A 115,343-nucleotide genomic window follows, 5' to 3' on the forward strand; every position below is an offset into this window, starting at 1 on the left:
TATTTAGTTTAAGTTCTACATTTTCTGTAGCTGCTTCCACTACTAAATCTACACCAACAACGCCATCCTTAATATCTGTATACGTAATAATATTAGTGATCGTTTTAGCAACATCTTCCTGAGTAATGGTTCCTTTAGATAACATTCGGTCGAGGTTTGCAGCAATATTTGCCATTCCTTTGTCTAATGATTTCTCAGAAACATCAATTAGTTTTACAGTAAAACCACTTTGTGCAAATGTATGAGCAATTCCGTTACCCATTGTTCCTGCACCAATTACAGCTATAGTTTTCATATTATATTAGATATTATATTTATGATTTAGCCACGAATTCACCAATTGGTTCGTGAATTCGTGGCTAATTTTATTTTTTAAATTTTCAATTATTTTTGGAAACAATCAATGATTTGATATGCTACTCTTAAAGCATCAGTTGCTTGTTCAAGTGTTACAACAGGAGTTGTATCTGTTTTTATTGCATTTGCAAATGACTCTAATTCGTCAAGAATCGCATTGTTTTGCTCGACATCAGGATTGGTAAAATAGATTTGTTTTTTTACACCTTCGGCATTTTGCAAAATCATATCAAAATCTCCTGGAACTTCTGGAGCATCTTTCATACGAACCACTTCACATCTTTTTTCTAAAAAATCAACTGAGATATAAGCATCTTTTTGAAAGAAACGTGTTTTACGCATATTTTTCAACGAAATTCTGCTTGCCGTTAAATTCGCCACGCATCCGTTTTCGAATTCAATTCGGGCATTGGCAATATCTGGAGTGTCACTAATAACAGAAACCCCACTTGCATGAATGTCTTTTACTTTTGAATTTACGACACTTAAAATAGCATCAATATCATGAATCATCAAATCCAGCACTACAGGAACATCTGTACCACGCGGATTAAATTCTGCTAAACGGTGCGTTTCTATAAACATTGGATTTTCGATCATGTTTTTTGTAGCAATAAACGCCGGATTAAAGCGCTCAACATGACCTACCTGACCTTTTACGTTGTATTCTTTGGCTAAAGCAATAATTTCTTCGGCTTCATCAACGGTATTAGCAATTGGTTTTTCTATAAAGATATGTTTTCCCGATTTTATCGCTACTTTAGCACATTTATAATGTGAGAGCGTTGGAGTTACAATATCAATGACATCCACGGCGTGGATTAATTTTGCAATAGTACTGAAGTTTTTATAACCGAATTCTTTTGATATTCGCTCGGCATTTTCTTGATTTTCATCATAAAATCCAACTAATTCGTATTTGTCAGATTGTTGTAATAAACGTAAATGTATTTTACCAAGATGACCAGCACCTAAAACTCCTACTTTTAACATGAGAATGTATTTTAAACAAAAATATAATTTATTTGTCGAAAGTAAAAGTTTAGTTATGACAAAGTCAAAATTATTTAAACAATTATAGTTGTATCTACAGACTTAATTTTTCTTTGAAGTTTTGTGTTTGTCTTCGGGAGATTTCTACTTTTAGCTCTTTTGGCAGGTGTACAAGTAAATTTCCGCTAAACCATGGGTCTATTTTAAGGATATATTCGACATTGATAATCTGATTTCTATTGGCCCGAAAGAAAAAATCATCAGGAAGCTTTTCTTCAATATTGTTTAATGATTTATTTATTATTGCTTTTTCGTCCTGAAAAAATATTTTGGTATAATTGCCGTCAACTTCAAACAGAAAAATGTCAGCAATTTTTACAAGCCAGCATTTTTCGCCATCACGAATAAAAATTTGATTGTTTAAAGTTAGTTTCTTGCTGCTTTTTTCTTCTTTTTCGGTTATATTTTGTCCCACTTTTTCGATTGCTTGTGCGAATCTTTTAGGGTTTATAGGTTTTAGTAAGTAATCTAAAGCGTTGTATTCGAAAGATTTAATAGCATACTCGTCAAAAGCGGTTGTAAAAATTGTAATAGGAACTTTATCCAGCATTTCCAGTAACTCAAAACCATCTTTTTCCGGCATGTTTATATCAAGAAAAAGTAAATCAGGCTGGGTTTCCTCTATAAGTTTAAAACCGGTATCAACATTTTCTGCTTCTCCGATAATTTCAATTTCGGGATGGTTTTTAATTAATTCCTTTAATTCGTTTCTGGCCAAACGGGAATCTTCGACAATGACAGCTTTTATTTTTTTCATACTTTAAAGTATTGGAATAATTATTTGGGCAATTACTTCATTTTCTATTTCCTGTAATTTAAAACTAGCTTTTTCACCATAAATTAAATGAAGTCTTTTTTCGATATTCTTAATTCCTAATTGAGTAGAATCTTTTTCGATAGTAAGTACGCCTGAGTTAGCAACTAAAATGCTCAAATTGTTATTTTCCAGTTGCGTTTTTAATGAAATATGACCTCCGTCTTTTAATTTCGCAATTCCATGCTTAACGGCATTTTCAACCAGCATTTGAATAATCATAGGCGGAATTTGTAATTTTAAAGTTTCTTTTTCTATTTGCGAAGTAAATTTTAAACGTTCTTCAAGTTGAATTTTAGAAATTTCTATAAAGTTTTCTACCATTTCAAGTTCTTCATCAAGGGCAATTTTCGTTACCTCATTTTTGGTAAGTGAATAACGAAGCATTTCAGACAATCTGGTGATCATTTCCCTTGATTTTTCGGGGTTTTCTAATATTAGCCCGCGAATATTATTTAAACTATTAAACATAAAATGCGGATTGATTTGCCCTTTTAAAGCATTCAGTTGAGAATCTTTCAAAGTATTTTCAATTTGCATTCGGTCCATTTTGTTGTTTTTGATTTGCAAAGTTGTTGTGTAAATCGTGTAGGCAACGATCCAAAGAAAGAAAAGAAATCCCATTGCAAAAACAAAGATAATTTGATTTTTTGCTGATTGAGATGGGTGATCAAAAACTTCAGGATTGTGATATATATAATTGATGACTATATAATTATAAGCCATTAGCGCTGCGTAATAAAGAATGGCAGCAGAGAAAATTAAAAAAAGCATTTTGATAATTTCCCAAAATTTAAAATCGTCAAGTTTTATATGTCGGTCATAAAAGTATTTTAGAACAATAGAAACAAATGTGAGCAGGCAAATACTAAAGCAGTAATCTAATAAAAGCTGCCAATTTTTATATCCTAAAAAATTTAATTCGGGAATAATAATTTGAGGAATAAAAAGTACTCCTGAATAAATAGTCCATATAATAACCTGAACTAAAATGAAAAACCGATCCTTTTTTTGAAACATTTTTATAATTTATTTTACCTTTAATGACCTTGATAAATCAACGATTTATACGATGAAAAACTTCTAAAAGAAGTAGTCATCATTCAAGAAATAAAGACACTTTTTTTTATTCCAATACAATTTTAACTAAGTAGCTGCTTAATTCAATAACAAGCGCAATAATTATTTTGATCATAATTTTAAGTTGTAAAAAACTTTGGCAATGCCGATCATTGCCAAAGTTACATTTTAAATAATTAATTTTTAGGTTGAAAATCAGGATTACCTACTTGCCATAGTGCAAAACTTAATACATCGGCAACTTCTTCGTACGATTTTGATTTTGAAGCTCCTCCAAAATGACCGGCTTCGTAATCTACTTTTAGTAGAGTTGGTTTATTAGAGGTATTTACTTCTAATAATCGGGCTGCAAATTTAGCTGGTGACCATACAATAATTCTAGGATCGTTAAATCCTGCTGTTGTCAGGGTTGCAGGATATTTTACACCTTCTTTTAGCTGCAAGTAAGAATCCATTTCTATTAGAGCTTTGGCTTCATCTTCTATTTTCATTGTTCCAAATTCTGGTGTATTTGCAGGTCCGTTTGGTGCATTTTCTCCTCTCACGGTATTCATGCTTCCTACTCCCGGGATAGCTACTGCATATAGATCTGGTCTTTCTGTAACGGCTCTTCCTACGAAAATTCCTCCTGCGCTTCTGCTGTAAATTGCCGTTTTTGTCGGATTGGTGTATCCTTCATTAATCATATATTCTGTGCACGAAATTACATCTTTCCATGTATTTTGTTTTTTGCTTTTCTGACCTTCCAAATGCCATTTTTCTCCCAGTTCTCCGCCACCTCGTACGTGTGCAACAGCAAGTATTCCGCCTTTTTCTACCCATAAAAGTAAGCCTGGATTAAAACTTGGAGACATAGACATTCCGTATGCGCCATAACCATAAAATAAAACGGGCGTATTTTTATCTTTTTTGATTCCTTTTTTATAGATAAGAGATAGTGGTACTTCAACTCCATCATAAGATTTTACCATTAATTCTTCGATTTCAAAATTTTCAAATTCAGGATATTCAGCAATAGTCGAAAGTTCTTCTCGTGTAAAAGTGTTTGTTTTTACGTCATATTTATAACGTTCTCCTTTAGTTGTCCAGCCTGTTGTTCTAACCCATAGATCAGAAAACTTATTTCCTCTTGCGCTTAAAACGATAGTAGCAGATTTTTTTGGAGTTTTAATTTCTTTATGATTTTTACCTTCAAAATCAGTAAAATATAATTTGCTTTCAATTCCGTTTTTTGTTTTTGTATAAAAAATTCCGTCTTTGGTAATCGTAACCGGATTTAAATTGGCCTCTTTGTCTTCTGGAATTACAAGTGTTGCTGTTGCCAGATCTGGATTGGCAATACTTGTTTTTGTAACTTTAAATTTGGGAGAATTCAGACTTGTATAAAAATAAATGTCTTTATTACTAAAAGCAAAACTTTTGATTTCATCTTTTCTGTCGGTTAGTAATTTCCAGCTAATTTTTGATTTAGTTAAATCTGGACCTTTTGCAATAAAAAGTTTTTGGTTTTGATTTACAGAGTAAGGCATCAGGAAAAGCATATTGCTGTCTTCGTCATAGCCCATAATAGGAATTTCTTCTTCTGCAATATTCAGTTCCGGATACATGGCCTTGCTAAAAAGTAATTTATCTGTAGCACTATCAGTTCCTACAACGTGTAATTTGGTTATAATATTCAATTGTGCTTTTGCATCGTGAATATCAGAAGTAGGTGATTGTGCGTATAAAAATGATTTATCATCTTTTAGCCAATTTGCATTACCAAATCTTAGTCTGTCAATTTTATCAGCTAAAATTTTGTTGTCGGCTAAATTTATTAAAATCATTTCGCTCATTTCTCCGCCATTTTTAGAAACATTTACGGCAATAAGTTTGGCGCTTTTATTTGGTGAAAAAGAACTAATATTAAAAATGTCTTTACTTTCTCCTTTTAAGCTTTCCGGATCAAATATTAAAGTTTCTTTTCCTTTTAAACCATTTCTTTTGTACAGTTTTGCAACCTGATCTTTTGGAGTAGTTTTTTGATAAAAGTAAGTTCCGTCTTGCGTAATCTGAACGCCGCTAATTGCTTCGCTGACTCTGTCATTTATAGAGGTCAATTGATTTATAAGAGTTTGTTTTCCCGGAATCGAGTTTAAAATATTGTTAGTATAATCTGCCTGAGCTTTTAACCAGGTTAGCGTTTGCTCACTTTTTAAATCTTCAAGATTCCTGTATTTGTCTTCAACTTTAATTCCGAAATAAGTATCAGTAACAGGAATAGAAGGTGCTTTTTCTTGTTTGCTTTGTGCGAAAGAATTTCCTGTAAAAGCAATTCCTAGAGATAGAATAGTAATTTTTTTTAATGTAATTGTTTTCATAATTAGTGTTTTTTGATTGATGATTGTTTTACTTTATAAAAGGATTATTGTTACGAATTTGTAAAGTGCAAATCCTATTATAAAACCTACCACAAATGATTTAGCGATTTTGTAAACGTTTATTTCTTTTTTAGTTTCCATGATTAATGATTTTAATGATTAATTTATTTATTATTGATTGATTGATTGATTGATTGATTGATTGATTGATTGATTGATTGATTGATTGATTGATTGATTTTTGACTTAGAGGTGAATTAAAAAACTAATGGCATTTGAGATAAGTCCAATTGCAAAACCAACAGTTAATGGTTTTAAAAATTCGGTGGTGTTTTTCATTTTAAATGTATTCATCTTCTTATTTTTTTAAGTTATTATTTCCTGTTTGATGATTCAAAAGTAGAAACACATTAGATGAAAATTTTCAAAAAAATGACGAGCGGTAAATACAACCATTTGAGTGGTAATTGATTTGCTTTTTATGAATTTGAAAGAAGATTGTACCTTGAAAACATTCTTTGTGAAAGCATTTAAAATTGATTTACTTTCTTATTTTTGCAAAAATAAAACCTACCCATTTTGAAAGACACTGCCAAACATCAAGGACTTCGTAATCAGTTAGTAAGCACTTTAGAGCAAAAAGGAATTACTGATAAAGCGGTTTTGGATGCGATAAAAAAAATCCCAAGACACCTTTTTTTGAATTCAAGTTTTGAAGATTATGCTTATCAGGATAAGGCATTTCCTATAGGAGCCGGTCAAACTATCTCACAACCTTACACGGTTGCATTTCAATCTCAATTATTAGAAGTAAAAAAAGAACACAAAATTCTGGAAATTGGTACCGGTTCAGGTTACCAAACCGCCGTTTTATGTATGTTGGGCGCTAAAGTATTTAGTGTAGAAAGACAAAACGAATTGTTTAAAACTACTTCGAATTTGTTTCCAAAATTAAACATTCGTCCTAAACATTTATCTTTTGGAGATGGATATAAAGGATTACCAAGTTACGCACCGTTTGATAGTATTATAGTTACTGCAGGCGCACCTTTTATTCCTCAGCCTTTAATGGCACAACTAAAAATAGGAGGAAGGCTGGTTATTCCGTTAGGAGAAGATGTTCAGATTATGACCTTATTGATTCGTAAAAATGAAACGCAATTTGAAAAACATGAGTTTGGAGAATTTAGATTTGTTCCTTTATTAGAAGATAAAAATTAAAGAAAAAGCCCATTGAGTTGGGCTTTTTTTATTTTGAAACCAATTCTATTGCTCTAAGTAAGTTGGCTTTTTCAATTTGAAGGATGTAATTAATAAAGAATGATTTATCATTTTTGTTTTGGCATTCTTCTAAAAGAGATAAATAATTGTCTCTGTTTTCTTGAATTGTTGCAAATATATAACCGTTTTGAAGTAATATCCAGTTCATTAATAAATTGGCAATTTGAAGATTTCCAGTTTCGAAAGGATTGAGGTTTATTATTTTTAGATATGATTCTGAAGCTAAAATTATGGGGTGCAAGCTATTTTTATTGGTTTCAAACCAATTAAAAAATAAGTTCATTTCGCGAATTACTAACGGATCATTTTTATATTTTCCAGAATTTTCGGGATTTATTCCTCTCATATATAAATTATGCATGACGAGAAATTCTTTTTCTGATATAGAAACTTTTTTTTGATTTAAATCTTTGATATAGGCAATTGCTTCTTGAAGATTTACCGCTTCAAGATGTTCGTGCATTGTTTTTCCTGTAATTGTTAGTCCTTCATTAATTACTGACTTTGTTTCTTCAAAGTTTAGTGAGTTTCCGGTTAGACGATTACTTTCATAAATAAATTCTAATTCTAATGCTTTAGATATTCTACGCAAGTCGAAATGATTTAAAGATTTAATTTGTTGTTTTAAAATTTCGATTTCATCCAAAATAATTTGAATGGTTGATAAAACGCTAGATTCAATAATTTTTTTATTATTTTGAATTTCCTGTTCAACCAATAAAAGAGCTTTTAAAGCAAATTCTTCATCTTCGATTTCGTGTAGTATTTTTGCCTTTAACCATGCAATCATTAAAGTTTCATAATCAATCTCCAAAAGTTGGGAAAGTTTTAAAATCTGTTCTCGTGTAGGTTTTCTTCCGCCGCTTTCAAATTTACTTATTAAAGCCTGGTCAATGCCAAGTAGTTGTGCTACTTCACGAGTTTTGTAACCTTTTTGCTCTCTGGCATTTTTAAGAAGTGATTTCATTTTTTCATGTAGTTTAATGTCTTGACAAAATCAGTCATTAAAATTCCGATAAAAAAAAGCAATATTTTAAATATTGCTTTTTCTAAAATTATATTTTGCTTTTTGGAGGAAGAGAACCATCTTTTCTCATTTCCTGAACTACAGTTTGCATAATGGCATCAACCGTTTGGCCCAAATCAGTTACATAATCTGATTTTGTAGTTCCTGTCCAGATTAATTTATTTTCTTTTAATGAAAAAACATTCGTCTCTACCATATAAGATGTGGTTTCCTGATAGTATCCCGGATCGTAAAAGTTGGGAGAATACATTCCGTACCAGTTTCCAAAACCATAACCATACATTCCGGTATACATTCCGTCAAAACCGCCATAATACATGCCGGTGTAAGTTCCCGGAACATAAGTGGTTTCTTTTTCGGTACTTACTAAACGCAATGTAATAACCCCATCAAAATTCTCATCTTGCAAAATTTTTAATTTTTGCTCTTTACTAAGATCTTTGACAGTTTCGTTTAGATATTCGTAAGAAGTTTTAAAGATTGGATTACTTGCAGCGATTCTGTTTTCGGTAATTCTTCGCGAAGCTTCGTCTTTTAATAAGGCTACAATCAAAACTTTTTTGAAGTTTTCCTGAGCAATTGTTATTTTGGGATCTCTCCAGCTATTAACGATAGAGGTATTACTACCACAACCCGAAAGCGCAAGAACGGCGATTACTAAAGATAAGTATTTTTTCATATTACAATTTTTTACAATGATTGTAGTAAAAATACGTATAAAATAGAAACAAACGTTCTTCTTGTAATTAAAAAATAACTTTAGTTGTAAGCCTTTTTTATTCGGTCTAAGTCGCGTTTTGTATCTTGTTCTTTTAAAGATTCGCGTTTGTCGTAGTTTTTCTTTCCTTTACAAAGACCAATTTGCAGTTTTGCAAGCCCTTTTTCGTTAGTAAATAATTTTAAAGGAACAATAGTAAGTCCTTTTGCCTGAACGCTTTTGTGAAGACTTTTTAGTTCTTTTTTATTCAAAAGCAATTTTCTCTCACTTCTAGATTTGTGATTGAATTGATTTCCAAAAGAATATTCTTCGATATAAGTATTTATAGCAAAAAGTTCGAGGTTACTAAATTCGCAAAAACTTTCAGTGATATTAGCCTTACCTAAACGTATCGATTTGATTTCAGTTCCAGATAAAACAATTCCAGCAGTATAAGTATCGATTATCTCGTAATCAAATCGCGCTCTTTTATTAAGTATATTGACTGTTTTTAACATAGGATGACAAATTTAGTAACAAATAAATGAAACAGCAATTGTTTTTGCATAAATGATATAAATTTGCATCATGGAAAAACAACAATCAAAAGATCCGTTACACGGAATCACGCTTCAAAAAATAGTAGAAGCTTTAGTAGATCATTATGGTTTTGATACTTTGGCAGAGATCATTCCGATAAAATGTTTTACTTCAAACCCGAGCGTGAAATCTAGTTTGACTTTTTTAAGAAAAACCGACTGGGCCCGCAAAAAAGTAGAAGATTTATATGTAAAATCTCTGCCTAAATTTGATAAGTAATTACAATTTATAAGAAATCATAACACCACCACCATACGGAAGCCATTCGCCACTTTTATTCCAATCTACTGCCTTTTCATATCTGCCAGGAGTTTCATCATTGTAATAACCTTTATAGAAGCCTTGGTGCCAACCACCTCTAGCATAAATATCAAGTAGAAATTTATCGCTTAGTTTAATATTGTATCCAACTGTGATGCCTAGGCGATAACCAAAACCATGTTCGTATTGGTTAAATTTCCAATGATCCCATTTTTGTAATTCGTAAACATCAGGACCAGCGTGAGCTCCCACATAAAATCCATCGTACTTTTCTTTAAAATGATAACGAACCTCCGGTGTTAATGTATAAAATTTCATCGGACTGTGCCCGTTAAAAGATTCCCAGAAAGAAGCCATAACATCAACACTTAAAGTCATTTTTTCTCCTATACTGGTTTCAATACCCACATTTGGTATCGCAACTATAGCTGTTGCAGCATTGAATTTAATAAAAGTTTGACTTTGAGACTGAATCGAAAAGAAAAGAACAAGTAGGATTAAGAATTTTTTCATAAAGTGGGTTTTCGTGGTATTAAAACAAAGCTTTGTCGCTTATTTCGCGTGCAAATATAACGCAAACCATTAATTACTATTATGTAATTGTTTTAAATTAACAAGAATATTTTTTGCAATAAGTAGGTTGAATTACTTAGATTCTAGTAATGAGTAAATTACATTATCTAAAAAACGACCTTCATAAAATTCACTTTCTTTTATATGAGCTTCTTTAACAAAACCGCATTTTTGTAATACCTTTTCTGAAGCGTAGTTTTCAGGATCAATTACAGCTTCGATAGAATGTAATTTTAAATCCTTAAAACCATAAGTAATTAATCGGTTAACGGCTTCCGGAATAATTCCGCGTCCGTGAAATTCAGGTAATAATATGTAGCCAATTTCAGCGCGGAAATTTTGAGGTTGCATTCTGTAGTAACCAATAATACCCAGAAGTTTTGAGTCACCTTTTAGTGTTATACCCCAATTTATTCCTTCATTTGCTACGATTTTTTGTTCAATCATAGCAATGTGTTCTAATGCATCTTCATTGTTTTTTACTAATGGTCTCGGGATGTATTTCATGGTTTCAGGATTCGAACGTAATTCGAAAACTTCATTTACATCATCGTTTGTTATTCTTCTTAAAAGCAAACGTTCTGTTTCTATAACAGGAAATGGCGTGAAATTAAATTCTAACATTTTTTTTAATTATAATATTGTGATAGTAAATTTTGAATTGAAGGTTTGATCACTATCCAAAATTAAAATCCCTTCTTTTTTGAATAAATCTCCTGAGTTTTCACTTGTATCCGAGTAACCCAGCCATGGCTCAATACAAATAAAAGGTGCTTGATCTTTAGTCCAGAGTCCTAAACTAGGAAAATCTTTAAAATCAACATTTATGTAAGGTTTTGATTTTTCAAGAATAGTTAATGATTTTGATTCTAAGGTTTTAAAAATCAATGCATCATTTTCGAATAATTTATAATTTAAAGGAACCGTACCATTTGTCGTTTCTAAGACTTTGGTTTTATTAGAAATTAAATCATTTTCTAAAAGATAGTATTTTAAAACTTCCTCTTTTTCAAACTCAAAAGCGTAGTCCTCAAAATTTTCGAGTAACGCTATTGCCGGATGAGCCCCAATTGAGAAAGGCAGTTTTTTACCACTTTTATTAATTACTTTATATTCTATATGTAATGAAGTATTTTCAAGAGTGTAGATAAGTTGTAATTCAAATTCAAACGGATACTTTTTTAAAGTTTCCGAATTTGATTCTAAAGAAAAAACAGCGCTATTTTCGGTTTTTTCAATCAATTGAAATTCCATATCTCTTGCAAAACCATGTCGTGGTAATTGATATTCTTTTCCTTCGATTGTGTAAGTGTTATTTTTTAAAGTCCCTACAATAGGAAAAAGAACAGGAGAGTGCTTTCCCCAAAAATCAGGACTACCTTCCCATATATATTCTTTATTATCATTGTTTTTTAATGAAAATAATTCTGCTCCGGCATGTTTTATTGAAGCACTTATTGTTGAATTTGAAATAGTTGTATTCAAAGTATTTATTATTGAAATGAATGAATTTTATAGTGATGTAAATATATTTTATAAATTTTAGTTTTTTAGGAAAATGCCTCAAATTATTTTTTTGATAAAATTTTGCTAAAATTAAATTTAAGCTTCACGTTTTCTCTCGAAATAGCTTTTTTTTTCATTAATTTGCTACATAAACAGCTAAAATATATGAAAATACAATCTTCAAAAGCCTTATTAGCCATGGCTTTGTTTGTGGGAATTTCTTCTGTTTGGGCGCAACAAAAGCCTGCAACAACAGCCGTAAATCCAGTTAATAATTACAGTTATCATGATGCATTTGGTCCACATTTTTATACAAAAAACGGGACTTCAACTCGTTCTGCAAGCGGGCAACCGGGAGTAGAGTACTGGCAAAACAGAGCCGATTATCAGATAACGGCAAAGTTAAATGCAACTACAAATGAAATTATTGGTACTGATGAAATTACATATACCAATAACAGTCCTGATAAATTAGGATTTGTATGGTTGAATTTAGATCAGAATTTATTCAAAGAAGACTCAAGAGGAAACGCTGTTGTACCTTTAACAGGAAGCCGTAATGGAGCTCAGGGACAGGTTTTTGATGGAGGAAATAAAATAAAATCAGTTAAGGTAATTTCTGTTGGAAAGAAAAAAACTGAAATTGAAGCCAAATATGTAGTAACAGATACCAGAATGCAAATTTTTCTTCCTGAAGAATTAGCATCAAAAGGAGGTACAGTAAAAATCAAAATTGAATTCTCGTTCACAGCTCCTTTTGAAGGATCAGACAGAATGGGAGTTTTAGAAACTAAAAATGGTAAAATTTTCACCATTGCACAATGGTATCCGCGTATGTGCGTGTACGATGATGTAAGAGGCTGGAACACGCATCCGTATTTAGGCGCATCTGAGTTTTATTTGGAATATGGTAATTTTGATGTAAAACTTACTGTACCTGCCAATCACTATGTGGTAGGTTCTGGAGAATTGATAAATGGAGCAGAAGTATTGCCTGCAGACGTGTTTAAACGTTATAAAGAAGCTAGTCTAAGCGATAAAACAGTTACAATTCGTTCTGCCGAAGAAGTGGCCGCAACCGCAAATACAAACGCTGCCGGAGAAAAAACATGGCATTATCAAATAAAAAATGCTCGTGATTTCTCTTGGGCATCATCTCCTGCTTTTGTTTTAGACGGAGCAAAAATCAATTTACCAAGCGGTAAAAAATCATTGGCATTATCAGCTTATCCTGTAGAAAGTTCTGGAGAAGGAGCTTACGGTCGTTCTACAGAATATGTAAAAGCAGCGATAGAACATTACTCTAAAACATGGTTTGAATATCCTTATCCCGCAGCGACAAATGTGGCAGGAAATGAAGGCGGAATGGAATATCCCGGAATTGTTTTTTGCAGCTGGGAATCAAAAGGTCAGGATTTATGGGGTGTTACAGATCATGAATTTGGTCACATCTGGTTTCCTATGATTGTAGGTTCAAACGAAAGATTATTTGGCTGGATGGATGAAGGTTTTAATACTTTTATTAATTCTCTAAGTACTGCCGAATTTAATAAAGGAGAGTATGTAGAGGCACCAACAGATTTGCATAAAGCAGCTGAGTCATTTACAAGACCTACTTTAGAAACCATAATGAGTTCACCTGATAATATGAAAGAAGCAAATATTGGTATGTTATGCTACTTTAAACCAAGTTCAGGATTGGTTATTTTAAGAGAACAGATATTAGGAAAAGAGCGTTTTGATACTGCTTTCCGTACTTATATCGAGCGTTGGGCATATAAACACCCTCAGCCTGATGACTTTTTCAGATCTATGGAAAATGTTGCAGGTGAAGATTTAAGCTGGTTCTGGAGAAGCTGGTACGTAAACAACTGGCGTTTTGATCAGGGAATTAACTCAATTAAGTACGTTAAAAATGATCCTTCAAAAGGAGTTGTGATTACGGTAGAAAATTTTGATAAAATGCCAATGCCGGTTATTTTAGACGTGAAAACAAAAAGCGGAAAAGTGACCAGAGTTAAATTGCCTGTAGAAATTTGGCAACGTAATACTGTATGGTCTTTCAAGCATAATTCTACAGAAGAAATCGAAAGTATTACTCTTGATCCTGATCATGTTTTTCCTGATAATAACGAATCAAACAATGTGTGGACATCGGGAAACGGTAAAATAGAGAAGGATGTAATTTTAGACGGATATTTAGGAACATATTCAACTTCAAGAGCGCCTTTGAAAATTGATTTTACAGAAAAGAACAGTACATTAAATGTTGAGATTACAAACTTTCCTAAGTTTACTGTAGCTCCTGTAGAAAACGAAAAAGATACTTTTGAATCTAAAAGTGCCGGATTAAAATTTAAGTTTAACGAAGCTAAAACAGGTTTTGATATGATTATTTTGGGTAATGGAGAAATCATTCCATTTACTAAAAAATAAAAATACAAATTTATAAAGGTTTTAAAGCCCGATAGTTATTAATAACTATCGGGCTTTTTTTTTAGATTTAGAAAATAAACTCAGAACCTCTTAGTATCTTAGAAACTTAGTACCTTTTAAAGAAAAAATAACATAACGATAAAAAAATGTTAGAATTTTATTTTTTTGTTTTGTAAATAAAAAAATAGTGTACTTTTGCAGCGATGAATAAAATAAGTTTACATATAACTTCTTTGTCACGGACAAACTTTCCTGTAACTTCTCCCGAAGTACGGATACTATCTCTATAGTATTCACAGAGTTTTTCGCCGCGTCTTTATTTATATTCATTTTTCATTTTGAAATCACAACATTTGTCCATTGGACAAACATATCCTAAAAGTATATATAATTTCCTGAATTTTCTTAATCAAGTTTTTGATTTTGAGAATGTTACTTCTATTATGTCTATTTTTGTCGGATCGATTTCCGGATTTCAAACTAAACAATACGTTTTAATTTTTAACTCTAACTTCAACTATTGAAATGAAAATCTCTATTGTTGTTACTCAGGAAGAACACTTCAAATTCGCACAGGAAATTTGCGATACAATAGAATCATCTGCCTTATTAAGAGGTACAGGGATTGCTAAAAGAACTCCTGAATACATTCAGAAAAAAATGTCGAATGGTGATGCGATGATTGCTCTGGCAGACGGAAAGTTTGCAGGTTTTTGTTATATCGAAAGTTGGCAACACGGAAAATTCGTTGCTCATTCTGGCTTAATTGTTCATCCGGATTACAGAAGTTTAGGTTTGGCAAAAAAAATCAAATCGAAAGTTTTTGATTATTCTCTAAAAAGATACCCGGATGCTAAAATATTTGGTATTACAACCGGTTTGGCTGTAATGAAAATCAACTCTGATTTGGGATATAAACCAGTTCCTTTTTCAGAATTAACAACAGATCCGAGTTTTTGGGCAGGTTGTAAAACGTGTACCAATTACCAAATCCTGCAAAGCAAAGAAAACAAAATGTGTCTTTGTACCGGAATGTTGTACGACCCGAAAGAAAAACAAAAAGATCCGCCAAGACATCCTTTTAATGAGGCTGTTTTAAGCAGATTAAAAAAAATTAAACAAGCCTTATTCTTAAATAAAATACTGTCTTTCGGTTTTTTATCTTAAGAATTTAAATTTAAAAAGAAATCTCAAACTTGCTACATACGAAAGTATTAGCCTAAATTATAAAAAATGAAAAAAGTTGTATTAGCTTATAGTGGAGGATTAGATACCTCGTATTGTTTGAAATATTTAAAAAATGAAAAAGGATACGAAGTTCACACCGTACTTGTAGATACAGGAGGATTTGATGCTGAAGAATTATCAGCAATCGAAAAAAGAGCTTACGAATTAGGAAGCGCACAACACGCAAATCTTACAATCGTAGACAAATATTACGACAAAGCTATAAAATATTTGATTTTTGGTAATGTATTAAAAAACAATACATATCCATTATCAGTAAGTGCAGAACGTGTTTTTCAGGCAATTGAAGCTATTAAATATGCTAAAAAAGTTGGAGCAAGCGCGATCGCACACGGAAGTACAGGTGCAGGAAATGATCAGATTCGTTTTGATTTAATTTTCCAAACCATTGCTCCGGAAATTGAAATTATTACTCCAATTAGAGATTTAAAACTTTCAAGACAAGAAGAAGTAGATTATTTATCTAAAAACGGAGTTCATTATTCTTGGGAAAAAGCACAATATTCGATCAATAAAGGACTTTGGGGAACAAGTGTTGGAGGAAAAGAAACTTTAACATCTAGTCAACCTTTGCCAGGTGATGCTTACCCTTCGCAATTGAAAAAAGAAGGAGAAGAAAAAGTAAGATTAGAATTTGAACAAGGAGAATTAGTGGCAATAAATGGTGTAAAAGACAAACCATCAAACAATATTGTAGCCCTTGAAAAGTTAGCAAATGCTTTTGCAATTGGTAGAGATATTCACGTAGGAGATACTATTATTGGTATTAAAGGAAGAGTTGGTTTTGAAGCTGCTGCGCCATTAATCATCATAAAAGCGCACCATTTATTAGAGAAACATACTCTTGGTAAATGGCAACAATACTGGAAAGAACAATTAGGAAACTGGTACGGAATGTTGTTTCACGAAGGTCAGTTTTTAGATCCGGTAATGAGAAACATCGAAACATTCTTGCAAGATACACAAAAAACAGTAAACGGTGTTGTAACTGTTTCTTTGAAACCATATCATTTTTCGCTTGACGGAATCGAATCAGATAATGATTTAATGAATACAGGATTTGGTCAATACGGAGAAATGAACAATGCATGGACATCAGACGATGCAAAAGGGTTTATTAAGATTTTAGGAAATGCACAAAACATATTTTCATCTGTAAATCATTTAGATCATGATTAATGTCGGAATAATTGGTGGTTCGGGCTATACGGCCGGAGAACTTATCAGAATCTTGATGTATCATCCCAATGTAAACATTGATTTTGTTTACAGTACAACAAATGCTGGAAAATCACTTTCTGTGGCACACCATGATTTGATGGGAGATATTGAAATGAATTTTACTGATGTTGTAAATCCTGACGTAAATGTTGTTTTTTTATGTCTGGGCCACGGTAAATCGATTTCATTTTTACAAGAAAATAAATTTGCTGGTCACACTAAAATCATCGACTTAGGAAATGATTTCAGATTAACGAAAGATGCTAATTTTGACGGAAAAGAATTCGTTTACGGATTGCCTGAACTGAATAAAGCAGCCATTAAAAAAGCAAATTTCATTGCAAATCCAGGTTGTTTTGCTACGGCGATTCAATTGGCTTTGTTGCCATTAGCGAAAAATAATCTTCTTAAAGATGACATTCATATTAACGCAACAACAGGAAGTACCGGAGCAGGAGTAAGTCTTGCTGAAACTTCGCACTTTAGTTGGAGAAACAATAATATGTCGCATTATAAAGCTTTTGAGCACCAACATTTGGGAGAAATCAATCAAAGCGTGAATCAATTGCAGGAAGATTATTCAGATGAGTTAATTTTTGTTCCGAATAGAGGAGATTTTACAAGAGGAATTTTTGCAACATTATATACAACTTCTGAAGAAAGTTTAGAAGATTTAGTAGCAAAATACCAAGATTTTTATAAAAATGAACCTTTTGTAACCGTAACAACGACAAACATCAACATGAAGCAAGTCGTTCAAACCAACAAATGTATCATCAGTTTATTGAAAAAAGGAAACCGGGTTTTAATCACTTCAATTATTGACAACTTAACCAAAGGTGCTTCAGGACAAGCGATTCAAAACATGAATTTAATGTTCGGATTAGAAGAAACGACAGGTTTACATTTGAAGCCAAGCGGATTTTAAATTGTTGTCAAAACGGTTAATCGTTTATTCGGTTAATCGATTAAACAAATGAACGGTTAAACAATTAAACAACAAGAAGATGAATTTATTTAACGTATACCCACTTTATGATATAACTCCTGTAAAAGCGCTAGATTGCACAATTACAGACAATAACGGAGTGGAATATTTAGACTTATATAGCGGACATGGTGTAATTTCAATCGGCCATACGCAACCTGATTATGTTGAGAAACTAAAAAATCAATTAGATCATTTAGGATTTTATTCGAATGCTATTCAGAATCCTTTGCAGGTAGAATTAGCTCAGAAATTAGGTAAACTTTCAGGATTAGAAGATTACGAATTGTTTTTATGCAGTTCTGGAGCTGAAGCAAACGAAAATGCATTAAAGTTAGCTTCTTTTCATAACGGAAAATCAAGAGTTATCGCTTTTGATAATTCGTTCCACGGAAGAACTTCTGCGGCCGTTGCCGTTACAGACAATAAGAAAATCGTAGCACCAATTAACGCACAACAAGTCGTTACTTTTTTACCTTTAAATCAAATCGAATTAGTTGAAGCAGAACTTGAAAAAGGAGATGTTACAGCAGTAATTATCGAAGGAATTCAAGGAGTTGGAGGTTTAGACCAAGGAACAACAGAATTTTTTCAGGCTTTAGAAAAAGCATGTAAAAAACACGATGTTGTTTTAATTTTAGACGAAGTACAATCAGGATACGGAAGAAGCGGAAAATTTTTCGCGTTCCAACATCACGGAATCAACGCTGATATTATTTCGGTAGCGAAAGGAATGGGGAACGGATTTCCGGTTGGAGCTATTTTAATTTCACCAAAATTTGAAGCAAGTTTCGGATTATTAGGAACTACTTTCGGCGGAAGCCATTTATCTTGTGCAGCTTCAATTGCCGTTTTAGATGTAATCGAAAAACTTGATTTACAGAAAAATGTAAATGAAGTTTACGAATATTTCTTAGAAAAAATCAAAGAAGTTCCAGGAATCAAACAAGTAAAAGGAAAAGGTTTAATGCTTGGAGTAGAATTTGATTTTGATGTAGCAGCTTTAAGAAAGAAGTTAATCATCGAAAAACATATTTTTACAGGAAGCGCCAACAACAAAAATCTGTTAAGAATTTTACCACCATTGACAGTGAAAAAAGCTGATATAGATACGTTTGTAAAAGCTTTAAAAGAAAGCTTGGAAGAGCTTAAAAATTAAATTACCGTAAAGTTAAACCTGACGGGTTTTTAAAACCCGTCAGGTTTAGAATATAAGTTTCTAAAAAGAAACGACCAAAAAACAACCAACCAACTATAAATTATGAATCCATTATCAATTGAAAAACGCAATCTGGTTTTGCGCTCTATGGCAAAACTGGTCGAGCAGTATCGAAATTCCATTATTCTTACTAGTAAAGAAGATTTATTAGCTTATGATGGTTCAGATTTAGCAATGCAGGAACGCTTAAAAGTAGATGATAAAAAAGTCGACGAGATGATTTTGTCTTTGAATCAACTAGCTTCTCAGGAAGATCCGGTTGGAGTAGAGCGTTTTCATTTTACTCATGATAATGGAATAAAAGTCATAAATAAAACAGCCGCTTTTGGTACGATTTTAATCATTTACGAATCTCGCCCGGATGTTACCATTGAAGCGGGAGGAATTGCCTTTAAATCTGGAAATAAAATTTTATTAAAAGGAGGAAAAGAAGCTTTAAAATCAAATTTAAAAATTGTCGATTTATGGCATCAGGCTTTAGAAGAAAATAGAGTTTCGAAAGACTGGGTAGAATATCTCAATTATAATCGTGCAGAAACACAGGCTTTTTTAGAAAAACCAACTCAAAAAGTAGATTTAATAGTTCCGAGAGGAGGAGAAAAATTAATCGAATTTGTAAAAGCACATGCCACTTGTCCGGTTATTGTAAGCGGACGGGGCAATAATTTTGTATACGTTCATAAAGATGCAGATACAGATTTGGCTTTAAAGATTATTTTGAATGCTAAAATCTCAAAAATATCAGCTTGTAATGCAGTCGATAAGGTTTTAATAGATTCTAAATTACCTAATTTTGAAGGTTTTGCTGCTATTTTGATCGAGACTTTAAAAGAATCTAATGTAGAAGTAATCGTTGATGAATCTTTGAAAAGTTTTGAAGATACAGAAACACTTCAAAACGAAGATATCTGGTACGAAGAATTTCTGGATTATAAAATTGTAATCGGTACCATTGATTCTGAGGAAAATGCAATTGACAAAATAAATAAATATTGTGGCGGACACTCGGCGGTAATTATTACCAGAGACGACAAAGCAGCTCAAAAATTTATGGATGCCGTTGATACAGCCGCAGTTTACCAAAATGCTTCAACCCGTTTCACAGACGGAGGACAATTTGGTTTAGGAGGAGAATTAGCGATAAGCACCGATAAATTGCACCAAAGAGGACCAATTGGTTTACAACATTTGGTAACCAATAAATGGTATGTTTACGGAGAAGGACAAATTAGGTAATTGAGATAATTAGTCAATTAGATAATTAGAATTTAATTGTAGACAAAGCTTTGCGAACTTAGCGTTTGTAAACACAAACAGAATAAAAAACCTTGCGGACTTTGCGGTTAAAACAACTGCGGTTAAAACAATAACAATGGGAAAAAAGCGGATTTTATTAAAAATAGGAAGTAATACTTTAACAAAAGAAACCAATCATATTTCGCGGGGAAAGATTGAAGACCTCGGAATGCAGATTGCAGCTCTCAATAAAGATTACGAATTTGTAATTGTAAGTTCCGGAGCAATTGCAGCAGCCAAGCAATTTGTAAAGCTCGAAAGCAAAGGAAAAGAAATTGCATTAAAACAAGCTTTAGCCTCAATTGGTCAGCCACATTTAATGCGGATTTTTCACGAGAATTTCAGCGATTTAGGTTTATTGACATCACAATGTTTATTGTCTTATTCAGATTTTGAGAAAGACCAGTCAAAAGTAAATATTGTCAATACGATAAACGTTTTGGTCGAGAACAATTACATTCCGATTATTAATGAAAATGATACCGTTGCCACAGATGAGATCAGGTTTGGAGATAACGATAAATTAGCGGCTTTAACAGCAGTATTGCTAAATGTTGATATTCTGATTATTGCCACCAATACGAACGGAATTTACACCAAGAATTCTATTCATGATGAAAATCCCGAAACGATTAAATTAGTAAATGATTTAAAAACATTGGAAAAAGAAATCGGCGAATCAAAATCATCACACGGAACAGGCGGAATGCAATCAAAAATTGAAGCTGCCGCAATTGCAAAAGCAGCCAACATCGAAACCTGGATCGTTAACGGATTAAATGATAATTTTATTTTAAAAGCATTAGAAGGCGAAATTCCTTTTACGAAAATTGTGTAGAAATGTTTATTTGTTTAATCGTTAATTCGGTTAATCGATCGGGCAAATAAACAGTTAAACAAATTAACGATTAAACAAGAAAAAGACATGAATTATATTTCAATAAAAGACATCGACTCATTATCAAAATGGGTAAAAAGTGCGTTAAAAATCAAAAAGAACCCACTTAAAAATCAAAAATTAGGTAAAAACAAAACCTTAGGAATGTTATTCTTCAACCCGAGTTTAAGAACGCGTTTGAGTACTCAAAAAGCAGCTTTAAACTTAGGAATGAATGTTATGGTAATGAATTTTACCAACGAAGGCTGGACATTAGAATTCGAAGACGGAGCAATCATGAATTCCGGTGCTTCGGAACACATTAAAGAAGCTGCCGAAGTAGTTTCTCAATATTGTGATATTATCGCTATCCGTGCTTTTGCAGGTTTGGTAGACAAAGAAAAAGATTATCAGGAAACAGTAATCTCAGGATTTTTGAAACACGCAACCGTGCCAATCGTAAATATGGAAAGCGCTGTTCGTCACCCAATGCAATCTTTGGCAGACGCCATTACAATGGAAGAATACAAAATGAAACATAAACCAAAAGTTGTTTTGTCCTGGGCGCCGCATCCAAAAGCTTTACCTCAGGCAGTTGCCAATTCATTTGTAGAAATGATGCAGATGCAAAAAGACATGGATTTTGTAATCACACATCCGGAAGGTTACGAACTAAGCCCCGAAATCACGAAAGATTGCAAAATCGAATACGATCAGGATAAAGCTTTCGAAAATGCCGATTTCGTTTACGTAAAAAACTGGAGTAACTTCAACGATTACGGAAAAGTAACCAACAGCGATCCAAACTGGACCGTTACAGCCGAAAAAATGGCTCTAACCAACAATGGAAAATTCATGCACTGTCTGCCGGTTCGTCGTAACGTAATTGTAAGCGACGAAGTTTTAGACGGAGAAAATTCAATTGTAATCGAACAGGCGAATAACAGAACGTATTCGGCACAATTAGTTTTACAAAAGATTTTAAAGAAAATGTAATTTTTTGAGGTACTAAGGCTCTAAGTTTCTAAGATGCTAAGAAACTGCTGAACAAAAACCTTAGTCCCTTAGAACCTTAGCAACTTAGAACCTCATGAAGAAAGTTACCGTTATAAAAATAGGTGGAAACATCATCGATAATCCAACAGAATTAGAACAATTCTTAACCGATTTTTCTAAAATTGAAGGCTATAAAGTTTTAGTTCACGGCGGCGGAAAATCGGCGACAAAAATGGCTCAGAGTATTGGTTTGGTACCGCAGATGATCGACGGACGCCGAATCACCGATGCGCCAATGCTTGATGTTGTCGTAATGATTTACGCAGGACAAATCAACAAACATATTGTAGCGCAATTACAAGCCAAAGACAATAATGCAATTGGTTTTTCTGGAGCTGATGGAAATTTAATTCAATCTACAAAACGAAATCACCCCACAATCGATTACGGATTTGTAGGCGATGTAAAACAGGTTAATACCAAATTATTAGCCACTTTATTAGAAACAGGAATCGTTCCCGTTTTTTGCGCCATCACACACGATAAAAACGGACAATTACTAAACACAAATGCCGATACTATTGCGAGCGAACTATCAATCGCATTGTCTGAAGTTTTTGATGTTACACTAACTTATTGTTTCGAAAAACAAGGCGTTTTGCAAGATTCAGAAGACGATTCATCTGTAATAACCCAAATCAACGAAGAACTTTATAATAAGCTAAAAGAAGAAAAAGTAATTCATTCCGGAATGATTCCAAAGCTGGATAATTGCTTCAATAGTTTGTCAAGAGGCGTTCAGAAAATCAAAATTGGGCATCATAAAATGCTTCAAAACCCTGACGTTCTGCATACAACGATTACTTTATAAAGTGATTGCCACGAATTACACAAATTGACACTATTTTTTTCTGTTTAAAGAGAAAATAATTTTAGAAGTACATAAAAAAGTTATTTTGATTTTAAATCTTTTACAAAAAGATAATTTGTGAAAATCACTGCAATTAGTGGCAAAAAAACAGAGCTTCGCAGTACTTTTAAATTTTAATTTAAGAAATTTGCGCAAATTAAAAATGTCACAGATTTAATTAAAAACTTCGTGACTTTGTCCCGATAGCTATCGGGATAACGGCAAAGAAACCATAACTATGAAAAATATTGCAACGCTTACCCAGGAAGCAATTAGTTTATTAAAAAGCCTTATCGAAACCCCTTCTTTTTCAAGCGAAGAAGATCAAACGGCACTTTTAATAGAAAATTGGTTCAATCAAAACGAAATTCCTTTTAAAAGAGAAAATAATAATGTTTGGGCTTTCAATAAATATTTCGACGAAAATAAACCAACACTTTTACTAAATTCACACCACGATACCGTAAAACCAAATCAGGCCTACACCAATGATCCTTTTAAAGCCATCGAAAAAGACGGCAAATTATTCGGACTAGGAAGCAACGATGCAGGAGGATGTCTCGTTTCGTTATTAGCCACTTTTGTACATTTTTATGAGAATCAAAATTTGTCTCATAACCTTGTAATCGTAGCTTCGGCAGAAGAAGAAAGCAGCGGAAAAAATGGTTTAAATAGTGTTTTAAAACATTTACCAGAATTAGATTGCGCCATTGTAGGAGAACCAACATTAATGCAACTTGCTGTTGCTGAGAAAGGTTTGTTAGTTCTTGACGTAAAAGTAAAAGGAACCGCAAGTCACGCCGCGCATCAAAACGATGATAATTCATTATACAAATCAATTCCTGTAATGGAATGGTTTAAAAACTATAAATTCGACAAAATTTCAGACGTTTTAGGTCCCGTAAAAATGACCGTAACGCAAATTAGTGCCGGAAAACAACATAATGTAGTGCCTTCAGAATGTGATTTGGTGGTAGACATTCGTGTAACAGATCGTTATACAAATGCCGAGATTTTAGAAGTAGTAAAAGCAAATGTAAATGCCGAAGTAACGCCAAGGTCAATGCATTTAAACGCATCGTCTATTCCGGTTGAGCATGGTTTAGTACAAGCCGGAATCGCTTTAGGAAGAACAACTTATGGCTCGCCAACACTTTCAGATCAATCCGTTTTAAGCTGTCAGTCTTTAAAGTTAGGCCCAGGAGAAACATTACGTTCACATTCAGCAGACGAATTTATTTTTGTAAACGAAATAGAAGAAGGAGTCGATTTGTATATCAAAATACTAACTGATTTCTTTAAATTATAATATTAATCCTTGTCCTGAGCGAAGTCGAAGGATTAGGAGCTATTTCCCGCTATCCGTTCCAATCTTTTATTTTTTTAAAGAAAAAAAATAAAAGGATTTCCACTGCTATCGGGGCTAGAAACACCAACAGTATAAACGACAACATTAGAATAAATTAGAAAATAAACCACAAAGAAAGAAATCTAGAATCTAAGAAGTTCGAAAATCTAAGCAGTCTAAAAATCTAAAATCTAAGAAGTCTAAAAAACAGAACCTATGAAACTTTGGGAAAAAGGAATACCAACAGATAAACAAATCGAACATTTCACCGTAGGTAACGATCGTGAACTCGATTTAGTTTTGGCAAAATACGATGCTTTAGGTTCTATTGCACATGCTAAAATGTTGGGGCAAATTGGTTTATTAACTCAGGAAGAAACCACTTCTTTGGTTGATGCCTTAAACGAAATCATTGCTGACGTTGCAAAAGGAAACTTCGTAATCGAAGACAGTTTTGAAGACGTACATTCTAAAATAGAATATTTACTAACCGTAAAATTGGGCGACGCCGGAAAGAAAATCCACACCGCGCGTTCTCGTAACGATCAGGTTTTGGTTGATGTTCATTTGTATTTAAAAGACGAATTAAAAGCCTTAAAAGAACAAGTAAAAACATTATTCGACTTGTTGATGGAATCGGCAGAAAAACACCAAAATGTTTTATTGCCAGGATATACACATTTACAAATCGCCATGCCATCCTCATTCGGAATGTGGTTTTCTGCTTACGCTGAAAGTTTTATTGATGATGTTACGATGTTAAACGCAGCTTCAAAAATTGTTGATCAAAACCCGTTAGGATCTGCCGCAGGTTACGGAAGTTCGTTCCCAATCAACAGAACATTTACAACTCAGGAACTAGGTTTTGAAACTTTAAAATTCAATGCTGTTGCAGCACAAATGAGCCGCGGAAAAGCAGAGAAAACTGTTGCATTTGCAATGGCAAGTGTTGCAGGAACTTTATCAAAATTCGCCATGGATGTTTGTTTGTACATGAGCCAAAACTTTGATTTTATTGGTCTTCCAGCACATCTTACAACAGGATCGAGCATTATGCCGCACAAGAAAAATCCGGATGTTTTCGAATTAATCAGAGGAAAATGCAATAAGATTCAGGCACTTCCATACGAAATCACTTTAATCACTAATAATTTACCAAGCGGTTATCACAGAGATTTACAACTTTTGAAAGAAGGATTATTTCCAGCACTTCAAAACTTAAAAGCATGTTTAGATATTGCGATTTTTTCTGTAAAAGACATTACAGTAAAAGACAATATCTTAAAAGATAAAAAATACGATTATTTGTTTACAGTAGATACTTTAAACGAAATGGTAGTTGCAGGAATGCCTTTTAGAGATGCGTACAAAGCTGTTGCTGAACAATTAGAAGCAGGAACGTATCAATCTCCAAAAGAAACAAAACACACGCACGAAGGCAGTATTAATAATTTATGTCTGGAAGCGATTAAAGATAAAATGAAAGCCGCTTTTTAAAGCTTTCTCCCAATAAAAAAAAGCCGATTTGTATTAAATGCAAATCGGCTTTTTTTTATTTAATAGTATTGTGATTAGCTTTTATTACTGCAAGTTGTAGATATTACTCCATTCGAAGTTACCTGAAGTGTTGCTCCGGCACCACATGTTGAGTTAGTTACATATTGTTCTACTTTTCCAAGAGGAATCGTAGTGTAAGTATAAGAAGGTTTATTCACTTTGGTCCCAAAATCCATTGGACCTTTGCGACAACGATCAAATACAATCCCAACCGTTCCGCCGTCTGTACTTATATATTCTTTAAAAACCTTTTCTACTTTTGCAAAATCAGTTCCTTCAACATAACAAGTTGAGTTTTTAATTCCTCCGCCTAAACCAATAGCCAAAGAACCAGATTCTGATGTGTTGTAATAACAATTCAGGATATGAAGTTCTGCATTTCTGGCGCGCGGCATTCTTTGTTTGCAGCCTTCTGCCCAATAACAATTCTTGAAAGTTATGCTGTAATGTCCGTCAGCAGGAGCATCATTTTTGTTTGAGCCAATAAGATTACTAAACCTATGATCGTCTGCTCCGCCAGATCCACCAGCTTTAGGGGCTTTTAAATACGTAAATTTACACCATGAAATTGTAACGTTATCGGTTTTTCCTTTATTATCAAAATTGCCGTCCTGACCATCCTGAAACTCACAATGATCAACCCAAAGATTGGTACAATCTGCAGTAAGATTATCTTGTCCGTCAATGTCATATGCGCCGGGGCCAACGAAAACAAGATTTCTGATAATAACATTATCAGAACCCGGTTTTAAAGATAAAATACCCGCTCCCGGATTCGACTGGTTTTCATTAACCAGTTTAGCACCAGGCAATCCTAACAAAGTTTTATTGGTTACCATTTCATGAATAGGCTCACCACTCGGAATTGTAATTATACCTGAAATTAAAATTACTGCCGGCGATTTCGATTTAATTTCTGCCAACAAATCATTATAAGTTGTTACTGTAACGGGAGTAGAGCTTCCGCCTCCAGTAGTGGCTGCGCCAAATCCTTCAGGAGATTCCATATAATAATTTTGTGCAAAAAGAGAAGACATACTCAATAAGAAAAAGAGTAAAAGCAGATTTTGTTTCATTTTATAATGATGTTTTTATTTGTGGTTTCTTTAATTGATTAGTTAAATGTAATCGATTACACAAATTTAAATGATTAATCTTTACGATTAACTATTTTACAGAAAATATTAACGATTTAAATGATTTAAAATTTATAAGTATTTTTTTACTAACAAAATATTCAATCAAAAAGACTATTTTTGATTTGTATGACTATAAAAGTAAATTATGAATAAGTTTGATGACCAGGCAACAAAATCGCTTTTGGATAAAAATCTAATAACTGAAAATCAATATCAGGAAATTACCGCCTATCGCAATTTAAATATTTTCTCGCTAAATGCAGAACTGAAATTGTTTCTCTATTTATCGGTTTTATTGTTTACTTCCGGAATAGGGATTTTAATTTACAATAATATAGATAGTATTGGTCATATTGCGATTCTTTCTTTATTGTTGGTCGTTATAGTAGTTTGTTTTTATTATTGTTTTAAAAACTCAAAAGGATTTCAAAAACACGAAACCACTTTTGAGCATCCGGTTGTAGAATATCTGGCATTGGCTGGGAGTATTTTAACGTGCATTTTTATAGGGTATCTGCAATTTCAATATCAACCATTCGGAACAAATTATAGATTCGCAACTTTAATTCCAACCATAGTGAGTTTCTTCTGTGCGTATTATTTCGATAATAAAAGTATACTGACTATTGCGATTACAGGTTTGGCTGCTTTCATCGGGCTTTCGGTTACACCACAGGATTTACTAAATAATAGTAATTTTTATCAGGATCAAACATTAAGTTATTCTGCAATAATATTGGGCATTTTACTTATTTTATGGACGATTTATAGTTCCAAAATTCAGTTGAAAACACATTTTAATCTTATCTATCTCACTTTTGCCTTGCATATCATTAGTATTGCTGCAATTAGCAGTTTATTTGATTATTTCGAATACGGAATTTGGTTTTTATTTCTGATTGTCTTGGCGGCATCTTCTTTTTATTTTTATAAAATTAGCCATGAGCTTAAAGCAATTTCGTTATATGTATTTATGATTATCTACGCTTATATCGGAATTAATATTTTCCTGGTTAGAATTTTTGACAGCATTAATTTCTCTGATGTTTGGGTATTATTTATTATGATCCTTCCGGTATATTTTATAGGATCTATAATTATGTTTATTAAATTGATTAAAACCTTCAATAAAGAAATTGCAGCATGATAATATACGATAAAAATTTATTAAACAATCTAGCTTTAGTAGAAGAGGCGAAGACTTTAGAATCTGCCGGTTTTATTAGCAAAGAACAAAAAAATCTGATTAAAAAAGAATTGCCGGCTTTTAAGAGACAAAGTAATCTTCTCATACGTTTAGGATTCTTTTTGCTGGGAGCATTTTTGTATTTATCTGTGTGTGGTGTAATCTCATTAATGGGACTTACGAGTTCTGGTTCTGAACATACTTTTTTTAAGGTTTGTTGCTTTATATTCGCTGCTATTGGTTTTGCCGGAGCAGAGTTTTTGGCTGTACAAAAATATTACGGACACGGTTTAGATGATGCCTTTATTTTAGGTGCTATTTTAAATATAGGATTTGCTATTGCTATAATCACTGAAGGTTATGAGCTGCAAATAGCGCTTTTTGTCGCAGTAGCTTCCTTTTTTATGTACAGACGATATTTGCATTTATTGTCTTTATTGGTTTTCTGTATAGCAGCTACAGCAATTTTATTTTTCGGAATGTTCGAATTTGGAGATATCGCCAAAACCATCTTACCATTTGTAGCCCTGCTGGCTTCGGCTATATTTTATTTCTTAACAAAAAGAATGATCAATAATCTTAAGGACATTTATTTCTATAATGGTTTATTATTAGCTAATAGTTTCTGTTTGGTATTGTTTTATCTTTCATGCAATTATTTAGTTGTTAGGGAACTTTCGGTGGAGTTTTTAGGAAATGAAGTACTTCCGGGACAAGATATTCCGTTTGCTTATTTCTTTTATGCTTTTACATTTATAGTGCCGGCTGTTTATTTGGTTCAGGCTTTAAAAACAAAAGACAGAATTATGCTGTGGATCAGCTTTTTGGCTATCGCATTTTCTTTCTATATCATTCGATTCTATTACTCAGTTTTACCAATAGAAGTAGCGCTAACCCTTGGTGGATCAATAATGTTTGCTATTGCTTATTTTGCAATTCGAAAATTAAAAGATAAAGAAAGTGGTTTGACTTTTAAACCGGATAGAATAAATCACTCAAATGCAATTTTAAATGCCGAAGCTTTAATCGTAGCCTCAACATTTGGCATGAAACCGGAAGTAAAAGGACCAGATTCTCCAATGGATTTTGGTGGAGGAGGATTTAGTGGAGGAGGTTCAGAGGGAACTTTTTAATTTTGTAAAAAGTGAAACGTAAAAAGTGAGATGTAGGTTTATTTAATCTACATCTCACTTTTTACAAAAATCTTTTTACAAGAAAAAAATTATATTTTTTCTTTTAAAGCCACAGCGTCAATATCGCTGTGCGAAACATCATAAACAGCTTTTCCGTCTCTGATTAAGATTAATTGAGGAGATTCATGATATACATTAAACCTGCTGGCAATTTCGTTAGAGATATCTCTGTGCGCAATTAAATCTAAAAAATAAGCAGCAACGCTATCGTTTAAATCGTATTCACGTTCAAATTGTTTCAAAGCCATTCGGCTAATACTACATCTTGTACTGTGCTTAAAAATTACAACCGGTTTCTCATTTGAGATCGCTGTAACTTCTGATAATTGCGCAATATCTGTTAATTCTGTCCAATTAACATTGCTTTTTTGAGATTCTGTGTTCTCTGAACTTCCGAAGATTGAATTTAAAAAACTCATATTGACGTGTTTTATGACTTTTTGACGTGTAAAAATGATAAAAATCAGTTTTTTAGCGTCATTTTGTCTGTATTTTTAGTGTGGAATATAATTTGAATAATCAGATGCAAAGTTAAATGATTTAAACTTAAAAATTTAATCCAATAAATCGTAATTTTAATCATATCAAACTCTATAACTAACGATCAAACTTAAAACGTATACATATGAACATAAATAAATTTACAATTAAGTCGCAGGAAGCTATACAGTTATCTCAACAGTTAGCTCAAAGCAACGGGCAACAACAAATAGAAAACGAGCACATTTTTAAAGCTATTTTTGAAGTAGACGAAAATGTTGCACCGTTTATTTTGAAAAAACTAAATGTAAATGTTCCGTTGTTTTTACAAATATTAGACAGCACTATTCAAAGCTTTCCAAAAGTTTCAGGAGGTGATATTTTACTTTCCAGAGATGCAAACAAAGCCTTGAATGAAGCTGAGATTATTGCTCAGAAAATGAACGATGAATATGTTTCTATCGAACATTTAATTTTAGCAATTTTCGATTCAAAAAGTAAAGTTTCTCAGATTCTAAAAGATCAGGGAGTTACCGGAAAAGGTTTAAAAGCAGCGATCGAAGAACTTCGTAAAGGAGAAAGAGTAACATCGGCTTCAGCTGAAGAAAACTATAATTCATTAAATAAATACGCTAAAAACCTAAACGAATTAGCACGTAACGGAAAACTGGATCCGGTTATTGGCCGTGACGAAGAAATCCGACGTGTTTTACAGATTTTAACGCGTAGAACAAAAAATAACCCGATGTTAATAGGAGAGCCAGGAGTTGGTAAAACTGCTATTGCTGAAGGATTGGCACACCGAATCGTTGACGGTGACGTGCCGGAAAACTTAAAAGATAAAATCGTTTTCTCATTGGATATGGGTGCACTGATTGCCGGTGCTAAATTTAAAGGAGAATTCGAAGAACGTTTGAAAGCTGTTGTAAAAGAAGTTACAGCTGCCGAAGGTGATATTGTTTTATTTATCGATGAGATTCATACGCTTGTTGGTGCAGGTGGAGGAGAAGGCGCAATGGATGCGGCCAATATCCTGAAACCAGCTTTGGCTCGTGGTGAGTTAAGAGCCATTGGTGCAACGACTTTAGATGAATATCAAAAATATTTTGAAAAAGATAAAGCCCTGGAACGTCGTTTCCAAAAAATCTTAATTGATGAACCGGATACTGAAAGTGCGATTTCAATTTTACGTGGAATCAAGGAAAAGTATGAAACACATCATAAGGTTCAGATTAAAGATGAGGCAATTATTGCAGCCGTTGAACTTTCGCAACGCTATATTACAAATCGTTTCTTGCCGGATAAAGCGATCGATTTGATGGATGAGGCAGCTTCTAAACTGCGTATGGAAATCAATTCGAAACCAGAAGAATTAGATGTTCTGGATCGTAAAATCATGCAGTTAGAAATCGAGATCGAAGCGATAAAACGTGAAAAAGAAGAAAGTAAACTGAAAATCCTTCGCATGGATTTGGCGAACTTGAAAGAAGAACGCAACGAAATCTATGCAAAATGGAAATCTGAAAAAGATATTGTTGACGGAATTCAAACCGTAAAACAAGAAATCGAAGATTTTAAATACGAAGCAGAACGCGCAGAACGTGAAGGAGATTACGGAAAAGTTGCTGAGATTCGTTACGGAAAAATAAAAGAAGCACAAGAACGCCTTGATGTTTTACAAAAACAATTGCAAGAATATCAATCAGGTACTTCTTTGATCAAAGAAGAAGTAACGCGCGAAGATATCGCAGAAGTCGTAGCAAAATGGACAGGTATTCCTGTTATGAAAATGCTTCAGACAGAACGTGAAAAACTATTGCATCTTGAAGACGAATTACACAAACGTGTTGTGGGTCAGGAAGAAGCGATCGAGGCTGTAAGTGACGCTGTTCGTAGAAGTCGTGCAGGATTGCAAGACATGAAAAAACCAGTTGGTACCTTCTTATTTTTAGGTACAACGGGAGTAGGTAAAACGGAGTTAGCAAAAGCTTTGGCCGAATACCTTTTTGATGACGAAAACGCTATGACGCGTATCGACATGAGTGAGTATCAGGAACGTCACAGTGTGAGTCGTTTAGTAGGTGCACCTCCTGGATATGTAGGTTATGACGAAGGAGGTCAATTGACTGAAGCCGTACGTAGAAAGCCGTATTCTGTAATTTTGTTAGACGAGATCGAAAAAGCGCATCCGGATACTTTCAATATTTTATTGCAAGTTTTGGATGAAGGTCGTTTAACAGATAATAAAGGTCGTCTTGCTGATTTTAAAAATACAATTATCATCATGACATCCAACATGGGAAGTCAGATTATACAAGATAAATTCGAGAACTTAAAAGGAAGCATTGAATCTGCTACAGAATCAGCAAAAGTTGAAGTTTTAGGATTATTGAAACAAACCGTTCGTCCGGAATTTATAAACCGTATCGATGAGATCGTAATGTTTACGCCTTTAACAGTAGAAAACATTTCGAAAATTGTGAGTTTGCAACTTAAGAGTGTAACAAAAATGCTTGCCTTACAAGGTATTGCAATGGATGCTACACCAGAAGCTATCAAGTATCTATCTGATAAAGGTTACGATCCGCAGTTTGGAGCAAGACCGGTAAAACGTGTCGTGCAAAGAGAAGTGTTGAATCAGTTGTCGAAAGAAATTTTGGCAGGAAACATCACTACAGACAGCATCATTTTATTAGATGCTTTTGATGGGCAACTGGTATTTAGAAACCAAACCCATCATGAAGAATAATTTTTTTTGATTTTAATATTTTTAAAAAGCATCAGTCGAAAGGCTGATGCTTTTTTTGTTTAAATGTTTCAGTATCCGTAAATCATGAAACTTTTTTTAAAAGTCATATAAATAGATTCACGGATTAAAGTAAGAACTTTACTTTCAACTTTCATAAATTTATATTACTAATCAATAAAAAAGAAACACCATGAACAATATATTTAGAGGATTACTAGCAGGTTACGGAGCAAAAAAATTAGGCGGAGGATGTTTTGGTACTATTTTCGTCTTTATAATTATTTGGGTGCTTTTAGGGCAATGTAGTTAATTTTAGACTTATAAATAACCAAAAAAAGTCTTAGATTAGCACCTATAAATAACCAAACTGGTACATTAAATTGATTACTCAATGTCAATGAATTACACAGTTTTTAAAACCAAATAAAATACAATGGCATCAGGTTTTTTCGTATTATTAGATGATATCGCAGCAATTATGGATGATGTTGCAGTAATGAGTAAAATTGCAGCAAAAAAAACAGCCGGAATTTTAGGCGATGATTTGGCCGTAAATGCTGAGAAAGCTTCAGGCTTTGCTTCATCTAGAGAACTTCCGGTATTATGGGCAATTAGTAAAGGTTCGCTTCTTAATAAAATCATTATTTTGCCAATAGCTTTTTTATTAAGTGCATTTTTACCAGTAGCAATTATCGTAATTCTTGTACTTGGAGGGCTATTTTTAGCCTACGAAGGAGCTGAGAAAATTTACGAATTTATATTTCCGCACAGTCATGAAGAATCAGCAGGAATAACCGAAGAAACTTTAACAGAAGAACAAATTCTGGAAGCCGAAAAAGGAAAAGTAAAATCAGCCATCATAACCGATTTTATTTTATCAGTCGAAATCGTAATTATTGCCTTAGGTACAGTAATCGACGAGCCACTTGCACAGCAAATCATCGTAACATCTATCATCGCTTTAGTAGCAACTGTTGGTGTTTATGGCATTGTTGCCCTTATTGTTCGAATGGATGAAGCAGGTTATAAATTGATTAAGCTTAGTAAAAACAAAAAAAGCATATCAAATCTTATAGGGAATGCATTAGTAAAAGCACTTCCATTAGTAATTAAAAGTTTAACAGTAATTGGTACGATAGCTTTAATTCTTGTAGCAGGCGGAATCTTTGTGCATTATATACCATTTTTTCATCATTTAGTGCCTCAAATCAAATTACCTTCTATCATAAAAGAATTTGTAATTGGTTTGGTATTAGGATTCGTAGTTTTAGGATTTGTAAACCTGTTTAAAAAACTATTTAAAAAGAAAGAAATCGCATAATAGTGTATCACTATATTTATATCAAAACACTGGTCGAAAGGCTGGTGTTTTTTTTTTTTAGAAGCAAAGCAATTATTTTCAAAAAGACCATTAGTCCCGCTATCCACTATATGTTTTTATCCGTTAAAAAACGGCTAAAAAGGATGCCGTTCCTATCGGGGCTATGCCAGAAAAAATTAATTTTCATCAGAAATAACTGTCGTTTCGTTATTTTTTTTATTCTGTTAAGTTTTTGATATTTAATTGTTTATTATTTTTGTTCAATTATTTAACAAATTACTAAAGCAACCAATGCAACTCTTTTGCATCTTCATAGTAATTAACACTTAATTATTATTTTATATGAAAAATTTTAAATTTAAATCAGTTCTTGTAGTATTATTTTTAGCAACAGCATTGATTTCTTGCAGTAATGATGATGATAAACCAGGACCTAACCCAGTAGTAAGAGTAGCATCAGTAACAGCAATAGATGGTCCTGCAACAGGAAAGGTAGATCAGGAATTGAGTTATGATATCACTTTTGTAGCAGACAATGCTTGCGCAGAATTCAGTAAATTTAATGAAACAGTTATTGAGGATGTAAAAGGATTACAGGTTGAAGTAAAATACCCATCAGAAGTATGTACATTACAAGTTCCGAATCCTAAGAAAACGGTATACAAATTTAAATCAGCTGTAAAAGGAACTTTTGAATTCAAATTCAAAAAATCAGATAAGGAATTCGTAACTAAAAAAGTGGTTATCGAATAATTAGTTTACTTGGATAAATTTTTGGTCAGAAAACCATTTTACAAATATTTTAAAATATTTGTAAAATGGTTTTTCTTTTTAGTTAAACTCGATTAGATAGTAAAAAAAAATAAATTTTAAAATTGACTTAAATGTTGTTTTTTGTCAGAAATAGTGGTTAATTTGACACGACTTTAACATTATTGATTGCTTATTTCTAAAACCATATTCTATTTTATGATAAAAACTTTACGCCTCTGCTTAATTGCATTTTTTTCTTTTTTTTGTTTAATACCAAATGTGATTTCCCAAAAAAATTGGCAATTATTAAATCCTACACCTTCTCCTAATTTAGGCAAAGAAATTAAATTCGTTTCTGAGAGTACTGGTTATATTATAAACAAAAATGAAATATTAGAAACTATTGATTCAGGAGTAACCTGGAAAAAAAAGCAAAATATTAATAGTGGAAATGATTTAAAATTCTTTAATAATATAGGTTACATAGTTGGTAATTCAGGCTACATATTAAAATCTGTTGATTACGGTACTTCATGGACACAAGTAAATGCAGGTTTTTCATCTAACTTTAATTCTGTAACGATTGTGAATGAAACAACAGTAGTTATTTCAAGCTCAAATGCTGTTATCAAATCATTAGATGGAGGAAATAGTTGGTCAAGTTTGAATGTGCCTAATGCTTTTGTAATTAAATCTTTTTTCACAACACCTTTAATTGGACATGCAGCTTGTAAAAATGGAAAAATGTTAAAAACAATTGATGGAGGAGTTAACTGGTATGCTACAATGACTTCAAATGTCATACCGTCTGATTTTTTTACCATTTACTTTGTAAATGAGAATATTGGTTTTGCATCTCGCCAACATAGTGAACTCTATAAAACAATTGATGGGGGAGAAACCTGGATAGAAATTCCAAATATTTCTACTTCACTATTTGCTTTTTCATTTTTAAATGAAAATATTGGCTATGCATCAGGAGAGAACGGAGTAATTCTTAAAACGATAAACGGTGGTCTTACTTGGAATTCCGCTGGTTTTCAATTGGGACGTGTCCTCTATACTGATATTTACGGCATACATTTCTTAGATGATAACAGAGGATTTGCAACCGGTGCCTCAGGCAGAATTATAAAAACAATTGATGGAGGTAAAACATGGACTGGATATTCTCCTACTTATAATGATATAAAAAAAGTACAATTTACAACAAATGAAATAGGTTTTGCTTTGGCCGGTAATTCATTTTTTAAAACAACAGATTCAGGTACAAGTTGGAATATAATTAGTTCAGTAGATGATGATAAATATTCTTTAATGAAATCTTTTGTTTTTTTTAATGAAAACCTTGGTTATGCAAGTTCCCACAGTGGCCATGTCTTAAAAACAATAGACGGAGGTGTTACATGGAATGCACTAAATAATGGGTTTGCACTTCTTTCTGAAGGAGTTAACTCAATATCAATTCTTAATGAGAATACAGTTTTGATTTCTGGTGGATATAATACGCCGAAAATATTAAAAACTGTAGATAGGGGTAATACTTGGGCTAATATTTCGAATTATAATTTTTCTAAAATGCAATTTTTAGATGAAATGGTTGGTTATGCACATGACTCTTATAAAAGATTTTATAAAACAATTAATGGAGGAATTACGTGGCAATTGATGTTTACTGCTCAGGAATATATAAATTCTATAGATTTTGTAGATAAAGACAATGGTTATATAATAGGTGATAATGGTTTAATTCTTAAAACAAATAATGGTGGAGTAAATTGGATAAAGCTTAAATGCCCCTATGTAAATTATACCTCTGTTAAATTTTATTCTAAAAATGTAGGATATGCTTTTAGTGAATACGGTTTGTTGTATAAAACTGAAAATGGAGGAAGTAGTTGGGTTAATATATTTAATTTATCTTCAGCTTTACCTAGTAATAGTATTTCAATTTCTGGAAAAGATATCTATTTAGCAGGCGAAGGTGGACAAATTTTGAAAAGTAGTATTGATTTTAAATCATTTACTTTGCAATTAGATCCAGCGCAAAATATTCTTAGTCAAAGTGCCATTTTATCTGGTAATATAACTGTTAATGAAGGTGTTTTGGATAAGGTTGAGATTGAGTATTTTAAGTCAGGTTCTAAATTAAATGTTGCAACTTTATCAAATTCAATAAATACTAACTCTTCATTAGATTTTTCATTTTCTTTAACTAACCTTGATCCTAATTCAATGTACTATTATAGAATTGTTGCTAGTCGCGATAATCAGCCCTATCTTAGTGAACTGAAATTTTTTACCACAAGTGAAGATTATGTGATAAAATTAAATAGCATTAGTAATATTTCTTCAAACAAAGCTATAATTGATGGAAGCATAACATCTAATCAATACGATATTGATGGAATAGAATTTCAATATAGTACCGAAGAAAATTTTTCGAAATATAGCGTCCTTAGTAGTAATATTGTTGTCAAGGGAAATACTACTCAAAATGTAAATGGAATTTTGAAAGATTTAAAACCTAAAACTCATTATTATGTGAGACTTAAAGCAAAATATGAGGGAAAAGATGTCTACAGTGAAATTAATTCTTTTGTAACTCAATCAGAATATGAAATAAATCTATATTTTCCAAGTATAGTAGATAATGATGTTTTATTATCGGCTTATATTATTTCTAAAACTAATACGATAAGCAATATAGTTTATGAATATGGGATTTTAAACTATGATAATAGTATAGTTATCAATGAGCAAATTTCAGCGGGATCTGCCAAATTTGTAAAAGCACAATTAACAAACTTAGATCCTGATAAAATATATTTTTATCGCATAAAAGCACTAAATGGCTCAAATGTTATTTATAGTATGAGTGCGATTTTTAATACTTCTAAACATCCACTTTTTAAAGTAGGGGATGTGTTTGAAAATGATGACTCCGTTAAATTAACAGGATATTTAAATACTACAGGAGGAGGTGCTATAACTGATATTGATTTTGAGTATGGACTAACACCAGATTTTGGGTCAACCATTAGCACTAACATTAGTGATACGTACGGAAATGGTACATTTTCATTATACGGAGTTTTAAATAATCCTTTAAAAGGTGTAACATATTATTATCGACTTAAAGGTCTGGATCAGAATAATAATCCATTATATTCAGATATATCATCTTTTACGACGAAGTCTTTAGGAATTAATATTCCAGATTTTAATAAGAGCATTTCTCTATACCCTAATCCAACTAACGGACTTATAAATCTTATTATACCTGAGAATAAAACTATTAATTCAATTTTAGTTAGTGACCAATTAGGAAAAGTAATTAATTATAGAGACACTGTAAAAACAGGAGATCTTCAGAATATTGATCTTTCAGGAAAATCTACAGGTGTATATTACATTAAAATTATAATGGATGATAATTCGATAATCAATAAAAAGGTAATACTTAAATAAATACCCTAATGTAGTGATTACTTAGATAAAATTTTGGTGAGAACCATTTTGCAAATGTTTTTAAAATATTTGTAATATGGTTTTCTTTTTTCTGAACATTTCGTTAGGATTGATCATATAAATCTGGTAAATTCAAGAAGAAACAAACATCTGGAATTATTCATTAGCGAACTTTTTCGATTAATAACAACACTTTGCCATTCCTCTAAAAATTACTATTTTTGCACTCTAAATTTTATGTCATGCCGAAAAGAAAATATAAAATCGCCGTTATTCAGTTAAATCTAAATGACGTTGCCGAAAATAATCTTAAAAAATGTATCAGCTGGGTAAAAGATGCTGCCACTAAAGGTGCCGAAGTGATCTTATTACCTGAATTATATAGTAGTCATTATTTTTGCCAAAGCGAAGACGTAGACAATTTTGCATTAGCAGAACCACTTTACAGTACTTCATTTATTGCTTTTAGCGAATTGGCAAAAGAATTAGGAGTAGTAATTATTGTTCCTTTCTTCGAAAAAAGAATGGCTGGAATTTACCACAATAGTGCCTATATTATTGACACTGATGGTACAGAAGCTGGTTTATACCGTAAAATGCACATTCCGGACGATCCGCATTTCTATGAGAAATTCTACTTTACTCCTGGAGACTTAGGTTTTAAAGCAATTGAAACTAAAAAAGGAAAAATCGGAACTCTAATTTGTTGGGATCAATGGTATCCGGAAGCAGCTCGTATTACAGCATTAAAAGGAGCTGAGGTGTTGTTTTATCCAACCGCTATTGGATGGCATCCAAAAGAAAAAGAGCAATACGGAGAAAATCAATACGGTGCCTGGATGAACGTTATGAAAGGTCACGCTGTTGCAAACGGAGTTTTTGTTGCCGCTGCAAACAGAATTGGTTTAGAAAAATATATCGAAGGAACAGAAGGAATTCAGTTTTGGGGAGCATCATTTATTGCGGGACCTCAAGGTGAGATTTTAGCTCAGGCTTCGCACGATCAGGAAGAAATTCTAATTGCCGAAGTTGATTTGGATCTACAGGAAAATGTACGTCAGAACTGGCCATTTTTCAGAGACAGAAGAATTGATGCTTTTGGAGATATTACAAAAAGAGCAATTGACTAATTCAGTTAATTTATAAATACAAAAAGGACGAAATATAAATTTCGTCCTTTTTATTTTTCTTATTTTATTTTTCTTAAAACCAAAAAAAATCCGCTTCAGAATATTCCAAAGCGGATCTTTAAAAAATATATAATAAGATTATTTTACTTTAAAAGTAACTCTTCTTACGATTTGACGAGCTTCTTTAGAATTTTTGTTCACAGAAGTATCTTCACCGTTAGCAATTACATTTAATCTTGAAGCATCAATTCCAGCATTTTGTGCTACTTTTTTCACAGCTTCAGCTCTTTTTCTTGATAATTCAGTGTTGTAGCTTGAACTTCCAATTTCGTCAGCATATCCTACGATATCTGCAGATTTTCCTGGATTATTTTTCAAGTATTTCACTAAGAAATCAACACCAGATAAAGAAGCATTTGTTGGTTTAGAAGAGTTAAAGTCAAAATATACATTAACATAACCTCCGTTAATCAATTCTTCAACAGTATTATTTGTTGCTGTACTTTCAGCACCTTTTTTAACATAAGTTTTGTCTAAGTAGCTTTCTAATTCATCCGGAACACCATTTTGGTTGTTATCAATAGATTGTCCTTTAGTATTTACAGCAACTCCTGAAACAGTATTAGGCTCTAAATCGTATAGATCAGCAACACCATCTTTGTCAGTGTCAATAAGACCAGTTTCGATTGTAGTAACTCTGTTTTCTAATTGGTTTAATCTTTCATTTTCTTCAGAATACCAGTCAGCATGTTTTTCGTTTTTACCTAAGTAGAAAGTCAAACCAATAGAGGCATTTAATAATACACCATCTAATGAACCTGTAGTTGGAACTCCGTGACCATCAAAGTTGTGATTTTGTCTTCCGTTAACAATACCAGTAAGATCTCCTGTTAAAGCAACTCTGTTACTTAATCTAACTTGTCCAGTTAATCCCATGATTCCATGAGCCATGTAATCTTTTCCGTCAAAACCGTCATCATTGCTTAATTGTGAAACACCAAAACCACCATGTGCTAATAAACCAAAAGTGTTTGTCCAGGTTTCAAAGTTTAAAGCTCTACCAAGGTTAATAACCCCTTGTAAACTTGCTCTGTAATATTTGCTGTCGAATTCCGGCGTGTTATCGCGTTCGTGAAATTGGTCATATCCAACATCCAGTTTCAAACCAAATTTAGGATTGAACATATATCTTACACCTAAATCTGCGTGAAACGGACTAGCAGTTTCTGTAGAATAACCTGGGGTTAATGCTCTAAGAGGTTTGTTTAAACCACCATTTAACTCTAAAGACCATTTATTGTAAGAAGGTTTTTCAATTGTAGGTTGAGCTGATGTCGTTGCCATATTTTGTGCACCCGCAGCAAATGTTAGTAGTAAAAGCGATACTGAAGCTAATTTCTTTTTCATGATATCCAAATTTTAATTTAATTGTGATTATTACGAGTTTTTCGTTTTAAACTCAGGACAAAATTATACTACGAGTTTTAGAATGTGTTCTATTTGCTCTTACATAATTCCCACCTTTTGGGTTTTATTTATGTAAATACGTTAAAAGAATCAAAATTTTAGACCAAAAAAAAGAGCTAAATATAAATTTAGCTCCTCTTTAAAATTGTAAATGTGAAAGTTATTTTAAATCTGGTTGGTATATTTTTATCGTTCCATCTCCCTCACTACTAACGACTAACAAACTTCTTTTGTTTGGACTTTTAGAAGCCGGAATAAATAATATTCCTTCAGGAGCATCACCGGTTTTTACCGTTTGTAAATATTGAGGCGAAGTAGGATTCGTTACATCATAAGTCATGAAAGCATCAGATCTTTCTAAGCCAACAAACAGAATATTCTGACTTCCCATCTTAACAGCTACCACAGCTTCCGGTTCAGAACCTTTATCATCGCTGCGTTTGTCGTCATAAGTTCCTAGATCATTTGTTTTTTTATCTACATCATTTTTACTGTCGTAAACAATTTTTCCAGTATTTCCGTTCCAGATCGAGAAAGAACGAGCTCCAAAAGCTACTAATTCATCAAGATCTCCATCGCCGTCAGTATCACCCATATCAGCCACAAGATTTAATCTTCCTAAATTAGCATCTAGTTTTAAGGTAGCAGCATCAGGAAAAACAGTTGCATCAAATTTCATGCTTTTCATACGTTTAATGTCTGTGTTGGCCGTATATTCTCTAGCGTCACCTTCATTCGCTGTAACAAAATAAGGAACGTTATTAGAAGAAAAATGGCTAATTCCGTCAGGCATAAACATTCCTTTTACTTTCCACGGATTAAAAGCTATTTTATCGTCGCTGTCGCTTACATCAATTGCATTTTCGGCAGTATTGAAATTTTTAAATCCTAAAGGATAAATAGCCGTGATAGTTTTAGTAGTCAAATCTACTTTTGCTACTCCATTATTTTCCTGTAATGTTACCCAAGCAGTTTTAGAATCATCAGAAATAGTAACATATTCAGGTTCAATATCCTGAGCAAAGCTTTTTGCAGCTTTAGAAATTCTGAAACCATCCTTTTTAAGTGCTTCAGCCTGACCGCTGAAAGAACTAAAATCTAAAGTTGTAACAGCATAATTATTAGTTACTTCTATGATAGAAATCGTTCCAATTGGATCTTGCGAATAATCAGTATTTGGTTCACCCTCGTTAGCTGTCATAATATATTTTCCGTCAGGCGAAAATGTAATCATATCAGGCAAAGCACCTACAGTAATTTGCTTAATTACACTATAATCGGTAGTATTAAAAACAACTACTTTACCGTTTGCTTGCTTGTTTACTGTAGATTCTAATGCAACGGCTAGTTTCCCTTCAAAAACTGCCACACTATTAGAAGCTCCTTCATATGGAGTCAAATCTATTTTGCCAATTTTAACTGGTTTCGTCGGATCAGTTAAATCAATAACATCAATTTGGTTTGTTCCGCTATTATTTACTGTAAAAAGTTTTTTTGTTTTTTCGTCGTAGGCTGTGATTTCTGCTGCGCCTTCGCCACCAATAGTTATAGAGCCAATTTCTTTAAAAGACCCTGGATTTTCGTTTAAAAGAACTTCTTCTTCTTTTTTAGAATTTTCATCATTATTACAGCTTACCATGATAGATAAAGCGGCTAATAGTGAGATACTTAGTTTTTTCATTTTGTGTGTGTTTTAGTTTTGCCAAATGTAATTAGGAGATCTTGGTCGTATATTAAGCCTTCATTATTTAATCTTTAACTTAATTTTTAGAAGATAATTTGTCTTAAATTGATATGATTTTGGTTCTGCTATTTTATAATCCTGCCGAATGCTTATCTTTGTACACTTTCAAAATTAGAAACATTTTATGTCAACAAATAATAGAAGATTTCCAGCAGAATGGGAAAAACAACAAGGAATTGTATTGTGTTTTCCGCATAATGGTAACGACTGGCCAGGAAAATATGAGGCTGTTCAATGGGCTTTTGTAGAATTTATTAAAAAAGTAGCCACTTTTGAAACTGTTTTTTTGGTCGTAGCCGATGAAAAACTAAAAGAAAAAGTAGCCGAAATGCTAGAAAGAGCACGCGTAAATATTGCGAATGTATCTTTTATCATTCATAAAACAAACAGAAGCTGGATGCGTGATTCTGGGCCAATTGTTGTAAAAAATGGTTCGAAAAGAGAAGCATTAAATTTTAATTTTAATGGTTGGGCAAAATATAAAAACTATCAGTTAGATAAATTTGTTCCGGGTAAAATTGCCGATTTTATTGATGTTCCCTTAACTCAGGTAATGTATAAAGGAAAACCGGTAATTGTAGAAGGCGGAGCAATTGATGTAAACGGACGAGGAACTTTATTAACCTCTGAAGAATGTTTGATGCACCCGACAATTCAGGTTCGAAATAAAAACTTTACAAAAGAAGATTACGAAGCTGTTTTTAAAGAATATCTTGGAGTTACCAACGTAATTTGGTTAGGAGACGGAATAGAAGGAGATGATACTCACGGTCATATCGACGATTTATGCCGATTTGTAAACGAAGATACGATTGTAACAATTGTTGAAACAGATAAAAATGATGCGAATTACAAACCGTTGCAAGACAATTTGAAACGTTTGCAAAATGCAAAATTAGAAGACGGAAAATCACCAACAATCGTAGCGTTACCAATGCCAAAACGTGTAGATTTTGAAGATTTAAGATTACCTGCAAGTTATGCTAACTTTTTAATCTTGAATAATTGTGTCTTGGTTCCTACTTTTAATGATAGCAATGACCGAGTTGCATTAAATATATTAGCAGAATGTTTCCCTGACAGAGAAGTAATAGGAATAAGCTGTATCGATTTTATCTGGGGATTTGGAACTTTACATTGTTTAAGCCAACAGATTCCTGCATAAAAAAATAGTCGCATTAATCTGTGATAAAATTATCAGGTATACAGAGACTTTCTTATATCATTTGAGCTGTCACCAAAAGTGGCAGCTTTTTTTTATTGTATATTTAACAGACAGATTTGCTATGTGTCCCAACATCCTTCTTATATTCGTATGTTCAACAATGCAGAAATGCAGATTTAATTTTATATGAAGAAAATATTTTTTATCCTTTCCGTGCTTTCTTCCGGAGCTTTATTTTCACAGTCTGAGTCGCAGGAAAAACCAGAACTTACATTTGCTACCTACAATGTGAGTATGGAAGCTGATAATTATTCTCCCAAAGGCGCAATGGGAAAATCGGAGCAAATATTGATTTATCAGCTTAATTCAGGGCGTAATACTCAAATCAGAAATATTGCTCAGATTATTCAGACCGTTAGACCAGATGTTATTCTGTTAAATGAATTCGATTACATTAAAGACCCTGAACTTGGAGTGAAGGCATTCATCAAAAATTACCTGAATGTGAGCCAGGGCGGAGTGGCGGCTATTGATTATCCTTATTACTATTATTCAACAGTGAATACTGGCCAGCCAAGTCCTTACGATTTAAACAATGATGGAAAATTAAATAATTTTGGGAATGATGCATGGGGATTTGGAATGTATCCCGGGCAATATGGGATGATGCTTTTATCTAAATATCCTATTGATGTTAAGGCAGTTCGGACTTTTCAGCATTTTAAATGGAAAGATATGCCAGGAGCATTGCTTACCAAAAAAGCAGATGGATCGAATTGGTATAGTAAGAAAGCATGGAAGGAATTTCCATTATCTTCAAAATCTCATTGGGATGTTCCTGTAGAGATTGGTAATAAAATAGTTCATGTTTTAGTCAGTCATCCAACTCCTCCTACTTTTGATGGTGATGAAGATCGAAATGGCAAAAGAAATCATGATGAAATCCGATTCTGGAGAGATTATATTTCAGACAATTCGGCTTCGTATATTTATGATGATAAAGGGGTAAAAGGTGGTTTGCCTCCTGATTCTCGATTTGTCATAATGGGTGATCAAAATGCTTCACCAGTTGAAGGAAACGCTATTAGAGAAGGTATAAAGTCCTTAATAGACAGTCCGGAAATTAATAGCGACTTTACACCTTCTAGTAAAGGCGGCGCTGAATATAGTCCTGAAAACACTTTTGGAGTTAATCATACAGCTTTTTGGAGAATGCGAGCTGATTACGTATTACCATCAAGATTAGGCTTTAAGATTCTCGCCAGTGGTGTATTCTGGCCTGCAAAAGGTGAACCAATGTCAGCATTAGTTGAAAAACGGGAATCAAGTTCAGATCATCGTTTGGTTTGGGTAAAAGTGATTTTGGAATAAAAATAACTTTTTCTTTCAATTTTTGGTTAAATATAAAGTATAAAAAAAACCTTAGTTCTCACTAAGGTTTTTTTTATTTTCTAGATCTCTTCAGATGCTTTATCTGCTCTTCATGGTCTGATAAATGGTGGTAAAAGTTGGCTGGCAACTTCTCCAAAACCAAGTCTCACTTCAGCATTTTCGCAAAAACCTCTAATAATTACAGTATCATTATCTTCGATAAATTTACGTTCGCTGCCATCGTTTAATTTCAATGGATTTTTTCCTCCCCATGTCAATTCCAACATCGAACCAAAACTGTCCGGAGTAGGACCAGAAATAGTTCCGGAACCCATCATATCACCAGAATTTACACGACAACCATTAGAAGTATGATGTGCTAATTGCTGACTCATTGACCAGTACAAATATTTAAAGTTTGATTTAGAAACCACAGTTTCTTCAGCATCTTCTGGTTTAATAGAAACTTCAAGATGAATATCGAAGGCTTTTTTCCCTTTAGTTTGTAAATAAGGTAATGGCGAAGGATCTTGTTTAGGACCTTTAGTTCTAAAAGGTTCCAAAGCATCCATAGTTACAATCCACGGAGAAATTGATGTAGCAAAGTTTTTAGCTAAGAATGGTCCAAGAGGCACATATTCCCATTTCTGGATATCGCGCGCGCTCCAGTCATTCAATAAAACCATTCCAAAAATATAATCTTCGGCTTCGTAAGTTGGGATATTTTCTCCCATTATATTTACGTCAGTGGTAATAAAAGCTGTTTCTAATTCAAAATCTACCAAACGAGAAGGTCCAAAAACCGGATATTTTTCTCCAGCCGGTAAAGTTTGTCCCATTGGTCTGTGAACCGGAATTCCGGACGGAACAATAGTAGAACTTCTGCCATGGTATCCTACAGGTATATGTAACCAGTTTGGTAATAAAGCATTTTCAGGATCGCGGAACATTTTTCCCACGTTCGTAGCGTGTTCTTTACTCGAGTAAAAGTCAGTATAATCACCAATTAAGACCGGTAATTGCATCTCAACATCGTCGATTTTAAAAATAACAATATCGCGATCTTTTGTTGAATCTCTTAGTTGCGGGTTGGTTTCGTCGAAAATATCGGCAATGCGATTTCGAACTAAACGCCATGTTTTTTTTCCATCAGAAATAAAATCATTAAGCGTGTCCTGCATGAACATATCATCAGTTAAATCTATTCCTGCGAAATAGTTTAATTGTTGTAGAGCCCCTAAATCTATAGCGTAGTCGCCAATTCGTGTTCCTACTGTAACGACATTTTCTTTAGTAAGAAATACACCGAAAGGAATATTTTGAATAGGGAAGTCGCTATTTTCTGGCACTTCTAACCATGATTTTCTTTTGGTATCGTTAGCGGTTATTGGCATGTGAATGTTAATTATTTGTTGAAAAATTCTATGTCAAATATATCATAATCTAGCAGTTTGACAAACGTTTTTTTGTATTTTTGCAGGAAATTAACGAAAAACGAAAAAATGCAACGCGACGAACAAATTTTTGACCTTATACTAGAGGAACAAGACAGACAAATTCACGGATTAGAACTTATCGCTTCAGAGAATTTTGTAAGTGATGAGGTAATGGAAGCAGCTGGTTCTGTTTTAACTAACAAATATGCTGAGGGATATCCTGGCAAAAGATACTACGGAGGTTGTGAAGTAGTTGACGTTATTGAGCAAATTGCAATAGACAGAGCAAAAGAATTATTTGGTGCTGAATATGCAAACGTTCAGCCTCACTCAGGATCTCAGGCAAATACAGCAGTTTACCATGCATGTTTAAATCCTGGAGATACGATCTTAGGTTTTGATTTATCTCACGGTGGTCACTTGACTCACGGTTCTCCGGTAAACTTTTCAGGTCGTTTATACAAGCCTGTTTTTTACGGTGTAGATGCTGAAACAGGGCGTTTAGACTATGATAAAATTCAGGAAATTGCAACAAAAGAGCAGCCAAAATTAATCATCGCAGGAGCATCAGCTTATTCTCGTGATATGGATTTTGCACGTTTCAGACAAATTGCTGACAGCGTAGGAGCAATCTTGTTTGCTGATATTTCTCACCCTGCAGGTCTTATTGCAAAAGGATTAATGAATGACCCAATTCCTCATTGTCATATCGTTTCTACAACAACTCACAAAACTTTACGTGGACCACGTGGAGGTTTGATCTTGATGGGGAAAGATTTTGAAAACCCACAAGGTTTAAAAACTCCAAAAGGAGAAATCAGAATGATGTCATCTTTATTAGATCTTGCTGTTTTCCCAGGAAACCAAGGAGGACCTTTAATGCACATTATCGCTGCTAAAGCTGTTGCTTTTGGTGAAGCATTAAAAGATGAGTTCTTTACATATGCAATGCAATTGCAAAAAAATGCAAATGCTATGGCAGATGCTTTTGTAAAAAGAGGATACAAAATTATTTCTGGAGGAACTGACAACCACATGATGCTTATCGACTTAAGAAATAAAAATATTTCTGGTAAAGAAGCTGAAAACGCATTAGTAAAAGCAGAAATCACTGTAAATAAAAATATGGTTCCATTTGATGATAAATCACCATTTGTAACTTCAGGAATTCGTGTAGGAACAGCTGCAATCACAACTCGTGGTTTAGTTGAAGAAGACATGGAAACTATCGTAGCACTTATCGATAAAGTATTAGCGGATCATACTAATGAAGCTGTTATCGAAGAAGTAGCAAACGAAGTAAATGAAATGATGAGCGAAAGACCAATTTTCGTTTACTAAAAATCAGTCATAAAGTCTTAAAGTCGAAGGTCGAAAGTCTTGAAATGGAATGTAAAATTCTATTTTAGTTTTGATCTTCGACTTTTTTTGACTTTACAACTTTCGACTTTACAACTTTAAGACTTATAAGAAATGGGCGTACTAAGATTACAATTACCAACAGATCCAAGATGGGTAAATATTGTAGAAAAAAATATTGAAGAAATCCTTACAGATCACGCTTGGTGCGAACAAAAAGCAGCAACAAACGCGATTACAATTATTACAAATAACTCAGAACACCAGGATTTGGTAAAAGATTTATTGGCTTTAGCCAAAGAAGAAATCGATCATTTTGAGCAAGTTCATAATATTATCATCAAAAGAGGATTAAAACTAGGGCGCGAGCGCAAAGACGATTATGTAAATGAATTGTATTTATATATGAAGAAAAGTGGAGACGGAAGCAGAGTTTCAGGTCTTGTAGAAAGATTGTTATTTTCTGCCATGATTGAAGCCAGAAGCTGCGAACGTTTTAAAGTTTTATCTGAAAATATTCAGGACGAAGAATTAGCCATTTTCTACAGAGAATTAATGGAAAGCGAAGCAGGACATTACACAACCTTCATCACATACGCCAGAAAATACGGAGTAGGAATCGACGTTGAAAAACGTTGGAGAGAATGGTTGGCGTACGAAGAATCTATCATCACAAATTACGGAAAAGGCGAAACGATTCACGGGTAGTTTTTAGTCTCAGTTTTCAGTCTCGGTTTTCAGTTTTTTTAGTGTTCAGGACAGTCGCAGTATCAGTTGCAGTTTTCAGTTTGTCACGTTGAGCGAAGTCGAAACGCGCTCCAGTAATAAAGTTTTCAAAAAAAAGAAAATCCGTATAAAATCCGTGTTTTCGCGAAAGCGAATCCGTGTCATCCGCGTACGAATTAACCGCAAAGTTTTAATAATCTAAAATCTAAAATCAGCAATCTAAAATTTCTTATATTTGAGAGTAACCAAAACGTAAAACCATGAGAATAGAAACGGATCTGAAATTAGGGTTTAAAGATGTAATGATTCGGCCAAAAAGATCTACATTAAAAAGCAGATCAGAAGTTTCGCTTGAGCGGAATTTTAAATTTTTGCATTCTACCACAATCTGGACAGGAATCCCGATTATGGCAGCTAATATGGATACCGTTGGTACTTTTGAGATGGCGAAGGTTTTGGCAAAAGAAAAGCTTTTTACGGCCATTCATAAACATTATTCGTTGCAAGAATGGAATGATTTCCTGAAAAATGTTACGCCGGATTTCTACGATTATATTGCCATAAGTACCGGAACCGGAAAGGAAGATTTTACGAAAATTGGTCAAATTATAACCGCAAATCCGTTGCTGAAATTTATCTGTATTGATGTCGCCAATGGTTATTCAGAGCATTTTGTTCAGTTTTTAAAACAAACCCGAAAACAATATCCCGATAAAGTTATTATTGCCGGAAATGTGGTTACCGGCGAAATGGTCGAAGAATTATTATTGGCTGGAGCCGATATTGTAAAAGTAGGTATTGGACCAGGTTCAGTTTGTACCACTCGCGTAAAAACAGGTGTAGGATATCCGCAACTTTCGGCTATTATCGAATGTGCAGATGCTGCGCACGGTTTGGGCGGACATATTATAAGCGATGGCGGATGTAAAACTCCCGGAGATGTTGCTAAAGCTTTTGGCGCAGGTTCAGATTTTGTCATGTTAGGCGGAATGCTCGCAGGACATACCGAAAGCGGAGGAGAGCTGATCGAAATAAACGGCGAAAAATTCAAACAATTTTACGGAATGAGTTCTACAACAGCAATGGATAAATATGTTGGAGGAGTTGCAGAATACAGAGCCAGCGAAGGAAAAACAGTTCAGGTACCTTTTAAAGGTCAGGCTATCAATACCGTTTTGGACATTTTAGGCGGATTAAGAAGTACTTGCACTTATGTAGGGGCTTCGAAATTAAAAGAATTAACAAAACGAACGACTTTTATCCGCGTAAGCGAACAAGAAAATCAAATTTTTACTAAGTAATAAAAGCATTTTAAATAGAATTATGATTACGATTACAGCAGCAACAATAAACGATATTAAGCAAATTCAGAATATAGTAAATATTACTTGGCCTATTACTTACGGTGAAATCCTATCAAAAGAACAATTAGATTATATGTTGGGGCTTTTTTATTCTACTGAAGCTTTAAACGAACAATACAATAAAAAAATACAATTATTTTATATGATTGATGAAGATGAAACTAATATAGGTTTTATCGGAATTGAACATAATTATAATGGAGAAGCAATAACGAAAATTCATAAAATATATCTTTTGCCGGAAACACAAGGAAAAGGAATTGGTAAAAAAGTTATTGACGAAATTGGAAAATTAGCTTTAGAAAATAATTCAAAAGCATTGTTGTTAAACGTAAACCGATTCAATTCTGCTTTAGGTTTTTATAAAAAAATAGGCTTTGAAGTTAAAGAAGAAGTTGATATTGAAATCGGAAACAGTTATTTGATGGAAGATTATGTGATGGAGAAGAAGCTGTAAAAGTAATTTTCAGCATTTTTGTCATTTCGAGGAACGAGAAATCCTCGCAAGTAGCTCCGTTCCTAATAATCAATCTTTGTAGAGTTTCTTACGAGGATTTCTCGTTCCTCGAAATGACAAACTAGGATTAAAATGCTTGTATATAAATGATTGTCTAGTGTTGTAAATTAATTTTAAGCCCAAATTTACCAATTGACACTAATTCTCAATGTCTAATTTACTTTGTGAAATTAATTTTCACAAACCAATTCGTGTAAATTCGTGAAATTCGTGTTCAAATTTTATATTAACTCACAATCACATCATGCTTAAACAGCAATCCTTTTACTTCCTTCAAAGAAAAAACAGCTTTCTTTAGTTTTGTTTTTGATGGATCAATCGTATAATTATAGCTCGTTTTAAAATCGGCTTTGTTGGCGATGGCTTTGTCGAATTCTGATCGGTACAAATCGCAATTGTCAAAAAGGACACTGGTAAGATCTGCAGCCATAAAATCGACCGCAATTAAACTGCAATTGGTAAACGTTGTTCCTTTTATTTTTAAAGTATAAAACTTCGAAAAATCTAAAGTACAATCATAAAAATGAACTTCGAAAATGAGTTTGTCGCACATGGCAAAATTCACTTCTTTAATTTCGCAGCGGTTAAATGTAGCTGTTCTAAAGGCGACGTAATTTATTTTTGCCTCATTAAAAATGCAATCGTTAAAAACACAATCGATAAAAGTAACCGCTAGAAAAGTGCAGGCAGAAAAATTACAATTATTAAAAACACAACATTCAAAATCTTTAAAATTTGCATCATCTCTACCATAAGTAATGGTATTGTATTCTTTATCAAGGAAATATTCAGACTCTTTTTTCAAGGCAATTTTTAATGATTATTTGAGAGTGAAAAGATAATAATTACGTTGCATTAATTAGTAAAGAACTTGTGTTAATTTTATAATTGAAGTGTATTTTTTCTTAAGAAAATAAACAGATTTTGGGTTTCGATATACGAAATTAAGATGCTTTTTTTATGTGTTGTTTTTGTGAATATGATATTTTTAAAGCCTTAAAATGATAAGTATTTAATTTTAAGGCTTCTTTTTTAGAAAAACATATTGATTTTTAATTTGAAATATTTTATTATAATAGTATTTTGCTGTAGCTTTACATTGATTTTTAAGTAAAAAACGTAGCACTTATATTATATGGGATCAACAAGAAAAGAACATGATTTTTTAGGGGAATTAGATATTCCGAATCATTTGTATTATGGTATCCAAACTTTCAGAGCGGTAGAGAATTTTAATATTACAGGAATTCCAATTTCAAAAGAACCTTTATTTATTAAAGCTTTAGGGTATGTAAAAAAAGCAGCAGCTTTAGCCAATAAAGATTGTGGTGCGCTGGATCCTAAAATTGCTGATGCCATCTGTTACGGAAGTGATCAGGTTATTGCCGGTAAATTCGATCAGGAATTTGTAAGTGATTTAATTCAGGGCGGAGCAGGAACTTCTGTAAACATGAATGCCAACGAAGTAATTGCTAATATTGGTTTAGAATATCTGGGACATAAAAAAGGCGAGTATAATTTCCTGCATCCAAACAATCATGTCAACTGTTCTCAATCTACAAATGATGCTTATCCATCAGCTTTTAGAATTGCCCTTTACATGAAAATGGAAAGCTTTATTAAAACATTAGAAGGTTTAGAAGTTGCTTTTGCTGCAAAAGGAGAAGAATTTAAAAGCGTTCTTAAAATGGGAAGAACCCAATTGCAAGATGCCGTTCCGATGACTTTAGGGCAGGAATTTAAGTCATACGCCACAACGATAGGCGAAGATGTTAGAAGATTAAAAGAAGCGCAGAGTTTGGTTCTTGAAATTAATATGGGAGCAACCGCAATTGGTACAAGAGTAAACGCACCGGAAGGTTATCCTGAAATTTGCGTGAACTATTTAGCCAAAGAAGTTGGAATTCCGTTAACGCTTTCTCCTGATTTAATTGAAGCTACGGTAGATACAGGAGCTTACGTTCAGATTATGGGAACATTAAAAAGAACAGCAGTAAAAATTTCTAAAATCTGTAATGATTTAAGATTATTGAGTTCAGGACCAAGAACAGGTTTCAACGAAATTAATTTGCCGGCACGTCAGCCAGGATCTTCGATCATGCCCGGTAAAGTAAATCCGGTAATTCCGGAAGTAGTAAACCAAACCTGCTTTTATGTAATTGGTCAGGATTTAACCGTTACTATGGCGGCTGAAGCAGGACAATTACAGTTGAATGTAATGGAACCGGTAATTGCTTTTGCGATGTTTACTTCATTAGATTATCTTTCAAATGCCATCCAGACTTTAATCGATAAATGTATTATTGGAATCACTGCAAACGTAGATCATTGCTATAATATGGTAATGAATAGCATTGGAATCGTTACACAATTAAACCCAATTTTAGGTTACGAAGTAAGTGCCAGTATTGCCGGCGAAGCTTTAAAAATGAATAGAAGTGTTCATGATATTGTGGTGGTAGAAAGAAAACTAATCACACAGGAAAAATGGGATGAAATCTATTCACTAGATAACCTGATCAATCCAAAGTTTATCACGAAATAAGAAAAAAGACTTATAAGTTTATAAAGCCGTCAAATTGTATTGACGGCTTTTTTTATGTTTTAAAATGTAGAATTTTCTTAATAACACATTGTAAAGCGTTGAAAATAAGATGTATATTTACATAAGGGTTGAATATTATTTCGAAAAATTAAAACTTTCTCATGGTAAAATTTTTAAAAAATAATTATTTTCATTATTATAAAATCTTAGGGTTTGTTTTTTTTATTTCATTCAGTTCAATAGCACAAACCGAAAATAATAACCCGGAAATATGTCCGCCAAGAACGATTTTAGAGATCTTCAAAAAGAAAGATTCCTCATATGTGGCTAAACCTTCAAAAAACAACTTTTTTCTTATAATTCCCGCAATTGGTTCTCAGCCCGCAACCGGATTTTTTTTTGGTGCCGTAGCGCAATATACTTTCAAAGGAAAAGAAGCATCAGATAAATATTCGATTGCCAATTTAGGCATCACCTATACCGTTAAAAATCAATGGCTAGTCAATGTCAAGAATAATATCCTGCTCAATAACAACAAGATTTTTTTAAGCGGCGATTATCGATTGTATATTTTCTCCCAGCCAAATTACGGACTCGGAACTGACATTATCCCGCATCATAGTAAGAAAAACAACTTTAGCATAGATTCGATTGCCCAGCCAATGGACTATGATTATTTTAAGTTTCATCAAACCGTATCTTTTGAAGTCTATAAAAACTTTTATGTAGGCGGAGGCGTCAATCTGGATTGGTATGCCAGTATAGACGATAAAGATCTTGATGTAGAAAACGGAAAATATACCTATCATTACACTTACAGTCAAAAGCACGGATTTGATGACTTAGAATATTTCTTAAGCGGCGTTAGTCTTAATTTAGTATACGATTCCAGAGACAATCAGGTAAATTCTACCCGTGGCTGGTTTGCTAATATCAATTATCGTTTTAACCCTGTATTGTTTCATAATCAGGAATATAGTAATGTATTGTATGCAGAATACCGTCATTTTATACCACTCTCAAGCAAAAACGAAAGGTATATTTTAGCGCTTTGGGCTTACGGACAATTTATTACCAGAGGAAAAGTGCCGTATTTAAATTTACCCGCAATTGGCTGGGATCAGCGTAGCCGAAGCGGAGAAGGATACACACAAGGCCTATTTAGAGGAAACGGTTTAATATATCTTTCTACAGAATTCAGGTTTCCTATTACTTGTGATCAAATGATAAGCGGAACCGTTTTTACCAACTTCGTAACCGCAAGTAATGTCGATAATAATACCTCTCTATTTAAGTCAGTTCAGCCAGCCGCAGGGCTTGGTTTACGTATTTTGATCGATAAAAAAACACGCACTAATTTAATTGTAGACTATGCCTGGGGAAATAATTCAAAAGGATTTTATCTAAATGCTGGCGAAACATTTTGATTTGTAAAATATTGTTTTTTAGATTGTTGCGAGTTTTATGTACGAATTTTATCTTAATAAAAGTTTAATTTTTATAAAGAAAAAACTTAAATTTGAAATTCATTTAACTTTCAAAAACAAACATTATGAAACAGTACGGTTTTTTATTGGTTCTTTTCCTGTCAGTGATAGGAGCGAACGCACAAGATGCAAGGTCTTTTTCTCTTAATTTGTATGGTGGTTACAATTTCTCGGACAAGTTAGATTATGATGGTTATTCTGCCACTATTGAAGATGGTTTTCAATACGGTGCAGGATTTGAGTATTTCTTTTCGACAAACAATTCGGTTGAGATTAAGTATTTAAGAACAGACGTCAAAATACCATTGAATGATCCCGCTGGAATGCAATTAAATGCGGGTAAAGATAAAGGAGCATTTAATTTTATCCTCGCAGATTTTACCCATTATTTTGATACCGGATCTAATCTTTTACCATATCTGGGAGCTGGTGCCGGGGTTAGCATTCTGGAAACACCTCAGAGCGGTAGCGGAACTTATTTTGCCTGGGATATAAAAGCCGGTGTAAAAATTAAAACTGCTTCAGTAGTTTCTGTAAACATTAATGCTTATTTACAATCAATGTCGGCAGCAGTTGGAGATAGTTATTATTGGTCGTATTATTTTGGCCCGGTTGCAGTTCAGGATTATGTTAGTACATACCAGTTTGGTTTAGGCGCAGTATTAAGTTTTAATTTTAAAAATTAATGTAATTCCCCTCAATAAATCATCCTTAAAAATATAAAAGCATTCACTATTGGTGAGTGCTTTTTTTATGGTTACTAAAAGCTATTGTTCATAATTAAATCATAATTTATAACTATTGTGATTTATATTTTTAAACTCAATCCCTATTTTTGTTATTCATACCACGAATAATATGAAATTACTTATAGTCGAAGACGAACCAAATCTTTTATCCATTTTACGTAAAGGATTTGCCGAAAACAACAATGAAGTTAGTGTTGCAATGGATGGTAAAACAGCCCTCGAAATGCTTCATAATTATAATTTTGATGTTGTAATCTTAGACGTAATGTTACCTGATATTAACGGAATCGAAATTTGCCGACGCCTGCGCGCCAGCAAGAATTTTGTGCCTGTTTTGCTTTTAACAGCCTTAGGAACTTCAGAAAATATTGTAACCGGACTTAATGCCGGTGCCGATGATTATTTGGTTAAACCATTTAAATTTGGAGAACTTGATGCCAGAGTAAATGCATTGCATCGAAGAGCACATCAGGAAACAGAAAGAATCGATAGTATAACCGTAGGCGATTTAGAGATAAATGCCCGTGCAAAAACAGTAAAAAGAGACGGAGAATCTATTGTTTTAACGGCAAAAGAGTTTAAATTACTGTATTATTTAGCTAAAAATAGCGGACGAATCGTTTCCAGAGATCAAATCTTAGACAATGTCTGGGATATTAATTTTGATATGAACACCAACGTTGTTGACGTTTATATTACCTATTTACGTAAAAAAATAGATAAACCTTTTGCATCTAAACTCATTCATACCATGAAGGGATTAGGTTATGTCATAAAGCCATAAAATGGATATTAGAAAAAAAATTACTTTTACATATGTTGCCCTTTCAAGCTTTAGTACGCTCTTATTGTGTATTGTTGTTTTTGTTTTGTTTAACGAAAATAACCGATATCACTTTTTAAAGCGATTAGAAGACAGAGCAAAAATTGTAGCTTCTATTCATTTTCAAAACGATCCCGAGAAAATAAGGTATTATAGCGAACTTAAAAAAAATGGACTTGAAGAACTTATCGAAGAAGAAGAATTTGTTCTTAAAATAAACAGCGCCAATAGTTTTGATTATAATACAAAATTAAACTTACCCAACGAGTTTTATACCAATGTTCTAAAAACTGGTGAAGACTATTTCGAAATAAATAACAAATATTATTTAGGTCAGGTTTTTAAAGAAAGAGATCAAAGATATATTGTAATTGTGGGTGCGCGTGATCGAAAAGGGCCTACAACGACGATTTATATCATTAAAATCATGCTTTTTGGAGGAATAGGATTTGTATTTCTAGCCTTCTTTTTAGGACGTTTTCTGGCAAAACGTGTCATAAATCCTGTAGCACGAATTACCAGAGAAGTAAATAGAATTAGTGCCTCTAACTTACACAACAGATTACCCGAGGTTAAAAATTCAGACGAAATTTCAGATCTTACGGAGACTTTCAATGATATGTTAGACCGTTTAGAAACCTCTTTTGAGATTCAGGCCAACTTTATTAATAATGCCTCGCACGAATTAAAAACGCCAATAACCACTATTATTGCCGAGTCTGAAATTATGCTTTTGAAAGAAAGAGAAGTGCCGGAATACATTCAGTCATTAGAAAACATATACGCTCAGGCATCCAAATTAGGAAACCTGACCGAAAGTTTATTAAAGTTAACGCAAACAGGTTACGACGGTAAAAAACAAGTACTGGATATCGCGAGAATCGACGAATTATTGATGGATGTAAAATCAGATTTGGATAAAATTTATCCAGATAATCGTGTCAGTATGAAATTTAATTTTGTACCAAAAGATTCTAATTTGCTTTTAATTCCTTGCAACAAACCACTTTTAGAACTTGCAATCAATAATATTATTACCAATGGCGTAAAGTATTCTGATAATAACGAAGTGTTTGTAACGCTTTCTGCCAATCAGGAAATGATCAAAATTGCCATTAACGATATTGGTATTGGAATTCCGCCGGAAGATATTCCGCATTTATACGAACCTTTCTTTAGAGGAAAAATTGCCACCAAATATATAGGGTATGGTTTAGGGCTTCCTTTGGCTTCTAAAATCATTCGCATGCACGATGGCGAAATACAAGTTCAGTCAGAGCAAAATAAAGGAACCATTGTGACTATTATTTTCAATATGTCGAAAATAAAGAAAATCAATCTTAAAAATTCTAATGTTGAATCTTAGAAAAATCTAATTTTATATTAAGACCGCTCTAATTTACAGGCAGTTATTTTGTATGTATAAACTAAACGATTATACATATGAAAAATTTCCTAATACCTACGACCTTAAAAGATGATACTATTTGTGCTGTAAAATCAGCAATCAGCCAGGCAAAATCTTCAGGATGTGAGATCATTTTAATGATGGTTTCTGATGCTCCGGATACTTTTTCTTCTTCAGCCTATTTACGCGAAATGCGCACCGGACTAACCGCCAGTCAGGAAATAGTACTTGAAACTTGTCGATACATGATCGATCATACTCCAAACTGTAAAATAAAAGTACACAATCAATACGGACTTTCATCTCCAATTTTCAAACATATTATCGATGTTTTTGCTGTAAAATTGGTAATTCTTCCAATGTCTTATAAACAAGAAACAAAACGAATTCATCAGTATTTGGTACAATTAGCCGGAAACCAAAAATGTCCAATATTACATTTAGGTTCAGAGCAATACAGAGAAGACTTTAATAAAGCACTTTATATCGAAAACGCCCGTGCCAATATGCATGTTAAGGATGTTCAGCAATTTTTGAATGATAATTTTTCATTCGAAATTGTAAGCCAGACCGCTAATTTCGATGATAATTACGAAAAATTTGCTCCTTATTTATCTGAAGCCATTTCAAAATACGATATCGATTTGTTAGTTGAAACCCGTAAAGGAGAGAAAATCAAATTCAAGAAAACAAAGAAAAAAGACATGAACGAGAGATTAGGACTTCCGGTTTTATCTCTTTATGAAGAAATGGCATAAGACCGGATTTCTTTCCTCAAAAAAAATATAAGTTTAATTTAAGACCGAAAATATGTTATTAAAGAAAAGAATACCAATGAAGTACGTTCTCGGGAAAATTAAAGTAGAAATTACATTAGTACTGGCTTACACCATAGTATTTGAGGTATTTCACAATTATTTCATCAATCTTCCTGTAGATATTCCAATTGCAATTCCCACGATGATTGGAACCATTATATCCTTATTATTGGCTTTTAAGTCGAATCAGGCGTATGACAGATGGTGGGAAGCCCGAATTGTTTGGGGAGCCATTGTAAATGATTCCAGAACATTAATCAGGCAGGTACTGACATTTTATAAAGACCCTAATTTTTCTGTAGAAGCAAATGAATTCAAAGAAAATTTCGCCAAACGACAAATTGCATGGTGTTATAGCTTAGGCGAATCATTACGAAATAAAGATGCCTTAAAACCGCTTGAAGGTTTGATAAGCGACGAAGAATTACGTTTTGTAAAGAACCACCAAAACATACCTAATGCCATTTTATTATTGCATGCAAGAGATTTGCGAAACGCTAAAAATGATAAACGCATCAATATGTATCAGCAGGTAGAAATCGACAATACTTTATCAAGATTATGTGACGAAATGGGTAAATGTGAGCGAATCAAAAACACCATTTTCCCAACGACGTACAGTATGTACATCAGAGTAACTTTGTGTTTGTTTATTTTATTGTTGCCTTTTGGATTAATTAGCGTCTTGAGTTGGTTTGCGATTCCGTTAATTACCGCTATTGCTGCTGCTTTCTTTTTGATCGAAAGAATGGCAATTCATTTGCAGGATCCGTTCGAAAACCGTCCTACAGATACGCCTGTAACCACTATTGCCAATACAATCGAAAGAAATATAACTCAGATGATGAACGAATACCAAAGTGAATTTGATATTATCAATGAATTTCATCTTCAGCCTGAGCGTAAAAAAGCGGAAAACAACGCTTATTTTGTTTTATAATTTAAATTGATTTTGGTTTCTCAATTTTGTTAGCTGGACAACGTTTTTTCATGCCGTTGTCCGGCTTTTTTTTGTTATTGCAATTCCTTAAAACTGAATCTTTTTTTTCAGGAGCTAATCCCGCTATACGTTCCAATCTTTTCCTGGCTAAAGAAGCCAGAAAAGGATTTCCACTGCTATCGGGGCTAGGACATCCATTTTCATAATAATATTTTCGTCTAGTTTGTCATCCTGACGAAGGAAGGATCACACAAGAAACTCCACAATCAAAATCGCCAATCTTTGTAGAATCCCGCGCGTGATCCTTCCTCCGTCAGGATGACAAGATTGCGGTTATCTGCAATAAGTAAAATAAAAAATCCGCGAATATCTGTGTTTTCGCGAAGCGAATCCGTGTCATCCGCGTGCCATAACAAAGATTATCAAGTTTAGTTTCAGGATGACAAGATTACGAAAAAATCAAAAACTACCGATGAAGCAATCTCCCCAAAGTTTGTATTGATTCTCTTAATTCATTAGTCCAAACCAATCCAAAACTCAGGCGCATACAATTCGAAAACTGATCCTGAAAAGAGAAAATTCTCCCCGGAGCAATACTAATTTTGTGTTGCATCGCCAAATGATAAAAAGCAGCAGTATCAACGCTTTTATCCAACTCGATCCACAGAAAAAATCCACCTTGCGGCTGACTCACTTTTGTGCCTTTTGGAAAAGATTCTAAAACCGTATTGATATAATTGGTACAATTATGATGCAATATCTGGCGTATCTTTCTAAGATGATTTTCGTATCGTCCATTTTTTAGAAAATCGCCCACAACCTGATGTGTAATAGTAGGAGAGGAGAGCGTATGGTAAATTTTATTGCGTAATATTTCTTTTTTAAACTTTCCGGGCGAAACCCAACCCACACGATAACCCGGAGCCAATGTTTTAGAAACCGAACTACAGCAAAGTACAATGCCGCTTTCGTCGTAGGTTTTGCAATTCGTTGGTCGGCTTGCGCCAAAGTACAAATCACCGTGAATATCATCTTCGATTAACGGAATATTATAAAACTCCATCAATCTCACCACTTCAATTTTATGTTCTGCCGGCATCATACTTCCGGACGGATTACTAAAATTACTCATCAATAAACAAAGCTTCACCTTTTTCGACGAAAGCGCTTTTTTTAGTGCGTCTAATTCAATTCCGGTAGTCATGTTTGTTGGCAATTCCATGATGTATAAACCCAAAGATTTCGCCAATTGCAGGATCCCAAAATAAGCCGGACTCTCGGTTATAATAGTATCTCCTGGTTTTGTTAAAGTCATCAAGCAATGCGAAATAGCACTCGTGCACCCCGGCATCGTAATAATATCCTCTTCAGATAATGATCCGCCCCAGGTAAAAGACCATCGGGCAATTTCACGTCTTAAATTAGGATTACCTTTTACCTGTTCGTAACTCGTTCCGCTATTAGGGAGTTGTCGCATCGCCTGAACCATTCCCTTGTTTAATTTCGCAATAGGAAGAAGCTCATTCGAAGGAAAACCCAAAGAAAGCATCGTAATATCCGGATCCGTCATATTACCATACACCTGATCGATTAAATCCTCACGATCAATATTAAGACATTTTAAAATCGGGCTGCTTGGCGAAGGTTCAGGAATTGTTCTCGCCGAAATATTACTCACATAATAACCGGATTGCGGTCTCGATTCGATCAGCGATCTGCTTTCGATTTCATAATATGCTTTACTTACCGTGCTCATGCTGTAACCCGTTTCTGCGCAGACCTCACGTATTGATGGCAGTTTGTCGCCAACATTCAGAACGCCAGACTTTATTTGTTTTTCGATCCGGTCAGCAAATTGAAGATAGAGGTAATTGGAATTTTTCATATTAGAATGTGGTGGTATTATGCTTTATTCCATTTTGTTATCAAATGCAAATCAAAAATTAAGGTGGTGCCTTTTGGCACTAAATGTTGGTAGCAAACAGAGGAATAGTAATAAAATTTAGCGTGCCGTAGGTACGCAATAGTTATTATTTTGTTGCGTACCTGCGGCACGCCAACGTATTCCGAATTAATTTTTACCAATATTTAGTGCCTAACGTCACAAATTAAAAGCTTTTAATCCCCTTGATTGACATGCCAAAGTAATTTCATAAAATAAAAACTGTTACGGTGCAATTTACAAAAACTGTATCTGTATTGCTATTTTATTTTTTTAGAAATTTGTTTCTTAAAAAAGTAACCACAAAACAAACCCCTCGTGAAAACAACAAAATACTATATAGCTGCCATTACATGTTTTGTAATCTGGGGATTTTTCAGTTTGGTTTTAAAACCCATACACGACTATGCTTCGTTAGACATTTTATTTTATCGTGTTTTTAGTTGTAGTATTCTAATGTTGATTATTGCTTTTACATTCAAAAGAAAAAAAATAAAAGAAGCAGTAGAAACCTTTAAGGCATTGCCAAAATCCGAAAAGCGCAAATCTATTATTTTAAACATCGGAGGAAGTCTTTTTATCATGACCAACTGGTTTACATTTATTTATGTCATGAACCATGTTAGCGTAAAAGCAACTTCTCTGGCGTATTTGGTTTGCCCTATTTTAACCACATTGCTGGCTTATTTTATTCTGCACGAAAAACTAAGCAAAACCCAATGGATCGCGGTTGGATTAAGCATTTCAGGATGTGTACTTTTATCGTACGCCAATATTACCGACATGCTTTTTAGTATCGTTATTGGTCTTTCGTACGCCTGTTATTTAGTAAGTCAGAGAGTCAATAAAGGATTTGATAAGTTTTTGGTTTTAACCTTTCATATTACCTTAATTGCGTTGTTTTTGGTGCCTTTTTTTCCAGCGTACAGCGGGCCCGTTCCAACCGAGTTTAAGTTTTATTTCTGTATAGAAACCATTGCGATATTGTTTACCATTTTCCCGTTGTTTCTTAATTTATACGCACTTTCAGGCATTAATTCCTCAACTGTGGGAATGCTTTTAAATATCAATCCGATGATTGCTTTTTTATTGGCAATGTTTCTCTACAAAGAACAATTTGGACTCATACAAATCATAGCATACGGAATTGTATTTCTGGCAGTATTGGTTTTCAATTCACATCATATTTTTGCGATGAAGCAAAAGTTTAACGTAATATCCAAAGATTCTAAAATAACGTGAGGTTTTTTATATTTTTTATTGGTTTAAAATATAAATTACCAGAATCTTAACAGGATGTTTAAACAGGAATGAGTATTTTCATTCCTGTTTTTTTATGCGATTTTTTTTTGCCACGAATTTCACAAATTTTCGCGAATTTTTTAATCTGCTCGATCTGCAAAATCTGCGTGAACTTTTTACGCTGTAGTAAGCGATAGTAGAGCCCAAATTAATTAGTGAAAATTCGTGAATCCCGATAGCTATCGGGAGTGGCAAAAAATAATAATCAGTGGCAAAAAATATAAACCGAACAACTATTATATGAAAAATACCAAGCTCCAAGCCTTTATCCCGTTATTTTATTTAGTGTGGTCTGATGATTTACTGACTCAAAAAGAATTTACTACAATTCAGAAATTTATCAACGATCTAAGCTGGCTTTCGCCCGAAGAAAAACAACAATTACTTTCAAGATTAGATATTTCAAATCCGCCTTCGCGAAATGAACTCACGCAATGGAAATCGGAGATTGAAAACAGCATTCAGAACAAAGCAGATATAAAATCAATTTTTGATATCGCAGTGGCGCTTTCAGAGAAAGATGTAGACATTTCGGGCTTACAATCTGATTTTATAAAATTAGAAAATGATCTCGGAATTTTAGGCGAAGAAGCACTTCAGAACTTTAAAACAAAAGCAGGTTCATTTACCGCAAATTCTCAAACCAATGCCGATTTTGATATTCAGAAAATAACAGCCATCTTAAATGGCAAAGAAGCTGCGATAATCAATAAAGTAAAATCGGTTATTTCGAGACCTGAATTTGCTTACGAAACTTCTACAGATATCAATGTGTATCGTAAAACCGTTTACAATTGGTGTAAAATACTGGCGGAAGAAAACCTCGGAAATATGGCGTATCCAAAACAATACGGCGGAGGAGAAAACATCGCCGACTATTTTGCCATAATGGAAACTTTAAGTTATCACGATTTAAGTTTAGTGATCAAATTTGGCGTTCAGTTTGGACTTTGGGGAATGAGCGTTCAATCATTAGGAACAGAAAAACACTATGCCAAATACCTAAAAGATATTGGAACTTTAAAAATTCCTGGGTGTTTTGCAATGACCGAAACCCATCACGGTTCGAACGTAAAAGGTCTTGAAACTACAGCAACTTACAATTATAACGATCAAACGTTTACGATTCATACGCCCAATAAAAATGCACAAAAAGAATATATCGGGAATGCCGCAGTTCACGGACAAATGGCAACTGCTTTTGCAAAATTAGTGATCGACGGTCATGATTATGGCGTAAATGCTTTTGTGGTGCCGTTACGCGATACGAATGGAAATACGTTAAACGGAGTTACAATTGGCGATTGCGGACATAAAATGGGTTTAAACGGGGTAGATAACGGAACCATTAGTTTTGATAATGTAGTGATTCCGAAAGAAAATATGCTCGATCGTTTTGCTTCTGTAAATGACAAAGGTGAATTCGAAAGCCCAATACCAAGCGATAACAGACGTTTCTTTACTATGTTGGGCACTTTGGTTGGCGGACGAATCGGGATTCCGCGTTCTGCTTTGGCTGCAGCCAAATCCGGACTTACAATTGCCATTCGTTACAGCGATCAACGCCGACAATTTGGTCCCGAAGGCGGTTCAGAAGTTCCGATTTTAAATTACAGAATGCACCAACGCCGTTTGATTCCGCCTTTGGCTAAAACTTACGCCGTGCATTTTGCTTTGCAATACCTAACCAACAGATTCCTGAATAAAACCGAAGCCGAAATGCAGGAAATCGAAGCTCTTGCAGCCGGAATGAAATCGTATTCGACCTGGAGTACAAGGGATATTTTGCAGGAATGCCGCGAAGCTTGTGGAGGAAAAGGATATTTGTCTGAAAATCGAATCGATGCTTTAAAAAATGATACGGAAATCTACACGACTTTTGAAGGCGATAATACCGTTTTGATGCAATTGGTGGCTAAAAACCGTTTGGCTGAATTCAGAAAATCGTTTGGAGAAATGGGCGCTGCAGGCATCATCAATTATGTGTACGAAAATGCCAAAACGGCCATTACAGAAAAAAATCCAATTGCAACCAGAAGAACAGATGATGAACATTTATTAGATTTGGAATTTCATTTGCAGGCTTTTATTCATAGAGAAAAAATGATTCTAGCTTCGGCAGCTCGACGTATTAAAAAATTAGTCGATGGAGGTTTAGAACCTTATGATGCTTTTAATGTGGTACAACACCAGATGATCGATGTCGCTCAGGCGTATTTAGAAAGAGTAGTTTTAGAACAATTTCAACTCGCTATAAAAGAGGTTGAAGATCAAAAAACGAAAGATATATTAACAAAGCTGAATCAATTATACGCGCTTTCTCAGATAGAGAAAAACAAAGCCTGGTATCTCGAAGACGGTTATATGGAAGCCGTAAAAACCAAAGCAATCCGTAAAATTGTCAACCAATTGTGTTGGGATATTCGTCCCGATGCTGTTTCGTTAGTCAATGCTTTCGATATTCCTGAGAGTTGTTTAGCGGCGCCGATTGCGGTTAAGTAAAGAGTAAAGAGAATATAATTTTTCGTAATCTATTCATTATGAAGGAGGAAGGATCAGGCTAGAAGATTGATAATCTTTGTCATGGCACGCGGATGACACGGATTCGCTTCGCGAAAACACGGATATTCGCGGATTTTTTTATTTTATTCATTGCAGCTATACGCAATCTTGTCATCCTGAGGAACGAAGGATCACACTCGAAACTCTTTGTCATGGCACGCGGATGACACGGATTCGCTTCGCTAAAACACGGATATTCGCGGATTTTTTGTTTTGCTCATTGCAGCTATACGCAATCTTGTCATCCTGAGGAACGAAGGATCTCACGCGGGATTCTACAAAGATTGGCGATTTTGATTTTGGATTTTCTAGTGTGATCCTTCGTTCCTCAGGATGACAAACTATACGGAAAACATTATTATGAAAACATTGCCCTAGCCCTAGCCCCGATAGAAGAGGAAATCCTTTTGTGGCGGTGTTCGCCACAAAAGATTGGAACGTATAGCGGGATTAGCTCCTGAAAAAAAAGATTAGGTTTGTAATAATATAAAAAAAATCCTATTTAATCCTTTTAATCTGTGGCAAAAAAACAATCATTTACAATAACAAAATACAATTGTTATAACTTTTATTATATCACAATTAGCTTTAAATCATTGTTTTATTGCAATAAGTCGCTTTTTCGAAGTCCATTACATTAATCGAAATTACCGGAACTTCAGGAAGGATAGCTTTAAGTTTTGATACTATTGTTCTCGACAATTTTGATTTCTGATCAGCATTTCGGCCTTCCATAATATACGCAAAAACGTGAATAAAATCGTCTGAGGAATTTCCGTTTTTATAATACGTAAACGGATTAATACGAACCTTAATTTCAGATTCATCAAAAAGACCTGTTAACAATGCTGCATTAAAAACATCCTGCATAATGTCGTCAGCAGATTTTAACCGGATTACGTTTTCTGAGCAATCAATAATAAAATGAGGCATTTGCGCTTGGTTTTAGTTTGTAGAAATAGACTTTATTCAAATTTACAAAAATCCAATTGAGATGATGTTTTTTTTATGACTTAGATTTTTTTATTCAGTTTTTTCAAGATTTACTGTCACAAAATTCAAAATTTGCGACTTACTAAATAATTCATTTTTGTATCTGCACTTTCTTATATTTGTAGTTCTCATTATAGCTGTAATTGGTTTGAAAAATTATCTGTTGTTTCTGCTTTTCGTTCTTTTAGGTAGTCCTGTTTATTCATCAGACAGTACCGATGTTATTTTGGTAAAGCTAAATGATGCTTTAAAAAATAAGGCACATTATGTCAGGCTTAAAGAGGAGCGTATCTTAAACTTTAAAAAAATAAAGTCGGATGATTTAACTAAAGAACAAGAATACAATTATAATAAAACCCTGTATACAGAATACCAGAAATTCAACTCAGATTCGGCTATTTTTTATGTCAAAAAGAATCTGAAAATTGCAACCGAACTTCAAGACGATGAATTGCTGAATTTAGCCAATCTTCAGTTGGTTACCCTTTATTCATCTTCAGGAAAATACCGTGAATCTGAAGCTATTCTAAAAAGCATTGATAAAAAAACACTTTCAAAATCATTGCTTCAAACTTATTATGTTGCGTATCGCGAGTTTTTCGAACATTATGCGGCGAACAGTTACGACATCAAATACATACAGAAAATAAGGGAATATCGTGATTCTTTGGTTAGTGTTTTAGATCCTAATACCTTAAATTATCAGGTAAATAAGATTCAGCAAATCATGTCTCAAAAAAAGTATGATATTGCCGAGAAGCAATTATTGCAATTGTTTGATAATATGGAGGAAGATAATCCTCAATATGCGATGATTACGTATCTTTTAGGCAGTATTTATGAGGCGAGACATCAGCTAGAACCCAGAAAAAAGTTTTATGCGCTTTCGTCTACTTCGGATCTGAAGAATGCCAATAAAGACAATGCATCACTTCAGGAACTGGCGTTGGTTTTTTATGAAATTGGAGATGTAGATATGGCATATAAACTAACGCAATCTGCGATTGAAGACGCACTTTATTGCAATGTTCAGTTTCGTACGCTTTTAATGTCAGAAGTGTATTCCATTATAAATACCGTTTATTTAGAAAAAGAAGCCAAGAGAAAAACCGAGTTACAGCTGTATCTTTTGTGCATCAGTTTGCTTTCGGCATTTTTGATTGTAGCGGTTATTTATGTCTACAAACAAATGAAAAAAGTATCCAGAATACGAGGGGAACTTTATGAAACGAGCCAAAAACTAGCCGAATTAAACAAAGATATTACAGAAACTAATAATCAGCTGCAGGAACGTAACGCACAGTTATCTGAGTCGAATCATATTAAAGAAGAATATATCGCGCATTTCTTTAGCCTTTGCTCTACTTACATCAATAAATTAGAAAATTATCGCATTATACTCAACAAAAAAGCCACGGCAAAACAGTTTGATGAGATCTATAAAATGCTTAAATCAACCACTCTTGTTGATAATGAACTGGAGGAATTGTACAAGAATTTCGATATTATCTTTCTAAATTTATATCCCACTTTCGTGAAAGATTTCAACGCACTTTTGATTAGGGAAGAACAAATCGTTTTAAAACAAGGAGAATTGCTCAATACTGAACTTCGAATTTTTGCCTTAATTCGTTTAGGAATTACCGACAGTGTAAAAATTGCAGCGTTCCTTCGTTACTCTTTAAGCACAATTTATAATTATCGAACCAGAGCTCGAAATAAAGCCGCAGTTTCTCGAAATGATTTTGAAGAAATGGTCATGAAAATTGGTTTAATTTCTCTGAAAGTCTAATTCTTCGTTTTAAATCTACTACTTTTTTTAAGGGGTGTATTTGTTCAAGTGTTTGTAATTCAGTGTATTATTTTTCTGTTTCACTACTTTTTTTCGTTTACAAATTAAAAACGAACTATAACGTTTTAGCTTTACAATATTATTAAAAGGTAATAATGACCTTATTATTATCTTTTAGATTATACATTAAATGCTTTAATAAATTAATAGTTATGTTTAAAAACGTTAAAACAATTGTTGTTTTACTTTTGTTGAGCTCTATCGGTGTAAATGCACAGAGTAAAGTTCCGGTTTATCTAGATGATAAAAAGCCAATTAATGAGCGAGTAGAAGATGCTCTAAAAAGAATGACAACTGCAGAAAAAATTGCCATGATTCATGCGCAGTCAAAATTCAGTTCGCCAGGTGTACCACGTTTAGGAATTCCGGAAAACTGGATGACTGACGGACCACACGGAATTCGTACCGAAGTAAAATGGGACGAATGGGATCAGGCAGGCTGGACAAACGATTCTTGTATTGCATTTCCGGCTCTTACCGCACTTTCTGCAACCTGGAACAAAGAGTTATCTTCTTTATATGGTAAATCGATAGGAGAAGAAGCACGTTACCGTAATAAAAATGTATTGTTAGGACCTGGGGTGAATATCTACAGAACGCCATTAAACGGTCGTAACTTCGAATATATGGGAGAAGATCCTTTTCTTGCTGCAAAAATGGTAGTTCCTTATATTAAAGGAGTACAAGCTAACGGAGTTGCTGCATGTGTAAAACACTTCGCTTTAAATAATCAGGAAACAAAACGTAACTCAGTAAATGTTGTAGTTGATGATCGTGCTTTGTACGAAATCTATTTACCGGCATTTAAAGCTGCAGTTCAGGAAGGTGATGCCTGGGCCATTATGGGATCTTATAATAAATACAAAGGACAGCAATGTTGTCATAACGAATTTTTATTGAATGATATTCTTCGCGGAGAATGGGGTTTCAAAGGAGTTGTAGTTTCAGATTGGGGTGGAGTTAATGATACGAAGCAATCTATTTTTAATGGTCTTGATATGGAGTTTGGTTCTTGGACTAACGGACTTTCATGGGGAACCAGTAATGCATACGACAACTATTTCTTAGCAAAACCATATTCTGAAATGATCAGAAAAGGTGAAGTTGGAACTAAAGAATTAGACGAAAAAGTACGTCGTATTTTACGTTTATCTTTCCTTACTACAATGGATAGAAACCGTCCGTTTGGGTCTTTTGGGACACAAGAGCACGCAGATGCAGGTCGTAAAATTGCCGAAGAAGGAATTGTATTGCTTCAAAACAACAATAATATTTTACCAATCAACCTTTCTAAAACAAAGAAAATCGTTGTTATTGGTGAAAACGCTATCAAAATGATGACTGTAGGCGGAGGAAGTTCTTCGCTTAAAGCAAGATACGAAATTACACCTCTTGAAGGATTAAAGAAAAGAATTGGAAACCAGGCTGAAATCGTTTATGCCCGTGGTTATGTTGGAGACCCTAAAAGCGAATACAATGGAGTAGTAGCAAAAGTAAGTTTAGAAGACAAACGTTCTCCGGCAGAATTAAGTGCAGAGGCTTTAAAAGTTGCGAAAGATGCTGATATCGTTCTTTTTATCGGAGGTTTGAACAAAAGTGATAACCAGGATGCAGAAGGACACGATCGTAAAGAATTAAACTTACCATACGGTCAGGATAAATTGCTTACTGATTTGGCTAAAGTAAATAAAAATATAGTTTTTGTAAACATTTCAGGAAATGCTGTGGCAATGCCGTGGGTAAAAGAAGTTCCGGGAATTGTACAAGGATGGTTTTTAGGTACAGAAGCTGGAAATGCTTTGGCAAATGTTTTGGTTGGAGATGTTAACCCTTCTGGTAAATTATCTTTTACTTTCCCTGTAAAATTAGCTGATAATGGCGCTCACGCTTTAGGAGAATTTCCTGGTGGAGATGAAGTAAAATATAACGAAAGCATTTTTGTAGGTTACCGTTGGGCTGACAAACAAAAAGTTAAACCATTATTTTCTTTTGGACATGGTTTAAGCTACACGACTTTTGCATACGGAAAAGTAACAGCTGACAAAAAACAAATGTCAAGCAGCGACAATATTACATTCTCTGTGAATGTAAAAAACACAGGATCAAGAGAAGGTTCTGAGGTTGTTCAGCTTTATATCAGTGATTTAAAATCTTCTTTACCACGTCCGATTAAAGAATTAAAAGGATTTGAAAAAATTTCACTAAAAGCGGGAGAAGAAAAAACAGTAACTTTTACAGTAGACAAAACAGCTTTAAGCTTTTTTGATGATAAAAAACACGACTGGGTTGCTGAACCGGGAGCTTTTGAAGCAATCGTTGGAGCCTCTTCTACAGATATAAAATCTAAAGTGGGATTCTCACTTCAATAATTTCATTATTTCTAAATTGGTTGGTTGTAAAGCTGCAATTGTAAAAAATTGCAGCTTTACTTTTTTAAATACTATTTTCTACTATTAAGATATTGACGGAGTTAATTTACTTCTGTAAGTTTAAAAACCTTTTTTGAACGTTACAATATTATTTCAAAGCTTTATTTTCTTAATATCTTAATGGTTCAAAAAAATATTACTTAAAATTTTTAAGGAATAAATAGCTAGATAATACTGGTTTTTCGTTAAAATTTTGCTCAGAAATTTTCGATTAATTAAAAAGTCTTATTTTAGCGACCACCAAAAAAAAACTAACCTTTTAACTACCAAAAGATATTTTTATGAGTTCATCTTCTATTGATATTAAACCTAAAAAACATTATGAAATACTAGACGGCTTACGTGGAGTCGCCGCTATTTTAGTTGTTATTTTTCACATTTTAGAAGCCCATAACGGAGGAAGCCGTTTTGCACAAATCATTAACCACGGTTATCTGGCGGTAGATTTCTTCTTTTTATTATCAGGATTTGTTGTAGCGTATGCCTATGATGATCGCTGGACAAAAATGTCGCAATGGGAGTTTTACAAACGACGTTTAATTCGCTTGCAGCCTATGGTTATTATGGGAATGATCATTGGAGCTATTTTTTATTATTTTCAGGCATCAAATCTTTTTCCGATGATTGCAGGAATGGAAGTCTGGAAAGTAATTGTAACAATGGTAATTGGGTTTACGTTGCTTCCAATTCCGCCATCACTAGAAATTAGAGGCTGGGGCGAAATGCATCCGCTTAACGGGCCTGCATGGTCATTATTCTTTGAATATATTGCCAATATTTTATACGCTTTAGTATTTCGTAAATTCTCGAACAAAGTATTAGGAATCTTTGTTTTTATATTTGCAACAATGTTGGTTAACTACACTGTTTTTGGACCCAATGGCGATGTTATAGGCGGTTGGTCTTTAAACCTGCAACAAATGAATGTTGGTTTTACCCGTTTATTATATCCGTTTTTCGCGGGAGTTTTACTTTCACGTTTAGGTAAATTAATTCACCTGAAAGGCGCTTTCTGGATTTGCAGTATTCTAATTGTAGTTATCTTTTCGATTCCAAGAATAGGAGACGAAAATACTTTATGGATGAACGGTTTATACGAGTCATTTGCTATTATTCTTTTATTTCCTTTAATTGTTGCCATTGGAGCGGGAGGAGAGATAAAAAATACGCTTTCTATTAAAATTTGTAAAGCTCTGGGAGATATTTCCTATCCCATTTATATCATCCATTATCCGCTAATTTACTGGTATACCGCTTGGGTAATTGATAATAAAGTTGCTATAAAAGACGGTTATATGATCGGAATCGGAGTTTTGGTTTCAAGTATTGTAATTGCAATTTTATGCTTGAAATTCTACGATGAACCAGTACGTAACTGGCTTCAGAACAAATTTCAAAAAAGAAAAGTATCTTAAAGGGAGGGACAAAGGTTCAAAGGCTCAGAGGAACAAAGGTTCAAAAACCTCTGTCTCCTTGAACCTTTGTTCCTCTGAACCTACATAAAAATCTTGAATTTCTTAATTTTGTTAGTTATAGATATTCAAAAAAGGGGTGAAATTTCATGTTTTCATCCCTTTGTTTTTTTTTAAAGGAACAAAGGTTCAAAGCAACAAAGACTCAAAGAGAAATAGTATCATTTCGATCTTTGTGTCTTTTCAAATCAAAATGTTAGGTATAAAAAAAGGGATGAAACATTTTGTGTTTCATCCCTTTTATATTTAGTTCAATCAGGAAAGCTTAGTACCTCAGAATCTTAGAGTCTTAGTACCTTCAAAAATTTATTCTAAAACCAATGCTCCTAAAGCTTCTTTACTAAAACCTTTCAATTCGTCAGTTTTACCCGCTTTGATTTTAGCCACCCAATTAGGATCAGATAAAAGAGGTCTTCCTACAGCAACTAAATCAAAATCGCCTCTGTCGAAACGTCTGTTTAATTCTTCTAAAGAAGTTGGTTCAGAGCTTTCTCCGGCAAAAGCACCAAAGAAATCACCAGAAAGACCAACAGAACCTACTGTAATAGTGGGTGCTCCGGTTACTTTTTTAGCCCAACCCGCAAAGTTCAAATCAGATTCTTCAAATTCAGGTTCCCAAAATCTTCGTTGCGAAGCGTGTATAATATCAACTCCCGCATCAACAAGAGGAGTTAACCAGGCTTCTAATTCCTGCGGATTTTTAGCCAGTTTATAGTTATAATCAGAAGGTTTAAATTGAGAAAAACGCATGATTACAGCGAAATCATTTCCTACTTGTTTTCTGATTTCTTTAATCACTTCAATCGCAAAACGATTACGTTCCGGTAAAGTTTTTCCACCGTATATATCTTCACGTAAATTCGTTTCAGCTCTAAAAAACTGGTCGATTAAATACCCGTGAGCTCCGTGAATTTCGATCGTATCAAAACCTAATCTTTTAGCATCAGCAGCAGCTTTACCAAAAGCAAGAATGGTATCCTCAATATCTTTTTCAGTCATGGTAACACCATTTCTAAAATCAGGACGGTTTAATCCGGACGGACCTTCAAAAGGAACAGGAGGCACCCATCCCGAGTGGTGATTGTCCATAATCCCCATGTGCCAGATTTGCGGTCCCATTTGTCCGCCTGCGGCATGAACTTCGTCAATCACTTTTTTCCATCCGTTTAAGGCTAAATCACCATAGAAATGTGGCACATTAGCATCATTAGATGATGAAGGTCTGTCGATAACAGTTCCTTCAGATAATATTAAACCAACTTCGCCTTCAGCTCTTTTTTGGTAGTAAGCTGCGACTTCATCAGTTGGTACTCCGTTAGGAGAAAAAGAGCGCGTCATTGGCGCCATTACGATTCGGTTTTTAAGATTTAACGTTTTTAAGTTAAATGGCGAAAACAGGTTGTTTGTACTCATAGTAATTTACAAATTAGATTGAATTAAGTTACTGAGTGCTTCAAAGGCACCTTCGTTGCGTTTATAATAAGTCCATTGTCCAACACGCTTAGATTCTATAAATCCGGCACGTTGTAAAATAGAGAGATATTCAGAAACAGTCGATTGTGTAAGACCAGCCTTAGCTTGTATTTGTCCTACACAAACTCCGTGTTCAAATCCAGCATGCTGAAGCTGATCCGGAAAGTTGATTTCAGGCTCTTTTAACCATTCCAGCATTTGCAATCTGGATTTGTTGGAGAGCGCCTTAAAAATTTCTATTGGTTCCATGGTGCAAATATATCGACTTTTCCCGATATACCAATTAAGGAGGTAATTATTTGGCAAAAAATTAAGATGAAGAAAAAGGAAGTTGTATTAAACAGTGGAGGATTTTAATAAAGAAAAATTATATTTGCTTGTGAAAATTAATCTCGCAAAGGCGCGAAGACGCAAAGAATAAAGCTTATAAGAATTGTAACTTTGCGGCTCTGCGCCTTTGCGAGATTAAAACAACCCCAAATAAATAACTTAATCAAACTATGAAAAAAACATTACTTATTCTAGGATTCTTATGTTGTGTAGTAACCAGTTCAAAAGCACAGGTTGTAGGAACTGAAATTGGCGATATTGCGCCGGAAATTGATCTTCCGGATACAAAAGGAAATCTTGTTGCACTTTCCTCTTTAAGAGGAGGATTAGTTTTAGTTGACTTTTGGGCATCATGGTGCGGACCATGTATTAAAGAACAGCCGGCATTATTAAAATTGTACACAACTTATCCTGATAAACTATCCATTTACAGTGTTTCTATGGATACTAAAAAAACTTTGTGGCTGGCAGCAATTGCCAAAGGAAAATTGCCATGGACACAAGTAAGTGATTTGAAATACTGGAAATCTCCGGTTGTGGGAGATTATATGCTTCAATCTGTTCCTTTGAATTTTTTAGTAGATAAAAACGGAATTATTCTGGCTAAAAATATTCACGGAAATGCATTGAACGAAATGGTTAAAAGTTTGTTGACAGCGCAGTAAAAACTCAAACTAATTAAAACTTTGAGTATATTGCTATTTCAAAAAAGATAATAACAATAAATGTCCAGGTCATGATTCAAAAATCAGCATTCGTATTCTTTATTTTGATTGCATTTCAGTGCAATGGACAAACAATGGAGATGGTTAATAAACTAAGAAATGATTACCAAACTTGCCTGAACAGTGGCAGCGGAATGAAAAATTGCTCGATCGAATATTACAATCAGTCAGATAGCTTATTGAATGTTGCTTATAAGAATTTAAAACTTAAATTGAGTTCTAAAGAACAATCACGATTAAAAAAGGAACAATTAGACTGGGTCAAAAAACGTGATTTGTATTTTGAAAAAGTATATTCTGACACCAAAAAAGAAGGTCATTTTATAGAAGGAAGCAGTGATTTTGATATGGTAGTTTTTGACGAAAAAGCAAATTACGTTTTTACAAGAGTCAAAGAACTTATAAAAAGGATATAGTTGCTTTAAAATAAAAAGTTTAAATGGAATCAAAACTCAGTCTGGCTGAATTTAGAACAAGATTACAAAATAACACAGAAATTGGTTCTCTAAAAGTAAACTTAAGTCTCTTTAGAATATTTCCCAGATTTGGCGGAATAAAGCCTTTTTACGGACTTTTTGATGAGAAAAGTTTTCGATTAACGATCAATTCGAGGACTTCACCAACTTATTTTATTATTAGAGGAAATTACAAGAATATAAATAACAGGCTTAACATCAATTATATCGTTGAGCCAAACAGTAAATTTCAGTTACTCTGGACCCGATTTTCTCCGGTTGTTTTTCTAATAGCGCTCAATGTTTTCTTTCTTTTTTTTGGAAGAGGTCTTAGAAGAGCCACTACAATCGTGAGTTTATTTCTGCTCATTATCATTTTTTATTCGCGCTGGAAAGAGGAAAGAAAGAGAAAAAAATTAGAACGCAAGTTTATCAGGATTTTTGAGATTAAGATGTAAAAGGATTGAATTGTTTCAAGTTTTTTTTGTTTCACGTTTCAAGTTTGTTTGCGCATTTTTGTCATTTCGACGAAGGAGAAATCTCCGTAAGTAACTCGACAAAGATTGGAGACTTTCTGTGCGGAGTTTCTTGCGGAGATTTCTCCTTCGTCGAAATGACAATGATTGTGGTTACTTTGTGTAAAACTTTGACAAAGGGTGGAGAAACCTGAAACCATTCATCTATTTCCTATTCGCATTGATTGCCTGCAAAGCATTTTCCGGCGAAGAAAGATATAATTTATAAAAATCGGCTGTGGCGCCAACGTGAATTTCGTAGGTTTCGGTTTCAAGGGCTTTTTTAAGATCTAAAGCCACTTGTTCCGGACTGATGCCATTTTCTCCACCAATCGATTTAAAAAATTCGGTATTTACTAAAGGAGGCATCAATTCAAAAACCTTTACCAACGGTCGTTTCTCGTGCTTTTCGAGAGAAACTCTTAATACCTGAGAATAGGAGTGAAGCGCTGCTTTGCTTACCGCATAACCCGGAAGCGTATATCCCGGAGAAAAAGCAGCAATAGACGAAACATTTACAAAAGCAGCTTCGGGTTGTTTTTGAAGCAAAGGCAATAACTTTTCGGTTAGCCTTACAATCGAAAGATAATTGGTCAGGATTTCTTCACTGGCTTTTTCGAAGGCATTGGCATTTTCATCCGTTAATTTAAAATAATGGGCTAAACCAGCATTGTTAATGACAATATTAAGGTTGGGGAAATCTTCATTTAAATGTTTGGTTAGTTTTGAGACATCAGCATCGCTGTTAATGTCGGAAACTATTCCGGTTACATTTTTTAAACTCAAAACTGCTTTTTCGAGTTTTTCGGCATTTCTTCCTGTAATAATTACTTTATTATCTGCAGAAAATAGTTTGGCAATCTCGTATCCAATTCCTGATCCTCCGCCAGTAATTAGAATGGTGTTGTTTGAAGTTTTCATTTTTGGTAAGATGTTTTTGTGAACTATAAAATGTTTTTACATAAGATTTATTTTGAAAACGAGTGTCCTAGCCCTGATAGAAGCGGTATCCTTTTGTGGCGTGGTTCGCCACAAAAGATACAAGTGGATAGCAGGAAATAGCTCCTGATTCAACTTCTAATTTTTATTTAAAAACTCTAGATTGGAATTTAGAATTTTAAAATTTAGAGTTTAAATATTTATAGCTCCTTGCCCGGATGCAATCATATAAGCCTCTTTGAGGGTTTCGGAGTAAGTTGGATGCGCATACGAAATTCTAAACATATCTTCGTCTGTAACTTCATATTCCATGCCTATAACGCCTTGTGCAATTAGATCTGCGGCTCGTGGGCCGATGATGTGCATGCCTAAAAGTTCGCCATATTTAGGATCTGAAAGTACTTTTGAGAAACCGTCTTTTTCTAATGCCGCTCTAGCTCTGGCGCTTGCCGAAAACGGAAATTTACCTATACGATATTCAATTCCTTTTTCTTTTAGTTCTTCTTCGGTATAACCTACAGATGCTACTTCTGGCCAGGTATAAACAACGCCGGGAATTAATTTGTAATTGATATGCGGTTTTTGGCCGTTGATGGTTTCGGCTACAAAAATACCTTCTTCTTCGGCTTTATGGGCAAGCATGGCACCGGCAACAACATCGCCAATCGCATAAATATTTTCGGCTTTGGTTTGCAGTTTTTCGTTGGTTACAATTCGGCCTTTAGAATCGAGTTCTATTGTTGTTTTTTCTAAGCCGAGGCCTTCTGTATAAGGTTTTCTACCTACGGCAACCAGACAATAATCGGCTGTAATTTCCTGAGGATTATTTGAGGCATCCAGAAAATTAACGGTTGCATTTTTGCCATTATTTTTGGCTGATTGTACTTTATGGCTCAGTAAAATTTTGATGTTTTGTTTAGAGAATATCTTTTTGAGTTCTTTTCCTAAATCTTTGTCCATTGTTGGGATCAGGCTGTCGAAATATTCGATTATAGTAACTTCTACACCAATTCGGGCATAAATTGAAGCCATTTCGACACCAATTACGCCACCGCCAATAATGACTATACTTTTGGGTTTATCAGGAAGCGAAAGCGCTTCGGTTGAAGTTATAATGCGTTTTTTATCAATTTCAACTCCCGGAATAGTTGCCGGTTTTGAGCCTGTAGCAATAATATAGTAGGTTGCAGAAAGGGTTGATGAGGTACCATCTGTTGCTTTTACGCTAATTTCCTTATCATTTAAAAAAGAAGCAAATCCTTCAAAAACTTCGATTTTATTCTTTTTCATTAAAAAGTTCAATCCGGCAATGTTTTGCTCGACAACTTCGGTTTTTCTTTTGATGAATTGAGGAAAATCAAGACTTAATTTTCCTGTTATGATGCCGTGCGTAGCAAATTTGGTTGCAGCTTTGTGATAATGTTCTGTACTGTCAAGAAGTGCTTTTGTGGGAATGCAGCCAACATTGGTACAAGTGCCGCCTAATGCTTTGTACTTTTCGACGATAGCGGTTTTATAACCCAATTGCGAACAGCGAATGGCCGATGCATATCCGCCAGGTCCGGAACCAATAACAATGATATCAAACTTTGTTTCCATAGAATAAAAAATTAGTTATGTTTTCGAAAGAACGATGAAATCCCAATAATTGCTGAGATAAAATAAACCAAAAAGGATCTCGTTTAAGTCCTTGAAATATAAGGAATTATATTTTATTACGGAAGATAATCAGAGTAATTTTATTGGTTAATGCATTGAAGCACTGTTGTTTAAAAAGCGATTCCAAACTGAAAACCAACTGTAAAAGTGGCCGGATGATCATTACCAAACCGAACCGGAAGCGGAACGGCGACAAAATAACTGCAATTGTCGCTTTTTATAATGGTTTTGTTTAAAACAGGCGTAAAGCCATATCTTCCGCTGCTTTCGAAAGCGGCTCTTCCGGCAAAAGTATAGCCGTGACCCAACGCGACTAAAATTCCCGGATGAAATAAAATATTGGTTACTTTATCGTGTCCGTCTTCGGCTTTTATATTGGGAACAATTTCAAAAGAGAAACCTATTTTTGAGCTTTTCCAAATGTTTATTCCGGTGGGGAAACCAACGGCATAATAATCTCTGAAATTTAGATTCGTTTGTTCGTTGCTAACCGTTACAATAGGATGCAGAATACCAAAATAGCCTGTGATTTTGGGGTATGTGGTTTGAGCAAATACAGTTGTATTGATTGCTAATAAGGCAATAATAAAAAAGGGTTTTAATACATTCATGATAGTTTGGTTTTAGAAAAAACAAAACTATCTTAAATTCATGACGGGTAATAGAATGCTATTTACCTTTTGTATCTGAATTACTTTTTCGGGCATTTTTTCGATACGAAGAAGGATTCTTACCTGTATGTAATTTGAATATTCTGGTAAAGTGACTTTGGTCTGAAAACCCCGTCATATAAGCAATTTCGGTAAGTGTGTAAGTCGAATGTTGGATGAGATTTATGGCTTTTTCGATGCGTAATTTTCTAACATATTCTCCAAAATTTAAATCTTCAAAATACTTCGAAAATTCGCGTGACAAGTAAGAAGGATTAAGTTCTAAATCATTAGAGATTTTCTTTAAATCAAAAGTAAACTGCGCATCTATTTGATCCTGAATGATTTCCTTTAAATCCTTAACCCATGAAGGCGTTTTTTGATTTGATTTTTTTTCGCTTAAAAATTTATTGTAGACTTCGTGCAGTAAATTCTCAAACGGACTATTTTGTAAATGGTTTTGCTTGTAAAGATGCGTTGCCCAGCTGTAAAGCGCATCGTAAATCACGATTCCGTTTTTTAGTAATTCGGAATCGTTTGTAATATTATGCGAAAGTCCTGCCGAAATTGCCCAAAGACCGGCAGATTCTTTGGCAATATCATGTTGGTCCGTATCAGCGCCACGAACGATTTTAGACATTATTAAAACTGCAGGATCTTTTATTTGATATTTTTTTACAATATAATCAAAAGTACATTCGTCATTATAGTGCGTAAATTCTACTCCCGGAATATCAAACGGAATGGCGTCTAATTCTTTAGACTTGGCCATAACCTGATCAAACGGAACGTAAATAAATTCCGCTTCGGTATCTACAAATTTTTGGATTAACCAGGGACATGCAATTCTGTCAATTTTAGGCCTTTCTCTTGTAATCCATTTCATCTTGATTATGATTTACTATTACGATCAAAAATAATCAATTTAATCTTTCAGCATTGTTTCGAACACCACCAAAACTAGTTTTTAGCAATTCTCTCACCTGAAATTGTGTTTTGTTTCGGGTAATATTATCCCATTCCTTAAAATCAAAAATATGAATTTCTTTGGCATTTGGGTTCGTTACAAACGAAAGTCTGGCGATCGAATATTTGTAATATTTTAGTTCGTGCGATATATGTCTGTTAGGTACAACAACAAGAATTGTTTCCCATTTAAGGAAATCTGCTGCTGCAGGAATATCTTCTCTTCCGGCTAAACCCAATGAATCAAAAAAAGCAATTATTTTTTGATCATTTAGTTTGTCAATTTTTTGATCAATGCGCTTAATAGTGTTAAGAAGCGTATTTTCGTCTTTTATAACACTCATACTTGTACTCTTTTAATTGAATTTTAAGATAAAATTACATTAAAACAGAATCATTTAATAAAGGAAAGCCCGTAGAATGATTCTAAATTTTTAATGCCTACTTTTCCACTATAGTTACGAAACTATATACGATTAGGTTTTGATAAAATACTATTATATTAAATGTATTGAAAATCCTATTTTTATCGCTACTAGCTAACCATTTTATATTTATGAAAACTATTTCTCTCAAAGAAATTCTGCTCCATTTTATTGTTTTAATTTCGATGAGTTCATTCGCACAAAACCAGTCAGATCGTGAATTAATTGTAATTGATAAAGACTGGCGTTTTGCGTTTGGACATCTATACGATACTCAAAAAGATTTTGGCCATGCCGAAGGTTACTTTTCTTATTTAGCAAAAACCGGTTTTGGTGATGGTCCCGCAGCGCCGGGATTTGATGATCGTGCCTGGAGAAAACTTGATCTTCCGCATGATTGGGCAGTGGAGCAGGGTTTTAGCGAAAAAGCAAGTTATAGTCACGGATTTAAAGCTTCTGGAAAAGGTTTTCCGGAAAAAAGTATTGGCTGGTACCGAAAGAAAATCAACATTTCGCAAAACGATCAGGGGAAAATTATTTCACTAAAATTTGATGGAGTTTTTAGAAACTCAAAAGTGTTTTTCAACGGACATTTCCTCGGAACAGAAGAAAGCGGTTATAATGGTTTTGAATATGATGTTACGGCTTATGTAAATTATGGCGGCGAAAATACGATTGTAGTTCATGCCGATGCTTCGATGGAAGAAGGCTGGTTTTATGAAGGCGCAGGAATTTACAGGCACGTTTATCTGCAAAAAACAAATCCGTTGCACGTAATCCAGAACGGAACGTATGTAACTTCTGAAATTCAGGATAATAATGCCGAAGTAACGGCAGAAGTTACAATTGAAAATAAAGGAAATTTTAAAGGAAATATTGAAATTGTACAAACCATTTTTGATCCTTCCGGAAAACAAGTGGGCGGTATTATTGAAAATACTTTGGCGCCTGATTTTTATAAAACAGCAAAAATTAATTCAAAAATAAAAGTCAGCAATCCGTTATTATGGGATCTTGATGCACCAAATTTGTATCGTTTGCTGACGCAGATCAAACAAGAAGGAAAAATTACAGATAGCTATGAAACTAATTTTGGGATAAGAACGATTAAGTTCGATCCTGAAAATGGTTTTTTCCTTAACGGAAAATCAATCAAACTAAAAGGAACAAATAATCATCAGGATCATGCCGGAATAGGCGCTGCTTTGCCTGATGAATTACAATATTACCGCATAAAAAAACTTAAAGAAATGGGATCGAATGCCTATCGCTGTTCGCACAATCCGCCAACACCGGAATTGCTGGATGCCTGCGATAAGTTAGGAATGCTGGTAATTGATGAAACCCGTTTAATGGGAATTAACGACTATCATTTGAATGATTTAAAACGCTTAATAGAACGCGATCGCAATCATCCGAGTATCTTTTGCTGGTCTGTAGGAAATGAAGAATGGAATATCGAAGGCGGAATTGTAGGCGAACGCATTACCAATATAATGCAGGGATTTAGCAAAAGCATTGATTCTACAAGACCTGTAACGGTTGGGATAAGCAGCGGTTTTAAAAGTGGAATATCTTCAGTTGTCGAAATTATGGGCTATAATTATATGGGAAATGGGGATATCGATGCTCATAGAAATGCTTTTAAAACTCAACCCGGAATGGGAACAGAGGAAGGTTCGACTTTTGCAACGCGAGGTATTTATTTTACAGATGATGCCAAGCATTATCAAAGTGCTTACGACAAAAAACCGCGTCCTACTTTTTACAGTATAGAAGAAGGCTGGAAGTTTTATGCCGAGCGCCCATATCTAGCCGGAATGTTTATCTGGACAGGTTTTGATTATCGCGGAGAACCAACGCCTTACGGTTGGCCATCGGTCACGTCTTATTTTGGAATGATGGATGTTTGCGGTTTCCCGAAAGACAATGTTTTTTATTTGAAATCCTGGTGGGGAAATGAACCTGTTTTGCATCTTTTACCACACTGGAACTGGAACGGAATGGAAGGAAAAGAAATAGATGTTTGGGCCTATTCGAACTGTGATGAGGTAGAACTTTTTCTGAATAAAAAGAGTTTAGGCAAAAAGAAAATGGAGCAATACGGCCATTTAGAATGGAAAGTAAAATATGCACCCGGAACTCTTGAAGCAATTGGATATAAAAACGGTAAAAAGATCCTGACGGAAGTTCAGAAAACAACCGGAAATCCGGAAAACATAAAACTTTCTGTCGATAAAGAAAATCCTGTAAATGGAAATGTTACTGTGATAACAGTCGAAGTTACAGACAAAAATGGACTTCACGTTCCAACGGCAAATAATGAAATTACATTTAATATAAAAGGCGGAAAAATTTTAGGAGTAGGAAATGGCGATCCAACATCATTAGAAAAAGATCAGTTTATAGATGATATTCATCTTGTGCGCATAACTAATTTTGAAGAAAGAAAACAACTTGTTGATGCTGTAAATCAGCCTGCTTTAGACGAACCAAATGCCTGGAAGGAAGCTTTTAAAGATAGAGATTATAAAAATCAGGCTTCGGCATATATTTACAGAGGAAAGTTTGAATTGAAGAATAATGTACAAGCTAATATTGTCGATTTCTTTTATAAAAAAATTGGAGTAAACGAGTCTGTTTTTGTAAACGGCAATTTAGTTAATGCAAGCGCAGAGGATTCTCAAAAGTACCATCTTGACAAAACCGTTTTAAAAGAAGGAACCAACGTTATTACAATAAGAGCTTCGCCTTTGCAAAAAGTAAAAGACTGGGACGTGATGAACACAGATCCCGGAATTATCAGGATAATAACCCCATCAGAACCGTGGAAACGAAAATTGTTTAATGGTTACGCACAGATTATTGTTCAAAAAGATGAAAATAATAGTGATGTTATTGTTTCGGCTTCCGCCAAAGGACTAAAAGCAGGTGTTTTGAGCGTTAATCAGAAGAAAAAATAAAGCTCTCTTCTGAGTGGTGATCCCGAGGTTTCGGGAGAAAAGGTCTTTTAATTTCGACGCAGGAGAAATCTCCTTATTAACTGCGCAATGCAAATCCAATTTTTGTCGAGTTTCTAGTGTGATCTCTCCTGCGTCGAGATGACAATATTGTGTTTAAACTTTGCGTCTTAGCGCCTTTGCGAGATTAATTTTAGTTTCTAAAAAGCTTAACTTAATGACATTGCCCGAAGTTTCGGGATCGGGACTATGTGAAGAAACGAGTTTCTTTTCATTCCCTTTTTAAACTATAAAATCTATGTTTCTATGTGTTTAAATAAAAAATTCAATGATCTGAAATAATCATATTCGTTTTGGCTTTCTTCGATTTATTCATCACAAATAAAAGAAGGGGTAATGTCACGACAAAAAATAATCCGACAAGAAAAAAAGCATCCCGATAACTTAATAAAGAGGATTGTCTCATTATAATATTTTCTGTCAGTTTAAGCGCTTTTAATTTTGCTTCATTATAGGCAAAACCTTTGCTTTGAAAATATTTGATATAGCCATTTATTCTGTCCATCGCTATTACATTATAAGGCGTAATATTTGAAGTCAATTCGTTTCGATGCGCCGAAAATCGATGTGCAACATACGTATTGATAATCGATACGCCAAAAGAACCGCCCAATTGGCGCATCATATTATTGAGCGCTGCACCCTGACCAACATCTTTATCATCAAGAGAGGAAACCGCCAGCATTGTAAGCGGAACGGTAAGTAAAGCCATTCCTAAGGCACGAAAAATAAGCGATGTTGCAACATCAGAAGCGCTTGTGTTTAAAGTCATTCCGGACATTCGCCAATTAAAATAAATGAACAAAAGAAATCCTGCTGCAATAATTATTACGGGAGAAACTCCTTTTTGTAAAAGTGTTCCGCATGTTTTTAAAGCCAGTAAAGCAAATAATGCTCCCGGAAGTAAGAGCAATCCGGTTTGATAAGGAGAAAAGCTCAAAAGACGTTGCGCAACAACGGGAGTGATGTAAATCGAAATAAACATTCCGAATCCTGTTACAAAAGTCAGAATTGCGGCTATACTTAATGATTTACTTTTAAGCACCCGAAGATTTACAACCGGTTTATCTATGGATAATTCCCAATAAATAAAAAACAATAAAGTACTGACGGCAATCACAGTTAGAATAATAATGTATCGGGTTTCGAACCAATCTTCGACTTCGCCTCTTTCCAGAACGGTTTGCAAGGCACCAACACCAATGGCCAATAGCGCAATTCCCGTCCAGTCAACCTTTGTAACTTCGGGTTTTACAGAAGGTTCTCGCAATAAGAAATAACAAGAAATCATAACAAGAATACCAATTGGAACATTAATTAAAAATATCCAAGGCCAATCGTAATTTTCGGTAATATAACCACCAAGCGTAGGACCAATTGTTGGCCCAATAAAAATTCCTGCACCAAACAAAGCTCCTGCTGTTGATTGTTTATCTTTTGGGAAAAGTTCAAAAACCACGACCTGAGAAATCGATAACAATGCACCACCGCCAATTCCCTGAAAGAATCTGAAAAAGACCAACATCCAGATATTAGACGAATGTCCGCACATGAACGAACAGAACGTAAACAGAATAACCGAACCAATATAATAATTACGTCGGCCTAAATTAGCACTCAAAAAGCTGGTAATAGGTATAATGATCACATTGGCAATAGCATAAGCGGTAATCACCCAGGAAGTATCTTCGAGGGTTGCACCAAGATTTCCGCTCATGTGCGAAAGCGCTACGTTTACAATCGATATATCAATCAATTCCATAATTGCAGCCAGAATGACTGTAAAAATGAGAAGTTTTCGGTGTAATGGTGTCATCATAATTATATTTTATACCGATTGGTATGTTTTTGATTAAAAAAAAGGGCTTCTTTTGTGAAATGTGATCTGTAAAATGTGGGTTTTGAAAATTAAACACATAGAAATATAGTTTTTGATAGAAAAGAAACTATAAAAAAAGAAACAGGTTTTTTTCACATATTCCCGAAGCATCGGGATAAATTAATGCCAAGTGAAACGCCTTTATCAGTAAGTAAAATCTATGTTTCTATGTGTTTAAAAAATAACAGGAAGGAGTTACAATTCTTTCTTTACAATATTTGTTTTAAGAAGGTTAGACGTTGCTCTGGCAATTAATCTCGTTTGATCTTTGTTCCAGATTTCGCATTGTGCATTTACAATTTGTTTTCCTTTTCTAATAATGGCTGTTTTCGCGATAATAGTGTCACCAACAAAAGCAGGAGCAAAGTAATCGACAACAAGATTGATAGTCGTATAAAAAGTTTCTTCGTCAAGCGAAAACATTGTTGCCCCAATGCAATCATCGGCAATGGCTGCGGTTACGCCTCCGTGTAAACTTTTAACCGGATTCGACATTTCTTCCCGAACCGTGTATTTAAAAGTAACTGTGCCTTGTTCTGCAGCGACAACAATTGGTTTCATCCAAAGCATAAAAGGCGATGGCGATGCTGTAAATTCTCCGTCGATGTGGTTTTGTAATACTTGTAATCTCGTTAATTTTTCCATTATTATAATAGTATTTATTTTAATACCGATTGGTATATTTTTGTTCAAAAAAATAATCTTAAGTATGATTATTCTAAGTCGTGTATGATTTTATCCAGTGAAAGCATGATGTCAGATAAGTGAGAAAGATTTCCGGTGATTTTGGTAATCATCACGGCACCTTCAATGATCGCAATAATGGTTAAAGCCGTTTTTTGAGGATCTATATTTTTGGCTTGAAATTCTCCGGCGATAATGCCCTGTTCAATATAATAAACCAATTTGTCTTTCCAGGCGAGAATGGTATTTTCGACTTTCTTTCTTAAAACCGGATGGGTGTCATCTGCTTCTGTAGCGGTATTAATGATCGGGCAGCCGCCTTTGGTAAGCCTTAGTTCATAATAATCAGAATACAGCCTCGGATACACTAATAATTTACCTTTAAAAGTCGTTTGCTTTTCAATTTCTGCTGAAAAAGTGTCTTGTAGTTTTTTGACATTAAACTTAAAAGCAGCAATCGCAACTTCATCTTTATTTTCGAAATTGCCATAAATACTTCCTTTTGTAAGCCCTGTAGCCTCAGTAATATCGCTTATCGAAGTTCCGCTGTATCCTTTCATATTAAAAAGAGGAGCAGTTTTCTCGATGATAAATTGTTTGGTTTTTTCGGCTTTACTCATGATTGGTAAAATTTAAATGCAAATATATACCGATTGGTATAATTTTGCAATTTTTTAGTAGTTTATTTTGTTTTGGGTTTGAAATGAGCATTGGATTGTGTAGAATTTAACCGCCAAGTACGCAAAGGTTTACGCAAAGTTCGCAAGTTTTTTAATCTCGCAAAGTCGCAAAGACACAAAGCTTTGTCAATTATCTTTGCGACTTTGCGACTTTGCGACTTTGCGCGATTATAACCTCAGCAATCTAAAAAAAAACTTTGCGTAAACCTTTGCGTACTTTGCGGTTAAATTCAGCACAATTCATTTTAAACCTGAAACTATTATTTTTTGTTTGATTTTCATAACTTTGCTGCATGAAAGAGCAATTAGATTATCAGGCTTCTGAACTTGGTATAAACGACTTAAAGCTAAAAGGCTTTAAAGTATACGAAGTAAACGATACAATTAGTAAGATTCCGACGTATAACCGCAGGGATTTTTATAAAATATGTATTAATACCAGTAAGAGTTTAATTCATTACGCAGACCGTGGTATAGAAACCGATGGTACTATATTATTCTTTGGAAATCCGCATATTCCATATTCATGGGAAATTGTTTCGCCGGAATATGAAGGATATGCCTGTGTTTTTACTGAAGAATTTTTAAGAGCCAATGATCGTTCAGAAAGTCTTCATGAATCGCCTTTGTTTAAAATTGGAGGAACTCCTATTTTTACCTTATCGGCTGAGCAAAAAGTGTTTATAGATTCGTTGTTTAAAAAAATGATCGAAGAACAAGAAACCGATTATGTTTTTAAAGATGATTTAATTCGAAATTACATCAATCTGATTTTGCATGAATCGATGAAAATGCAACCTTCAGAAAATTTCTTTAAGCATAAAAATGCTTCTTCGAGAATTACCTCATTATTTTTAGAATTATTAGAAAGACAATTTCCTATAGAAACAAAAAATGAACCTTTGGCACTAAAAACGCCTCAGGATTATGCACAAAGTTTGTCTGTACATGTTAATCATTTAAACCGTTCTGTAAAGGAAGTTACGGGAAAACCAACAACAGCGCATATTACAGAGAGAATCATTGGCGAAGCCAAAGCATTACTGCAACACACAGATTGGAGCATCTCTGATATTGGATATTCGTTAGGATTTGAATATCCGAGTTATTTTAATAACTACTTTAAAAGACTTACAGGAACGATCCCAAAATCGTTACGATCGTAAATTGTTTCATATTCTTAATTTTTTGTTTGAATATTGTTATTTCTAATTGTTGTTGCTAGACTACTTTTGCCCTGAAATAATTAGTATTAACCTCTATCGGTTTTTCGCTGACTAAATATAACTTCTATAAAGCGCATTCTAGCTTTCTAATTTAGTTTACAGCACTGATATACAAAAACAAAATAATTATGAAAGAACCAGAAAATCAATTAAATGAAACTATTTTTCCAAAAGGAGATCTAGCTTCAGCGGATTATTTTACAGGAAAAGCATGGGTGAAAATGTTGGTTCCAAATGATCCGGTTTTAAATACTGCCGTTGGTAATGTAGTTTTCGAAGCAGGTGCGAGAAACAATTGGCATACACATCCCGGCGGACAAATATTAATAGTTACAAAAGGAACAGGATATTATCAGGAAGAAGGAAAACCAATTCAGTTACTTCAGGAAGGCGATGTTGTCAACATTCAACCCGAATTAAAGCATTGGCACGGAGCTGCTCCGGATAATGAATTTACCCATATTGCTATTAGTACCAATACCCAAAAAGGTATTGTAGACTGGCTTGAACCAGTAACCGACGAACAATATAATAGCTTTAAATAATTAAAGTAAAAGTGTTGTTTTGGTGATCTAACCTTAATTAACGGTTTTGTTAGATCTTATTTTAAATAAAATTCCAATCTCAAAAAATCAATTTTATGTCAACACTTTATACTTCCGCTATTGAAGAGGGCAAAGTCCCGAATACTTTTATGACTGGTACTGTTTCTTATAAAAAACAAACCAGCAATATTCATCCGGACAACACCATGATTAAAGAAGTTTCTTTTGAACCCGGATCGAGATGCAACTGGCATAGTAACGCAAGTTTGCAATTGTTTATCGCAACTGACGGAATTGGCTATTATCAGGAAAAAGGTTCTGCGATTCGTTTGCTTCATAAAGATGAGGTAATTACTATTTTACCAGGTGTAGAACATTGGTACGGTGCAACTCCTTTTAGCCGATTTTCGCACATTAGCATCATCACAGAAATCGACAAAGGAAAAGGAATTTGGTTAGAAAGCGTAACCGATGAAGAGTACTTTAGTTTTGGAAAGTAATCTAAGTTTCTGAGTTGCTAAGGTTCTAAGTTACTAAGTGAATAGGAACTCATGATCTTAAAAGCGCATTGCAGAAGAAAACTTTGCGACTCTGCGACTTTGCGAGAAATATTATTTTTTTTATGCAGATTTTAAAAGATTTGAATTAAATCCTCTTAAATCTGCGTGAAACTATACCAACTCTAAAAAAAAACTCAGAACCTTAGCAACTTAGCGTCTAAATACCTTAAAAATAAAAAAACAAAAACATGCAAATAAAAAACATAAAAGCCTTTGGCACAGAAGCTGCCGAAGCACCCTTACAAACATTAGACATTCAGCGTAGAGAAGTTTTGGCGCATGACGTCGAAATCGAAATTTTATATTGCGGAATTTGCCACTCAGATTTACACTCTGCCAGAAACGAATGGCACGGAACTATTTACCCGATAGTTCCAGGGCACGAAATCGTAGGACGCGTAACAAAAGTGGGCGATCACGTAAAAGGTTTTAAAGTAGGTGATTTAGCCGGAGTAGGATGTATGGTCGATTCTTGTAGAGAATGTGAACATTGTAAAGACGGATTAGAGCAATTTTGCGATCCAGGAAATACATTAACCTTCAATTCTCCTGACGTTCATTTAGGCGGACAAACTTTTGGAGGATATTCTCAAAGTATTGTAGTCGATGAAAATTATGTATTGCATATTTCAGACAAGTTAGACCTTGCCGGAGTTGCGCCTTTACTTTGCGCCGGAATCACCACTTATTCTCCGCTAAAACACTGGAATGTTGGCCCTGGACAAAAAGTAGGTGTTGTAGGTATTGGTGGTTTAGGTCACATGGGGATTAAATTGGCAAAAGCAATGGGCGCTCATGTAGTGGTTTTTACGACTTCATTATCTAAAACCGAAGACGCAAAACGTTTAGGAGCAGACGAAGTAGTTTTATCTACAGATCCTGAGCAAATGGCAAAATATACCAAAACACTAAACTTTATTTTAGATTGCGTATCGGCTCCACACGATATTGATGCGTATTTAAATTTACTTAAAGTAGACGGAACACTTACTTTGGTTGGTGCTCCAATGGAACCGCTTCCGGTAACTTCATTCAGTTTATTATTAGGAAGAAGAAGTTTTGCAGGTTCTAATATTGGCGGAATCGCTGAGACTCAGGAAATGCTAGACTTTTGTGCTGAACATAATATTACTGCCGACATCGAAATTATTGGTGTTGATGAAGTAAACGATGCTTACGAAAGATTACTAAAAGGAGATATTAAATACCGTTTTGTAATTGATATGGCTTCTCTTAAGTAGCTAAGTGACTAAGTTGCTAAGTTTTTTAAAGCAGGTTCAAAGTTTCATAGAGACAAAGTTTCAGAGGTTTCAAAAATAAAACTTTGCGCCTTTGCGCCTTTGCGCGAACTAAAAGATTGCAACGTGAATAAATATTTAAAAAGGTCTGACTCTCTAAAGTCAGACCTTTTTTTGTTCTTTTAAAAATTTATACTATTTAATTATTAATTTTGAAATTCAATAACAAATCACTTTCTCTTGCAAAAACATTCGATTCCTGTTTTATCTGTTGGCAATATACTCGGAGAAGAAACTTTGGGGATTACCTTGTTTCGCCATAGCGTAAAAGGAAGAAACGAATTTGAGCAGCCCCACAAACACGATTTTTATATGGTGTTTTTTGTAGAAAAAGGCTCGGGAGTTCACAATGTTGATTTTACTCAATATACCGTAAACGATTATCAGGTTTATTTTATCAGGGCTGGGCAGGTTCATAACTGGTCGCTCGATGTCGATACTTCCGGTTTTCAGTTAATGCTTGCGGCAGATGTCATCACTATCTTTTCGAATTTAGGATCATTTCCGTTTTTTGAGCAAAGTGTTCCGTCTTGTTTGTCTTTAGATAAAAAAAAGTTTGAAGAATTTAAAATTCATTTGCATGAAATAGAATTAGTACTGCTTGATAATGATGTTCTTACCAAGGAAATTCTTTTATTGCGTTTGCATTTAATGCTTAAATTATTGCAAAAAGAATATTTAAATCAATTTCCGGAACACGATTCGTCAACTAAACCAGAGAAAATTATAAAAGGGTTTAATACGTTAATTGATGATTATTTTAATGAAGAGTCTTCGGTGAATTTTTATGCTGATAAATTAAATATTACCGCAAATTATCTCAATATCCTTTCGCAGAAATATTTAAAAATGCCGGCAAGCGATGTTATCAAACAAAGAACTATTCTCGAAGCAAAACGCTTACTTACCAGTACTGATTTGTCTATAAAAGAAATTGGGTATCAATTGGGTTTTAATGATAATACCTATTTCAGTAAAGTATTTAAAAAATATACCGGAAAAACTCCCGGTGATTTTAAAAAATTATAATTTCTACCATCTTTCTCCGTAATATTACCGTTATCGTTTTGAGTTTATAACGAATTTTGCAATGCAATTAATGCTATTGATTATTAGAGTGTTATTGTAAAATCGTATAACAAACGCAAAGAAGATAATATATAATTTATGGAAGATCATAAAATAAGCCGAAAAAAATTCTTAGGATTAGGTGCCGCAGCAACCGGAGCCGCATTGTTTTCAGGAATTGGAGGAAATGCAGTTGCACAAGTTTTACCAGAAGAAAATAAAACTGCTTTAAATGAATATCTTTTAATAAATGTTCGATTAGAAGATGGTTTTGAATACAATGATAAAAATGAAGTAATCGCCACCAAAACAGCTTTATACAATATTCATATTGCCAATGGTAAAATAAAAAGCATTACCACAACAAAACCAGCGTTGAAACTGAAAACTGTTGATGCTAAAGGACTTTTGATGCTTCCGGGATTGCGTGATATGCACATTCATATTGATAAAACATATTATGGCAGCGGAACATGGAATGCAGCGCCAAGAAAAGGTTATACGGTAAAAGATATGATCACGCTGGAGCAAAAGTTAATTCCGCAATTGTTACCGGATTCTCAGCATAAAGCAGAAGAAGCCATTAAACTAATGCAAAGTCAGGGAAGTTATTTTGCGCGTTGCCAATGTAATATTGATCCTGTAAGCGGATTAAAAAGTTTAGAACATTTACAAGCTGCTTTAGAAAAAAACAAAGACAGCTTTGGTTCAGAGATTGTGGCTTTTCCGCAACACGGGATTTTGTATTCACAATGTGAACCTCTATTAAGAGAAGCAGCAAAAATGGGAATTGATTTCATTGGCGGACTTGACCCAACCAACGTTGATGGTAATATGGAGAAATCTCTTGATGTTATGTTTCAAATTGCACTTGATAATAATAAAGGTGTCGATATACACTTGCATGAATCGATACCATCTGGTAAAGCGGCAATTGAATACATGATTAAGAAGACCGAAGAAAACAAACAATTACAAGGAAAAACGTATATCAGTCACGGTTTTGCGCTTGCGAAAATGGATCCAAAAGATTTGGAGAAAATCGCCGAGCAAATGGGAAATCTGGGAATAGGAGTAGTGTCAGGAATTCCGATTGGGAAAACCATAATGCCAATTCCAACTTTAAAAAAATATGGTGTAAAATTAATGACGGGAACCGATAGTATTGTCGATCACTGGCAGCCTTTCGGAACTTGCGATATGCTAGAAAAAGCAAAATTATGCGCCCAGCTTTACGGCTGGACAGACGAATACAATCTAAGCAGATCTTTACACATTGCTACAAAAGATGAAATTTTACCTCTTAACGATGCCGGAACCCGTGTTTGGCCAGCAGTAGATAACGAAGCCAATTTTATCCTGGTAAAAGCAAGCTGTTCTGCCGAAGCCGTAGCACGTTTACCGAGAAGAGAAGGTGTTTTTTATAAAGGAAGAAAGATTGCGGGAGATATTTCTTAAGTTTCTAAGGTGCTAAGATTCTAAGTTGCTAAGGGACTAAGGTAGAACTGTAATTGTCGTATTTATATCTTAAAAGATTTATCGCGAAGTTTGGGGGCTTCGTGAAAATTGATAGATTTTAATCTATCTAATAAATGATTCGATTATAAATACACGCAACAAAAGACGCACTGCTGTGCGTCTCTACAAAAAAACCTTTGTCCCTTTGCAACTCTGAACCTTTGTACCTAAAAAAAAACAAACCCCTCAAGCAATTCAATTCTTGAGGGGTTTTTAAAATAAATAATAACCAATTAAATTTATTTTTTATCTAAATTTTGTTTTAGCAATTTCGCATGCTCTAAATGAGCGGTTAGCGGTGCTATATTATTCGATGCCCAAACTTTAACATCATTATCAGTAGCATCTTTTGATGCTTTTTGCAATTTGTCAATTGCTTTTTCATGACCATCGATCATCATGTCTACGAATTTTTTATCAAAATCAAGACCTGATTTTTCGTTTAATTTTTTATACTCTTCTTGTCCGTCTTCAGTTAAAGAAGTTGGTAGAGTAAAGTTTTTAGCTTTTGCCAAAGCGCTTACTTCAGATGCTGATTTAGTATGCTCGTCAACAAGCATTTTACCAAATTTTTTCACTTCAGCATTAGTACCTTTTTGTTGTGCTAATTTTCCAAGTTCAATCTCGGCTAAATTAATTTCTGCCTGATCCACTAAAAATTCAGAATCATCTTCTTTATTATTAAGAGTATCAAATTTTGCTTCGTTTGCATCTTCCGCTACTTCTTTAGGATCTTCTTGTTTGTTTTCATTTTTACAAGAGTTTAAAGATAAAATAAGTAATCCTGCTCCTAAAATTGCTGTTCCGGCTAAAAGTATTTTTTTCATGATTTAATCGTTTAAATGTTATAATGTAAAATTATTCAGATTGTGTCAAGAATGTCTTATAGTATTTTTGAATAATGTTATATGATTTGGATTTATGAAAGATTAATATGTAATACAAATAGTATTATATTAGCACGAGAAAATCGCTTTTTGAACCAATACTTATATAAGAATTATGATAAAACCATTACAATTGACTTTCCTTTTTGCGATAATTCTCTTTATGAGTTGTCAAAAAAAGATTAGCGATCTGGAATTTGAAAAAAATGTAATGACAGAAATTTTTCCAGATTTGATTGATTCTATTTGTTTTGATTACAGAACGGTACTTAATCCGCCTCCTATTTATGGATTACTTACTTATGATGAAAATGGTCATCGTATAAGAGTTGACTCAACAATGAGTATTGAAGAGCAAAAACAAAGAATGGCTAAGTGGGAACATAATCAAGAAGTAATCGAAAAAGATACGTCAAAATTAATTGTAGCATTCAATCCTAAAATAAAAAGTAATAATAAGGATTTAAAAGAATATTTAGGAGAGCATTTTAAAGTTACGGAAGTTTTTAATCCAAAAATAGAAGGAGATTCTACCTATACTATAGATTTTAAAAATATACCACTTAAAGGAAAATTTGAAATTAGAGACATGTCTGAGTTTCCAAAAGACCGACGTGAGTTTTGGAGAAAAAAGTATGATTTTGTTTTTTCGGGTGCAGTTTATTTTACAGGAATCCAATTTGATAAAGAAAGAAAATTTGGAGTCTTAGACGGTGGTTTTTCTTGTGGCAGACTATGCGGAATTGGCGTGAGGATTTATATCAAAAAAGTAAATGAAAAATGGATAATTGATAAAATTGATAATACTTCTGTTTCATGATAGTACTAAAAAAAATCATAGGTTTATTAGTTATTTTTATCGGAGGGATATTATTCATGGGGACATACGGAACTTTGTTACAAGCAGTGATAAACTATATAAAAGCATCGACGAATAAAGATTTGGGGTATTTAATAGCTTACGTAGGAATAGTTATTTTTCTCACTATAGTCATAATATATATGATAAGATTTGGTCTGAAATTAATAAAACCACAAGCTGCTTCGGAAGATTCTATTGATGATATTGGATTTTGAAATAACTTAGAATAAAAAGTATTAAGCTTAAAGAATACTAAAACACCAACAAACAAAATTTAAACGATCTCAAACTCTACAATGCAACAGAAAATTTTAATAGCATTACTTTTTTTAGCTTCAATTCAATTAACGGCACAAACAACTTATACAGGATTTATAGATAAGTATTCGATAGAATTTATTACAGATCTTAATTTAGAGGGATCCGCAGATGCCATTTATGCGTATTCTAATTATGATACTCCTATCGGGATAAGCGGAAGTCTAAATAATAAAGTCCTGACTTTTTATGAAAAAGATAAAACGGGCAAGAATACAGCTAAAATGACTTTTGAAAATTTTAATGCGAAAAGCAAAAAGTTAGAAGGAATATGGACAGACTTAAATACAAAGAAAGAGCTTAATATTACTTTATCGAAAACATTTGAAATTGAATGGGGAGATAATGTGGAATGGAAAAATAAAGAAATTTTACAGCGTGTTTCTTTAAAAGGTAAATACTTTAAGTTAATTGTTTCAAAACAAAAAGGTGATTTTTATGCAAAAGTAACGGGAGTTAAAATTCTGGAGAAAAAAACTGATAAGTTACTTCAGCAAATTGATTTAGAATGCCAACTTTTGGGATTGAATAATATAAGCGTTGACGATTATAATTTTGACGGAATTGATGATTTTTCTGTTTTTGAAGGGGGTACTGCGGGGCCTAATACTACAAGTTTGTATTTTTTGTATAATCCAAAGAGCGGCAAATATTTTGAAAGCGGCTTTAGTGGTACTTCATTAGAGTTTGATAGTAAAACGAAAAGAATTAGCGAACACAATCAATGTTGTGCAGGATCAAGCCAGATAAATGCAGAATATAAAGTGGTAAATAATAAGATGGTTTTAATAAAGCAAACCTGTCTTAAATTAGATATTAAAACTGGAGTTTTGAAAAAGGTAAAATGTGATTAAGTTTTTATGACGTTGCGTTTGATTTTGGAATGAATTTATATGATTACAATCTCCAACCGCCGCGAGCATTTTGATCGTGAGCATAATTCTATTAAGTGCTGAAAATGCTTACATATTTACATTCACATTATTTCTAAACATAAATGTTGCAAACCTGTTGCTCTGAAAGAGCTTCAGCAATAGCATGGTGCGAAGCGCTATGAATGAAAGACAATTGTTGTTTTAGCCCTGTAAGGGCGAAAGCCTTATGATAATGAATTTATAAAGATTATATCAAAAGTTTTGGTCAATATTATATATTTATAAAAAATAACTAAATATCTAATAACCAAAATAGCCATGAATGATTAATATAGATTTTAAGAAAGAGAAGGGTAAAATCGATGAAATTATAAATAAAGCCTTAGCCGATTATCAAAATGAAATAGATCTGATTAGTATTGATGACTGGACTTTAAAGTCTAAAGAATTATTTATAGAGAGATCATATAGTGTTTATAGTTCTCAAAGCACGCAATTCATTAATACTAGTTTTCCTGATATTAGTAGCCTTGTTGATAGCAATGCCAGATTAATATTATATCTGTATGCATCAGAAAGAGATTTTGAGTTTGACTTGATTAAAAAACTATTAGTTGCAAAAATTAAAAGAACCAGATAAGATTTAAATATTTCTGCGTATTAAAGAGAAATTAATAAAAAAGCCTCGATTTTTAAATCAAGGCTTTTTCTTTTTTATTAAAATCTAATAACAAATGCTACTCTACATCCAAATAAGGATTTAAAATTTCGGCTAATTCGTTGAGCCAATAAAAGCTGTTTTCTAATTTGATTGTTTCTTGTTGAAGGGTTTCGTCGTTTCTGATAATTCCTAACGCCAGGATATAATTTGCCTGCCTTAAGGCTTTGGCCATATCATCTGGGTTAATGGTGGTGTTAAAGAAATTCAGTAGCCTGGTTTCGGCTTCTTTCGAAAGGGGGTTTGTACTCATAATGTGAAGATTTAAGAATAAAAACCCTCATGCTTTAGCAGTCTTACGCTTCTTCACGGCGTCAAAGTCCTTTCGGAACTTTACTACATGGCATAAGGGCAATTTTATTTTGTTCTTAATGTGAAGATTTAAGAACCACAAATATAATAAAAACCACTTCTCTTTTATAATAACTTTCTTATGAAACCAAATCTCCTAGCCCTGATGGGAGCGGCATCCTTTTATGGTGGTCCCGAAGTCTCGGGACACCATAAAAGATATAGCGGACAGCAGGAATTAGCTCCTGAAAAATCTAATGCTATTTATTAATAGTAGCAAGAATTACAAGGTTTATGATGACAATTGTGAATTGCATTTTATGGCAAAAAATAAATGGTTATCTAAAACTGTTGAGTTTTTAATATCTTTTAATGATAATTGATATTAATTTACTAAGTTCGTGGAGAAATTTAACAAATAAAATCCGGACTAAAACTTCAGTAGCTTATGAAAAAAAAATTACTCTTCTTCTTATTTATTACCGCAACTTTATCTGCTCAAAATGGTTATCAGGAACATGTTGTAATCGATAAGTCTTTTGGTTCTCAAAATCCACAGGCAGTTGCTACGGCAGATATTAATGGTGATGGTTTTTTGGATATCGTTACCGTGGCAGGCGATGAAATTGTTTGGTATAAAAACCTAAACGGATCAGGTGATTTTAGCAAACCTATAACAATTGCAGATGCTTCGGGCGGAAGAATCGATGTTTTGGATGTTAATAAAGACGGATTTCAGGATGTAGTTTTTACAGGAAAATGGTCTACCCAGGCAAATGGTGTTTACTGGATAAAAAATACCGACGGGCAGGGAACCTTTAGCAGTCCGGTTTTACTTTATGCGAACGATTTTATTAGTGATACGGGTTTAAGTACTTATCAAATCATAGATATTGATAATGACAATGATCAGGATATTCTTATTAGGACTGCAAATAATTACTCGAGTAGTTGGCTAAATTGTTTAAAAAATGATGGAGCGGGTAATTTTACGCGAACCGTTCTTATTACCGATTTTTTAAGCTTTTCGGCAATAGATATTAACGGAGATAAATTGCCGGATCTGGTGATTAGATATACCAATCAGTTAAAAACGTTTGTACAACAAAGCGACGGTACTTTTCTTTCACTAGGTATGATAACTAATGTCTCGATGGAGTATAAACTTGTAGGAGAGGATATTGATAATGACGGCGATCAGGATATTGTTTTTGTATATGATAACGGAGGTTCGATAGCAGTAAGATGGTACGAAAACAAGGATAGTAAGGGAACATTTAGTGCGGCTAAGTCTTTAGTAAGTTTACCAACTTTTACAGGAGTTTTTAATGCTGAGTTTTATAGAATTTTAGTAACAGATTTTGATGCAGACGGCAAAAAAGATATTCTGTTTTATTATACCAAAGCAAATAAATTTAGTTGGTATAAGAACAACGGAGCAGGGTCGTTTGGGGCTGAACAAATTATAAAATCGAGTCCGTCCCGCTTTAATAGTTTTGCAGCTGGTGACATGAACAATGATGGCAGTAAAGATTTGGTTACCATATTAAACGGAGATATTATTTTGTTTAAAAATACAGATGGTAAAGGTACTTTTGGACCAGAGAAAAAGGTTTCAAAATATGCTTATGGAATCCAAAACACAGTTAGTGGAGATCTTGATGGTGATGGGGATATTGATATTGTATCGACATCTAATGACAATAAAATTGCGTGGTATAAAAACACAAACGGTTTAGGGGATTTTTCAGGGGATCAGTTGATTATTTCGACTGAGATGACCGGACCAAGGGAACTTTTTGTGATGGACATTGATAATGATGGTGATTTAGATGTAGTGGCGACTAATCTAGTATACGGTTCTCCTAATATTGCTTCCATTTTTTGGTTTGAAAATGATGGAGCCGGAAATTTTTCGAAACAACGACTTATTGCTTCAGGTACTGATGCGAAATACATACTTTTTACTGATGTTAATAAAGATGGCAATATTGATGTGATTGCTACTTTAAGCAGAGACAAAGTATATTTAATTAAAAATTTAGGAAAAGGGGTTTTTGCAGAAAAAATAGCATTGCCATATAACAGCACATCTGATATTTATAATTGTTTTATAAACGACTTTAATCAGGATGGAAATATTGATTATGCTGTAGTGAATTATGGAAAAATCTTTTGGTATGAAAATGACGGATCCGGAAATTTCACCATAGAACATGTGAAGGATATTACTAAAGAAAAGGTATACGTTATTTATATGGCTGATTTAGATAATGATAATGATCTTGATTTTGTGTATCGTGATAGTGACAGAAATGTGGGCTGGTATGAGAACTTAGACGGAAAAGGTAATTATGCAGCTGGCAAAATTTTATTTACAAGTGCAAAAGCAATTGCTACAATGTCTTTATACGATGCCGACAATGATGGAGATCTTGATATTGTATACAATATGATGACTGAAACGGCAACAACATGGAATGAAAATTTAGGTGGCGGAAAAATAGGACCTGCCAAAGTTTTATCAAGTACTGCTATGAATTTAACTTATGGAATAGCGGCGGATTTAAATGCAGACGGACGTCTGGATAAAATTTCATCTGACTACAATGAAGATAAAATTGCCTGGTATGAAAACCTGGGACCTTTTAAAAACACAATACGCGGAACAGTTCGTTTAGACGTTGATAATAATGGCTGTGATAGTAATGATCTAAAAGCTCCATTATTGTTGGTTTCGACATCAAACGGAACCAATACATTCTCAACATTTACAAAACAGGACGGAACGTATGATTTTATTGCAGATCTTAATACTTATACCACTTCGGTAGTATCATCTGTAAAAGAGTATCCTGCAACACCGGCCAAAGTGGTCTCGACATTTACGGCCAAAAATCAAAATGAAGTTGTCGATTTTTGTTTAGTACCGAGTTCATTATTTGAAGATTTAGAAGTTAGAATGTATCCGTACGGAGAAGCAAGACCAGGATTTCAGTCAAAATATAAAATTCATATTACCAATAATGGTACAAAAGTGAATAGTGGTTTAATATCGTTAAAATTTGACGATTCGAAATTGGAATTTGTTTCTTCAGGTGATCAGATCGATTCGAAAACGTCTAATACAATTCAGTTTGCTTATAAAGATTTGAAAGCATTTGAAACAAAAACGATTGATGTAACCTTTAAAGTTTTTACAATTCCTACTACAACTTTAGGAGATAAACTATCTTTTAATCTTGCTGTGCCTGTTCCTGCAGATACTAAACCTATTGACAATGAATATGTTTTAAAGCAAATTGTTGTAGGCTCATATGATCCAAATGATATTCGAGTATTAGAAGGAGAAGAAGTTTTGATAGACAACGCCGATGAATATCTGCATTATATTATTCGTTTTCAGAATAAAGGAAATTCGTATGCACAAAGAGTTAGAGTTTCAAATCTTTTAGATGATAAACTGGACTGGAAAACTCTTAAAATAGAAAGTTATAGTCATAATAATACCGTAACAATAAAAGACGGCAAAGAAGCTGATTTTACTTTTGATGCAATATATTTGCCTAGTGCGATGGCAAACGAAGAAGCGTCAAACGGATATATTGCCTATAAAATCAAACCAAAATCAAATGTTTCATTAGGAGATATTTTTAATAATAATGCCGCGATTTTCTTTGATTATAATCCTGATATAAAAACAAATACAGTAAGTACCAAAATTGTAGACAAGCAATTGGGGACTAATGATTTTATAATCGAAAGTATTATTGGATATCCAAACCCAACAAAAGGGGTGTTTACCGTTCAGTCAAAAGAAAATGCAATACAAAAAATGGTAGTGCGTAATACTTTAGGACAGAATGTTTTAAATTCTAAACAAAGTAATAGTGTTGATTTATCATCTTTAATAAACGGAATTTATTTTATAACCATAACAGACAACAACGACAGAAGTACTACAATAAAAGTGGTTAAAAACTAAACTGTAACTGATTTTAATATTTAAAAATATCCCATTTGCTACGGCGAATGGGATTTTTTTATGGGTATAAATGAGCTCTCATAGAGTTAATTATGAAAATAAATCGAAGAATTATATAACAGAGAATTCCTGCTTTTTGAAGAATTTTGATATAAGATATTTCTAAGTCATTAACCTTAAAATTTTTCAGTCATGCCAGATGCAAGAATTCAAAACGAAAAACAATACCAAGCACTTTTAGAAATAGGCTATAGCAAAGAAAAAGCAGCTCGTATTGCCAATACTCCGGATGCAGGTGAAAAGGGCGGGAGAGCAAAGCCTTATGATGAGTGGACAAAAGCAGAGCTGTATCAGCAAGCGATAAAAGTGGGGATTCCGGGACGTTCGTATATGAGCAAAAAGAATCTTGTTAAAGCTTTGCGAAATAATTAAAATTATACAAAAAAATATATAAACGCCACAGAGGAGGGATGAACAGAATATATCGGAAAAAAAATCTTTTTTAATCTTTATTCTGTGGCAATATAAATAAACCAAACGACGATGAATGCAGCTGCCAAAACCGAAAAATTAATGAATCAATTGATTAAGACGCCTCATTTGGTGATCGAAAAATTAGATTTAGTTTACATTAATAATCAAAGGCTGCCTATAGAACGATGCGAAGGTGAGGATGGTTTTATTTATAAAAAAAATGGCCGTTGCATTAAGCAAAAAAGCGAATTGAAACGCTTTAGCAGTCTGGTACTTCCGCCGGCATGGGTAAATGTTCAGATTTCGGATTTGCCAAACGGACATTTGCAAGCAGTGGGTTTGGATATTAAAAATCGAAAACAATACCGATATCATCCGAAATGGAATTTGATTCGGAACCAAACCAAGTTTTATAAAATAGCCGAGTTTGGAACGAAATTGCCTTTGATTCGCAAGCAAGTCGACGAAGATTTAGAAAAGAAAGAATGGTCGAAAGAAAAAGTAGTCGCGCTCGTGATTCGATTAATGGAGGAAACGCATATTAGGATCGGGAATGAGAAATACGCCAAAGACAATAAATCATATGGACTTTCGACTTTAAGAAAACGCCATATCAATATTAATAAAAATTCGCTTCGATTTGAATTTACCGGAAAAAAAGGAGTGCAGCATACGATTACGACAAGAAACAAGAAATTGATAAAATTGGTAAGTCGTTGCGAGGAAATTCCGGGTTGGGAAGTTTTTAAATATTATGATAAAAACGGCGAACGAAAAGTGCTGGACAGTCACATGGTCAACGAATACTTGCATGAAATTTCAGGAGAATATTTTAGTGCCAAAGATTTTAGAACCTGGGCCGCATCGATTGTATTTTTTGAAACGTTGATGGAAATAGGGACAACAACCGATGAAAAGGAAATTAAAAAGAACATTTTATCTGCCTTTGACACCACTGCCGAAGCTTTAGGGAATACCAGAAATGTTTGCAAAAACTATTACGTTCATCCTTTATTGGTTTCGACTTACGAAGACGGTTCGATTCAGTACTATTTTGATCGGGCCAAAAAATGCCGAAGCAATAAAGAACATTTTTCGCACAGCGAAATTGCGTTTTCGGAATTAATACAAAACTATCAGGTCAATTTACTGTAAATCAGATTGATCGTGCTAAAAATATATTGTTTAGAGTTAATACATCTCTTTAAAAAGTATGAAATTTGAGTAACAAACAAAATCATTATTAACTAAAATCACAAGCTTATGTTACGTTATACAGTCATTTTTATTATTCTTGCTATCATAGCCGGAATATTTGGTTTTGGTGGAATTGCCGCCGGAGCTGCAAGTATCGCTAAAGTTTTATTCTTCATATTTTTAGTCTTATTCGTTATATCTCTAATTAGCGGAAGAAAAAGTATTTAGTCAGCAAATAAAATAACAATTTAAAAAACGACACATATATCTCGGTAAATGTGTCGTTTGCATTTTCAAAAAAAATAAAAAAAGAATTATGGGAACTAAAAGCGGCGCATATCAGGATGTCTACATCAAAAGAGAGGATGAGATGGTAAGCTTAAAGAACGATGTAACGGATTTCTGCGAAAAATATATTAAACCTGTTCATCCTAAAAATTGGGATTGGTCGACACGCGATTTCGAAAATCCGGACAATGATCCTACGGTTGCCGAAGCAAGAGCAATAGGAAATGTTGTTTTTAAGGATTTAAATGATAAAAAAGAGACAGATGTGGATTTGTCTACAATGAATAATGTAGAGTCGATTAAGGCATATTTAAATCCAAAAAGCAAATATGAAGCTTTTAATATGGAAGAATTTGCTTTTGCTTTGAAAGTTGAACTTGAACACGGTAAAATTAAAGATGTGAATGTAACCAATAATCATCCGTTTTTGACGGCCATGATTGCATTGGCGCATATGACCGAAAGTTTGACTTACTACAAAAGACTAAAAGTAATGGAAGCCGAAGGAGAAATTTACGAAATCATGCGCAAAATTGATAAAGTGACTACCGGAAAAGAAAAATTACTCGAAGATCTTATAAAAGCCGAAGAAGAATTGAAAGAGGCAAGGGCAGGACTTGCAGAACGCCTGGAAAAAATGGACGATATTCCGGTTTTGGAGATTATTGGGGATTAGTTTTTTTTGAGGGGCAAAGGTTCAGAGGTTCAAAGGTTCAGAGCTTTTTTTAAGGGGCAGAGTTGCAGAGGTACAAAGGAACAGAGGTTTCTAATTGGACAGAATAAATAATACAAAAGGAAAGGTTCAGAGAAGTTAAATACAAAGTATATCACTTTGATTCTTAACTTCTTTGAACCTTTGTTACTAAAAAAAAACTTTGTTCCTTTGAGCCTCTGAGCCTTTGCCCCTTTGATCAAAATTTTCTAGGATCATTATCCGGATATTCTACATCATTTTCTTCCTGAACATCATCTTCGATATATTCGCTTTCTTCTTCCTCTTCGTTGTCATCGATATCTTCTAGAACATCTTCGGTTTCATTAAAATCTTCATTTTCTCTTTCTAAAGAAGCGTCAGACGGATTGTCTAATTCGTCGTTTACATCGTCGATATTATTTCCGTTTTGATCCAGTTCTTCTTCATACAAATCATCCGTATTAGAGTTGAGGTCGTTTTCGCTATGAAAATCATCCGTGAGATCATCTTCGTCATCTGTAAGTTCGTCAGGATTAGGATTGTCGGGATTATGGCCGTTTCTAACCGTGTAACCACGTTCGGCAATTTCTCGATTATCAGTATCGCTTTCTTTCATATCGTCGATATCATACAATTCTTCGTTCATAAGAGTATTTTTATCGGCTGTATTTTGATTCTGATTTCCGGGAAATCTATTTCCCTTAATCGTGCTGTTTTTTTGATCTGTAGTATTCATGACATTTCGTTTTAATATTACTATATACAAATCTAATCACGATATACACGGATTGTATTATAGAATTATAAAATGTAATTGTATAATTAACAGATGGTTATGTTTGGTGCTGAATTGCTTCCAAAAAAAAAGACCATTACCCGGTAATAGTCTTTTTTGCTTTTCTGATCTCTGTGATCATTAGTTATCGTTTCTTTCTAAATCGTCGTCATCAAAATGATCTTCGTCTTCGATATGTTCTACTTCGTCAAGATCATCAGCATCGATAATTTCAAATTCTTCATCCGGCGTGTTTGCGATATAGTCATCTTCATTTACCACCTGTTCTTCGTTTGGGATATTTTCGTTTCTGATGATATTATCTTTTTTCAAAAGTTTATCAATAGCATTATCGATCAATATTGCCGTATCGATGTCCAGATGTCCTCTTTGATATTTTTGTTGAAAGTAAAGTTCAGCTTCCTGATAAGTAAGATCTATATGAGTTTCCATTGTATGTTTTTTTTAAAATTGTGATACTACAAAGCTATTCCTTCAGCCAAAAAAATATCTTACAGAATTCTACAATCAAGTTGTATAATATGCAGGTGTTTAGAATACAACTTTACTAAATAATGATATAACTTGTCTGATAATCAAGGTGGTAATTTTATCAAATATTAATTAACAAAAATTATTACCATGAAAACTACAAATAGTAAAAAAGAGACGGCTTCGAAACCAGAAGCGAAAAAAGGAGTTACAAAAGCAAAGTCAGATGCAGCATCGGGATTGACAGAATTGTTTGAAGACGGATTAAAAGACATTTACTGGGCAGAAAAGGCTTTGACTAAGGCAATACCTCTAATGACCAAAAATGCGACGTCAGCGGACCTAATAGAGGCTTTAAATAGTCACTTGACCGAAACGGAAGAACATGTAACAAGATTAGAGCAGGTTTTTAAACTAATTGGACAAAAAGCTTCTGCCAAAAAATGCGATGCAATGGCAGGCTTAATCGAAGAGGGAAAAGGGATTATTGAAGAAACTGAAGTTGGGGTTGTTCGTGATGCTGGAATTATTGCAGCAGCACAAAAAATAGAACATTACGAAATTGCCACTTACGGTACTTTACGACAATTTGCAGAAACACTTGGTTTAACCGAAGCAGCGGGTATTCTAGAACTTACGTTAGATGAAGAAAAAGGAGCCGATAAAAAACTTACAGAGGTTGCAGTAAATGCTGTAAATCTTGAAGCTGCAGAAGCAGATTAAGACAAACAAACCATAATGCTTAAAAAGTGCAGCTTTACGTTGCACTTTTTTTAGTTTAATTTTAAAATAGAGATCATGCCAGAAGGACCATCCATAAGAATTTTAAAAGAAGAAGCGCAGCAATTTGCTGGCCAAAAAATAATCGAGGTTTCCGGAAATAGTGCTATTGATATCGAGCGGCTTCAGGGCAAAACTATTTTGAGTTTTAAAACCTGGGGAAAACACTTTTTAATTTGTTTTGATGATTTTACCGTAAAAATTCATTTGCTCATGTTTGGAACTTATCGAATAAACGAACAAAAAGAAACCAAGCCCAGATTAAGCATGATTTTTTCTAATGGAGAACTTAACTTTTATACTTGCTCCGTTAAAATTCTCGAAGGAGATATTAATCAGTATTATGATTTTAGTGAAGATGTAATGAACGAAAAATGGGATCCGAAAAAAGCAAAACAAAGCCTGGATAAAATTCCGGACGAAATGATTTGCGATGCCATTTTAGATCAGAACATTTTTTCGGGAGTAGGGAACATTATCAAAAATGAAGTTTTGTACCGATGCAAAATTCACCCCGAATCTTTGGTAGGTAAAATTCCACCCAAAGATCTAAAGAAAATTATAAACGAATGTTCCGTTTACAGTTTTGAATTTCTGGATTGGAAGAAAAATAATGAGCTTAAAAAACATTGGCTGGCTTACACCAAAAAAGTTTGCCTTCGTTGTGATCTTCCCATGCACAAAAAGAAAACAGGGAAGAGAAGCCGAAGAAGTTTTTTTTGTACCAACTGTCAAAAACTACACAGATGAAAAATCAGGTTTTAATTGGCTGTTCAAGCTTCAATAATCGGTTTTGGAAGGGAATTTTCTATCCTGACAACTTGTCATCTTCTAGGTGGTTTGAGTTTTATTGCCAGTACTTTAGCACGTATGAGTTCAACGGAAGCTTTTATAAGTTTCCGACCGTTCGAATTTTTGAAAACTGGTATAAAAAAACGCCTGAAAATTTTATTTTTTCGGTAAAAGCGCCAAAAGAAATCACCCATCTCAAGAAATTTAATGACTGCGAAGACCGAATAAAAGAGTTTTACGAAGTGTGCGAAACGGGTTTAAAAGAGAAATTAGGCTGTATTTTGTTTCAGTTTCCGCCCAGTTATCAATTTAGCGTAGAAAAACTCGATCAAATCATTCGAAACTTAGATTTAAAGTTTAAAAATGTAATCGAATTTCGCCACGAAAGTTGGTGGAATGAAGAAGTATGGAATGCTTTTAAAATACATAATATTACGTTCTGCAGCGTCAGTCATCCGCAATTACCAAGCACTATTTTTACCGATTTCCCCCTAATTTTCATCAGACTTCACGGAAAACCCAAGATGTTTTACTCCAGTTATTCACCTGAAGAATTACTTGATATAAAGAACGCAATAGTTTTAAAATCAGCGTTTGTGTATTTTAATAACACCGCAAGCGAAGCCGGAATTTTGAATGCTTTAGCGTTAAAACATATGTTGGAATGATAGGTTTACGATTTAACCGCAAAGAGCGCAAGGATTTACGCAAAGTTCACAAAGTTTTTTAGCCACAGATTAAAAGATTAAAAGGATTTTAAAATCTGTATAATCATTTAATCTGTGGCTATTTTTTTTTACTCGAAGTTAACTTTGCAGTAAAAAAAACAAAGCCCGCCAAGAAATAAATCCTGGCGAGCTTTGCGTAAATCTTAGCTCCCGTTAGCTATCGGGATTACGGTTATTAAACCCAAAAAAAAACTATAATTTCAAATTACCTTCAATACCGTCATCCATGGTTTTCCCGGTTACAAAAGCAGTAGCCATTTTAGCAATAGCGACCATTTTTCCGTTTTTATTATTCCAGTAGTAACCATCTTCCGGAACTACTTTTATAACGCTTAAATTAGGATCGTCTTCGCCTTCAGGCATCCAAACCTTTACAATTGGATCATATAATTCTTTGATTGTCTCTCTGTCATACGAGATAGTAGCTGTTCCGTGTAAGGTTAGGAATTTATCGTGTGGTTCAGAGAAAAACAATTCTACCTGAGGATTAAGGCTAATCTCGGCGTTATGGCTGCTGTTTCTATCGGATAAAAACCAAAGCTGTCCCAAATCATCTATTTTTTGTACCGACATTGGTCTCGATTGCAGTCTGTATTCGTTATAAGTACAAAACATACACGTTTTTATGTTTTCTGCCAGATCTTTTATTTTATCTACGGCAAATTCGTTCGTAAGGTCTTTATGATCTCCCATGACTTTATTTTTTTATAAATTATTAAATATTTTTTCAATTAAAGTTCTCATTTACTGAGTGCTATAATCTTTGTTTTGATTTAAAACTTTATAATTGTAAAGTTGCTGATTTTATGTTTTTTGGGCTTACACAATTAGATTTAAAAATTATGAGATTTCAATTATTAATATTTTAGAGGTTGATATAAAACAGAGCGATTTATCTATAAATTTGGTTATCTTTGATAAACATTTGTACCCAATTTACAAAATACCATATGACTGATTTTACTATATTTTATACTGATGATGATGAGGACGATTTGAGCATTTTTACCGATGCAGTAGAATCATTACCTAAAAAAATACAGCTTCAGACATACTCCGGAGGCGAAAAATTGCTAAATGCAATCTACAATCCGCCACCAACTCCACATGTAGTTTTTTTAGATTTAAATATGCCGGGTAAAAACGGATTTGACGTTCTTACTGAACTTAGAAATTCCGAACTTAAAAATGATATTCCAGTCATTATTTTCTCGACTTCAAACGAACCAAGTATCATCGAAAGATGTCGTAAGTTAGGCGCTAATTACTTCATTACAAAGCCTGTTTTGATGAAAGATATTGTAAAATCTATCGAACACGCACTCGAAATCGATTGGAAAAAGTTCAATGCAACTGATAAAAATTTTGTGTATAAATCATAGTGAAGTGCTATAATTCCGGAATGTAAATATCAAAAGTGGCGCCATGACCTTTTTCGCCACTTGCCGTAATAATTCCCTTGTGGTTTTCTACAATCTTTTTTACAATGGCAAGCCCAATTCCGGTTCCTGCAAACTCACTTTCTGTATTAAGACGTTTAAAAACCTCAAAAATACGCTCCTTATATTCGGCTTCAAAACCAATTCCGTTATCCGAAATCGTAAGATGGTAATACATCTTTTCAGGATAGTTTACGTCGTATTTAATGTCTTTTCCTTTGATGATTTCTGCTCTAATTTCAACAATTGGTGCAACATTACTTTTAGAGAATTTCAAAGCATTTCCGATCAAATTATGCAGCAATTGTCTAAACTGAAACGGAATAATAGTAGCTTCGCCCAAAGGCTCAAAAATAACCTGCGCATTCTTTTCTTCGATACGATCAGAGAAATCGCTTATTATTTCCTCGGCAATATCGTCCAAGTTCGTTTTTACAAAGATTCTTTCAGCAGAGTTTGTTCTCGAATATTCTAAAAGATCCTGAATTAAAGTCTGCATTCTTTTGGCTGCAACCTCAATTCGGCTGAGGTAAGTTTTGGCTTTCGCCGAAATATTCTGATCGTCCAAATCAGACAATCGACTGGCAAAAGTCTGAATTTTTCTTAATGGTTCCTGCAAATCGTGGCTTGATATATAAGCAAAAGACTGCAACTCAATATTCATATTGATTAAGTCTTTGTTTTTAAGTTCAAGTTGCGCTGTACGTTCCTGAACCTCTTTTTCGAGCTTAGAAGTAAAATCTTTTTGGTCTTGAATATCCGTACTCGTACCTACCCACATCTGGATCTTTCCCTGCTCATCTTTTTGAGCAATTGCACGGCTTAATTGCCATCTGTATTCGCCATCATAACGACGAAAACGATGCTGCAATATAAAATCATTTCCGGTTTTTATCGCCTCCATCCAGGTATTTACATTGGCTTCGCGATCTTCAGGATGTACAATTTGCAGCCATCCTTTTTTCTCTATTTCATCAACAGGAATTCCCGAATAAGTATAAACAGATTGATTAAAATAATTAAGATTACCCAGCGCATCGCTTGTCCAGATATGCTGTGGCATAGAATCGGCAAGGAGTCTGAATTTTTCTTCACTTTTAATCAAAGTTTGCTGGCTGTTTTTTTCATCGGTAATATCCATGATCGTTCCCAGCATTTTTACGGGATTTTTATCTTCGTCAAAAAATATCTTACCGTGCGCTTTTATCCAGCTTATAGAATGATCAGGTTTCACCACGCGGGCTTCGTATTTGTAAATGCTGGTTCTAAGAGCCACTTTATAAGCTTCTTCCAGAATAGGTTTATCATCAGGATGAATCTGATTCCGAATTTCCGGTCGCGTTATTTTTACCGATTTATCATGTCCAAAAATAGGCCCTAGATTTTCTGAGTATATTAATTCCTGCGTGGCAATATTTACATCCCAGGTGGCAATTTCGGCAATTTCTACGGCTAATCTGGCACGTTCTTCAGCATCTTCGACCTTTTTACGGGCTTCTACTTTTGAGGTTACATCATTTACCGTAACCATAACTCCCGAAGCTTCGCCCTCCTTTTCAAGCAACGGAGTGTATTGATAATCAAGATAAAACTTTTTAAGCTTTCCTTTAATATCTACGTAAGCTACCGCTTCGTTTTCGCGAACGATTTTCTTATTCAAGATCACCTGATCCAGTAATTCTGGATATTTTTGTTCTAATAACTCGGGGAATACCTCAATTATAGGTTTTCCGATGGTTTCTTTCTTTTTTTTCTGCCAAATGTCTTTCATCATGGCATTATTCGCCATTTCGATAATATGATCTTTTCCTCTAAAAATAGCCATCGCAATAGGAGAATCCATTACCAGATTACGAAAAGCCTTTTCGCTTTGCTTTAAAAGATAACGCGCTTTTACTGCTTTCGTAACTTCGTGACTGACAATAATAACTCCCGAAATATCATTTTCTTCGCGTAACGGATGAAAAACAAGATTAAAATAACAAACTTCCTGTTTGCCATAACGGTTTAAAGTAACCTCCAATTCATCAGTATAATAAGGGATTCCGTCCCCATAAACTTTTGAAAGCAAAGGATAAACAGTATCCTTAGCCTCCGGAACAGTTGCAAAAATAGGTTTGTCCAGAATTTCTTCTTCTGTTTTATCCACAATCTGAAGATAAGTAAGATTCGCCATTTCGATCACCAGATCAGCGCCTTTAAGAATAGCAATTCCAAGCGGAAGCTGTTTTACTGTATTTCTAAATCGTTTTTCGCTTTCCTCAACAGCTGTTCTGGCAATTACCTGTATCGTAACATCATTTGCAATAGCCACAATTCCTGAAATAGTTCCGTCTGATTCTTTTAGCGCCTCGTATACTACATTAATAAAAGTATTTACAATCTTGCCTTTTCGGGTTAATTTAACCGGAAGTTCATAGGCTGTAAAACGCTCTCCAGTGTTATAAACATTAAGTAAAACATCTTCTAAACCCTGACCAGTAACTTCCGGCAAGGCTTCAAAAACGGGTTTATTGATGACTTCTTCGATTTTTCGTTCCCAAATTTCGAGCATCAGCTCATTTGCGATTTCTACCACATAATCTTTTCCCCTAAAAATGCACATGGCATTCGGGGTTTGCAAAATGTTATTAAGATAACGTTCGTTGCTGTTTTCTAAGTCTTTACGAATTTTTACTTTATTGGTCGTTTCGTTGCAAATCACCAAAACGCCATTTATTTTTCCTTCATCATTATTTACCGGACTATAGCTAAACGTCCAGTAAACATCCTCCATTTTTCCGTTTCTGTATATTGGTAAAAGCTGATCTTCATGCCAAGTCGCTTCGCCTTCAGTAAGAACCTGATCGATCAATGGTTTTATAAAATCCCAGATTTCAGGCCAGTATTCGGCGCCTTTTTGTCCTAATATTGCAGGATGTTTCCCGTCATTCCCAAGACTTGGGCGATAAGCATCATTATAGAAACAAATATGCTCCGGTCCCCAAAATAAGAACATCGGAAATTTTGAATTTAAAAGTATTCCTAAAGTCGTGCGCAAACTCTGCGGCCATGAATCAACAGGACCAATAGAAGATTTGCTCCAGTCTTTAGCACGTGTGAGCGCGCCCATTTCGCCTCCGTTGGCAAGAAAATCGTGATTCTTAGTACTCATTAAAGTCATTTTTGTTTCTGCTTAAAACAAGAAAGTATTAGTTATAAATGTAATATTTTCTAAAATTGGTTTTTATAGAATTGTTAAAATTAGTGAATTAATTATTGATTTCTTTTTTGATTTTTTGAATGAGGCAATTTTTAAATCTATTGAGTTAATTTTATTTGTGATCAATCATGAAATTTGAAGTAACAATAGATTTGAAAAAAATCTGAATACAATAAAGTCATGAAAAAAGAGCAAAAACACGAAACCGATTATATCAAAAAATATCAGGACGAAGGTTATACTTCTAATTTTTTATTCGAAGGAGGAACCTTATTAGACTCTGCAACAAAATATGCTTATCAGCCAAATGAAATTTTTATTGTAGCACATCACCGTTACGAAGGAATGAGTGACCCTGATGATATGTCTATCTTGTATATAATTGAAACAAAAGATCAGATAAAAGGAACCCATTTAATAGGTTACGGCCCAACGGCTGACCTTGAAGAAGCCGAATTTTTTAAAGATATTCCAAAGGCAAATTACTCTAAAAATGCCGATATCAATGAACTTACATAACGAAAAATAGATTAGTATTTTTTATTTTGCTGGGGAGCAGTTGTTCCGGATTTATCCGGGGCATCTGCTTTTTTCTTTTTGTAAGGTGCTGAGTTGCTAAGTTTCTAAGGTTCTAAGTTTTTGAATTGGATTATCATAATCTCGAACAATTCCAACAAAAATGGGAAGTAAAGACGCAAAGTTTTTACTCTTTACTCTTTATTCTTTATTCTTTATTCTTTATTCTTTGCGCCTCTGCGCGATTATAGTATCGATTTAATAAAATCTTTGCGCCTTAATGCCTTAGTGGCAAAAAAATCTTCGTATTAAAAAGTCCTTATAATAATTATGAAATATCTGACTGAAATTGTATAAAGATTTGATTAACAATATTTCTGAAATTTGAATTATCAGAAAAAGATAAAACCAAAGATTTGTTTTGTACGTAAATAAGTACGAACCAGTTTATTTAAAATCTAACCATTATGAAAAAACTTTACTTAAATACAGGAGGATTCAATGCTATTTTTAATGATCTTAACGATAGTTTTAATGCTGAAATGATTACCAATAATAATAACGAATACAATTTGACCATTAAATCAAAATGGGCAAAAGGAACTATTACAGGCGTTTGTTTTGAAAATAAAATGTCTCACATGCATTTTGACCTTGTATTTAATGAAGATGTATCCTTAAGCGTAGAAGCTTTTGAGTCTGCTCCGATACTTTTTGCATATTGCGAAAACGGAAGTGTATCTCACAGTTTTGGCGCAAATGGCGAGAAAAAAAGCATTAAAAAGAATCAAACCGGAATTTTAAGTAACACGTCAGTTATCAATAGTGTTTTGTATTTTGAAAGTCATAAACACATTCAGTTTTCTTTAATCGGAATGCCAACAACGGTAGCAGCAGACGATCAGAATTTTGAAATGATTGCTATGCTAAAGAAACGATTCATGAACGAATCCGGAAATTATATTTATACAGGATCAGACAGTTTAAAAATCATTCAGAAATGGCAGGAGTTGAAAACGCTTCCGCAACAAGGAATTGTGAGAAACCTGCTTAAAAAACTAATTCTGAAAGAAATTGTCGAGATGGAGATAGCCCAACATAGTTATAACTACATGAATACGTTTGATCCGATAGTCAATTTAGCAACAAGACAAATTAACGAGATTAAAAGAATCTCACACATGAATATTTCTGAAGTAATTAATGCTGCAGGATTAGCCAGCAGACACTATCTGCCACGTATTTTTAAAGAAAAATACCATTTATCATATAAGCCATACAATCAAAAATTAGCTAGCTAATAAGCATCACATATACTACTTCTATTACGAAAAAAACAGCTTTTACGGGCTGTTTTTTTATGGGATGTCGTTAAGGATTGCGCTTAAATTAGCCCGCGGATGATACGGATTCGCTTCGCGAAAACGCGGATTTACACGGATTTTTCATGATGAACTTAAAAAAAACTTTGCGCCTTTGCATCTTTGCGAGATTAAAAAACTCAGCAAATTAGAGACTTAACAACTCCGTACTAGTTCTCCTTCTCGTAATAAATAATAAAATATACCATGATCAAATTCAGACATAAAGACACGCTATTGGTGATGATTATCGGTAAATCATTTTTTAAAATACCATAAATAATCCACACCAAAATACCGAAAGTCAGGATACTAAAGGTTTTTAGGGATATTTGTTTCACCTTTTTCGTTTTCCAAACTTTCACAATCTGCGGAATTACTGATATCGTAACACAGGTTCCGGCGAAGAGTCCGATAATATCAATAAAGTTCATTTCTTTAAGTTTCTAAGTTACTAAGTTACTGAGGGACTAAGTTTTTTTTAATTTCAGAATTCTTATAAGGGAGCAAAGTTGTCTTTTTAAGTGCATGAATCTATTCAAGATTAAGCTTACTAACTTAGAACCTAAGAACCTAAGAATCTTAGCAACTTAGTATCTCAGAACCTTAGCACCTTAAAAAAAATCACCCCCCAATCATTTCACCGCCATTAATATGTATAAATTGTCCTGAAATATAACTACTGTCTTCGCAGGCCAGGAACACATAAGCAGGGGCAACTTCTGAGGGCTGACCGGCTCTTTCCATCGGATTATCTTTTCCAAAATCAGATAAGTCATCAAAAGTCGCCACGATTAAAGGAGTCCAAATTGGGCCTGGAGCAACACCATTTACCCTTATTTTTCTCTTGGCCAGCATGGTAGACAATGATCTGGTAAAACTCACAATGGCACCTTTTGTACTGGCGTAATCGGCGAGATGTTCACTGCCACGATACGCTGTGACGGAACTTGTATTGATAATGGTATCGCTTTCTTGTAAAAAAGGCAACGCTGCTTTTGTAATATAGAAATAAGGATAAATATTGGTTTCGAATGTTTTATGAAGTTGCGAGGCGGTTATATCTGCCAGTTCGGTTTGCGGAAATTGTATAGCGGCATTATTTACCACAATATTTATTTTTTTAAAGAAAGTATGGCATTTCTTTACGGCACTTTTACAAAATTTTTCGTCCTTTAAATCTCCGCTAATCAGCAGGCATTCACGACCTTCTTTTTCAATTAATGCTTTAGTGTCTTTGGCATCTTTGTCTTCTTTTAGGTAAACAATGGCAATGTTGGCGCCTTCTCTCGCAAAATGTACGGCAACACTTCGGCCAATGCCGCTGTCGCCACCGGTTATAAATGCAACTTTACCTAAAAGTTTTCCGCTTCCAACATAGTTTTCTCTCATAATTTCCGGTTCCGGATACATGAGATGTTCGTTGCCGGGAAGATTCTGTTTTTGTTCGGGAAATGTCTTAGTCTTTTTCATAACATTTAATTTTAATCATTTAATCTGATACTAAAATAGTTATTGAATTCCGTTTATATTAACCGAATGAAATTTAAGATTATCGCTATAAAAATCAGTTATAGAATTTCAATGCTCAACATGGGAATTATGTAACGAATTAAATTTTCAATAAAAGACCAGTCTCCTTTTTTTTTATAAATTTGAAGGTTTGACTGACGTTATCTAAAAGTAGGATCAGCTATTTTTAAGGACGTTTTTCGAAATTATTTCAAACCAAAAACAAATTTTTAATTCATAGAACTTTACTCCCCCAATACAGTATGGTATTAATCGTAGACGATATAAAGGCCAATATTATTGCCTTAAAGAAAACATTAGAACTACATGATATTGATGTGGATACTGCCGAGTCTGGCGAAGAAGCGCTGAAGAAAATTTTAAAAACAGACTACTGTCTCATCATCATGGATGTTCAGATGCCCGGACTTGACGGATTTGAAGTGGTAAAAATTCTCTCGGGCAATAAAAGAACCAAAGACATTCCCGTTATTTTTCTATCAGCATTAAATATCGAAAAGAAATACATCTTTAAAGGATATGAAACCGGTGCCGTAGAATACATTACAAAACCTGTAGACAGTGATTTGCTAATGCTAAAAGTCAAGACTTTCCTGAAGCTTTACGAGCAGCAAAGAGAATTAAAAGGGATCAAAGAATTACTTTCTAAAGAAATAATAATAAGAAAAGAAGCTCAGGATAATCTCGAAATTAAAATCGCAGAAAGAACCAAAGAACTGGTTTTGAAAAACGAAGAATTAGAGATGAAAAATCACGAACTACAACAATTTTCCTGGGTAGTTTCGCACGATTTAAATGAACCCATCAGAAAGATCCAGATCTTTATAAAAATCATCAAGGAACTTTATCTGGCCGATGATGCAAAAGCAGTTGATTATGTAAATCGTACGATAAAATCGGCTGAAAGAATGCAAACTTTAATT

General features: G+C 34.0%; 102 protein-coding genes (2 of these 102 running past the window's edge). 65 read left to right on the forward strand and 37 right to left on the reverse strand.

The annotated features are described in order from the left end of the window. The 5 genes from L0669_RS14110 to L0669_RS14130 all read right to left on the reverse strand — a co-directional run. Nucleotides 1-295, reverse strand: the 5' portion of a protein-coding gene (locus tag L0669_RS14110; protein ID WP_263758330.1) for a 3-hydroxyacyl-CoA dehydrogenase family protein. It extends 599 nt beyond the left edge of the window; 295 of the gene's 894 nt are visible here — the first part of the coding sequence; it begins with the start codon at nucleotides 293-295; its stop codon lies off the left edge, out of view. An 89-nt stretch (nucleotides 296-384) separates the two neighbouring features. Continuing rightward, nucleotides 385-1,350 (reverse strand): Gfo/Idh/MocA family protein, encoded by a 966-nt coding sequence (locus L0669_RS14115; RefSeq protein WP_173973184.1) that lies wholly within the window; start codon nucleotides 1,348-1,350, stop codon nucleotides 385-387. Between the two features lie 94 nt (nucleotides 1,351-1,444). Beyond that, entirely contained in the window at nucleotides 1,445-2,167 is a 723-nt protein-coding gene (locus L0669_RS14120) for a LytR/AlgR family response regulator transcription factor (protein ID WP_173973185.1), read from the reverse strand. 3 nt (nucleotides 2,168-2,170) lie between these two features. After that, complete coding sequence (locus tag L0669_RS14125) at nucleotides 2,171-3,244, reverse strand: sensor histidine kinase (protein ID WP_263758331.1); 1,074 nt, start codon at nucleotides 3,242-3,244, stop codon at nucleotides 2,171-2,173. A 236-nt stretch (nucleotides 3,245-3,480) separates the two neighbouring features. Continuing rightward, nucleotides 3,481-5,664, reverse strand: coding sequence for a prolyl oligopeptidase family serine peptidase (locus L0669_RS14130; RefSeq protein ID WP_263758332.1), 2,184 nt, complete (start codon nucleotides 5,662-5,664; stop codon nucleotides 3,481-3,483). 579 nt (nucleotides 5,665-6,243) lie between these two features. On the opposite strand from L0669_RS14130, the gene L0669_RS14135 reads away from it, so the two are divergent. Further along, nucleotides 6,244-6,885: a protein-L-isoaspartate(D-aspartate) O-methyltransferase gene (locus L0669_RS14135; protein ID WP_173973188.1), complete on the forward strand. Its 642-nt coding sequence runs from the start codon at nucleotides 6,244-6,246 to the stop codon at nucleotides 6,883-6,885. Nucleotides 6,886-6,913: 28 nt separating this feature from the next. Here the strand turns inward: L0669_RS14135 and L0669_RS14140 are convergent, their stop codons facing one another. The 3 genes from L0669_RS14140 to smpB all read right to left on the reverse strand — a co-directional run bounded on the left by L0669_RS14140 (nucleotide 6,914) and on the right by smpB (nucleotide 9,187). Next, nucleotides 6,914-7,912, reverse strand: coding sequence for a helix-turn-helix domain-containing protein (locus L0669_RS14140; RefSeq protein ID WP_263758334.1), 999 nt, complete (start codon nucleotides 7,910-7,912; stop codon nucleotides 6,914-6,916). Between the two features lie 88 nt (nucleotides 7,913-8,000). Then, nucleotides 8,001-8,651, reverse strand: a complete 651-nt coding sequence (locus tag L0669_RS14145) for a hypothetical protein (protein WP_173973190.1) — start codon at nucleotides 8,649-8,651, stop codon at nucleotides 8,001-8,003. 80 nt (nucleotides 8,652-8,731) lie between these two features. Next, nucleotides 8,732-9,187 (reverse strand): SsrA-binding protein SmpB, encoded by a 456-nt coding sequence (gene smpB / locus L0669_RS14150; protein WP_073393742.1) that lies wholly within the window; start codon nucleotides 9,185-9,187, stop codon nucleotides 8,732-8,734. A 70-nt stretch (nucleotides 9,188-9,257) separates the two neighbouring features. On the opposite strand from smpB, the gene L0669_RS14155 reads away from it, so the two are divergent. Further along, nucleotides 9,258-9,488, forward strand: coding sequence for a VF530 family protein (locus tag L0669_RS14155; RefSeq protein ID WP_263758335.1), 231 nt, complete (start codon nucleotides 9,258-9,260; stop codon nucleotides 9,486-9,488). On the opposite strand, the gene L0669_RS14160 is transcribed toward L0669_RS14155, so the two are convergent. The 3 genes from L0669_RS14160 to L0669_RS14170 form a co-directional block, all read right to left on the reverse strand. Then, on the reverse strand, nucleotides 9,489-10,043 hold the full coding sequence (locus L0669_RS14160) for a DUF3575 domain-containing protein (RefSeq protein ID WP_263758336.1): 555 nt from the start codon (nucleotides 10,041-10,043) through the stop codon (nucleotides 9,489-9,491). It abuts the gene before it with no gap. Nucleotides 10,044-10,175: 132 nt separating this feature from the next. Continuing rightward, complete coding sequence (locus L0669_RS14165) at nucleotides 10,176-10,727, reverse strand: GNAT family N-acetyltransferase (RefSeq protein WP_263758337.1); 552 nt, start codon at nucleotides 10,725-10,727, stop codon at nucleotides 10,176-10,178. Nucleotides 10,728-10,736: 9 nt separating this feature from the next. Continuing rightward, complete coding sequence (locus L0669_RS14170) at nucleotides 10,737-11,588, reverse strand: aldose 1-epimerase family protein (protein WP_263758338.1); 852 nt, start codon at nucleotides 11,586-11,588, stop codon at nucleotides 10,737-10,739. 186 nt (nucleotides 11,589-11,774) lie between these two features. On the opposite strand from L0669_RS14170, the gene L0669_RS14175 reads away from it, so the two are divergent. From L0669_RS14175 to argH, 11 genes are all read left to right on the forward strand, one after another. Then, nucleotides 11,775-14,045: a M1 family metallopeptidase gene (locus L0669_RS14175; RefSeq protein ID WP_263758340.1), complete on the forward strand. Its 2,271-nt coding sequence runs from the start codon at nucleotides 11,775-11,777 to the stop codon at nucleotides 14,043-14,045. Between the two features lie 525 nt (nucleotides 14,046-14,570). After that, entirely contained in the window at nucleotides 14,571-15,212 is a 642-nt protein-coding gene (locus L0669_RS14180; protein WP_173972638.1) for a GNAT family N-acetyltransferase, read from the forward strand. Nucleotides 15,213-15,278: 66 nt separating this feature from the next. Then, complete coding sequence (locus tag L0669_RS14185) at nucleotides 15,279-16,472, forward strand: argininosuccinate synthase (RefSeq protein WP_173972637.1); 1,194 nt, start codon at nucleotides 15,279-15,281, stop codon at nucleotides 16,470-16,472. Next, nucleotides 16,465-17,442: an N-acetyl-gamma-glutamyl-phosphate reductase gene (gene argC, locus L0669_RS14190; RefSeq protein WP_263758342.1), complete on the forward strand. Its 978-nt coding sequence runs from the start codon at nucleotides 16,465-16,467 to the stop codon at nucleotides 17,440-17,442. The genes L0669_RS14185 and argC overlap by 8 nt, the downstream gene beginning before the upstream one ends. A gap of 79 nt (nucleotides 17,443-17,521) precedes the next feature. Then, complete coding sequence (locus tag L0669_RS14195) at nucleotides 17,522-18,661, forward strand: aspartate aminotransferase family protein (protein WP_263758344.1); 1,140 nt, start codon at nucleotides 17,522-17,524, stop codon at nucleotides 18,659-18,661. Between the two features lie 102 nt (nucleotides 18,662-18,763). Beyond that, the gene (locus tag L0669_RS14200) at nucleotides 18,764-19,957 is read left to right on the forward strand and encodes a glutamate-5-semialdehyde dehydrogenase (RefSeq protein ID WP_263758346.1); all 1,194 of its coding nucleotides are present in this window, start codon (nucleotides 18,764-18,766) and stop codon (nucleotides 19,955-19,957) included. 136 nt (nucleotides 19,958-20,093) lie between these two features. Continuing rightward, a complete protein-coding gene (proB, locus tag L0669_RS14205) occupies nucleotides 20,094-20,855 on the forward strand; it encodes a glutamate 5-kinase (RefSeq protein WP_263758348.1) in 762 nt (253 codons plus the stop codon). A gap of 87 nt (nucleotides 20,856-20,942) precedes the next feature. Further along, entirely contained in the window at nucleotides 20,943-21,890 is a 948-nt protein-coding gene (locus L0669_RS14210) for an N-acetylornithine carbamoyltransferase (protein ID WP_263758351.1), read from the forward strand. Nucleotides 21,891-21,984: 94 nt separating this feature from the next. Further along, entirely contained in the window at nucleotides 21,985-22,761 is a 777-nt protein-coding gene (gene argB / locus L0669_RS14215; protein WP_263758353.1) for an acetylglutamate kinase, read from the forward strand. Nucleotides 22,762-23,038: 277 nt separating this feature from the next. Continuing rightward, entirely contained in the window at nucleotides 23,039-24,109 is a 1,071-nt protein-coding gene (locus L0669_RS14220) for a M20 family metallo-hydrolase (protein WP_263758355.1), read from the forward strand. Nucleotides 24,110-24,364: 255 nt separating this feature from the next. Further along, nucleotides 24,365-25,645, forward strand: coding sequence for an argininosuccinate lyase (argH, locus tag L0669_RS14225; protein WP_083691434.1), 1,281 nt, complete (start codon nucleotides 24,365-24,367; stop codon nucleotides 25,643-25,645). A gap of 74 nt (nucleotides 25,646-25,719) precedes the next feature. Here argH and L0669_RS14230 read toward each other — a convergent pair whose 3' ends face one another. Beyond that, nucleotides 25,720-26,781, reverse strand: coding sequence for a pectate lyase family protein (locus L0669_RS14230; protein ID WP_263758357.1), 1,062 nt, complete (start codon nucleotides 26,779-26,781; stop codon nucleotides 25,720-25,722). A gap of 208 nt (nucleotides 26,782-26,989) precedes the next feature. Between L0669_RS14230 and L0669_RS14235 the strand changes: the two genes are divergently transcribed. Then, a complete protein-coding gene (locus L0669_RS14235; protein WP_263758359.1) occupies nucleotides 26,990-27,991 on the forward strand; it encodes a DUF2157 domain-containing protein in 1,002 nt (333 codons plus the stop codon). Next, complete coding sequence (locus tag L0669_RS14240; protein WP_263758361.1) at nucleotides 27,988-29,163, forward strand: hypothetical protein; 1,176 nt, start codon at nucleotides 27,988-27,990, stop codon at nucleotides 29,161-29,163. The genes L0669_RS14235 and L0669_RS14240 overlap by 4 nt, the downstream gene beginning before the upstream one ends. A gap of 89 nt (nucleotides 29,164-29,252) precedes the next feature. Here the strand turns inward: L0669_RS14240 and ytxJ are convergent, their stop codons facing one another. Then, on the reverse strand, nucleotides 29,253-29,642 hold the full coding sequence (gene ytxJ, locus L0669_RS14245; protein ID WP_263758363.1) for a bacillithiol system redox-active protein YtxJ: 390 nt from the start codon (nucleotides 29,640-29,642) through the stop codon (nucleotides 29,253-29,255). A 206-nt stretch (nucleotides 29,643-29,848) separates the two neighbouring features. Between ytxJ and clpB the strand changes: the two genes are divergently transcribed. The 5 genes from clpB to L0669_RS14270 all read left to right on the forward strand — a co-directional run bounded on the left by clpB (nucleotide 29,849) and on the right by L0669_RS14270 (nucleotide 39,127). After that, nucleotides 29,849-32,452, forward strand: coding sequence for an ATP-dependent chaperone ClpB (clpB, locus tag L0669_RS14250; protein ID WP_173971396.1), 2,604 nt, complete (start codon nucleotides 29,849-29,851; stop codon nucleotides 32,450-32,452). A gap of 433 nt (nucleotides 32,453-32,885) precedes the next feature. Next, nucleotides 32,886-33,773 (forward strand): DUF808 domain-containing protein, encoded by an 888-nt coding sequence (locus L0669_RS14255; protein WP_263758365.1) that lies wholly within the window; start codon nucleotides 32,886-32,888, stop codon nucleotides 33,771-33,773. Between the two features lie 342 nt (nucleotides 33,774-34,115). Next, nucleotides 34,116-34,526: a hypothetical protein gene (locus tag L0669_RS14260; protein WP_263758367.1), complete on the forward strand. Its 411-nt coding sequence runs from the start codon at nucleotides 34,116-34,118 to the stop codon at nucleotides 34,524-34,526. 216 nt (nucleotides 34,527-34,742) lie between these two features. Then, on the forward strand, nucleotides 34,743-37,997 hold the full coding sequence (locus tag L0669_RS14265; RefSeq protein WP_263758369.1) for a YCF48-related protein: 3,255 nt from the start codon (nucleotides 34,743-34,745) through the stop codon (nucleotides 37,995-37,997). A gap of 242 nt (nucleotides 37,998-38,239) precedes the next feature. Then, a complete protein-coding gene (locus tag L0669_RS14270; RefSeq protein ID WP_263758371.1) occupies nucleotides 38,240-39,127 on the forward strand; it encodes a carbon-nitrogen hydrolase in 888 nt (295 codons plus the stop codon). Between the two features lie 138 nt (nucleotides 39,128-39,265). On the opposite strand, the gene L0669_RS14275 is transcribed toward L0669_RS14270, so the two are convergent. Continuing rightward, nucleotides 39,266-40,534, reverse strand: coding sequence for an OmpA family protein (locus tag L0669_RS14275; protein WP_173971404.1), 1,269 nt, complete (start codon nucleotides 40,532-40,534; stop codon nucleotides 39,266-39,268). A 220-nt stretch (nucleotides 40,535-40,754) separates the two neighbouring features. Further along, nucleotides 40,755-42,275, reverse strand: a complete 1,521-nt coding sequence (locus L0669_RS14280; protein ID WP_263758373.1) for a choice-of-anchor I family protein — start codon at nucleotides 42,273-42,275, stop codon at nucleotides 40,755-40,757. A gap of 187 nt (nucleotides 42,276-42,462) precedes the next feature. Here L0669_RS14280 and L0669_RS14285 point away from each other — a divergent pair, with 187 nt between their 5' ends. Together L0669_RS14285 and L0669_RS14290 are read left to right on the forward strand one after the other, a co-directional pair. Further along, nucleotides 42,463-43,503, forward strand: a complete 1,041-nt coding sequence (locus tag L0669_RS14285) for an agmatine deiminase family protein (protein ID WP_263758375.1) — start codon at nucleotides 42,463-42,465, stop codon at nucleotides 43,501-43,503. Nucleotides 43,504-43,689: 186 nt separating this feature from the next. Beyond that, nucleotides 43,690-44,874 carry an endonuclease/exonuclease/phosphatase family protein gene (locus L0669_RS14290; RefSeq protein WP_263758377.1) on the forward strand — a complete coding sequence of 395 codons (1,185 nt, stop codon included), beginning with the start codon at nucleotides 43,690-43,692 and terminating at the stop codon, nucleotides 44,872-44,874. A gap of 110 nt (nucleotides 44,875-44,984) precedes the next feature. On the opposite strand, the gene fahA is transcribed toward L0669_RS14290, so the two are convergent. Then, nucleotides 44,985-46,268 (reverse strand): fumarylacetoacetase, encoded by a 1,284-nt coding sequence (gene fahA / locus L0669_RS14295; RefSeq protein ID WP_173971408.1) that lies wholly within the window; start codon nucleotides 46,266-46,268, stop codon nucleotides 44,985-44,987. A gap of 108 nt (nucleotides 46,269-46,376) precedes the next feature. Here fahA and glyA point away from each other — a divergent pair, with 108 nt between their 5' ends. From glyA to L0669_RS14315, 4 genes are all read left to right on the forward strand, one after another. After that, entirely contained in the window at nucleotides 46,377-47,651 is a 1,275-nt protein-coding gene (gene glyA, locus L0669_RS14300; protein WP_173971409.1) for a serine hydroxymethyltransferase, read from the forward strand. Between the two features lie 132 nt (nucleotides 47,652-47,783). Further along, on the forward strand, nucleotides 47,784-48,377 hold the full coding sequence (locus L0669_RS14305) for a MiaE family protein (RefSeq protein ID WP_263758379.1): 594 nt from the start codon (nucleotides 47,784-47,786) through the stop codon (nucleotides 48,375-48,377). Nucleotides 48,378-48,655: 278 nt separating this feature from the next. Next, nucleotides 48,656-49,696 (forward strand): GMP reductase, encoded by a 1,041-nt coding sequence (locus L0669_RS14310; protein ID WP_263758382.1) that lies wholly within the window; start codon nucleotides 48,656-48,658, stop codon nucleotides 49,694-49,696. Between the two features lie 22 nt (nucleotides 49,697-49,718). Further along, nucleotides 49,719-50,216, forward strand: a complete 498-nt coding sequence (locus L0669_RS14315) for a GNAT family N-acetyltransferase (RefSeq protein WP_263758384.1) — start codon at nucleotides 49,719-49,721, stop codon at nucleotides 50,214-50,216. A gap of 286 nt (nucleotides 50,217-50,502) precedes the next feature. On the opposite strand, the gene L0669_RS14320 is transcribed toward L0669_RS14315, so the two are convergent. Then, the gene (locus L0669_RS14320; protein ID WP_263758386.1) at nucleotides 50,503-51,081 is read right to left on the reverse strand and encodes a pentapeptide repeat-containing protein; all 579 of its coding nucleotides are present in this window, start codon (nucleotides 51,079-51,081) and stop codon (nucleotides 50,503-50,505) included. Nucleotides 51,082-51,411: 330 nt separating this feature from the next. Here L0669_RS14320 and aspA point away from each other — a divergent pair, with 330 nt between their 5' ends. The 7 genes from aspA (at nucleotide 51,412) to L0669_RS14355 (ending at nucleotide 59,046) form a co-directional block, all read left to right on the forward strand. Beyond that, nucleotides 51,412-52,821 carry an aspartate ammonia-lyase gene (gene aspA, locus L0669_RS14325; protein ID WP_263758388.1) on the forward strand — a complete coding sequence of 470 codons (1,410 nt, stop codon included), beginning with the start codon at nucleotides 51,412-51,414 and terminating at the stop codon, nucleotides 52,819-52,821. Between the two features lie 161 nt (nucleotides 52,822-52,982). Beyond that, nucleotides 52,983-54,248 (forward strand): outer membrane protein assembly factor, encoded by a 1,266-nt coding sequence (locus L0669_RS14330; RefSeq protein ID WP_263758390.1) that lies wholly within the window; start codon nucleotides 52,983-52,985, stop codon nucleotides 54,246-54,248. Nucleotides 54,249-54,373: 125 nt separating this feature from the next. Continuing rightward, nucleotides 54,374-54,994 carry an outer membrane beta-barrel protein gene (locus L0669_RS14335; RefSeq protein ID WP_263758392.1) on the forward strand — a complete coding sequence of 207 codons (621 nt, stop codon included), beginning with the start codon at nucleotides 54,374-54,376 and terminating at the stop codon, nucleotides 54,992-54,994. Between the two features lie 172 nt (nucleotides 54,995-55,166). Beyond that, nucleotides 55,167-55,841 (forward strand): response regulator transcription factor, encoded by a 675-nt coding sequence (locus tag L0669_RS14340; RefSeq protein ID WP_263758394.1) that lies wholly within the window; start codon nucleotides 55,167-55,169, stop codon nucleotides 55,839-55,841. A gap of 1 nt (nucleotide 55,842) precedes the next feature. Continuing rightward, the gene (locus L0669_RS14345; RefSeq protein ID WP_263758396.1) at nucleotides 55,843-57,246 is read left to right on the forward strand and encodes a HAMP domain-containing sensor histidine kinase; all 1,404 of its coding nucleotides are present in this window, start codon (nucleotides 55,843-55,845) and stop codon (nucleotides 57,244-57,246) included. Nucleotides 57,247-57,323: 77 nt separating this feature from the next. Continuing rightward, on the forward strand, nucleotides 57,324-58,046 hold the full coding sequence (locus L0669_RS14350; protein WP_173970957.1) for a hypothetical protein: 723 nt from the start codon (nucleotides 57,324-57,326) through the stop codon (nucleotides 58,044-58,046). A 52-nt stretch (nucleotides 58,047-58,098) separates the two neighbouring features. Further along, nucleotides 58,099-59,046, forward strand: coding sequence for a bestrophin family protein (locus L0669_RS14355; RefSeq protein ID WP_341849973.1), 948 nt, complete (start codon nucleotides 58,099-58,101; stop codon nucleotides 59,044-59,046). A gap of 466 nt (nucleotides 59,047-59,512) precedes the next feature. Here L0669_RS14355 and L0669_RS14360 read toward each other — a convergent pair whose 3' ends face one another. After that, entirely contained in the window at nucleotides 59,513-60,931 is a 1,419-nt protein-coding gene (locus L0669_RS14360; protein WP_173970959.1) for an aminotransferase-like domain-containing protein, read from the reverse strand. A 375-nt stretch (nucleotides 60,932-61,306) separates the two neighbouring features. On the opposite strand from L0669_RS14360, the gene L0669_RS14365 reads away from it, so the two are divergent. Together L0669_RS14365 and L0669_RS14370 are read left to right on the forward strand one after the other, a co-directional pair. Next, nucleotides 61,307-62,230: an EamA family transporter gene (locus tag L0669_RS14365; protein WP_263758400.1), complete on the forward strand. Its 924-nt coding sequence runs from the start codon at nucleotides 61,307-61,309 to the stop codon at nucleotides 62,228-62,230. A 300-nt stretch (nucleotides 62,231-62,530) separates the two neighbouring features. After that, complete coding sequence (locus L0669_RS14370) at nucleotides 62,531-64,792, forward strand: acyl-CoA dehydrogenase family protein (RefSeq protein WP_263758401.1); 2,262 nt, start codon at nucleotides 62,531-62,533, stop codon at nucleotides 64,790-64,792. Nucleotides 64,793-65,440: 648 nt separating this feature from the next. Here the strand turns inward: L0669_RS14370 and L0669_RS14375 are convergent. Continuing rightward, on the reverse strand, nucleotides 65,441-65,785 hold the full coding sequence (locus tag L0669_RS14375; RefSeq protein WP_263758403.1) for a 5-carboxymethyl-2-hydroxymuconate Delta-isomerase: 345 nt from the start codon (nucleotides 65,783-65,785) through the stop codon (nucleotides 65,441-65,443). A 208-nt stretch (nucleotides 65,786-65,993) separates the two neighbouring features. Here L0669_RS14375 and L0669_RS14380 point away from each other — a divergent pair, with 208 nt between their 5' ends. The 3 genes from L0669_RS14380 (at nucleotide 65,994) to L0669_RS14390 (ending at nucleotide 71,541) form a co-directional block, all read left to right on the forward strand. Next, entirely contained in the window at nucleotides 65,994-67,637 is a 1,644-nt protein-coding gene (locus L0669_RS14380; RefSeq protein WP_263758405.1) for a DUF6377 domain-containing protein, read from the forward strand. Nucleotides 67,638-67,849: 212 nt separating this feature from the next. Continuing rightward, entirely contained in the window at nucleotides 67,850-70,066 is a 2,217-nt protein-coding gene (locus tag L0669_RS14385) for a glycoside hydrolase family 3 C-terminal domain-containing protein (RefSeq protein ID WP_263758407.1), read from the forward strand. A gap of 341 nt (nucleotides 70,067-70,407) precedes the next feature. Then, complete coding sequence (locus tag L0669_RS14390) at nucleotides 70,408-71,541, forward strand: acyltransferase family protein (protein WP_263758409.1); 1,134 nt, start codon at nucleotides 70,408-70,410, stop codon at nucleotides 71,539-71,541. 363 nt (nucleotides 71,542-71,904) lie between these two features. On the opposite strand, the gene L0669_RS14395 is transcribed toward L0669_RS14390, so the two are convergent. Both L0669_RS14395 and L0669_RS14400 read right to left on the reverse strand, forming a co-directional pair. Continuing rightward, a complete protein-coding gene (locus L0669_RS14395; protein WP_263758411.1) occupies nucleotides 71,905-73,011 on the reverse strand; it encodes an NADH:flavin oxidoreductase in 1,107 nt (368 codons plus the stop codon). Nucleotides 73,012-73,017: 6 nt separating this feature from the next. Continuing rightward, the gene (locus L0669_RS14400) at nucleotides 73,018-73,320 is read right to left on the reverse strand and encodes an ArsR/SmtB family transcription factor (protein WP_055097872.1); all 303 of its coding nucleotides are present in this window, start codon (nucleotides 73,318-73,320) and stop codon (nucleotides 73,018-73,020) included. Between the two features lie 251 nt (nucleotides 73,321-73,571). On the opposite strand from L0669_RS14400, the gene L0669_RS14405 reads away from it, so the two are divergent. From L0669_RS14405 to L0669_RS14415, 3 genes are all read left to right on the forward strand, one after another. Next, the gene (locus L0669_RS14405) at nucleotides 73,572-74,066 is read left to right on the forward strand and encodes a TlpA family protein disulfide reductase (RefSeq protein ID WP_263758413.1); all 495 of its coding nucleotides are present in this window, start codon (nucleotides 73,572-73,574) and stop codon (nucleotides 74,064-74,066) included. A gap of 71 nt (nucleotides 74,067-74,137) precedes the next feature. Then, nucleotides 74,138-74,542 carry a lysozyme inhibitor LprI family protein gene (locus L0669_RS14410; protein WP_263758414.1) on the forward strand — a complete coding sequence of 135 codons (405 nt, stop codon included), beginning with the start codon at nucleotides 74,138-74,140 and terminating at the stop codon, nucleotides 74,540-74,542. A 23-nt stretch (nucleotides 74,543-74,565) separates the two neighbouring features. Next, entirely contained in the window at nucleotides 74,566-75,039 is a 474-nt protein-coding gene (locus L0669_RS14415) for a hypothetical protein (RefSeq protein WP_263758415.1), read from the forward strand. A gap of 222 nt (nucleotides 75,040-75,261) precedes the next feature. On the opposite strand, the gene L0669_RS14420 is transcribed toward L0669_RS14415, so the two are convergent. The 5 genes from L0669_RS14420 to L0669_RS14440 all read right to left on the reverse strand — a co-directional run bounded on the left by L0669_RS14420 (nucleotide 75,262) and on the right by L0669_RS14440 (nucleotide 79,654). Next, nucleotides 75,262-76,017, reverse strand: a complete 756-nt coding sequence (locus L0669_RS14420) for an SDR family oxidoreductase (protein ID WP_263758417.1) — start codon at nucleotides 76,015-76,017, stop codon at nucleotides 75,262-75,264. A 210-nt stretch (nucleotides 76,018-76,227) separates the two neighbouring features. Next, nucleotides 76,228-77,634 (reverse strand): dihydrolipoyl dehydrogenase, encoded by a 1,407-nt coding sequence (lpdA, locus tag L0669_RS14425; RefSeq protein ID WP_263758419.1) that lies wholly within the window; start codon nucleotides 77,632-77,634, stop codon nucleotides 76,228-76,230. A 170-nt stretch (nucleotides 77,635-77,804) separates the two neighbouring features. Further along, nucleotides 77,805-78,305: a hypothetical protein gene (locus L0669_RS14430; protein WP_263758420.1), complete on the reverse strand. Its 501-nt coding sequence runs from the start codon at nucleotides 78,303-78,305 to the stop codon at nucleotides 77,805-77,807. Between the two features lie 58 nt (nucleotides 78,306-78,363). Then, a complete protein-coding gene (locus L0669_RS14435; protein WP_263758421.1) occupies nucleotides 78,364-79,230 on the reverse strand; it encodes a chromate resistance protein ChrB domain-containing protein in 867 nt (288 codons plus the stop codon). A 34-nt stretch (nucleotides 79,231-79,264) separates the two neighbouring features. Further along, a complete protein-coding gene (locus L0669_RS14440; protein ID WP_263758422.1) occupies nucleotides 79,265-79,654 on the reverse strand; it encodes a hypothetical protein in 390 nt (129 codons plus the stop codon). A 212-nt stretch (nucleotides 79,655-79,866) separates the two neighbouring features. Between L0669_RS14440 and galA the strand changes: the two genes are divergently transcribed. Next, nucleotides 79,867-82,698 carry a beta-galactosidase GalA gene (gene galA, locus L0669_RS14445; protein WP_263758423.1) on the forward strand — a complete coding sequence of 944 codons (2,832 nt, stop codon included), beginning with the start codon at nucleotides 79,867-79,869 and terminating at the stop codon, nucleotides 82,696-82,698. 322 nt (nucleotides 82,699-83,020) lie between these two features. Here galA and L0669_RS14450 read toward each other — a convergent pair whose 3' ends face one another. The 3 genes from L0669_RS14450 to L0669_RS14460 form a co-directional block, all read right to left on the reverse strand. Continuing rightward, nucleotides 83,021-84,574 (reverse strand): DHA2 family efflux MFS transporter permease subunit, encoded by a 1,554-nt coding sequence (locus L0669_RS14450; RefSeq protein WP_263758425.1) that lies wholly within the window; start codon nucleotides 84,572-84,574, stop codon nucleotides 83,021-83,023. Nucleotides 84,575-84,829: 255 nt separating this feature from the next. Next, the gene (locus L0669_RS14455) at nucleotides 84,830-85,279 is read right to left on the reverse strand and encodes a PaaI family thioesterase (protein WP_173970976.1); all 450 of its coding nucleotides are present in this window, start codon (nucleotides 85,277-85,279) and stop codon (nucleotides 84,830-84,832) included. Between the two features lie 68 nt (nucleotides 85,280-85,347). Beyond that, complete coding sequence (locus L0669_RS14460) at nucleotides 85,348-85,938, reverse strand: TetR/AcrR family transcriptional regulator (RefSeq protein WP_263758426.1); 591 nt, start codon at nucleotides 85,936-85,938, stop codon at nucleotides 85,348-85,350. Between the two features lie 353 nt (nucleotides 85,939-86,291). Here L0669_RS14460 and L0669_RS14465 point away from each other — a divergent pair, with 353 nt between their 5' ends. The 6 genes from L0669_RS14465 to L0669_RS14490 all read left to right on the forward strand — a co-directional run bounded on the left by L0669_RS14465 (nucleotide 86,292) and on the right by L0669_RS14490 (nucleotide 92,153). After that, nucleotides 86,292-87,164, forward strand: a complete 873-nt coding sequence (locus L0669_RS14465; RefSeq protein WP_263758427.1) for a helix-turn-helix domain-containing protein — start codon at nucleotides 86,292-86,294, stop codon at nucleotides 87,162-87,164. A gap of 188 nt (nucleotides 87,165-87,352) precedes the next feature. After that, nucleotides 87,353-87,769 carry a (R)-mandelonitrile lyase gene (locus tag L0669_RS14470; protein ID WP_173972304.1) on the forward strand — a complete coding sequence of 139 codons (417 nt, stop codon included), beginning with the start codon at nucleotides 87,353-87,355 and terminating at the stop codon, nucleotides 87,767-87,769. Between the two features lie 95 nt (nucleotides 87,770-87,864). Further along, nucleotides 87,865-88,269 carry a cupin domain-containing protein gene (locus tag L0669_RS14475; RefSeq protein WP_263758429.1) on the forward strand — a complete coding sequence of 135 codons (405 nt, stop codon included), beginning with the start codon at nucleotides 87,865-87,867 and terminating at the stop codon, nucleotides 88,267-88,269. A 248-nt stretch (nucleotides 88,270-88,517) separates the two neighbouring features. Continuing rightward, a complete protein-coding gene (locus L0669_RS14480) occupies nucleotides 88,518-89,570 on the forward strand; it encodes an NAD(P)-dependent alcohol dehydrogenase (RefSeq protein WP_263758430.1) in 1,053 nt (350 codons plus the stop codon). A gap of 237 nt (nucleotides 89,571-89,807) precedes the next feature. Then, nucleotides 89,808-90,656, forward strand: coding sequence for a helix-turn-helix domain-containing protein (locus tag L0669_RS14485; RefSeq protein ID WP_263758432.1), 849 nt, complete (start codon nucleotides 89,808-89,810; stop codon nucleotides 90,654-90,656). Between the two features lie 138 nt (nucleotides 90,657-90,794). Continuing rightward, nucleotides 90,795-92,153, forward strand: a complete 1,359-nt coding sequence (locus L0669_RS14490) for an amidohydrolase (RefSeq protein WP_263758434.1) — start codon at nucleotides 90,795-90,797, stop codon at nucleotides 92,151-92,153. 299 nt (nucleotides 92,154-92,452) lie between these two features. Here the strand turns inward: L0669_RS14490 and L0669_RS14495 are convergent, their stop codons facing one another. Then, entirely contained in the window at nucleotides 92,453-93,040 is a 588-nt protein-coding gene (locus L0669_RS14495) for a DUF4142 domain-containing protein (protein ID WP_263758435.1), read from the reverse strand. A gap of 271 nt (nucleotides 93,041-93,311) precedes the next feature. Here L0669_RS14495 and L0669_RS14500 point away from each other — a divergent pair, with 271 nt between their 5' ends. The 4 genes from L0669_RS14500 (at nucleotide 93,312) to L0669_RS14515 (ending at nucleotide 95,795) form a co-directional block, all read left to right on the forward strand. Continuing rightward, on the forward strand, nucleotides 93,312-93,920 hold the full coding sequence (locus L0669_RS14500) for a hypothetical protein (RefSeq protein WP_263758436.1): 609 nt from the start codon (nucleotides 93,312-93,314) through the stop codon (nucleotides 93,918-93,920). Further along, the gene (locus L0669_RS14505) at nucleotides 93,917-94,177 is read left to right on the forward strand and encodes a hypothetical protein (protein WP_263758437.1); all 261 of its coding nucleotides are present in this window, start codon (nucleotides 93,917-93,919) and stop codon (nucleotides 94,175-94,177) included. Before L0669_RS14500 ends, L0669_RS14505 begins: the two co-directional genes overlap by 4 nt. Before the next feature lie 81 nt (nucleotides 94,178-94,258). Next, on the forward strand, nucleotides 94,259-95,134 hold the full coding sequence (locus L0669_RS14510; RefSeq protein ID WP_263758438.1) for an XAC2610-related protein: 876 nt from the start codon (nucleotides 94,259-94,261) through the stop codon (nucleotides 95,132-95,134). Nucleotides 95,135-95,477: 343 nt separating this feature from the next. Then, nucleotides 95,478-95,795 (forward strand): hypothetical protein, encoded by a 318-nt coding sequence (locus L0669_RS14515; protein ID WP_263758439.1) that lies wholly within the window; start codon nucleotides 95,478-95,480, stop codon nucleotides 95,793-95,795. Nucleotides 95,796-95,892: 97 nt separating this feature from the next. Here L0669_RS14515 and L0669_RS14520 read toward each other — a convergent pair whose 3' ends face one another. Then, on the reverse strand, nucleotides 95,893-96,126 hold the full coding sequence (locus L0669_RS14520) for a hypothetical protein (RefSeq protein WP_263758441.1): 234 nt from the start codon (nucleotides 96,124-96,126) through the stop codon (nucleotides 95,893-95,895). Between the two features lie 180 nt (nucleotides 96,127-96,306). Here L0669_RS14520 and L0669_RS23675 point away from each other — a divergent pair, with 180 nt between their 5' ends. The 6 genes from L0669_RS23675 to L0669_RS14545 all read left to right on the forward strand — a co-directional run bounded on the left by L0669_RS23675 (nucleotide 96,307) and on the right by L0669_RS14545 (nucleotide 102,784). After that, nucleotides 96,307-96,435, forward strand: coding sequence for a hypothetical protein (locus L0669_RS23675; RefSeq protein WP_302773188.1), 129 nt, complete (start codon nucleotides 96,307-96,309; stop codon nucleotides 96,433-96,435). A 177-nt stretch (nucleotides 96,436-96,612) separates the two neighbouring features. Further along, a complete protein-coding gene (locus L0669_RS14525) occupies nucleotides 96,613-100,149 on the forward strand; it encodes a T9SS type A sorting domain-containing protein (protein WP_263758443.1) in 3,537 nt (1,178 codons plus the stop codon). Between the two features lie 192 nt (nucleotides 100,150-100,341). Then, nucleotides 100,342-100,581: a DUF7218 family protein gene (locus L0669_RS14530; protein WP_263758445.1), complete on the forward strand. Its 240-nt coding sequence runs from the start codon at nucleotides 100,342-100,344 to the stop codon at nucleotides 100,579-100,581. 111 nt (nucleotides 100,582-100,692) lie between these two features. After that, nucleotides 100,693-101,778: a DNA topoisomerase IB gene (locus L0669_RS14535; RefSeq protein ID WP_263758447.1), complete on the forward strand. Its 1,086-nt coding sequence runs from the start codon at nucleotides 100,693-100,695 to the stop codon at nucleotides 101,776-101,778. 108 nt (nucleotides 101,779-101,886) lie between these two features. After that, a complete protein-coding gene (locus L0669_RS14540; RefSeq protein WP_083691381.1) occupies nucleotides 101,887-102,048 on the forward strand; it encodes a DUF1328 family protein in 162 nt (53 codons plus the stop codon). A gap of 88 nt (nucleotides 102,049-102,136) precedes the next feature. Further along, on the forward strand, nucleotides 102,137-102,784 hold the full coding sequence (locus tag L0669_RS14545) for a DUF5661 family protein (protein ID WP_173971914.1): 648 nt from the start codon (nucleotides 102,137-102,139) through the stop codon (nucleotides 102,782-102,784). Nucleotides 102,785-103,019: 235 nt separating this feature from the next. Here L0669_RS14545 and L0669_RS14550 read toward each other — a convergent pair whose 3' ends face one another. Then, entirely contained in the window at nucleotides 103,020-103,538 is a 519-nt protein-coding gene (locus L0669_RS14550; RefSeq protein WP_263758449.1) for a hypothetical protein, read from the reverse strand. Nucleotides 103,539-103,718: 180 nt separating this feature from the next. Next, nucleotides 103,719-104,030 (reverse strand): hypothetical protein, encoded by a 312-nt coding sequence (locus L0669_RS14555; RefSeq protein ID WP_173971912.1) that lies wholly within the window; start codon nucleotides 104,028-104,030, stop codon nucleotides 103,719-103,721. Nucleotides 104,031-104,219: 189 nt separating this feature from the next. On the opposite strand from L0669_RS14555, the gene L0669_RS14560 reads away from it, so the two are divergent. The 3 genes from L0669_RS14560 to L0669_RS14570 all read left to right on the forward strand — a co-directional run bounded on the left by L0669_RS14560 (nucleotide 104,220) and on the right by L0669_RS14570 (nucleotide 106,309). Further along, a complete protein-coding gene (locus tag L0669_RS14560; protein ID WP_263758450.1) occupies nucleotides 104,220-104,792 on the forward strand; it encodes a YciE/YciF ferroxidase family protein in 573 nt (190 codons plus the stop codon). Nucleotides 104,793-104,867: 75 nt separating this feature from the next. Beyond that, nucleotides 104,868-105,599, forward strand: a complete 732-nt coding sequence (locus tag L0669_RS14565) for a DNA-formamidopyrimidine glycosylase family protein (protein ID WP_263758453.1) — start codon at nucleotides 104,868-104,870, stop codon at nucleotides 105,597-105,599. Beyond that, on the forward strand, nucleotides 105,596-106,309 hold the full coding sequence (locus tag L0669_RS14570; protein ID WP_263758455.1) for a DUF72 domain-containing protein: 714 nt from the start codon (nucleotides 105,596-105,598) through the stop codon (nucleotides 106,307-106,309). Before L0669_RS14565 ends, L0669_RS14570 begins: the two co-directional genes overlap by 4 nt. A 252-nt stretch (nucleotides 106,310-106,561) precedes the next feature. Here L0669_RS14570 and L0669_RS14575 read toward each other — a convergent pair whose 3' ends face one another. Beyond that, nucleotides 106,562-107,062 (reverse strand): pyridoxamine 5'-phosphate oxidase family protein, encoded by a 501-nt coding sequence (locus tag L0669_RS14575; protein ID WP_263758457.1) that lies wholly within the window; start codon nucleotides 107,060-107,062, stop codon nucleotides 106,562-106,564. A gap of 257 nt (nucleotides 107,063-107,319) precedes the next feature. Here L0669_RS14575 and L0669_RS14580 point away from each other — a divergent pair, with 257 nt between their 5' ends. Next, nucleotides 107,320-107,751 (forward strand): response regulator, encoded by a 432-nt coding sequence (locus L0669_RS14580; RefSeq protein WP_173971907.1) that lies wholly within the window; start codon nucleotides 107,320-107,322, stop codon nucleotides 107,749-107,751. A 7-nt stretch (nucleotides 107,752-107,758) separates the two neighbouring features. Here L0669_RS14580 and L0669_RS14585 read toward each other — a convergent pair whose 3' ends face one another. Continuing rightward, nucleotides 107,759-110,962 carry a PAS domain S-box protein gene (locus L0669_RS14585; protein WP_263758459.1) on the reverse strand — a complete coding sequence of 1,068 codons (3,204 nt, stop codon included), beginning with the start codon at nucleotides 110,960-110,962 and terminating at the stop codon, nucleotides 107,759-107,761. Between the two features lie 228 nt (nucleotides 110,963-111,190). On the opposite strand from L0669_RS14585, the gene L0669_RS14590 reads away from it, so the two are divergent. Together L0669_RS14590 and L0669_RS14595 are read left to right on the forward strand one after the other, a co-directional pair. After that, nucleotides 111,191-111,529 (forward strand): hypothetical protein, encoded by a 339-nt coding sequence (locus L0669_RS14590; RefSeq protein WP_173971918.1) that lies wholly within the window; start codon nucleotides 111,191-111,193, stop codon nucleotides 111,527-111,529. A gap of 464 nt (nucleotides 111,530-111,993) precedes the next feature. Next, a complete protein-coding gene (locus L0669_RS14595; RefSeq protein ID WP_263758461.1) occupies nucleotides 111,994-112,827 on the forward strand; it encodes a hypothetical protein in 834 nt (277 codons plus the stop codon). Between the two features lie 230 nt (nucleotides 112,828-113,057). Here L0669_RS14595 and L0669_RS14600 read toward each other — a convergent pair whose 3' ends face one another. Together L0669_RS14600 and L0669_RS14605 are read right to left on the reverse strand one after the other, a co-directional pair. Continuing rightward, nucleotides 113,058-113,321, reverse strand: a complete 264-nt coding sequence (locus L0669_RS14600; protein WP_263758462.1) for a SemiSWEET family sugar transporter — start codon at nucleotides 113,319-113,321, stop codon at nucleotides 113,058-113,060. A gap of 190 nt (nucleotides 113,322-113,511) precedes the next feature. After that, complete coding sequence (locus tag L0669_RS14605) at nucleotides 113,512-114,360, reverse strand: SDR family oxidoreductase (RefSeq protein ID WP_263758463.1); 849 nt, start codon at nucleotides 114,358-114,360, stop codon at nucleotides 113,512-113,514. A 302-nt stretch (nucleotides 114,361-114,662) separates the two neighbouring features. Here L0669_RS14605 and L0669_RS14610 point away from each other — a divergent pair, with 302 nt between their 5' ends. After that, nucleotides 114,663-115,343: the 5' portion of a hybrid sensor histidine kinase/response regulator gene (locus L0669_RS14610; protein ID WP_263758464.1), read on the forward strand. It continues 534 nt past the right edge of the window; only the first 681 of its 1,215 coding nucleotides appear in the window; the start codon lies at nucleotides 114,663-114,665; the stop codon falls past the right edge of the window.

The organism is Flavobacterium bizetiae (assembly GCF_024271895.1).
GTDB classification, from domain to species: Bacteria; Bacteroidota; Bacteroidia; order Flavobacteriales; family Flavobacteriaceae; genus Flavobacterium; species Flavobacterium bizetiae.

Bases quoted from the DNA above. Each gene is read 5' to 3' on its own strand.
- L0669_RS14600 (WP_263758462.1), bottom strand. From the start codon at position 113,321: ATGAACTTTATTGATATTATCGGACTCTTCGCCGGAACCTGTGTTACG.
- L0669_RS14340 (WP_263758394.1), top strand. From the start codon at position 55,167: ATGAAATTACTTATAGTCGAAGACGAACCAAATCTTTTATCCATTTTA.
- L0669_RS14195 (WP_263758344.1), top strand. From the start codon at position 17,522: ATGAATTTATTTAACGTATACCCACTTTATGATATAACTCCTGTAAAA.
- L0669_RS14130 (WP_263758332.1), bottom strand. From the start codon at position 5,664: ATGAAAACAATTACATTAAAAAAAATTACTATTCTATCTCTAGGAATT.
- L0669_RS14555 (WP_173971912.1), bottom strand. From the start codon at position 104,030: ATGGAAACTCATATAGATCTTACTTATCAGGAAGCTGAACTTTACTTT.
- L0669_RS23675 (WP_302773188.1), top strand. From the start codon at position 96,307: ATGAAACCAAATCTCCTAGCCCTGATGGGAGCGGCATCCTTTTATGGT.
- L0669_RS14565 (WP_263758453.1), top strand. From the start codon at position 104,868: ATGCCAGAAGGACCATCCATAAGAATTTTAAAAGAAGAAGCGCAGCAA.
- L0669_RS14200 (WP_263758346.1), top strand. From the start codon at position 18,764: ATGAATCCATTATCAATTGAAAAACGCAATCTGGTTTTGCGCTCTATG.
- ytxJ (WP_263758363.1), bottom strand. From the start codon at position 29,642: ATGAGTTTTTTAAATTCAATCTTCGGAAGTTCAGAGAACACAGAATCT.
- L0669_RS14335 (WP_263758392.1), top strand. From the start codon at position 54,374: ATGAAACAGTACGGTTTTTTATTGGTTCTTTTCCTGTCAGTGATAGGA.
- L0669_RS14490 (WP_263758434.1), top strand. From the start codon at position 90,795: ATGGAAGATCATAAAATAAGCCGAAAAAAATTCTTAGGATTAGGTGCC.
- L0669_RS14310 (WP_263758382.1), top strand. From the start codon at position 48,656: ATGAGAATAGAAACGGATCTGAAATTAGGGTTTAAAGATGTAATGATT.
- glyA (WP_173971409.1), top strand. From the start codon at position 46,377: ATGCAACGCGACGAACAAATTTTTGACCTTATACTAGAGGAACAAGAC.
- L0669_RS14355 (WP_341849973.1), top strand. From the start codon at position 58,099: ATGTTATTAAAGAAAAGAATACCAATGAAGTACGTTCTCGGGAAAATT.
- L0669_RS14560 (WP_263758450.1), top strand. From the start codon at position 104,220: ATGAAAACTACAAATAGTAAAAAAGAGACGGCTTCGAAACCAGAAGCG.
- L0669_RS14470 (WP_173972304.1), top strand. From the start codon at position 87,353: ATGAAAGAACCAGAAAATCAATTAAATGAAACTATTTTTCCAAAAGGA.
- L0669_RS14440 (WP_263758422.1), bottom strand. From the start codon at position 79,654: ATGAGTGTTATAAAAGACGAAAATACGCTTCTTAACACTATTAAGCGC.
- L0669_RS14460 (WP_263758426.1), bottom strand. From the start codon at position 85,938: ATGAGTAAAGCCGAAAAAACCAAACAATTTATCATCGAGAAAACTGCT.
- L0669_RS14125 (WP_263758331.1), bottom strand. From the start codon at position 3,244: ATGTTTCAAAAAAAGGATCGGTTTTTCATTTTAGTTCAGGTTATTATA.
- L0669_RS14570 (WP_263758455.1), top strand. From the start codon at position 105,596: ATGAAAAATCAGGTTTTAATTGGCTGTTCAAGCTTCAATAATCGGTTT.
- L0669_RS14495 (WP_263758435.1), bottom strand. From the start codon at position 93,040: ATGAAAAAAATACTTTTAGCCGGAACAGCAATTTTAGGAGCAGGATTA.
- L0669_RS14330 (WP_263758390.1), top strand. From the start codon at position 52,983: ATGGTAAAATTTTTAAAAAATAATTATTTTCATTATTATAAAATCTTA.
- proB (WP_263758348.1), top strand. From the start codon at position 20,094: ATGGGAAAAAAGCGGATTTTATTAAAAATAGGAAGTAATACTTTAACA.
- L0669_RS14430 (WP_263758420.1), bottom strand. From the start codon at position 78,305: ATGAATGTATTAAAACCCTTTTTTATTATTGCCTTATTAGCAATCAAT.
- smpB (WP_073393742.1), bottom strand. From the start codon at position 9,187: ATGTTAAAAACAGTCAATATACTTAATAAAAGAGCGCGATTTGATTAC.
- L0669_RS14605 (WP_263758463.1), bottom strand. From the start codon at position 114,360: ATGAAAAAGACTAAGACATTTCCCGAACAAAAACAGAATCTTCCCGGC.
- L0669_RS14500 (WP_263758436.1), top strand. From the start codon at position 93,312: ATGACAGAAATTTTTCCAGATTTGATTGATTCTATTTGTTTTGATTAC.
- L0669_RS14255 (WP_263758365.1), top strand. From the start codon at position 32,886: ATGGCATCAGGTTTTTTCGTATTATTAGATGATATCGCAGCAATTATG.
- L0669_RS14515 (WP_263758439.1), top strand. From the start codon at position 95,478: ATGATTAATATAGATTTTAAGAAAGAGAAGGGTAAAATCGATGAAATT.
- L0669_RS14390 (WP_263758409.1), top strand. From the start codon at position 70,408: ATGAGTTCATCTTCTATTGATATTAAACCTAAAAAACATTATGAAATA.
- L0669_RS14160 (WP_263758336.1), bottom strand. From the start codon at position 10,043: ATGAAAAAATTCTTAATCCTACTTGTTCTTTTCTTTTCGATTCAGTCT.
- L0669_RS14540 (WP_083691381.1), top strand. From the start codon at position 101,887: ATGTTACGTTATACAGTCATTTTTATTATTCTTGCTATCATAGCCGGA.
- L0669_RS14580 (WP_173971907.1), top strand. From the start codon at position 107,320: ATGACTGATTTTACTATATTTTATACTGATGATGATGAGGACGATTTG.
- L0669_RS14220 (WP_263758355.1), top strand. From the start codon at position 23,039: ATGAAAAATATTGCAACGCTTACCCAGGAAGCAATTAGTTTATTAAAA.
- L0669_RS14315 (WP_263758384.1), top strand. From the start codon at position 49,719: ATGATTACGATTACAGCAGCAACAATAAACGATATTAAGCAAATTCAG.
- L0669_RS14435 (WP_263758421.1), bottom strand. From the start codon at position 79,230: ATGAAATGGATTACAAGAGAAAGGCCTAAAATTGACAGAATTGCATGT.
- L0669_RS14290 (WP_263758377.1), top strand. From the start codon at position 43,690: ATGAAGAAAATATTTTTTATCCTTTCCGTGCTTTCTTCCGGAGCTTTA.
- L0669_RS14545 (WP_173971914.1), top strand. From the start codon at position 102,137: ATGGGAACTAAAAGCGGCGCATATCAGGATGTCTACATCAAAAGAGAG.
- lpdA (WP_263758419.1), bottom strand. From the start codon at position 77,634: ATGGAAACAAAGTTTGATATCATTGTTATTGGTTCCGGACCTGGCGGA.
- L0669_RS14165 (WP_263758337.1), bottom strand. From the start codon at position 10,727: ATGTTAGAATTTAATTTCACGCCATTTCCTGTTATAGAAACAGAACGT.
- fahA (WP_173971408.1), bottom strand. From the start codon at position 46,268: ATGCCAATAACCGCTAACGATACCAAAAGAAAATCATGGTTAGAAGTG.
- L0669_RS14385 (WP_263758407.1), top strand. From the start codon at position 67,850: ATGTTTAAAAACGTTAAAACAATTGTTGTTTTACTTTTGTTGAGCTCT.
- aspA (WP_263758388.1), top strand. From the start codon at position 51,412: ATGGGATCAACAAGAAAAGAACATGATTTTTTAGGGGAATTAGATATT.
- L0669_RS14375 (WP_263758403.1), bottom strand. From the start codon at position 65,785: ATGCCTCATTTTATTATTGATTGCTCAGAAAACGTAATCCGGTTAAAA.
- L0669_RS14305 (WP_263758379.1), top strand. From the start codon at position 47,784: ATGGGCGTACTAAGATTACAATTACCAACAGATCCAAGATGGGTAAAT.
- L0669_RS14405 (WP_263758413.1), top strand. From the start codon at position 73,572: ATGAAAAAAACATTACTTATTCTAGGATTCTTATGTTGTGTAGTAACC.
- L0669_RS14145 (WP_173973190.1), bottom strand. From the start codon at position 8,651: ATGAAAAAATACTTATCTTTAGTAATCGCCGTTCTTGCGCTTTCGGGT.
- L0669_RS14140 (WP_263758334.1), bottom strand. From the start codon at position 7,912: ATGAAATCACTTCTTAAAAATGCCAGAGAGCAAAAAGGTTACAAAACT.
- L0669_RS14415 (WP_263758415.1), top strand. From the start codon at position 74,566: ATGGAATCAAAACTCAGTCTGGCTGAATTTAGAACAAGATTACAAAAT.
- L0669_RS14590 (WP_173971918.1), top strand. From the start codon at position 111,191: ATGAAAAAAGAGCAAAAACACGAAACCGATTATATCAAAAAATATCAG.
- L0669_RS14210 (WP_263758351.1), top strand. From the start codon at position 20,943: ATGAATTATATTTCAATAAAAGACATCGACTCATTATCAAAATGGGTA.
- clpB (WP_173971396.1), top strand. From the start codon at position 29,849: ATGAACATAAATAAATTTACAATTAAGTCGCAGGAAGCTATACAGTTA.
- L0669_RS14235 (WP_263758359.1), top strand. From the start codon at position 26,990: ATGAATAAGTTTGATGACCAGGCAACAAAATCGCTTTTGGATAAAAAT.
- L0669_RS14395 (WP_263758411.1), bottom strand. From the start codon at position 73,011: ATGAGTACAAACAACCTGTTTTCGCCATTTAACTTAAAAACGTTAAAT.
- L0669_RS14465 (WP_263758427.1), top strand. From the start codon at position 86,292: ATGAAAGAGCAATTAGATTATCAGGCTTCTGAACTTGGTATAAACGAC.
- L0669_RS14525 (WP_263758443.1), top strand. From the start codon at position 96,613: ATGAAAAAAAAATTACTCTTCTTCTTATTTATTACCGCAACTTTATCT.
- L0669_RS14530 (WP_263758445.1), top strand. From the start codon at position 100,342: ATGCCAGATGCAAGAATTCAAAACGAAAAACAATACCAAGCACTTTTA.
- L0669_RS14505 (WP_263758437.1), top strand. From the start codon at position 93,917: ATGATAGTACTAAAAAAAATCATAGGTTTATTAGTTATTTTTATCGGA.
- galA (WP_263758423.1), top strand. From the start codon at position 79,867: ATGAAAACTATTTCTCTCAAAGAAATTCTGCTCCATTTTATTGTTTTA.
- L0669_RS14280 (WP_263758373.1), bottom strand. From the start codon at position 42,275: ATGAAAAAACTAAGTATCTCACTATTAGCCGCTTTATCTATCATGGTA.
- L0669_RS14475 (WP_263758429.1), top strand. From the start codon at position 87,865: ATGTCAACACTTTATACTTCCGCTATTGAAGAGGGCAAAGTCCCGAAT.
- L0669_RS14420 (WP_263758417.1), bottom strand. From the start codon at position 76,017: ATGAAAACTTCAAACAACACCATTCTAATTACTGGCGGAGGATCAGGA.
- L0669_RS14240 (WP_263758361.1), top strand. From the start codon at position 27,988: ATGATAATATACGATAAAAATTTATTAAACAATCTAGCTTTAGTAGAA.
- L0669_RS14360 (WP_173970959.1), bottom strand. From the start codon at position 60,931: ATGAAAAATTCCAATTACCTCTATCTTCAATTTGCTGACCGGATCGAA.
- L0669_RS14350 (WP_173970957.1), top strand. From the start codon at position 57,324: ATGAAAAATTTCCTAATACCTACGACCTTAAAAGATGATACTATTTGT.
- L0669_RS14155 (WP_263758335.1), top strand. From the start codon at position 9,258: ATGGAAAAACAACAATCAAAAGATCCGTTACACGGAATCACGCTTCAA.
- L0669_RS14595 (WP_263758461.1), top strand. From the start codon at position 111,994: ATGAAAAAACTTTACTTAAATACAGGAGGATTCAATGCTATTTTTAAT.
- L0669_RS14260 (WP_263758367.1), top strand. From the start codon at position 34,116: ATGAAAAATTTTAAATTTAAATCAGTTCTTGTAGTATTATTTTTAGCA.
- L0669_RS14575 (WP_263758457.1), bottom strand. From the start codon at position 107,062: ATGGGAGATCATAAAGACCTTACGAACGAATTTGCCGTAGATAAAATA.
- L0669_RS14230 (WP_263758357.1), bottom strand. From the start codon at position 26,781: ATGAAACAAAATCTGCTTTTACTCTTTTTCTTATTGAGTATGTCTTCT.
- L0669_RS14275 (WP_173971404.1), bottom strand. From the start codon at position 40,534: ATGAAAAAGAAATTAGCTTCAGTATCGCTTTTACTACTAACATTTGCT.
- L0669_RS14120 (WP_173973185.1), bottom strand. From the start codon at position 2,167: ATGAAAAAAATAAAAGCTGTCATTGTCGAAGATTCCCGTTTGGCCAGA.
- L0669_RS14585 (WP_263758459.1), bottom strand. From the start codon at position 110,962: ATGAGTACTAAGAATCACGATTTTCTTGCCAACGGAGGCGAAATGGGC.
- argC (WP_263758342.1), top strand. From the start codon at position 16,465: ATGATTAATGTCGGAATAATTGGTGGTTCGGGCTATACGGCCGGAGAA.
- L0669_RS14185 (WP_173972637.1), top strand. From the start codon at position 15,279: ATGAAAAAAGTTGTATTAGCTTATAGTGGAGGATTAGATACCTCGTAT.
- L0669_RS14370 (WP_263758401.1), top strand. From the start codon at position 62,531: ATGAAAAATACCAAGCTCCAAGCCTTTATCCCGTTATTTTATTTAGTG.
- L0669_RS14265 (WP_263758369.1), top strand. From the start codon at position 34,743: ATGATAAAAACTTTACGCCTCTGCTTAATTGCATTTTTTTCTTTTTTT.
- L0669_RS14520 (WP_263758441.1), bottom strand. From the start codon at position 96,126: ATGAGTACAAACCCCCTTTCGAAAGAAGCCGAAACCAGGCTACTGAAT.
- L0669_RS14175 (WP_263758340.1), top strand. From the start codon at position 11,775: ATGAAAATACAATCTTCAAAAGCCTTATTAGCCATGGCTTTGTTTGTG.
- argH (WP_083691434.1), top strand. From the start codon at position 24,365: ATGAAACTTTGGGAAAAAGGAATACCAACAGATAAACAAATCGAACAT.
- L0669_RS14510 (WP_263758438.1), top strand. From the start codon at position 94,259: ATGCAACAGAAAATTTTAATAGCATTACTTTTTTTAGCTTCAATTCAA.
- L0669_RS14455 (WP_173970976.1), bottom strand. From the start codon at position 85,279: ATGGAAAAATTAACGAGATTACAAGTATTACAAAACCACATCGACGGA.
- L0669_RS14535 (WP_263758447.1), top strand. From the start codon at position 100,693: ATGAATGCAGCTGCCAAAACCGAAAAATTAATGAATCAATTGATTAAG.
- L0669_RS14410 (WP_263758414.1), top strand. From the start codon at position 74,138: ATGATTCAAAAATCAGCATTCGTATTCTTTATTTTGATTGCATTTCAG.
- L0669_RS14450 (WP_263758425.1), bottom strand. From the start codon at position 84,574: ATGATGACACCATTACACCGAAAACTTCTCATTTTTACAGTCATTCTG.
- L0669_RS14285 (WP_263758375.1), top strand. From the start codon at position 42,463: ATGTCAACAAATAATAGAAGATTTCCAGCAGAATGGGAAAAACAACAA.
- L0669_RS14270 (WP_263758371.1), top strand. From the start codon at position 38,240: ATGCCGAAAAGAAAATATAAAATCGCCGTTATTCAGTTAAATCTAAAT.
- L0669_RS14345 (WP_263758396.1), top strand. From the start codon at position 55,843: ATGGATATTAGAAAAAAAATTACTTTTACATATGTTGCCCTTTCAAGC.
- L0669_RS14480 (WP_263758430.1), top strand. From the start codon at position 88,518: ATGCAAATAAAAAACATAAAAGCCTTTGGCACAGAAGCTGCCGAAGCA.
- L0669_RS14115 (WP_173973184.1), bottom strand. From the start codon at position 1,350: ATGTTAAAAGTAGGAGTTTTAGGTGCTGGTCATCTTGGTAAAATACAT.
- argB (WP_263758353.1), top strand. From the start codon at position 21,985: ATGAAGAAAGTTACCGTTATAAAAATAGGTGGAAACATCATCGATAAT.
- L0669_RS14180 (WP_173972638.1), top strand. From the start codon at position 14,571: ATGAAAATCTCTATTGTTGTTACTCAGGAAGAACACTTCAAATTCGCA.
- L0669_RS14400 (WP_055097872.1), bottom strand. From the start codon at position 73,320: ATGGAACCAATAGAAATTTTTAAGGCGCTCTCCAACAAATCCAGATTG.
- L0669_RS14550 (WP_263758449.1), bottom strand. From the start codon at position 103,538: ATGAATACTACAGATCAAAAAAACAGCACGATTAAGGGAAATAGATTT.